Below are 115,343 nucleotides of genomic sequence, written 5' to 3' on the forward strand. Positions count from 1 at the left end.
TAGATCAAATCTAGGCAGTTCGTTTACCCTGGTCAGTTTCATCCGGCGAAGGTGGGTCACTTTACCCGGCTTATCCACCATAAAGCCAATGTAATGCGAGATTACATAAATACGGTAAAAGAGCAAGCCTTAAAAAAGGGCAACCTAAACGATAAATTAAATGAATGGATTAATTGGGCCAACAAAAAAGCTGATTGGATAGATCCATTAACAGATATCGATGAAGACGAATTATTAGGCATTTTTGATGAAAAATATTTGAACGAAGAAAAAACAAAACATTCTTGGTGGCATTAATTACCATAATCATATTTAATCTATTCGGTTTTGATTAACATTGATTGTATTTGCTTTATAATCCACAAAATAAATCCTTGTAAAATGCTGTAAAAGGATAAAAAAGAAGCAAAAATGCAGCACGAATGCAGCACGCTAGATAGAATGTGGTTTTCAGATTAAAGTATAAATAATTGAAAATCAATTGTATAAAACCAAAAAAGCCCCGAAAAATCGGAGCTTTTTGCGGTCTGGACGGGACTCGAACCCGCGACCCCCTGCGTGACAGGCAGGTATTCTAACCAACTGAACTACCAGACCAATGATTTTATCTTTAGGGACTCTGACAACAGCCAGATTCAAATCTTGTTCATTTGCTTTTTTAAAGCGAGTGCAAATATACATTGCCAATTCCGATTCGGCAAAACATTTTTTTAAAAATATGATCAAGCAAATTTTTGTCGCTCGATCATGAAGGAATTCAACACCTTTGAGAAGTTGGACCGGATATCAACATCCACATATTTGATTTGGTACTGCGCACACCGAAGCTTGAGGTCCTCTTGGTATTGGGTCACTTTTTCCGAATAGGCCTTTTTTATGGAATCTGCATACAGGTCGATGTGAGCCCCGGTCTCCACATCCACAAAACGTTTGGGTGTGTTTCCAAACTCAAAATCGATTTCATGGGTATAGTCCAGCAGGTGAAATAGCACCACGGAGTGCTTGTTGTATTTTAAATGGCGAAGGGCCTCAAAGAGCTTGGCTTCTTCAGTCTCTGTCTGGAACATGTCCGAAAAAAGAAAGATCAGGCTCCTGCGATGCATCTTTTCCGCAATTTGATGGAGAAAGGTATATGTCCTTGTGTTTTTTGTCCCTTCAGGCGTAGCGACCTCGTTCAACTTGGAATAGAGCATTTGGAAGTGCCTCTCGCTGCTTTTCTCCGGGGCGTGGAAGTCATACGTGTCCGAATAGATGCTCAGGCCAACAGCGTCCCGCTGCTTCTTCAATAGCTCCATAAGGGCGGCAATGGCCAGTACGCCGAAGCCAATCTTGTTGAGATTGTCCAGCGAAAGGTTTTTCACTTCAGGGTAGTACATCGAGGACGAATTGTCCAAGATCATATGGCATCTCAGATTGGTCTCGTCCTCATACCGTTTGGTGTAGAGGCGGTCCGTTTTGGCGAACAGTTTCCAGTCGATGTGTTTGGTACTCTCCCCAGGGTTGTAGATCTTATGTTCGGCGAATTCGGCCGAAAACCCATGGAAGGGACTCTTGTGGATACCGCTGATGAAACCCTCCACGATCTGGTGGGCCAAAAGCTCCAGATTTTGGAAAAGTTGTGCTTTGTGAAGTTCCGATCTGATATCCATACGTGTTGGAAATATAAAACAAAAAAGGCTTGGCATTTGCCAAACCTTTTTTAAAATCGACGTTCAATACCTATTTATAGGGCCGCATCAATGGCCTCGGTATATACTTTTTTGGGAGATACCCCTACTTGACGATTGACCACCTCACCGTTTTTGAAGACCAAAACAGTAGGGATGTTGCGCACACCATATTTGGCAGCGAACTGCTGGTTGGCGTCAACGTCCACTTTACCTACCACAGCTTTGCCGTCGTATTCTTGGCTCACTTCTTCAATGATCGGGCCGACCATTCTACAAGGTCCGCACCAAGCTGCCCAAAAATCAACGAGGACAGGTTTGTCGCTTTTCAAAACTACTTCGTCAAAAGTCGCATCTGTTATTTCTAGTGCCATCTTATTTGTTTTATCGTTATGCAAAGTTAGTCAATTATTGTCCATCTAACTTACGCCCAAGGCATTCGTTTTGATTATCGCGCCATTGGCAATAGTTATGGGGCTAATTCAACTTGTAATGGATTTCATGTGCCTCCAGTTCGGAAAGCAGTTCACTGTTGATCTTTACCTTTTGTTTTCGGCTTGATAGTTTGAGTTTGATCTCGTCCTTCATCTCATAGATCTCAAAACTGAGTGGGTGTTCTCCTTTGTGTAGTCGTAAGGTGTCCTTCAAGGTCTGGATGCGGTTTTCCTGAAGACGGTCCAGGTCCAGTTTGATGGTGAGCTTCTTGGCATAGGCATCCATCACGTCCTGGAGCTGTTTGAAATCATTGAACTGCAATCGGGGCTCCCCCTTTTTGCCCGTGTCCCGGTTCACCCAGCCTTCGCGTACAAATGCCTTGACATAGACAAAGGAATTGATCATGAAAAAATGGCGGAACTTGAGGTATTCTTCCCCAAATATGCGGAACTCGTGCGAATCCGTATAATCTTCCAAGGTGAAAAGGGCCCAACCTTTACCGTTCTTTGAGACCCTGTGCTGCACATCGGTGATGACCCCGGCAACGGACAGCTCCCGGTTCACATACTCTTCCAGATTTTGGAAAGCAGAAACACTGGTGTTGCAGAACGCGGTGATCTCTTTTTTGAAATCATCCAAAGGATGCCCGGAGATATAGATGCCCACAACTTCTTTTTCCCGTCTCAATTTTTCCATGGTGCCCCAATCCTCGCAGGGGGGGACAATGGGTTCCGGTATCTGGACCTCACTGGCATCGCCGAAGAGGCTCACCTGTGAAGAGTTTTGATTCTCTTGGAATTTCGCGCCATACTTCACGGCCTTTTCCAAAAAGGTGATGCCATCACCATCATGATGGAAATACTGGGCCCTGTGCGTGTTGGCGAACGAATCGAAACCCCCGGCAAGGGCCAGGTTCTCGAAAGCTTTTTTGTTGGCGGCCCTGAGATCCACGCGTTTGGCAAGGTCAAAAACAGATTTGTACGGACCATCCTTTTTTCGGTTTTCCACAATGGTCTCCACGGCGGAGCGACCCACTCCTTTGATGGCACCCATCCCAAAACGGACCGCATTGTCCTTGTTCACGGCAAACTTATAGTAGGATTCGTTCACGTCCGGCCCCAAAACTTCCAAGCCCATGCGCTTACATTCCTCCATAAAGAAGGTCACCTGTTTGATATCGTTCATGTTGTTGGACAGCACCGCCGCCATGTATTCAGCAGGGTAGTGGGCCTTCAAATAGGCCGTTTGGTAAGCGATATAGGCGTAGCAAGTGGAGTGGCTCTTGTTGAAGGCATAGGAGGCAAAGGCTTCCCAGTCCTTCCAGATTTTTTCAAGGACATCCCTTGGATGACCATTTTTTTCCCCACCGTCCAAGAACTGCGGTTTCAATTTTTGGAGCAGGGCGAATATCTTTTTACCCATCGCCTTTCGCAAAACGTCGGCATCACCTTTGGAGAAACCGGCCAATTTTTGGGAAAGCAACATCACCTGCTCCTGATAGACCGTGATCCCGTAGGTTTCCTTCAGGTATTCCTCCATATCGGGGAGGTCATAGGTAATTTCCTCATCCCCGTGTTTTCGGGCAATGAAACTGGGGATATATTCCATGGGCCCAGGTCGGTACAGGGCGTTCATGGCGATAAGGTCATCAAAAACCGTGGGTTTCAGGTTTTTCATGTGCTTTTGCATCCCGGGCGATTCGTATTGGAATATCCCTACCGTATCCCCCCTTTGGAAAAGTTCGTAGGTCTTTTCATCATCCAACGGAAAATCATCGGGCACCAGTTCTATTCCTGTACGGGCCTTCACAATCTTTACCGTATCCTTAATGAGGGTCAATGTCTTTAGTCCCAAGAAATCCATTTTCAACAGACCGGCACTTTCCACTACGGAGTTGTCGAACTGGGTCACATAGAGGTCGGAATCCTTGGCGGTGGAAACGGGCACAAAGTTGGTGATGTCGTCTGGGGTGATGATGACCCCGCAGGCATGGATACCTGTATTTCGAAGCGATCCCTCCAGTACCCTTGCCATGTTCACCGTTTGGCCCTCCAGGTCGTCTCCTTCGGAAATGTTCAGCAGTTCGTTGACCTTGTCCAGTTCGTCCGACCGGAATTTTTTCTTTAGTTCCGCTTCATCCACTCCAAAGATCTTGTTCAACTTGGACATATTGGGAATCAGCTTCGCAATACGGTCTGCATCGCCCAGAGGCAGGTCCAGTACCCTTGCGGTGTCCCTAATGGAGGATTTGGCGGCCATGGTTCCGTAGGTGATGATCTGTGCCACCTGGTTGGCCCCATATTTGTTGATCACATATTCCATGACCCTGCCGCGGCCCTCATCATCAAAATCAATATCGATATCGGGCATGGACACCCTGTCCGGGTTCAGGAAACGCTCAAAAAGAAGGTCGTACTTGAGGGGGTCGATGTTGGTGATGCCCAAACAATAGGCGACCACAGATCCTGCGGCAGATCCCCGCCCCGGACCTACGGACACATCCATGTTCCGGGCTTCGCGGATAAAATCTTCCACGATCAAAAAATAACCCGGATATCCGGAGTTTTTGATGGTCTCCAACTCAAAATCGATACGCTCGCTGATTTCCGGAGTGATTTCCTTGTACCGTTTTTCCGCTCCTTTATAGGTGATGTGCCTCAAATAGGCATTTTCCCCACGTTTGCCCCCGTCTTCGTCATCTTCCTTTACCTTGAACTCCTCGGGAATGCCAAATTTGGGCAGCAGGATGTCACTGGCCAGATCGTAGGGTTCCACTTTGTCAATGATCTCATGGATGTTCAAAATGGCCTCGGGAATATCCTTGAAGAGTTCCTTCATTTCATCCGAGGACTTGAAGTAGTATTCCTGATTGGGAAGGCCATAACGGTACCCACGCCCTCTTCCAATGGGAGTGGAGCGTTTTTCGCCATCCTTCACACACAGGAGAATGTCATGGGCCTCGGCGTCTTCCTTGGCGCAATAATAGGTGTTGTTGGTGGCCACCAATTTGATGTTGTGGTCCTTGGCCATTTGCATCAACACTTGGTTCACGCGGTCCTCGTCTTCCTGTCCGTGGCGCATGATCTCTATGTACAAATCGTCCCCGAAGAGGTCTTTCCACCACAAAAGGGCTTCTTCAGCCTGTTTTTCGCCCACGTTCAGGATTTTGTGGGGGACTTCCCCGTAGAGGTTTCCGGTGAGTGCAATGACATCCTCTTTGTATTGCTCCACAATCTTTCTGTCTATCCGCGGGACGTAATAGAAACCATTGGTGTAAGCTATGGAGGACATTTTGGCCAGATTGTGGTAGCCTTTCTTGTTCTTGGCCAGCAGCACGATCTGATAACCGTAGTCCTTTACATTTTTATTGGTGTGGTCCTCGCAGACATAGAATTCACAACCGACGATGGGGGTGATTTCTTTTTCGGTGGGTTGCTCGCCCTTTCCCTGGAGTTCCTTGTTCTTTTCCTTGACACTTTTGTTGTGCGCCATGATCTCTTTCACAAAGTGAAAGGCACCCATCATATTGGCGTGGTCGGTCAGGGCAACGGCGGGCATGCCGTTCTGTGCCGTGGCCTTTACCAGGTCCTTGATGTCGATAGTGGACTGGAGCACGGAAAATTGGGAATGGTTGTGCAGGTGGGCAAAGGGGGCATCTTCCAGGGTCTCAATGTTTTCCTGGATTTCTTCTTCGGAAATTTCACCGGTATCCTTGGCCCAAAGTGCATCAGCAATTTTTTTGGAGGCAGCCTTTAGGTTGATGTGCTTGAGCCCGATGAGTTGTATTTCCTGGGGATTGGCCTCGGAAAAGCGTTCGAAATAATCGGGCTGCACGTCCAGTTCCTCAGCAGTGAAATGCTTCTTTCGCACCAGTTCCAAAAAGCATCGCGTAGTTGCTTCCACATCCGCGGTGGCATTGTGCGCCTCGGCAAAGGGTTCACCGAACAGGAACTCATGGAGCTCGGTCAAGGTGGGCAGCTTGAACTTGCCCCCCCGTCCCCCGGGAATCTTACAAAGTTCTGCAGTGTATTCGGTACAGGTATCCAATACAGGGAGCTGGGTCAAAGGACTCTCGACACCCCCTCGATGGAACTCGCACCCCATGACATTGATGTCGAACCCCACATTTTGGCCCACCACAAACTTGGTCCGCTCCAGAGCTTTGTTGAACGCTTGCAACACTTCATGGAAAGGGGTTCCTTTTTCTTCCGCCAAGGCAGTGGAAATACCGTGGATCTGTTCCGATTCGTAAGGGATGTTGAACCCTTCGGGTTTGACCAAGAAGTCTTGGTGCTCCACCAATCTACCCATTTCATCATGCAATTGCCACGCAATCTGCACGCACCTTGGCCAATTGTCGGTGTCGGTGATGGGGGCGTCCCAACGTTTGGGCAATCCAGTGGTCTCCGTATCAAAGATCAGGTACATAAGCTATGGTTCTCGGTGAAAAAAAGCAATGGATAAAAATACGGAAGAAGACGGTTTTGGGAAAATGGAGTTTTCATGATTTATCAACCAAAAAAAAGCCGGGGTTTCCCGACTTTTCCTGATTTATAAAGGAACTTCTTGCTTATGACACGGCAGCCTCAAATATATCGGCTGTATCCAAGGTCTCCCTGATGGCATTTCGATGGCGCATCAATAGGCCCTCTGTGGATGGGGGCAGGACAAACTCCTTATCCTGCAAGATGTCATTATAGGTGGCGATGGCTTCTTTTTCACCACGATGCACCTCTTTCAATATGGCCTCTTCGGTATTGGAGGCAATCAATGATCTAAAGTCGATCCAAGAGCGGTGCAGGGTTGCCTTTCCACTTCCCCCTTTATCGGGAGCTTGGCCAAATGAGCGTATCTCGGATTTTAATTCATGTCCAAAATTGTGCCGTTGCTGGGCCCTATCCAGGAAAAATTCCTCAAGTGTTTTGTTATCTACCTTTTCGGCGACTTGTTTAAACCCTTTTTCTGCATCATAGGTTCTTTCCAAAAGTTCATTCAACTTGTTCGACATTTCTACGGTGTACTTCATGATTTCATTTTTTTAGGTTCTGACTGTCGACTTTCGACAACTTCTATATATATAATGTAAGGGATGTCAGCCCCTTTCCAAAATTTCCACCATGGTTTAAGATGGGTTTAACGGGATGTGGACCAATTGTTAAGCCATTTAACTTTTTTTGTTTTATCGCTGTGCTATAAACAAATAAGTGTATATTTGCACCCGCTTATACGAAAAGCGATTATTGAAAGAATTAATAACAAGGGTCGGGCACCCTACAAATTAATGTGATATGCCAGTTAGAATCAGACTTCAGAGACACGGTAAAAAAGGTAAACCATTTTATTGGGTGGTTGCCGCAGATTCCAGATCAAAAAGAGACGGTAAATTTTTGGAAAAATTGGGCATCTACAACCCCAATACCAATCCTGCTACCATCGATTTGGATGTGGACAGCTCAGTTAAATGGTTGCAGAACGGTGCGCAGCCTACCGATACTGCCAGGGCCATCCTATCTTACAAAGGAGTATTGTTGAAACACCACTTGTTGGGCGGTGTGCGCAAAGGTGCACTTACCGAGGAGCAAGTAGAGGAAAAATTCAACGCTTGGTTGGAAGAAAAGGAAAAAGGAATCCAGGCCAAAAAAGAGGGGTTGAGCAAAGCTGATGCTGAAGCGAAGGCCAAAGCATTGGAAGCCGAGAAGGAAGCCAATGAAAAAAGGATCGCTGCCGCTGCACCTGCCGAGGAAGTAGTGGAAGAAGTTGCCGAGGAAACAGCGGAAGTTGCTGCAGAAGAAGCTCCAGTTGAGGAAACTGCCGAAGCTCCTGCTGCTGAGGAAGCTGCCAAAGAAGAAGAATAAGACTCGGGAACGATGCGCAAGGAAGATTGCTTCTACCTGGGCAAAGTCGTTTCAAAATATAGTTTCAAAGGGGAGGTATTGGTCAAACTCGATACCGATGAACCGGAGATATACGAAAATATGGAATCAGTATTTGTTTCATTGGGAAACAATCTGGTTCCATTTTTTATTGACCGTTGCCGCCTCCACAAATCAAATCTGCTCCGTATCGATTTTGAAGAAGTAAAGGATGAGCCAACGGCGGACAAACTGATAGGTACGGAACTCTATTTGCCATTGACCTTGCTGCCACCACTTTCGGGCAACAAGTTTTACTTCCATGAGGTCATAGGGTTCACGATGATGGATGGCGTCCATGGGGATATCGGCATCATTAAGGCCATCAACGACAGTGCCTCGCAAGACCTTTTTGAGGTGGACAAAAACGGGAAGGAACTTTTGATCCCTGTCAGTGATGAGATCATCACCAAGGTGGATCGGAAAACCAGGACCATCCATGTGAATACCCCCGAAGGTTTGGTGGAACTGTATTTGGGTTAATGCTGTTTTCAGGTTAAAAGAAAAGCCCGAACAACTGATGTCCGGACTTTCCTCGGTTATGAAAAAGAAAAGTTTACTTTTTCCACTTGCCACCGCCTAGATAAAAACCAAGCGAGATGCCCAAGTAAGAGTTTTTTACCTCTGCACCTTCTCCTAAATCAGATTTTCCAATAAGATTGTAGGAAGCAGCCAATCTGAATTTGCCGGCTTCAAAACCAGCTCTCACAAGACCGCCAAATTTGCCATCCAATTCTACTTCATCGGACTCAAAACCTTCAACGTCAAAACCAATATTGGCCAATGAACTGTAGCCTACACCTGCACCCAAAAATGGAGCAAAGGATGAGCTGCCGGAGTTGAAATAGTAATCAAAAGTGCCAGCATAAGACATACTCGCAGCCAAGCTTGCCTCTAGCGAAACACCATCAGAACTGACATTCTTGGCCATGGCAGCAGACTCAAAGCGGATACCCACGTTCATGTTGTCGGCAATGTTGTACTTGGGTTCAATCGCAAATAGAACACCGCCACCACCACTGGGCATAGTGTATCCGAGATCAAACCCAACACGGAATTTGTTCTGTTCTTGAGCTTGGGATACTTGAACCACAGCTAGCAAAAGTAGGAATGCAAAAAAGGTTTTCTTCATAATCATAAAGTTTAGATAATTTGGTAATGATTTATTTGGGGATGCCCCCTGATTAATAGTCCGGCAAGAAACTATATTCATTCGACCTAATTTGTCCTGAATTGATGGATGCCCTGTTTTACTTAACGAATGCCCTGTTTGAATGGACGGATGTAATTTTTGTACAGACATTTTTATGTATAGATATAATATCTTTGAACCTATGGGACCATTTAAATTCAAAGAATTTACCGTCCACCAAGATCAATGCGCCATGAAAGTGGGAACCGATGGGGTGCTGTTGGGAGCATGGGCCTCTTTGGACCATCGACCTGAAACCATCTTGGATATTGGAGCAGGGACTGGAGTCATCGCTCTCCAATTGGCACAGCGATCAACCGCGGAAACCATTGATGCCATTGAGTTGGATGAAAACGCCTATGAACAATGTGTAGCCAATTTTGAGGGCTCGCCTTGGGCAGACCGACTGTTCTGTTATCATGCAGGTTTTGATGAGTTTGTGGAGGAAATTGAGGACCAATACGATCTAATCGTTTCCAATCCACCCTTTTATGCCGAAGAAATGGCAAGTGGAGATACATCACGCGATCAGGCAAGGCAGAGTAGTTCCCTTCCGTTTGATGAACTGTTGAAAGGTGTTTCGGGACTGTTGTCCGAAGGAGGCCTATTTTCCGTTGTCACACCTTACAAAGAAGAGCAGAGGTTTGTGGCACTGGCGGCAACGTCGGGTTTGTACCCAAAACGTATAACTCGGGTGAAGGGAAATCCCAATGTGGACTACAAAAGGAGTTTGATGGAATTTGGATTTTCCAAAAGCGATATCGAGGAAAGTGAATTGACCATAGAAAGGGGACGCCATGAATACACCGAGGAATATATCAGATTGACCGAAGCATTTTATCTGAAAATGTAACAATATCCAAACGTAATGTTATATTTGGTTAAAATTATAGCGCATGAAGCCCGACTTATTTGAAGCCCCCGATTATTACAATTTGGATGACCTGTTTTCCGAAGAACACAAACTGGTCCGTGATGCGGCCCGGCAATGGGTAAAGCGGGACATATCTCCCATCATCGAGGAATTTGCCCAAAAAGCGGAATTCCCCAAGCAGATTATTGGGGGATTGGCCGAAATCGGGGCCTTTGGACCCTATATTCCAGAACAATACGGAGGTGCCGGATTGGATCAGATCAGTTACGGTCTCATCATGCAAGAAATTGAACGAGGCGACAGTGGGGTTCGCTCCACGGCATCGGTTCAGTCCTCGTTGGTCATGTATCCCATTTATGCCTATGGCTCCGAGGAGCAAAGACAAAAATATTTGCCCAAATTGGCTTCTGGGAAATGGATGGGCTGTTTCGGGTTGACCGAACCCAATCACGGTTCCAATCCTGGCGGCATGGAAACCAAGTTCAAGGATATGGGCGATCATTACCTGTTGAACGGGGCCAAACTCTGGATTTCCAACTCACCTTTTGCCGACGTTGCGGTAGTCTGGGCCAAGAATGAGGAAGGTAGGATCCACGGATTGATCGTGGAACGTGGCATGGAAGGTTTTTCCACTCCGGAAACCCACAACAAATGGTCGCTACGCGCCTCCGCCACAGGGGAATTGATATTCGACAACGTAAAAGTGCCCAAAGAAAACCTTTTACCTGGGAAATCTGGACTCGGCGCCCCACTCGGCTGTCTCGATTCCGCTCGATACGGTATTGCCTGGGGAGCCATCGGGGCCGCTATGGACTGCTATGACACTGCATTGCGCTATGCCAAGGAACGCATCCAGTTTGGAAAACCCATTGCAGCGTTTCAACTTCAGCAGAAAAAATTGGCCGAAATGATCACGGAAATCACAAAAGCACAATTGTTGGCGTTTCGTTTGGGGCAATTAAAAATTGAAGGTAAGGCTACAACGGCCCAAATTTCCATGGCGAAGCGGAACAATGTGGAAATGGCCATCAAAATAGCCCGGGAGGCCCGACAAATGTTGGGCGGTATGGGCATCACCGGGGAATACAGCATCATGCGCCACATGATGAACCTCGAAAGTGTGATCACTTATGAAGGTACCCACGACATCCATTTGTTGATCACAGGAGCTGATATTACGGGCATTCCTGCTTTCAAATAGTTTTTTCAACTGTCACTTTAATGGATTTACTGATGGGAGTGTTGCTCTTGTCCGCAAAATGGTTGTAAGGAACCAATAGGTTCGTTTCTGGGAAATAGGCCGCCATGTTCCCTTTGGGAATATCATAAGGAATAACCAAAAATTGTTCGGCGGTGCGTTGGATGCCATCATACAGGCTATGCAGGTTCACCACATCCAGTTTTTGCAATTTCCGTTTGTACATATCCTCTTGGTTCATAAAAACGACCCGTCGTTCGTTATGGACACCTCGATAGCGATCGTTCAATCCATAAATAGTGGTGTTGAATTGATCGTGTGATCGAATCGTCATCAGTAGTAGCTCATCTTTTTTAAGCTGATGGTCTGGCAAGGTGTTGAAGGAGAGCTGGGCCTTTCCGTTGGGCAACATCCGGAAATCGCGTTCCCTCACATTATTGGGAAGGTAATACCCAAAACCTTTGGAACGCTCACTGGTATTGTCAAATCCTTTCACCACTTTGTCGATATAACTTCGGATGAGGTTGTAATCCTGACCCATGGCAAACCAATCCACGGAATGGTTGCCCCGAAAATAGGTGTGGGCCAACAGGGCAATGATTTCCGGTTCACTCTTGATGTGTTCCGAAGCAGGTTTCAACAATCCCTTGCTTTGGCGCACCTTGCCCGTGCTGCTTTCCATGGTCAAAAATTGAAGGGAACCGTCCTTTTCGTCTTTTTCGGAACGACCGAAAGTGGGCAAAAGCAATGCTGTTTTGCCAGTGACCAAATGGCTGCGGTTCAGTTTGGTGCTGATCTGCACGGTCAAGCTACAATTTTGAAGTGCTTTGGCAGTGTATTGGGTGTCCGAGGCAGCCATCAAAAAATTGCCTCCCAAACAAACAAAGACCTTCGCCTTGTTTTCATGCATCGCCTCTATGGCTTTTACGGTATCGTATCCCGGTTCGGTTGGTGGTTCAAATTGGAGGTGTTCCCGTATTTTCTCGTTCAAGGCTTTGTTCACAAAATGCATGATGCCGACGGAACGATCTCCCTGCACATTGCTATGCCCGCGCACAGGACAAGTACCGGCAAATGGTTTTCCAATGGCACCTTTTAACAACAGAATGTTCACGTATTCCTGAATGCACTGGACCGCATTTTTGTGTTGGGTGAGCCCCATCGCCCAACAAACAATGATTTTCGAATTTTCCGCCAACAATTGCACCACATGGTCAATTTTTCGCATGGAGACCCCAGTTCTGCGCTGCAAGGTCTCAATGTCGTATCGGGCCAGATCTTTTAAAAGCTCATCATATCCATCCACATGGTCCACGATGAATTCATGGTCCAGGACGTTCGAATTTTTGGCATCCAAAGCGACCAATTTTTTTAGGATCAGTTTGGCCAAGGCAATGTCTTCATTGATCTTAACGGGCAAATGGATGTCGGCCATGGCCTGCCCACTGCCCAGCATATCTGTTATGTTCTGCGGATTTTTAAAATGTACCAAACCTGTTTCGGCCAATGGATTGATACTGATAATTTTCCCTCCGTTACGCTTGCATTTTTCAAGAGCCGATAACATTCTGGGATGGTTGGTACCCGGATTTTGCCCCACCACCAAAATCACTTCCGCGCCGTAAAGGTCATCCAAGGTCACGGAGCCTTTGCCGATGCCCAAGGTTTCGGAAAGGGCCACCCCGGACGATTCATGGCACATATTGGAGCAATCGGGCATGTTGTTGGTGCCAAACGCCCGTGCGAACATCCCATACAGAAAGGCTGCCTCGTTGCTGGATCTTCCGGAAGTATAAAAAATGGCCTCGTTGGGATCGCTGAGTTGGTGCAGTTCGTCGGAAATTAGTTCAAAAGCCTCTTGCCACGCGATGGGTTCGTAATGAACACTGTCCGGTTTCAGTACCAAAGGTTCCACGACCCGTCCCAATTTGTTCAGTTCGTAATCACTGAGTTTGGATAGCTCCTCCACGGAATGTTGGGCAAAGAAATCCGCTCCGATATGGTCCTTGGTGGCCTCATCGGCCAAGGCCTTGGCCCCGTTTTCACAGTATTCGGCAATTTTGGAGGGATGTTCCGGCACTGGCCAGGCGCAGCTCGGACAACGAAACCCGTCCTCTTGGTTCATTTCGAGCAAGGCCTTCATGGATTTGGCAATGCCCATCTCCTTAAAGCTATGCCGAAGCGCCTCTTTTACCCCCAAAAGGCCAGCAGCGGTGTGCATGGGTTCCTTTAAGTGAATTCCAGTGAATTTGAGGTCCCCGGTGAGTGAAATATTCCGTGCTGTATCTCTTTTCATAATGGGCCAATGGTGTAATTTTGGTTCCATTGGAATGGAATTGAATTACGTTGAGTCTTATTTGTTACGTTGGATTTCCTATGTAATTTAGGAAAAATCAAGTACTTTGGAGCATGTTTGCCTTGGTGGATTGCAATAACTTCTATGCTTCGTGTGAGCGGGCCTTTCAGCCCCAGCTCAACAATGTTCCTGTGGCCATTTTGTCCAATAACGATGGTTGTTTCATCTCGCGTAGCGATGAAGCAAAAGCACTTGGATTGCCCATGGCCGCCCCCGAATTCAAGTATAGGCAATTTTGCAAGGAGAAGGGAATCAAGGTCTTTTCCTCCAACTATCCCCTCTATGGCGATATGAGTACCCGGGTGATGAACATTTTGGGCGCCTTCACGCCTGATTTAGAGGTGTACAGTGTAGATGAGGCCTTTTTAAAGTTTGATGGCTTCGAGCATTACGATTTTGAGGCTTACGGCAGGGAAATCCAACGGACCGTTCAAAAGTGTACCGGCATTCCCATCAGCATAGGGATAGCGCCCACAAAGGCCTTGGCCAAGGTGGCCAATAAGATTGCCAAAAAATTGAAGTCAAGGACAGGGGGCGTGTATGTGATACAGTCCGAGGAAAGGCGCATAAAGGCACTGAAATGGACCAAAATTGAGAGTGTTTGGGGCATTGGGCATGGAAACCTGAAACGGGTTCAGACCCAGAATGTAAAAACGGCCTATGATTTTACCCAATTGTCGGATGAATGGGTGCGGAAGCAAATGGCAGTCATTGGGCTACGGTTGAAAAAAGACCTGCAGGGCATCCCCACATTGGATTTGGATGACGATACGCGTGATAAAAAGGCCATAGCCACCACAAGAAGCTTTGAAAGCACCTATTCCGATATCGAGAACATCAAAGAACGCATCTCCACCTTTGCCAGCAGTTGTGCCGAAAAATTGCGAGGTCAGGGCAGCAGTTGCAATCATATTGTGGTTTTTTTGCGAAGCGACAGACACAAAAAGGATGAGCCGCAGGATAGGGGCAGCCTCATCGTTACCTTACCTTACGCCACGGATTCCAGCCTTACCATAAGCAACTATGCTGTCAAGGCGGCCATTGCACTTTTCAAGCCAGGGATCAAATACAAAAAAGCGGGGGTGATTGTGTCGGGGTTGGTGCCCACCAACGCAAGACAATTGGATTTGTTTCTGTCCGAAAACCCCAAACATCAAAAGCTCATGCAAGTGATGGATGGCATCAATGACAAGTATGGCGGCCATAAGATGAAGATTGCCAATCAGGATCTGGAAAGGACCTGGAAGATGCGACAAGAACATCTTTCCCCAAGATATACCACAAACATCAATGAAATCATTACGGTGAAATGACCTCTAAAAAGCCGATGCATACCGAACCGCTCACTTTCTTTTCTCCAGATGAAGAAAAGAAAAAGGGTGTCCCTATGTCCAACAATACCGTTTCCGCGGGATTTCCGTCCCCGGCGGATGATTTTAAGGAAAAACGGATCAGTCTTGACCGAACGTTGATCAAGAACAAAGAGGCCACCTTCTATGCAAGGGTAAGTGGAAAATCGATGATAGGGGCCGGGCTGGATGATGGAGATCTCTTGGTCATAGACCGTAGCTTGGAGGCGGAACACGGTAAAATAGCGGTCTGTTTTTTGGACGGGGAATTCACGGTGAAACGACTGCACATGGAAAAAAACACCATCACATTGATGCCAGAAAATGAGAACTACAAACCCATCAAAGTATCCAAGGACAGCGATCTGTTGATTTGGGGGGTGGTCACGTATGTCATTAAGGCATTATGACCATTGGATTTTGAAGGCTTTTTATGTCAAAACCGTCAATTCGAGTGAAATTCCAGGGGAATTTTGCCTGCCTGCGGTAGGCAGGTATCGAGAAATCGAAGATTCAGCCTGCGCTAATCGGTTTTGGGTTTGGAACGCTGGTTCTCGATACAATTTTTCTTCCGAAAAACCACTCGAACTGACAAGTTTCAGTCAAAATGTATAACAGGTTAATATCATGATGAATAGTTTTCTGAAGTCAAAGGCTCGACCTGACAATAAACAGCAAATTTAAAAGGCGTGATTTTAAAAAGGAGTTTTAGAAACATATAAATCCAAAACCTTTGTTATCTTTGCAACGTTGTGTTGGATTCCAGTCGCGATGATTGGAATCAGGTTGAAGCATCAAACCGATGCTCGCCAATGAAAGGCTTTCCTTTTGGAAGGCTTTTTTTGTTTGCGAAACCCAATCTTGAACTTAATTCAAAATTGTTGGTTGAACAAATTCTGCTGCAGCGCGGAATCTTTTCCAAATGGATTGTGAAAGTTATCAGGGTGAGCTGTCATCCTGAGCGCAGTCGAAGGAGCGGTTGAGAGGCGACATATGTAGATTAATGGGAATTAGTGCCATTCCTGCCTGCCGCAGGCGGGCGTGTCAAACCTGTATGTCATGAATGTTCACCGTGTAGATTCTTCGCTGCGCTCAGAATGACAAAGAGATTTCTCAATCGTCGCTGCGTTCCTCATTTCGAAATGACAAACTACTCTTTTTATTGTTTTGTACTGAAATTATAGATTTCCTTATTGTCATTTCGAACCGAATACCGATAATTATCGGGAGAGTGTGAGAAATCCCAGAATGACGATTCAAGGTAATATCAACTCCCCGAAACGGCATGCGCCACATGGTGTACCAAAGAAGCGGCCAGCTTAGCCGTTTGCCCATCAATGTCATATTTGGGGTTCATCTCGGCGATATCCAGACTGATCAGTTTTCCCGAAGCAATAATGGTCTTCAGGCATTCCAAAACAATGTGTGGGGTAAAACCCATGGGCGAGGCAGCGCTCACCCCAGGCGCAAAGGCCGATGAAAATCCATCCAAATCGATGGTGACGTACACCTGGTCCACATTTTTGGTAAAGGCATTGATGAAGGTAGTGATCTCTTGCAAAAAGGTAGGCTGAAACGTTTCGCACATCACATAAATAACGTTGAGGTCCTTCGCCGTTTCAAAAAGATGGCGGTCGTTGGCATCTTTTCGGATGCCCAGACAGAGGTAATTGAAATCGATGCCTTCTTTCTGGCAATCTTGGACAATCTGATAAAATGGGGTGCCCGAATTGGCCTGTTCCGTATTTTTCCGAAGGTCGAAATGCGCGTCAAAATTAATGATGCCGATGGTCTGGCCTTCTTTTTTTGCATCCAGATAGGTTTTGATGCCACGGTAATGTCCATAGGCCATGTCGTGTCCGCCACCCAGTAGAATGGGGAATTGTTTTCTCTCCAACAGCGTGGCCACGGCGTCGGCAAGTTGGTTTTGGGCAGACTCCATATCGCCCTCGACACAAACAATGGATCCCGCATCGTGCAACAGCACATTGCTCCCCAAATGGTTGGGCATCTTTCCAAAACTACTTTTGATGGCATCCGGACCATCCACGGCCCCGACCCGACCTTGATTGCGGCCTACACCTTCATCACAGGCATAGCCCAATAGGGTGATGGATTTTTTTTGGGCTTCGGGAATTTCGGTCAAGGGGGTGCAATGCACTTTTTCGTGGAGGTACAGCCATTTGTTGGAAATACGTCCGGTCCAGAGATTCGATTTGGGGGGCTCGTAGTGTTTCATTGTTTTAAAAAAGGTCGTCCAGTATATTTGGGTCCACTAGACTTGGTAAAGTTACCCTTAAATTTGGAGTACGGTCCATTTCTCGTTGAATGGCAAACAAGGCTTCTTTGTTGCGGGCCCAACTTCTTCGGGAAATGCCATTGTTCACATCGTAGAACAACATCTTTTTCAATCGGTCGGACGCTTCTTTGGAACCATCAAGTACCAAACCAAACCCTCCATTGATGACTTCACCCCAACCTACGCCGCCGCCATTGTGGATGGATACCCAGGTGGCTCCCCTAAAACTGTCGCCGATCACATTATGGATGGCCATGTCCGCCGTGAACTTGCTGCCGTCATAAATATTGCTGGTCTCCCTAAAGGGAGAATCGGTTCCGCTTACATCGTGGTGGTCCCGACCCAAAACCACGGGAGCACTGATCTCGCCCTTGGCAATGGCCGTATTGAAGGCATCGGCGATCTTGCTTCGTCCCTCGGCATCGGCATAAAGGATACGGGCCTGTGAACCCACTACCAATTTGTTCTGTTCCGCTTCGGATATCCATTTGATGTTGTCCTGCATCTGTTGTTGGATTTCCTCCGGGGCCTCAGCCATGATTTCTTTCATAATCTCCAACGCAATGGCATCGGTCTTTTGAAGATCCTTTGGGTCGCCAGAAGTGCATACCCATCGGAAAGGTCCAAAACCATAATCAAAACACATGGGCCCCAAAATATCCTGCACATAGGACGGGTATCTAAAATCGATGTTGTTCTCGGCCATCACATCGCCACCGGCACGGGAAACTTCCAACAAAAAGGCATTCCCGTAATCAAAAAAGTAGGTGCCTTTAGCGGTGTGTTTGTTGATGGCATTGATCTGTCTGCGGAGGGATTCCTGTACTTTTTTCTTAAACGCTTCGGGATTTTCGACCATCAAGACATTCGCTTCGTCAAACGAAAGCCCAACTGGATAATACCCTCCGGCCCAAGGATTGTGCAAGGAAGTCTGATCGGAACCCAGGTGCACAAAAATGCCCTCTTCATAAAAATGTTCCCAAACATCCACCACATTTCCAATGTAAGCCAATGATACGGTCTCTTGGTTGACAATGGCCTCTTTTACACGGACCATCAATAATTGAAGGTCCACCAAAAGTTCATCCACCCAACCTTGTTCATGTCGTTTTTTGGCCGCTTCGGGATTCACTTCGGCACAAACGGTAATACAGCCAGCAATGTTTCCCGCTTTGGGTTGCGCCCCGCTCATGCCACCCAATCCAGCGGTCAGGAACACTTTCCCCTTTGGGGAATCGTTCTTGCCCAATACTTTTCGGAAGGCGTTCATCACGGTAATGGCTGTTCCGTGTACAATACCTTGTGGACCGATGTACATGTAGGAACCAGCGGTCATTTGTCCGTATTGCGTAACGCCCAAAGCGTTGAATTTTTCCCAGTCGTCTGGTTTGGAGTAGTTGGGAATCATCATGCCGTTGGTGACCACCACCCTTGGGGCTTCTTTGGATGATGGGAACAGTCCCATCGGATGCCCGGAATACATGTGAAGAGTTTGCTCCTCCGTCATGGTCGCCAAATATTTCATGGTCAACAGGTACTGCGCCCAATTCTGAAAAACGGCCCCGTTGCCTCCATACGTGATGAGTTCCTCGGGATGTTGAGCCACGGCTGGGTCCAGATTGTTCTGGATCATGAGCATGATGGCCGCCGCCTGATGGGTTTTGGCAGGATATTCCGAAATAGGCCGGGCATACATTTTATATTCCGGTTTAAAGCGATGCATGTAGATCCTACCATACATTTTTAGCTCATCGGCGAATTCATGGGCGAGTTCCGCATGCCATGCTTTTGGAAAATAACGCAACGCGTTTTGCACGGCCAGTTTCTTCTCTTCTTTGGAGAGGATGTCTTTTCGTTTGGGTGCAGAGTTCCCGTTTTTGGGATATGGCTTTTTTGAGGGAAGCTGTTCTGGGATCCCCTGTAATATTTGTCGCTGAAATTCAGTCATGATCAATCGTTTTGATGGATGGGTTCTCCTTTTTTCCAAACTTCACTGGGTTTCATTTGCCCTTGATAATAGGTAATATCTTGGTAATTATCCGTTGGGAAAACGACGAAATCGGCCCAAGTCCCGGTCTCCAGTTTCCCCCTATCTGCCAAACGTAATGCTGCTGCGGACCTAAACGTGATGCCTGACAATACTTCAGTGTTGGACAGTTTTTCGAACGTGCCCAAAATGCTGGCCTGGGTCAATAGGTCGCCCATGGGAGCAGAACCCGGATTATGATCGCTGGCGATGGACAATGCCCCACCGGCATCCAAAATCCGTCGGGCCGGGGTGTAGGCACAACCCAAACCAAGCGAAGCACCGGGCAATGTCGTGGCGATGGTTTCGCTTTTTGCCAAAAGCTGTATTTCCTTTTCGGTGCTGGCTTCCAAATGGTCGGCGCTCACGGCTCCAAATTCTACCGCAACCTCGCTTCCACCCGTAGTGAATTGGTCGGCATGCACGGTAATGTCAAATCCCATGACCTTCGCTTTTTGGAAATAAGGTTTGATCTCTTCAGGGGAAAAGGCACTTTCCTCCACAAAGGCATCAATGCGATGGGCCAGATTTTCGGCTTTCAGGATGGGAAAAAGGGTCGTACTTATTTCTTCGAGATATTCGGTCTGATGGTTCCAGTCCTTGGGTTTCATGTGGGCTGCCAAGCAAGTCGGAACCAATGTGGCCGCTACCTTTTCATTGGCCTGTTTGATGGCACGAAGCATTTTCAGCTCTTCATCCACAGAAAGACCGTACCCACTTTTCACCTCTAGGGTGGTAATGCCGTTCCTAAGGTGTGTTTTACTTCTGGAAACGATTCCAGCAACCAATTCCTCTTGGGTGGCTTTTCGGGTCTGGGTCACCGTGTCCCAAATGCCACCGCCGGCCTTGGCAATTTCCAAATAGGACTTTCCGGCATTTCTGAACGCATAATCCCGAGCGCGATTTCCTGCAAAGCAGATATGGGTGTGGGAGTCCACAAATCCTGGCAGGCATACATTTTTACCTTCAATGTGATGGATATCGACTTCGTTTGATTTCAAGTCATTAAAAATGCCGATGGCCACAATTTTTCCTTCGGAAACCACAATGCCCCCGTTTTCAATGATGGGCAATTGATCGTCCTTCAAAGCTCCTTTCAAGGGCAAACCTGTCATGGGCAATAATTGTGAAAAGGGTCCGATTAAAAGTGGTTTCATATTAGTAAGTTTCAAATTCATCAAGATGTGGTGCATCCCACTTCAGTTGTTTTTCATCCATCACACGGTCCACCAAATCAATGATCTCGTGGTTTTGGATGATGTCGATTCCTTTCTCAATATCATCCGCAAATACCCTGTCGTGCTCGGCAAATGCGACTTTAGTTCTTAGAAAAGTATGGATTTCGTCCAGCACGATTCCCGATTTTAAAGGTTTTCGGTACTCGAACGCTTGGGCAGCCGTCAACAGTTCAATGGCCAATATTTTCTCCACATTTTCAATGATCTGTAATGCTTTTCGTCCACTGATGGAACCCATGCTCACATGGTCCTCTTGCCCCAAGGATGTGGGGATGCTATCCGCACTGGCAGGGAAACAAAGGCTTTTGTTCTCACTGGCCAAGGCAGCCGTAGTGTATTGAAGGATCATATAACCGGAATTGATCCCGGTGTCCTTCATCAATAATTTGGGAACTCCTGGACTATTGCCTTCCAACGCTAGGTAAATGCGACGGTCTGAAATATTTCCGATTTCCGATGCGGCCAAAGCGGCATAATCCAAAGCCATGGCCAAAGGCTGACCGTGAAAATTTCCTCCGCTGATGGTGAGTTCATCATCGATAATGACTGGGTTGTCGGTTACGGAATTCAATTCGATTTCCAACAATTCCTTTAGATGCAACCATGTATTTCGTGATGCTCCGTGCACCTGTGGAATGCAACGAAGGGAGTAGGGGTCTTGTACCCGTTCGCAATCGATGTGATCCTCCAAGATTTCAGAACCTTGCAACAAGGTGCGGATTCTGCCCGCCACATGTTGGTTGCCCTTAAAAGGGCGGAGCAGGTGCAATTCCTCATGAAAGGGTTTCAAAGATCCTTGTAGTCCCTCGATCATCATGGTCCCGATGATATCCGCATGTTTTAGGCAATGCTGTAGTTTATGGAGCACTAGCACCCCATGGGCGGCAATGAATTGTGTGCCGTTGATCAAGGCCAGTCCTTCTTTGGGTCCCAATTCCAATGGTTGTAATCCGGTTTTTTGGAAAAGTTCCTGGGTAGTGATGGTCTTTCCTTGGTATTCCACTTTGCCCAATCCAATCAATGGAAGGAACAAATGTGATAATGGCGCCAAATCGCCCGAAGCGCCTACAGAACCTTGACTTGGAACGATTGGAATCGCATCATGTTCCAAATGCCAAAGCATCCGTTGCAAAGTAGTTTCTGCAATGCCCGAAAAGCCTTTGGCCAAAGCATGGATCTTTAGGATCAGCATGATCTTGGCCAACGGGTTGGCAATGGGTGTACCCACACCAACACTATGACTCTGCAGTATATTGGATTGAAGGATTTTGGTGTCTTCCTTCGAGATTTTGGTGTTGCACAAGGGACCAAATCCCGTATTGATGCCGTACACAATGTGGCCTTTTTCCACAATGCGTTGCACCCTTTGGTGACTGGCATTGACTTTTGCGAGGCAGCTGTCGGATAAAATTCCTTTCACGGTACCCTCGGCCAGACCAAGGGTCAAACCTGCGGTCAAGTGGTCTTCACCATATTGAAATGTCTTGATTTGCGACATGGGATATCTTTTGATATAAAATTAGCGCTTGCACATGATAATTACCAATACTTATTTTTGTATTATTTAATAAGTATGAATTATCAAATAGAGCTCCGACATTTCATCTACTTTTTGGCCGTGGCCGAAGAATTGCACTATCGGAAAGCGGCTGAAAAGCTATTTATTTCGCAGCCGGGACTGAGTACCCAAATAAAGCAGATGGAGGAAATCTTGGAAACCCAACTTTTTGTGAGGGATAAAAAGAAGGTGCGATTGACCCCGGCTGGAGAGTTTCTGAAAAAGGAAGTTGAATTCATCCTGAACCATCTGGATCAGACCAAAAAACAATTGAAACTGATCGGACATGGCCATATGGGGGAAGTGCGGATTGGATTTTTGGGATCGGCCATGCAAAATGTGGTCCCTGAACTTTTGGTAGGATTGAAGGAAAAATACCCCTTGATACACACCACTTTGGAAGAATTGTCCAATCGTGCACAGATCAATGCCATTCTTTCCGATCGGTTGGATCTTGGTTTTGTGCGGATGTCGAGAGTGCCCAAAGGTTTGGAAGTAAAACCTGTTTTTGAAGATACGTTTTCATTGGTATTGCCCAAGGACCATCCCATCAATGAGAACAATTTTGATAGTATTGATCAATTGGTCCATGAGGATTTTATCCTTTTCTCCCAAGATTATAGCCCTGAGTACTACGATACGGTGTTGAGTATTTGTGAGGACAGCGGTTTTGTACCGAAAGTGTCGCACAAATCGGTTCATGCGCAGACCATTTTTAAGTTGGTGGAGAACAAGTTGGGGATTGCCATTGTCCCCACCACATTACAATATGGTTTTCAGATGGAGGTAAAGTTCATCGAGATGAAACAAATCAAGCAAAGGGCGGTATTGTCCATGGTATGGAAAGCCGACAACCGCAATCCGGCTTTAAAAAAGTGTATGGATTTGCTCTTGAAATTATGACGACATCTTTTTGGAGACTACCTTTGAATTTGTCAATTCGATTGATTTTTAAGCGAAGCGAAGAAAATAGTATCGAGAATTACAGACAAATTCGGTTCTCGATACTTTTCCTAAAGGAAAAACTCGAACCGACGTATTATTTACTATCTAATTTTATGAGTATGATTTTTGATCTTATAGCGAAAAGAAGGAGCATTTTTCCTGTTCAATACAACGATAAACCCATTGCCAAGGAAGATTTGGAAAAAATTTTGGAAGCGGCCAATTGGGCCCCGACCCACAAGAAGACTGAGCCTTGGCGTTTTAAGGTGCTGACAGGCCAAAAAAAGGATGAAATGGGTGTGTTCCTTTCCGAAAAATATCAGGAAGTGGACCCCAAGCCAAAACAGGTCACCATCAATAAATTACAGGAGAACCCTGCGCGTTCCGCAGCGGTGATCGCTATCTGCATGCAGCGGGATCCCAAAGAAAGTCTGCCCGAATGGGAAGAAATTGCCGCAACGGCCATGGCGGTGCAAAATATGTGGCTGTGCTGCACGGAATTGGGCATTGGCAGTTATTGGTCTTCGCCCGGACTCATCAAGTTTATGGGAGAATTCTTCGACCTGAACGAAGGTGAAAAATGTTTGGGCTTTTTCTATATGGGCTATTTTGATGGTGAGGTGATTCCATCCGAAAGAACACCCATCGCTGAAAAAGTGGAGTGGCTCCACTAAGAAAAGGAGAATAGGTCACCAGCGTATTTCACGGCAATGTACACGTAGAAAATAGCATAGACGATGGTCAGCATCAATTTCATAAAGGTGCCTGTCAAAAAACCCAAAAAAGAACCAAAAGCCGCCTTCAGGGCGGTTTTTTGTTTGGCCTTGTTCAGCAATTCACCTACCAAAGCCCCGATAAAGGGCCAAATGATGATTCCGAATGGACCAAAAATCGGAACAAAAATGGCGACGAGCAAGCCTACAACGGTACCCCACATACCTGCTTTGCTGCCCCCGAAGCGTTTGGTGCCCATGGCCGGGATCACATAGTCCAAAACGGTGATGGTCAGGGCGATCACCAGGGTGATGCCAAGTACCCACCAGTTGTCGGGCACGGCTTTCGTCAAATAGAGCAACAGCAATCCGACCCAACTCAAGGGAGGACCGGGCAACACGGGCAAAAAACTGCCCAAGATGCCTATCAGCATCAGCACAAACCCCAAAATCAACAAGACGATGTCCATGGTTTTCTTTTCCTGTTAGACAAATGTAGCCGAGAAATGTTACAAACAAATGAAATATAGCCCGTCACTTTAAAATTTCGTGAGTAGATTTGGACCCAATAGTCAATAGCTTTTGAAAGTGGCCCAAACATATCGGACATCAAGGTTTGCCCAAATGGCATGTGCCCTGCTCTGTGCCTTTTATGTCTTCGGGATTTTCAACAGCCTCTTGTTGGAAGGAATGCACGAGGTATCGCACTTCTGGGGCCCCAAAACGCATCAACATAGCTTTTTTGCCGACCACGAAGCGGTGGACTACTCATCCTTGGAAGCCATGGCCGGGCATTCCCACGAAGCCCTTGAAGCGTTGAAAGCGTTGTTGGAGGGCAATCAGCCGGATGACCAACAATCCTCGGATGAAGTCCAACTTAAATTGGACAAACACTTCGTTGATGAAACTGGGATGGTATTTGAAATCATTCCAACACCAATTGCAAATGACCATTGGGTGCGCCCAAATAATTTCTTTTCGTGGTTCCAAGGCGTGACCACGCCCCCTCCCCAATGTAGCTGAATCAATCTTAGCGGATTTACCGGATGAGTTCTGAAATCGTCACCCTGAACTTGTTTCAGGGTCACATTATGTATGCTGAAACTAGTTTGGCATGACATTCAGGTGGGCTTATCTGATGTGCCTAACAGAGGCTTTTCTTTTACAAATCAAATTTAAATACAACGACATGAAATATTTTATGACGGCATTGTGCATGCTGTTCATGGGCATTGCTGCCGCACAAAACATCAAGGGAAAACTGGTTGACGAAGCAGGTTCCCCACTGGAAGACGCCGGGATTTTCAACAAGACCAGTGGCCAACACAGCCACACCGACGGGACAGGACATTTTGTGCTGGACAGGACCTCGGTGAGCGATACTTTGTATTTTTCACGATTGGGATATGCCACGGTGACCCGAGTGGTGAGTGCTTCCGACCTTGAGAATCCATTGACGATTGTGCTCCAAGAAAGTTCCATTTCCTTGGACCAAGTGGTTTTGGTGTCCGAAGTGGATGCCCTGAGCAGAGTAGTGGATGTGGATGTGAAAACCAACCCAGTGAAATCTTCCCAGGAGATCTTGAGAAAAGTGCCAGGTCTGATCATTGGACAACATGCTGGAGGAGGAAAGGCCGAGCAGATTTTTTTGCGGGGCTTTGATGTGGATCATGGGACCGACGTGGCCATCAGTGTGGACGGAATGCCGGTGAACATGGTTTCGCATGCCCACGGGCAGGGCTATGCCGACCTTCACTTTGTGATTCCGGAGACCATCGAGAATGTCAACTTTGGAAAAGGACCTTATTATGCGGAACAGGGCAATTTCAATACGGCCGGTTATGTTGACCTAAAGCTGAGAAAAAGCTTGGACAAGAGCATGCTGTCCACCGAAGTGGGCCAATTTGGCACCAGAAGGTTTATGGGCATGCTCAATGTGATGGACAGCGAGAACAGCAATGCGTATCTGGCCTCCGAGCTGTATTTGACGGATGGTCCGTTCGAGTCACCGCAAAACTTCAATCGCATCAACATTTTGGGAAGATACCGATATGCCCTGCCCGGCGATCAGGAGTTCTTGTTGACCGCTTCGCATTTTTCCAGCAAATGGGATGCATCCGGCCAAATACCCCAACGTGCCGTGGACCAAGGACTGATCGGTCGCTTTGGCGCGATTGACGATACTGAGGGTGGCCAAACCAGCAGGACCAATTTCGTCCTGAACCACAATAAGAACTTGGGTACGGGCAAATCGCTCAATACCATGGCCTTTGTATCACATTACGATTTTGAGCTCTATTCCAATTTTACCTTTTTCTTGGAAGACCCGGTGAATGGAGATCAGATCAAACAGTTTGAAGACCGATTGATGGCCGGCGGAAGAACCGTTTTTCAAGACAATGCGGCCCGTCTCGGCGGGTTGGACTTCAAATACAATGCGGGGATGGGTTTCCGGTACGATAATGTGGACGACAACCAATTGTCCCACACCTTGAATCGGCAGGAGCTTCTGGAGCGCATGGCCTATGGCGATGTGGACGAGGTGAACGGCTATGCGTTTGCCGGAGCGGCCTTCAAATCAGGAAAATTTACCTTTGAACCTGCTGTTCGTCTGGACTATTTCCGGTTCGATTACATCAACAAGATGAGCGAGCTGTACGATAGCAGCAGCGAGGAAAAGGTAGCCTTCAGTCCCAAGTTCAACACCATTTACAGCCCCACGGAAAAGACACAATTCTTCTTGAAAGCGGGTATCGGGTTTCACTCCAATGACACTCGGGTCGTGGTTGCCAACAATGGGGAGGATATCCTGCCCGCTGCCTATGGCGTGGATTTGGGGACCATCATCAAACCTGTGGACAAATTGGTGTTGAATGCCACTTTGTGGACCTTGTTCTTGGATCAGGAGTTTGTGTATGTGGGTGATGCGGCCATTGTGGAGCCCAGCGGGAAGACCCGCAGAATGGGTCTTGAAGTTGGGGCGAGGTACCAACCTTTGGATTGGCTTTACCTCTATACCGATGCCAATTATACCCATGCCCGGAGCACTGAGGAGGCCGATGGGGAAGATTATATTCCCTTGGCCCCCGATTTTACCATGGTAGGCGGAATAACGCTGGGCAATGGCAATCAAGGCTTTTCCGGTGGTATCAATTATCGGTATATTGATGATAGACCGGCCAATGAGGACAACTCCATCGTGGCCGAAGGCTATTTGGTCACCGATGCCACCCTCAACTACAGTCTGAAGAATTGGACGTTTGGGCTGATTGTGGAAAACCTGTTCGATACGGAATGGAACGAGACCCAGTTTGCTACTGAAAGCCGTTTGTTCAATGAGCCCACTTCTTTTGAGGAAATCCATTTTACATCGGGAACCCCATTCTATTTAAGAGGAAAGGTTACGGTTACTTTTTAACTAATGTCAGTTCGAGTGATTTTTCTTTGGAAAAATCGTATCGAGAATCAGAATTTCAAGGCCAAAACGGATTAGCTACGCTGAATCTTCGAATTCTCGATACAAAATTCCTACGGAATTTCACTCGAATTGACAGTTTTGGCAATTGTCACATTGAGCGCAGTCGAGATGCTTTGGTGATTTGTTTCTGAATGAGGTCTCGCATCTCGACCTGGTATCTAGGGTTCAACATTCTGATTTTTAGTGAAAAGTAGAATTGAAGTCAAACAATTATCCGCCAGAAAACCACACTGGCGGATTTTTTTATCCATTTTTTCAACTAAAAAATTAGTTTAAACTAAATATTTAGTTATATTTGTTTTGTGTTGAACTAAAAAGTTAGTTGAAAATGAAACAGCTCACCAAAGCAGAAGAAGAGGTAATGCAATTGCTCTGGGAATTGAAAAAGGCCAATGTGGCCGCAATTCTGGAGGAATTGTCCGAACCCAAACCAGCCTATAATACGGTTTCCACCATTGTCAGGATATTGGAAGACAAAGGTTTTGTGTCCCACGAGAAGGTAGGGAAGGGCCATGTGTACTTTCCTTTGATGAAAAGGGAAGAGTACAGCAACCAACGTTTGAACACTTTGGTCGATGGGTATTTCCAAGGTTCCTTTACCAGCATGGTGTCCTTTTTTATGAAGAAGAACGACATCAGCCTGAAAGAATTGGAAGAGATCATGAAGAACATCAAAAACGAGGAAAAATGATAGTCTATATCTTGGAAACACTCGTCTTTCAGTTGGTCTTTTTGTTGACCTACGACCTCTTTCTAAAGAAAGAAACCTTTTTCCAATGGAACAGGTGCTACCTCTTGGCCACTTTTTTGCTGTCGTTGGTGTTGCCCTGGGTCAAGTTGGAAATGCTACGGACCAGCATGCCACAGGAGTTGGGAGGTGTCACCGTCTTTTTGACGCAATTGGATGGGGTGGTCTTGACCCCACAGGGACCTGAATCGAATTTCTGGAACACATGGCCATGGTATTATTGGGTATTGGGTGTGGGAAGCATCGTGTCCGCCCTTTGGTTTGGGTATAAACTGTTGCAGATCTTAAAATTGAAGCGCCAGGGGATGGTGGTCAGGTACCCCGATTTTGTAAAGGTCACCGTACAAAGAAGCAGTTTGGCCTTTTCCTTCTTCCGGAACATTTTTATGGGGGCCGAGATCCAAAAGGAAAAAGAGGCCAAGATCATTGCCCACGAACTGGTGCATGTAAAACAGAAACACACCTTGGACCTGCTCTTTTTTGAGTTGGCCCGGATTGTGTTCTGGTTCAATCCCTTGGTCTATGTGTATCAGGCCCGTGTGGCCGAACTGCACGAGTTCATTGCCGATGCGCATGCGGTGAAGGACAACAAAAGGGAGCATTTTGAAATGTTGTTGTCCGAAGCGTTCAAGACGCAGCACATCAGTTTTGTGAACCAATTTTTCAATAAATCATTAATCAAAAAACGAATAGTCATGTTACAAAAAAAGAGATCAAAAGCCATTTGGCAGTTGAAGTATGGATTGTTGCTGCCCTTGGTTTTGGGGATGTTGGTTTATACTTCGTGCGAAGTAAATAAGGATCATAACATGACAGAAATGGGCGAAGGAGTATCATTACAGTCCGAAAATGAAATTCCATTTGGTGTTGTGGACGAAGTCCCCATTTTTCCAGGCTGCGAAGATGCTGTGGATAGAAAAGCCTGTTTTCAAGAAAAGATGCAGGAACACATCCGTAAGAATTTCCGTTATCCCCCAGAGGCCCAAGAAATGGGTGTCCAAGGGAGGGTGAGTGCTATCTTCACCATTGATGCAGATGGGGCAATTACTGATATTGGAATGAGGGGTCCTCATGAACTTTTGGAAAAAGAAACAGAAAGGATCATTTCTAGATTGCCTCAAATGGAGCCAGGAAAGCATGAGGGAAGAAATGTGAAAGTTCCCTTTTCTATCCCTATCACCTTCCGACTTCAAGGGAATGTGGAAAATGTGACCACTCCGCAAAAGGGAGGAATAGGAGTGCCTTTTGCAGTTGTGGAAGAAGTGCCCGTTTTTCCAGGCTGTGAGGATGCCGCGGACAAAAAAGCATGTTTTAGAGAAAAAGTTCAGGACCACATTCGCAAACATTTCAGGTATCCCCAAGTGGCCCAAGAGCAGGGCATCCAAGGCCGGGTAAGTGTGATTTTCACTATCGGGGAGGATGGGACCATTGCGGACATTCGCAAACGGGGACCACATGAATTGTTGGAGAATGAAGCAGTTCGCATCATAGAACGTTTGCCCCAAATGCAACCTGGAAAACAAAAAGGCAGGGTGGTCGAAGTTCCTTTTGCCATACCCATTACCTTTAAATTGGCTGGAAAAACGAGTGGAACATCGGATGCAACGCGCCAAGCCAAAGATTATATACAAGTGGCCGGAGGATTGCATCAGGGCAATGGCTCCAGTTATTATAAAGGCAAGGTCACGGACAGCGAATCATTCAATCTTCCCGGGGTGAACATATCCGTCCAAGGCACTGAAAAAGGCGTTGTCACAGATTTTGATGGCAATTTTGCCATTGCGGTCGAAGAAGGTCAAGTTTTGAGTTTTCAATACAAGGGACTGCCAACAAAAACAATCGAAGTAACCCTATAGCAATGTCATTGGAAATAGAGTAGATGATGGGAATAAAATCCATTTGGTATAGCTGTTTGATTTTGTTTTCATTCCAAGCCGGTGCACAGTCATCGGCTTTGCCCGTTGCCGACAGTCTGTATGCCTTGGGGAACTATACTGCGGCCATCAATGCCTATGCGAAGCAGAACAACACGGCATCGTCCCTCCAGATAGCCCGGGCCTACAACGCCATTGGGAATTACGATAAGGCCATTGTCCAGTACCAGGAAACGCTGGGCATGGACCCCAACTTGGACATTGCCCGTTTCGAATTGGGCAAATTGCTCCTCAAGACCAAAAAATACGACTTGGCGCTGGCCAATGTCGATGTGTTGGTCTCCAAAGAACAGGAAAATCCTGAATACTACTATTACTTGGGCAGGGTATGGGAATCCTTGAACAACCAAAAAAAGGCAGATGAGGCCTTTAGAAATGCCGTTCAACAAGATAGTACCCATTTGCGGAGCCTCTATTCGTTGGCCAGATCTTTTGCATCGAAAAAAGAAAAAGATTCCGTGCTCAAATATGTGGATATGGGCCTTCGGTTTTATGAAGACGATGTTTCCATGATCAATTTGAAAGCACTGGCCTTTTTCAACAACGGACAGTTTGGGATGGCCATTCCCCATTTTGAAAGATTGTTGGAACTTGGAGAGGAGGAGCCTTTTGTTTATAATAAGCTGGCCCATTCTTATTTGCGGGACTTGGAGTTGGAAAAGGCCCAAAAAACCTATCATGAACTCAAGAAATTTCCAGAGTATTTGGCGTATGCCTACTCTGGCCTTGGGGAGGTGTTCCTAAAGGAACAACAATTGGATAGTGCCCAATACTATATCCAAAAATCCATAGAGGAGCGCACCGTGTCCTTTGACAAGGAATATGCCGACCTTGGCCGCATTGCGCGCATACAAGGAAAGACCAAAACAGCACTGGACCTCTACACCAAGGCCTGGGAAGAGAACAAGGACAATCCATACAATTATTACCAAGTCTGTATCTTGGCGGACGAGTACTACAAAGACACCAAAACAAAGTTGGGATATTATGAAAGGTTATTGGGCATGTACCCCGATTTGGTCCCTTTCATAGCCGAGCGTGTGCAAAAGCGCATATCGGAGATCAAGGAGGAAATACACTACGCGGGCAACTGATTTCTTCAAAATATTGTAATTTCAGCCAAATTATAGGGGCTGCCATGCAAAAGTATGTTTTGTGGATCATTTTTATGGGATTGTTCGTTTCCTGCGAGCTGTTCGAGTCCAAGGAGGACAAGACCCAAAAACTGGTCAATGAGGAACTTATGGCCATTGATTGGAACGATGTGGACCAATACCCCCTTTTTGATAGCTGTGACGAAACGGCGACCAAGGAAGCGCAACGGGAATGCTTCCAGAACGTGATGGCCGACTATTTTTCCGAAGCCTTGGCAGGGCTCCAGTTCCAAGTGGACAGCGACCTGAACGACACTGTGTACATCGATTTCATGATAGACGAACATGGTTTCATATCCGTAATCAACGTGGAGGAAAAAACAGCTGTGCTCAATGAGATCTCAGATTTCAACACCAAGATATCCGAGCGGTTGAACGACCTGACCACCGTGGCGCCCGCCCTGAAAAGAGGGAATCCGGTGGGCCTTCGGTTCAGGCTGCCATTGGTACTAAACACCCATTAGAATTTGGCTACAGAAAAGATCATATTGGGAATAGACCCCGGAACGACCGTTATGGGTTTTGGCATCATCAAAGTGGTGAACAAGCAGATGCACTTTGTGCAGATGAACGAGCTGATGCTGAAAAAGTATGACGATCCCTATATCAAGCTCAAACTCATTTTTGAGCGGACCTTGGAACTTATCGATACCTACCACCCCGATGAGATTGCCATAGAGGCGCCATTTTATGGGAAAAACGTACAATCCATGCTGAAACTGGGCCGTGCGCAGGGCGTGGCCATGGCGGCCGGGCTCTCCAGACAGGTGCCCATTACCGAGTACATGCCGAAGAAAATCAAGATGTCCATCACCGGCAATGGTAATGCCAGCAAGGAGCAAGTGGCCAAAATGCTACAAAGTGTACTGAAACTGAAAACTTTGCCCAAAAACTTGGACAGCACCGATGGACTGGCCGCAGCCGTTTGTCATTTTTACAACGAGGGGAAGGTGGAACTCGGCAAAAGCTATACAGGTTGGGAGGCGTTCATCAAACAGAATCCGGACAAACTTCGTTAAAATATGGCTGGCGTTTACATTCACGTGCCCTTTTGCAAACAAGCTTGCCATTACTGCGATTTTCATTTTTCCACCCAAATGAAGAAGAAGGATGCGATGGTGGATGCCTTGGTGAGGGAAATGGAACTGCGTAAAAGTGAGTTGGGCGATGAGGTTGTCGAGACCATTTATTTTGGTGGGGGCACCCCTTCGGTTTTGGATTTGAAGGAATTGGAACGCTTGATCCAAGCCGTGTATGACCATTACAAAGTAATGGACCATCCAGAAATCACCTTGGAAGCCAATCCGGATGACTTGTCCAGTGATCGAATCATCCAACTATCCAAAAGTCCAATCAACCGTCTCAGCATCGGCATCCAATCTTTTTTTGAGGAAGATCTGAGGTTGATGAACCGTGCCCACAATGCCCAAGAGGCCGAACATTGTATTGAGGAAGCCGTGAAGCATTTTGATAACATCACCATCGACCTGATCTATGGCATTCCGGGGATGGGCCATGACCGTTGGAAGGCGAACATCCAAAAAGCCTTGGATTTCGGATTGCCCCATATTTCCAGCTACGCCTTAACGGTGGAACCCAAAACCGCACTGGAAAAATTGATACAAAAAGGAACAGTGCCCCAAGTGGATGACGGTCAAGCGCAGGAGCAGTTCCATATGTTGGTGGACTTGTTGGAAGAACAGGGTTTTGTGAACTATGAAATCTCCAACTTTGGGAAACCGGGCTATTTTTCCCAAAACAATACCGCCTATTGGCAGGGCAAGAAATATTTGGGCATTGGTCCGTCCGCCCATTCCTACGATGGACATTCCCGCACGTGGAACATCCGCAACAACTCCATCTACATCAAACAGATACAACAAGGGGTCTTGCCCAGTGAAAGGGAAACCTTGACCATGACCGACCATTACAACGAATATGTGATGACGGGCCTCCGAACCATTTGGGGCGTTTCCAAGGAGAAGATTGCCAAGGAATTTGGACGGGACTACGCGAACTATTTGGAGCACCAATCGGAAAAATTCATCAATCAGCAATTGCTTTTTTGGGAAGATGGTATTTTACGCACCACCAAGCAAGGCAAGTTTTTGGCGGATGGGATTGCGGCAGATTTGTTTTTGTTGGAATAGTATTAGGTAGTCCCATCTTTAAGCAGTAATGAGGGAAACACCGGTGTTAGCTTTTGTTTTTTATATAAGCTCCAAATATATACCCATTAGTATAAGATAGAAGATAAGAAACATTCTTAAAATACTCAATAATATCATTTTTATTAAGATTTATATTTTGGTGTTTCTTACCATGCAATTTGATTATTCGCTTATATAATTTTTCTAGATTTTCTCTTTCTAAAACCAATTTATGAGCATAGTCGTTTCTGATTTTATTTAATTCTTTTAAGATTTCAATAATTTCAGTTGGTAAATCTCCGAATTCTTCAGCGAGAAAAATCTTCTTCGAATATGTCATGTTCTGGTTGAACATATTTAAATTACCAGATTTAGATATTGATTCAATGTAACAGTTTAATGTAAACTCACTGATGACATGAGCTTTTAGAATAATATTCTCTTCAATATTCTGTTCCAAACCTATATTTTTAGCCATGAAATCAGCTGAAAAGGTTGTGAATTGTTCAATTGAATAGTCTCGAATTTTTTTCATAATAAAAGTTAACGTTAAAAGATATGATTCGTCATATCGACCACAAGTCCTGCACAATAAGTGAAGTTACAGGATTTTATTCAAAAGTTCTGGCTGGCATATATTGCATTTCTCAACGGAAATGAGTTTATTACTGCAACAAGTCCAATTACATGATTGCAACCCTAAAACATAATTCCAGAAACTATACCATAGACCTGTCCAAACCCCTTGACATTTCCATTGCCCTGCACGGTGGCGACAAAAATGTGAACGCTTGGTACTTGGGGCCACCCAAAATGGAACCCCATACCGAAGATGGATTTGTGGGCAAGGTCACGGAAGGGGCCTCCACCAATTTCAACGATGTATGGTTCAATCCGCATTCGCATGTGACCCACACGGAATGTTTGGGCCACATCACCGAAGGGTTCCATTCCATCAACCAAAAACTAAAAAAGTTCTTCTTTTTGGCCGAAGTGATCACCGTGGCCCCCGAACTTGAGGGCGATGACTTTGTCATTTCCGAAAAACAATTGAAATACGCCTTGGGCAACAAAAAAAGGGAGGCGGTGGTCATCCGTACCCTGCCCAACACCAAGGGGAAACGTTCCCGAAATTATTCCGATACCAATCCGCCCTATCTGCTGGAAGAGGCTGTGAACTTTTTGGTGAAAAAAGGGGTGGACCACTTGCTGATCGACCTGCCTTCGGTGGACAAGGAACGGGATGGCGGCGCACTTTTGTGCCATAATGCCTTTTGGAACATGAAAGGAAAACCTCGGGAAAAGGCCACCATCACGGAACTGATCTATGTGCCGAACAAAGTGAAGGACGGCACCTATTTTTTAAACCTTCAGGTGGCCCCTTTTGAAAACGATGCCAGCCCCAGTCGCCCCGTACTCTATAAAATTGAGGAAAAATGAAGACCGTTCTAAAATTGGAGGAAATCCTCATGTTCGTGTTGGGCATTTATCTGTTCAACCAATTGGACTATGCGTGGTGGTGGTTTTTGGTCCTGATCTTGGCGCCGGACATAGGCATGTTGGGCTATCTTTTGGGCAATAGGGCAGGGGCCTTTACCTACAATTTGTTCCACCACAAAGGAATGGCGATCATCATATACCTCTTGGGGAGCTACTTTTCAATACCTTTATGCCAGTTGGTCGGCGTGATCCTGTTCTCGCACTCCGCATTGGACAGGGCCATGGGCTATGGATTAAAATATGACAAAGGATTTAAGTTTACCCACTTGGGGGAAATAGGCAAAGACAATGGGTGAAGTATTCGATACCGTTCTGGGACTGATCTTGGGGGCCATATTGATGTATTGGTTCTTTTCCCTTTTTCGTAAAAAAAGGAGGAAGGAAATTACCGAGCACCAGTCCACCGTACTGCTGGACAAGATCAGGAGTGTGTGCAAGCTGGTCTCCGTGGAAGGCGATTTTGCCGAGATCTACCACTACGAGAACACCAAGGGCAGCTTTATGAGCCTGTTCAAAAGCAAAAAGAAGGCACTGATCGTGATCAAGGCCAAGGCGCATATTGGGTATGACCTGAGCAAGTTGGACCTAAAGGCGGACACCGAGACCAAACGGATCATCCTAAACCATTTTCCGCAGCCCGAAGTCTTGTCCATTGAGCCCGACCTCCAATTTTACGATATCAAGAACGGGATTTTCAACAGTTTTTCGCCCACGGACCTGACCCAACTCAACCAAGAGGCCAAGCTCCATATCAAAGAAAAAATACCTGAGAGCGGATTGATGGAAACAGCTAGGAAAGAAGCGCTCCAAGCCGTACTTTTGGTGGAAAAGATCGTGGAGACCATCGGGTGGAAGTTGGATTATTCCGCCTTGGAGATTTCAAATAGGGAAAAACAATTTATAGAACAGTAAAAAATGAAAACCAAAATTTTGACCCTGCTCTTGGTAGGGATGATATCAGTTATGAGCAACGCACAGGAATCCGACAAAGCAACTTTTGACCACACCTTTGCCCATGTGGTCTATTTCTGGTTCAAGAACCCCGACAGCCAGGCCGACAGGGCCACTTTTGAGGCTTCGTTGAAGAAGTTTTTGGACAATTCCCAGTACGCCAAGACCAATTTTATCGGCAAACCGCCCAAAGCGATCCGTGATGTGGTGGACGATTCGTTTACGTACTCTTTAATCTTAAGCTTTGAGTCTGCGGAAGACCAAGCGGCCTATCAAACGGAGCCTCCCCATTTGGTCTTTATTGAGGAATGTAAGGATTTGTGGGAGAAGGTCATCGTGTACGATTCCGAAGGCATCTGACCATGGACATTGAAGCGTTCCGTGAACTTTGCTTGGCCAAAAAAGGGGTGACCGAGGAACTTCCCTTTGGTCCGGACACCTTGGTGTTCAAGGTCATGGGGAAAATGTTTGCGCTGATGTCGCTGGATCGCCTTCCGCCACAGTGCAACTTGAAGTGCGACCCGATAAGGGCCGAAGAGTTACGGGAAACCTACGATGGGGACATCGTCCCGGGTTACCACATGAGCAAAACGCACTGGAACACCCTGTTCTTGGAACAATTACCGCCCCAATTGATAGTGGAGTTGACCAACCATTCCTATGATTTGGTGGTATCCGGATTGACCAAAAAGCTCCAACAAGAGCTTCAAAACCTAGGCTGATATCAATGCAGGATTTAAAGGAATTTTACCTCTCTGAAAGGGAAAAACATCAGCAGGCACTTCAAAAGACAAAAAAGCGATTGTCGCTTTTGGCTACACTGCGCCTTTCCGTTTTTGTGGCCTTGGCACTTGCGGGATATTTCCTTTGGGACACCAAAATCGTATTTGTGGCGTTGCCATTGGGGATAGTGCTGTTTCTGTATCTGGTGACAAGTTTCAGTGACGTAAAGCGTCACAAAGCCTACCTGCAAAGACTCATCGACATCAATACGAACGAATTGGAGATCCTGGCCCGGCGGTACCATCATTTGCCGGATGGCAGGGAGTTTTCACGACCGGATCACCCTTATGCACAGGATCTGGATCTTTTCGGAAGAGGCTCTTTTTATCAATACGCAAACCGGACCACCTTGCCGCAAGGACGGGAAGTTTTTTCGGGCCTTTTGCTGGACGGATATCCAAAGGATATTGCCAAAAAACAGGAAGCCATTCAAGAATTGGCAAAGCTACCGGAATGGCGCCAACATTTCTCTTCCTTGGCGGGAGAGACAAAACCCAAAATAGCCCCTAACCTGGTGGCGAACTGGATGAAAAACCACCAACCGTTCACCCCAAAATGGGTTGGGATGGTGACGCCCCTTTTTGCACTGGGTTCCATTCTGTGGATCGTTCTGGCCATTTTGGGCGTGGTGCCCGAAATTTTGGTTTTGGTGTGGTACTTTTTGGGGGTTGGGATCGTAGGGCGACATTCAAAGAAAATCATCAAGTTTGCGACCCATGTGTCCCAGGCCCAGGAAACCATCCAGCAACACCAGCGACTCATCTCGGAACTGGAGGGGCAGACTTTCACTTCGGAGCTTTTGCAAAATCTTCAGAAAAAATTGGAGGTGAAAGGGGAGAAGACCTCCAAAGTATTGAAAAGCTTTGGTCAGCGGATGGATGTTTTTGAACAGCAGAACAACCTTTTGGTGTTGATGTTTGGACAGGGGTTGTTGCTCTGGAGCTTATATTTTGCCCATCGTTTGGAAATTTGGATAGCCAAATATGGGAATGACGTGGAAGAGTGGTTTTCTGCCATGGCCCAGTTCGATGCCTACAACAGTCTGGGTACTTATGCCTTTAACCATCCGGACCATGCCTATCCAGAAATAACCGACGGTCCCATGACCTTGCAAGCCAAAGCGGTGGGCCATCCCTTGGTGGACCCTGAAAAGAACGTGTTGAACGATTTTACCATAGGTAAGGGCCGATTCAGTATCGTGACCGGAGCTAATATGGCTGGGAAAAGTACCTTTCTTCGCGCCGTTTCCCTTCAAATCGTGATGGCCAACATGGGACTGCCCGTTAAGGGGAAAGAGGTAAAATACAGACCTGTTCGACTGTTGACCAGTATGCGTTCCTCGGATTCCCTCACGGATGAAACCTCGTATTTCTATGCCGAGTTGAAACGGTTGAAATACATTGTGGACGAACTGGAAAAAGGGGAATGCTTTGTGGTTCTGGATGAGATCCTCAAAGGCACCAACAGCGTGGACAAGGCCGAGGGTTCCAAAAAATTCGTGGAAAAATTGGTGCGCTCGGGAGCCACTGGTTTGGTTGCCACCCACGATTTGAGCCTATGCACCTTGGCTAATGAACTTTCCCAAGTGGAAAACCATTATTTTGATGCCCAGATCGCAAACGGGGAGCTCTATTTTGACTACCGTTTCAAGGAAGGCATCTGCCAGAACATGAATGCCTCTTTCCTCCTAAAAAAAATGGGAATTGTGGATTAGTACCCCAAATGATTCTTTTTGATTTTCTGCTACAGGGGATGTACGGATGATGTACATGAAGCCAAAAAAAAAGATTATACTTATCGGTTCGTGTATGATTAGTGGCGGGCTTTTCCAACGAAAAATGTCCGACTGGCCTTAAAGATAATTGATTGCAGGAATTTCCAGCTGGAAATTCCGACCGCAATAAGCTATACACAATTTTGTGGCTAGTGTTTATCTTCTTTCATAAAAATAAATCCACTCATTGTCCTGATTTTCTTCTATTAGTCTGTTCCCTTCCAAACGGATTATGCTCACAATAATGGTTCCCGTACCAACTTCCCATCTATTATTCCCAACATTCTCCCACATCAAAGTAGATAAATTCAAATCAGCACATTCTGTTGGCGCATCTCCAGTAGTCCACTTGGCAATCCTTATTCCCTCAGAAGTATATTCATTGAAAATTCGTTCCTCACAGAACGATAATTCCCCTGCTATTCCGGATTTGGTCTCGCGTCCCACAGTCAACCATTCACCAACAATGGCGTCCGGTGAAACTCCTCCGTCATCGCTGCACGCGGTTAACATGATTAGGGGAATTATAAACAGTAAAGTTTTAATATTTGGTTTTGAAAATTTCATTTTTCTCTGATTTTTAATAAGCGAAATCGTATATAGCAATATATCCTTTTGTGTTATGGCGTTAACATTAGTCACAACGTTAAAGATATGATTCGTTTCAATACTTCGGCTGCGCTCAGTACAAAGTGAATGATATCGACCGATACCTGCCTGTCGGCAGACAGGAGTGAAGTTAGGGTTTTTCCGGTTAAAATTTCATCACCAATGGATGAACATCCTTTTTAAATTGATAACGTAGTAAGATAATTGGACTCAAATTTGGCTATAAGCCCTTTACCTGCACATTGTGAAAGGAATCGGCCTGCAAGCGTAGCAGCTCCTCGGCCTTCTTCTTTTTGTATTGGTACAGTTCCTCCTCGTTCTTGATGTCGGCATAGATTTGCTGATTGATTTCCCCATCGGTGGCCAACAGCAGTTTGCGCTGTTCCACTTTTTGGGTCACCCAAGTGGCCACCACACTTTCCTGCTCTTCAAACTTGAAGTCGTATTCCCCTTTGGGAGCCAACAGTTTGGCAATGATGGGGGCCGTTTCGATGGCCAAGAACAACAAAAAGATAAAAAACGAAGGGAACCAGGGCAATTTACCCAAGGCATTGATGCGTGCCATAAGTCCATCAAAACCATCAATAATGGGCTGGGAGTTGGTCACCGCCGAGTTATAATCCGTTTCCAAGGCCGCAATTTGGGCTTCGATGCCCTCTATTTTGTCTGCGTTGGTTTCTTTCAAGGTGTTGAGTTCCGCCAATGCGGCATCGTGTTTGTCGCGTTTTTCCTTATAGACGGGTCCTTTACCCAAAAGTCCGGTTCCGGCAGTACCTTCGGCCTCGGAAATATAGGTGTCGTACAGTGCGTTGGTTTCCGCTTCCTTGGAAGCAATTTCCCCTTTCAGGTTGGCAATGTCCTGGTTGAGGCTTTCAATTTTTGGGGTGTATTGCAGGGCCAACTGCTCCTTGTTGCTCAAGGTCATGCTATTTTTTTCTTCCAGAAGTACTTGATTGATTTCCTTCTCAAAGATTTTCATTTCCAACGGTTTGGAGATGACTACCGCAATGATGATCGCCAAAATGATCCTCGGTGCGGCCTGTAGCAGTTCACTTTTAAAATTGTCCCTCTTTTTGATGGTGGAAACGATGTATCGGTCCAGATTGAAGATCAAAAGTCCCCAGATCAGCCCAAAAAAGATAGAGGTGTAGATATTGTCAAAAACGTTGTAAAGGGCATAACCACTGGCAATGAAGGCCATAACGGCGGTGAAGAATACCGTGGCGCCAATCCCGGCATATTTGTTCTGCTCGCCATTGGAGCAGGTTTTTAGGATTTCAGTATCGGCTCCGGAGCAAAAAATAAAAAAACGTTGTAGCATGTTCGTGTTCTCTTTGATTGATAGGGTATTAGAACGTGATTTTGGAACTATTGTTACATCAAAAGCCCCAATTAAGGGGCTTTTAACATTATTTGGGTTATTTGGATGTCTAGTTTTCTATCTCGATGGGCTCTGTGGAGAGTTTCACGACAGGTTTGCCGCTATCCGTTCCTCTGGTATCGATGTTGATTTTTTTGTTGTTTTCCAAAACCTTGATCGCTTCCTTGGCCGAAATTTCCTTGCCATTATGCATGAAGGTGGCTCCCTTGGCAGCCATTTCCTTGATGTGCTCCAAAGGGGATTTGGGCTCTGGTGGTGGTGGGGGAGCAGGTAGTGCGGAAGTCGGTTCCTGAGTTGGGGCAGCAGTTGTAATAGGTGAAGGCGCCGTAGGCTCTATCGCTGGAACATTTTTAGGAGGTTCTGGGGCATCTGGAGCTGGTGGCGGTGGTGGAAAATTGGGGAAGGGTTCCGCATCTTCCTGTTGTTTTTTGGACATTTTGCCATAGATTTCCTTTAACCGATTCACTTCCTGTTTTTTGATGACCATATGGTTACGGTCCATGGCATTGTACTTTTTGGCCAAGGCGTTGTATTCCTTCATTTCTTCACGGGTGGCGCTGGATTGCATGGAAGTTTCTGGACCTACAATGTTGATGGTGGCGGAGCCATATTCGGTGAGGATTTTATCCACCTGTTGAATCACATTTTTTGGAGTTTGGGCTTCTACTTGTATGACCGAACGGACCACTTTTTTGCGTTGATCAAAGGAAAGATGTTCGTTGACTTTGGAAAGCATTTCTTTTAGATCCTCCAAAGGAACGATGTTGCTTTGAAATAATAACTTACCATTATTATTGATAAAGATTTCAATGAATTCGACCGTTTTTTGGCCTTCTTCTTTTGGAGAACATTCAGGGAAAGGTAGTGCGTTCTCCTTTTGGGTTTCGTCCATTTTCCGATAGATGCGCTCCAATTCCTTCAAATCTTCCAAAGGAATGGTCCTTTGTTCAATGGGGATGGCGTTGTATTTTTTAGCCAATTCATGGTAGGTCTTAAGATCGGATGGTGAGGCTTTTTCATCCAAAGTCAGAACTTTCTCTGTAGGATCCCATTTTTCAATTTGTCGTTTTTCACTAAACCCAAATAACAAAAGGGCCGTAAGCGGAAGCACGAGCAGGCTCCTCAATACAAATGATTTTCTTGATGTGTTTGTTTTCATGACTGTAAACCGTTTTTTGATTGATGAATAATTAATGGCATTGGCAATGCCGGTCGACTGATGCTGTTCAGAACTACCGTGTGATAAGTACGATAGGATGGTATTTTGATAGTGTGAATGGTCATGGTTCCCGTTGATTACCGCCCGGTCCGCCAAAAATTCGTGGTTCAGCTTAATGGACGATTTAAACAAGTAGATAATAGGGTTGAACCATAAAATGACTTGGGCCAATTCAATAAAGAGAATATCCAGACTATGCCGTTGCTTGGCATGGGTTTCTTCATGCAGGAGTACTTCCTGCGGAATGTGTTTTTCCTCAAATTGCCTTTGGTTCAAAAAGATATAATTAAAGAAGGTGTGGGGTGGAAGGGATTGTCTCAACAGCACCCTAGTGATAAAATTTTCCTTAAACTTAGGATTCTTGCGGATGCGTAATGCGATCTGGGTCAGGTTTCTTACAAATCGAAATCCAAATCCGATAACACCCAAAACATAAACTGCCCATAATCCAATTTCCCAATCAAAATAGGACTCTTCTGCAACTACTTGTTCAGTTGTGGTGCTCGGTATCTCCCCAGCAATAGGGGATGCTGAAAGAACTATTTGCTCTGGCACGTCCACATATTCGATAAAGACCACGGCCGGAATCAAAAAGGAAGTAATCAATGCACCCAACAGAAAGAATCGCTTGAATTGGTGTATGCTTTCCTTTTCCAAAATCAGTTTATAAAAGGTTAGGAAAATGGCTAGGCATGCGGTGGATTTTAGAAGGAAAATCAACATGTTTATTTCTTTTTGATTTCGTTGTCTATCAATTTTCTCAATTCTTCCAATTCGGCTTTGCTCAGGTTCGTTTCTTTGGCAAAGAAGGAGGCAAATTGGCTGGCGCTGTCGTTAAAAAAGTTTTTGATGAGTCCGTTCACGTGTTTGGAAAAGTAATCCTGCTTTTTCACCAAAGGATAGTATTCCCTGCTTCTTCCAATGGTGTTGTAGGCCACAAAGCCTTTGTCCGCCATTCGTTTTAAAAGGGTCGCCACGGTGGTGGTGGCTGGTTTGGGTTCGGGATAAGCATCCAACAGGTCTTTCATGTAGGCCTTCTTCAACATCCAAACTATGTTCATCAATTCTTCTTCTGCTTTTGACAATTGCATCGGTATTCTTTTTTACTATTGCTCTACAAACATAGAACAAATATTTTAATTCTACAAATGTAGAGATTGTTAAAATGAAGAATGGGATGTTTTACTTTCCAAAAATGTTAAGTTTGCCGACAAATAAAACAATATGGGATTATTGGAAGATCTACAGAACAGGAGTGGTAACCAATGTGAGCTTTGTGGCGCCACGGAAGATCTGAAGGTGTATGAAGTGCCACCAGTGTCCACAGGCGGATTGGACGGCAGCTTGTTGGCCTGTTCCACCTGTTTGGGTCAGATAGAAAATCCTGATACCGTGGACTCCAACCATTGGCGCTGTTTGAACGATAGCATGTGGAGCGAGCACGATGCCGTAAAGGTGGTGGCTTGGCGTATGTTGAATCGTCTAAAATCCGAAGGATGGCCCCAAGATCTGTTGGATATGATGTACTTGGATGATGAGATTTTGGCCTGGGCCAAGGCTACCGGCGAAGGTCAGGACGCTGCGGATATGGTGGTGCACCGGGATTCCAATGGGGCTGTATTGGAAAATGGTGACAACGTGGTGCTCATCAAGGACCTGAAGGTGAAGGGATCTAGCATGGTCGCAAAACAGGGAACCGCCGTGCGACGGATTTCCCTGGATCGCGAAAATGCCGAATATATTGAAGGTAAGGTGGACGGTCAACAGATTGTCATCCTTACCAAATACGTGAAGAAGCTCTAGGCTTTCATCTCCGCATAATATTTATAGAAATAGGGGATGGTCTCAATCCCTTTCAAGAAATTGAAGATTCCAAAATGCTCGTTGGGCGAGTGGATGGCATCACTGTCCAGGCCAAATCCCAACAGAATGGTCTTGCTGTCAAAAACCTCCTCAAAAAGGGCCACAATGGGAATACTTCCACCCGTGCGTTGCGGGACAGGTTTTTTTCCAAAGGTCTTCTCGATTGCCTTGGCGGCAGCTTGATAGCCAATACCATCGATAGGGGTCACATAGGCCTGCCCACCATGATGGGGCTTCACTTTCACCTTGACGCTTTTGGGAGCCAATGAGGTAAAATGTTTGGTGAACAGATCGGTGATCTCGTGCCAATCCTGATCAGGGACCAATCGCATGGAAATTTTGGCATAGGCTTTACTGGCAATGACTGTTTTGGCACCTTCTCCGGTATAACCGCCCCAAATACCGTTTACATCCAACGTGGGCCTGATCCCAAAGCGTTCCGTGGTCGTGTACCCTTTTTCGCCATGGACATCGCCAATATCCAAAGCTTCTTTATATTTCTCTAGGTCAAAGGGTGCCTTGGCCATTTCAGCTCGCTCGGCATCGGAGATGGTCTGCACCTTGTCATAAAACCCGGGAATGGTAATATGGTTGTTCTCATCATGCAGGGCCGCGATCATTTTGGCCAATACGTTGATGGGATTGGGAGCTGCCCCACCGTAAATTCCGGAATGCAGGTCGCGGTTGGCCCCGGTGACTTCCACTTCCACATAGCTCAGCCCGCGCAGGCCAGTGGTTATGGATGGGGTATCGTTGGAAATCATCCCGGTATCCGAAATCAAAATGATGTCGTTCTTGAATTTTTCGCTGTTTTCCCTAAGGAAATCGGGAAGGCTGTCGCTACCGACCTCTTCTTCACCTTCTATCATGAACTTCACATTGCAGGGCAGGGTATTGTTCTTGATCATGAACTCCACCGCTTTCACGTGCATGAAAAACTGCCCTTTATCATCACAGGCACCGCGGGCAAAAATGGCCCCGTCGGGGTGCAATTTTGTTTTTTTGATCACGGGCTCAAAGGGTGGGGAGTCCCAAAGGTTCATCGGGTCCGGGGGTTGCACATCGTAATGGCCATAGACCAGGACCGTGGGCAATTTGGGGTCGATGATCTTTTCGCCATATACCACGGGATATCCTTTGGTCTCGCAAATTTCAGTGTTCTCGCAGCCTGCATCGATGAGTGATTTTTGGACCACCTTTGCCGTTTCCAGCACGTCTTGGGAATAGGCAGTGTCCGCACTGATGGAGGGGATTTTGAGCAGTTCGATGAGTTCGTTGATAAATCTGTCCTTGTGGGTGTTGATGTAGTCGTTGATTTCTTCCATATAGATTTTAAAAAGGACACTAAAAGTACAAAAAACAAGTTTTTCAGGGTATCGGATTTGCAAATCGGAAAATTGAATTATATTTGCACTCCTTTCCGCGGATGTGGTGGAACTGGTAGACACGCTAGACTTAGGATTTAACCAAATAAAAAGTGTTAATTTGCACTTTATGCGGGTGTGGTGGAATTGGTAGACACGTCAGACTTAGGATCTGATGCCGCAAGGTGTGGGGGTTCGAGTCCCTTCACCCGCACTTAAAGCCGAAGAGAAATCTTCGGCTTTTTTATTTTAAAATATGACCGAAAAAAGGCACGGGTACAACATAGGTACAACATTTGGTCTATTTTCAAGATAAACTTAGGTTTGATATTATATACTTTCATTTGATATTAAACACTATTTAGTATCAAAGAAAATTCATAAAATTTAGGTTTTCTTAACCCTTCCTTCTTCGATTAGGAGTTTATTATCATACAATATTCCCGAAAGTTAAACTCGTAAAATACTTCCATCAAAAGACTACGGCATAAAGCCATCGCTTCCGCCCCTACTCATTTATTCCGTTTCCTTTTGAGCTGTGATTTTAGCTTCCGTTTGTTCGATGCTCAAATATTGTTTAACTAAAATTTCAACATTATGACAACAAAAGCGAAGATTTCGGTCAAAGATGCCGAGGCACACTATCAATCCAGTAAGGAAAACTACACCATTGAAGGTGCAGAAAGCCATCTCGCCTATTACCGAGAAAAGCATCCAGAGTATTATGCTCTATTATCACAAAATGTTTAACCAAAAATCCAAAAGCTATGTATTTACAAAATTTGCAACAAGATGAGATTTTCGTTTCCAATGAGATGAAATCCTTAAAAAGTCTGACTCAGATGGAATCCCGAAGAGGGCTTGAAAATGCTATTATATCGAATGGCAAGATTGTCAACGTGGTATCAAACAGCTACGGTCATATCCCGAACCAATTGTTCTTCAAAAGAGCCGAAGAAATGCTAATTGATGCCGGTCTTAATTATCATAAACGTACAATCAACAAAAACGATAGGTCGTTCATTACCGATTTTATCATCGATGACAAAAGCCAGTTTACGGTTAAAAATGATAAAGACTTGATACTACCAATGCTTCGTTTTAAGAACTCGTATGATGGTAGTGAAAAGACCTCTGGCCACTTCGGTTTTTATAGAAAGGTTTGTTCCAATGGCCTTCACGTCTCACAGGCTGAAATCGAGTTTTCGATAAAGCACAGCAGAAACAATACAGACCTTATAATGCCGAGATTGAACAATCTTTTCGATAAGTTTCTGGACAATGAGTTCTACACCATCACCAAGAAATTCGACAAGATGAAGGAATTTAAAATCATCGATACCAAAGAATTTGTGAAGGCAATATTGGATAGAACTAAACTGTTCCGCTATGAATGTAGTGACAAGAATAGCGACCCATCCAAGAAGTCTCGTGAGGTTTTAGAAATCCTCAATTATGAAGCCTTGTTACTCGATGAGAAACCGAATCTTTGGTTAGGTTATAATGCCTTCAATTCGGTATTGCACAATGTCCTTAAAAAGAGTTTCGGACAACAGGAAAGGTTGGACAAGAAATTGTTCGACGAAGTTTATGCCCTCGCATAAATCAAAAGGTTTATCCAGTGCCTTAAACTGGATTTTTTAATGAAACTCTGACATTTGATTTAGAAAAGACTGAAGCTAAAAATTTAACATTTTCAGAATATTTGTATATTTGCTCTCAATGCAAAAAGCAAATAAAATAGCGGCATTTTTCTTCTTGGGCCTGTTTGCCCTTATGGTGCTGCATCAGGCTTTTCCGCATCTGCATCATCAGCACCAGGATTCGCATTCCCATTCGGATGTTGCCCATACTGGCGAACACCACCATCACGATAATGGTTCGCACGAAGACGAAGAATCACCATATGGCTTTTTCGGGTTCTTTATGGATATGCACGTCCATTCCACGGTTTCAACCGATATTATTGTCGAAAGACAAATCGTTGAACACCGTACCGATACGAATGAGAATGTTGTAAAAACCTATTCTGGTTTTCAAGAACTATATTTTATTGATAAGAGGCGAAACAACGACCCGCCGCTTTATCATCCGCCCAATCACTATTTTAATCCTTTCCTTTCATCCCTCGATTTACGGGGGCCACCATCTTTAGGTTAATCGTTTGGGATTATCTATCTATTAGGTAGAAATCCTATTGAATTTCAGGCCTGTTTCTTATCAGGCAAGATTAAACCTAAATTTTCAAACAATGAATACATACATCGTGTCCGCGATATGCGGATGCCTGTTCTTTGTTACTGGTTTCTCTCAAGATAGAAATATAGGGGAGCTACTTAACGAAATAGAACAGAACAATACAGAGCTGAAGGCCTATCAATCGTTTATAGATGGCCAAAAGCTTCAAAACAAGAGTGGCAACAATCTGCCCGACCCACGGCTTTCAGGATACTATCTGCCTTTTGGTGACCATCAAACCGATGACTACACCGAGTTTGAAATCTCACAATCCTTTGAATTTCCTTCGGTATATGCAGCCCGTAACAAGTGGAACAACCTAAAAGCAGAACAGTTGCAGGCAGCCTTTGGCGAAAAACGCCAAGAAATACTGCTTAAGGCAAAAAAAGGGCTTATAGAACTCTTTATACTTCAAAAGCGAAAAACCATTGAAGATGAAAGAAAGAAACAAAGCCAAGAGGTGTATGAACAAATGCAAGAACTTTTCAGCAGAGAGCAAGTCGGCATTTTGGACCTCAACAAAGCTAAAGTATCTTGGATTCAGGAGCAATTTGTGGTGGATCAACTGGAAGCGGAAATCCAAAATCAAAGAACAGCTTTGCAGGCTTTGAATGGCAATCAACCGCTTGGGTTGGATAATCTGCAATTAAATATTCCATTTCAGATACAAACTGTAGCCGATTTATGGAATGAGAAATTGGCCAAAGACCCCAAGCTTTTGGAGCTCAAAGCTTATGAAGCCGCGGCACAACAAAACGTGCAGGTGGAAAAAACCAAAATACTGCCCGACCTTGCATTGGGTTACAATTACCAAGGGGTCAACGGCAACAATTATTCGGGTGTTTATGGAGGACTGACCATTCCCTTATGGAACAGTAAAAACAAAGTAAAAGCGGCAGAAGCCAATTACGAATACCAGCAGTCCAACACACAAGTTGTACAACAAATGCTGTATGCCAAATTACAACAAGAGTACAATCAATACCAATTGTTGCTCAACAAGTACACCGAATATCAGGACACCATAGAAACCCTAAATAGTGAGGATTTGCTCTTTAAAGCCTACAGTTTGGGAGAATACTCGTTTTTGGAATACTATATGGAAGTGCAATTCTATCGGGACGCCACCGATAGAATGTTGCAAATGGAAAAACAGCTACAGCTTTTACAAGCACAATTATTAATACATCAGTTATAACAATTTTAAAAATCAGGACAATGAAATCAAAGATTCACGAACACTTTAAGACAAATAAACTCAACGTGAGTAAAACAGTATCAAGAATTTTAATGGCACTAATGGTAATGGCAGCAATCAGCCTTACAGGATGCCGGGAAACAAAAAAGGAAGAAGCCCAAGATGACCACGGTCACGAGCATAACCCGGACGGCTCTCATATGGAACAGGAAGATTTGAAGCAGGAGGAATTTACAGTAGATCAGGACACCCTTCAAAAGGAAGAACACGGCCATAGTCACGATGACGACCACGGACATTCCCACGATGATGACGGACACCAACATTAATAAAAGAGAAAGATGAAAAAGTATTTAATAATTGTGCTTGCCTTTATGGCAGTAGCTTGTAAACAGAATCACGAAGATGAACACGCCCACAATGCTGACGGGAGCCACGTAGGCGAGGAGACCCCAAGATTGGATTATACATTGTGGACAGACAATACCGAACTCTTTGTTGAGTTCCCGGCATTGATTGTCGGGCAACCCGGAAGGTTTGCCGCACACTTTACAGTTTTGGACAAACACCAGCCCGTACGCGAGGGCTCGGTAACGGTCAGCTTGATAAAAGGAGACAAAGGTTTGCGTACCACAGCAGATGCCCCTTCTTCCCCAGGAATTTTTTCACCTACCATTCAGCCGAAGGAAGCGGGTGTACACCAATTGGTTTTCGACCTTTCCACACCGGCATACAGCGACAACATTGTGATTAAAGACGTGATGGTCTATCCCAATTTGGAGGAAGCCCAAAAAGCGATAGGTAATGCTGGTGAAGAGGCACCCATTTCCTTTTTAAAGGAACAGGCCTGGAAAATAGACTTTCAAACGGCGCAGGTCACAAAAGGGGAGATTTACGATGTCATCACTTCATCGGGTGTTTGGCAACCGGCGCAGGGTTCGGTAAAAACGCTGGTGGCCACTGCCAACGGGACGGTCAACTTTACCACGACCAACCTTACCGAAGGTATGGAAGTGAAACAAGGACAATTGATGTTGAACGTAAGCAGTCAGGGATTGGCAAACAATAACTTGAGTGCGGATGTCGCTTCCGCGAAAGCAAAATTTGACCAGGCCCAATCAGAGTACAACCGTAAAAAGGAACTTTACGATAGCAAAATCATCCCAAAATCCGAGTTTGAAAAGGTGGAGAGCAACTACACCATCGCCCGGTCGCAGTACCAGTCTATCGCTTCGGGCGTTTCGGGCGGTAGCAAGCAAATCCGTGCACCCTTTAATGGTTTTATCAGAACCGTAAATGTATCCAATGGTGACTATGTGGACCAAGGCGCTGTCTTGATAAGTGTAGCTACTGATGAGTCCAAAGTGTTGAAATCACAGGTGGCACCCACCTATGGCCTGACGATGCAAAATATCAAAGGAATGTGGTACCAGACCGAAACAGGTGATTGGAAAAACATTTCAGATTCCGAAGGCGAGATATTATCGATTTCAAAAGATGTAGAAAGGGAAAGTCCGTTGATATCCGTGTTTGCCAAGGTCAACGATGTTATCAATGTTCCTGATGGGAGCTTGACCCAGGTTCAGATTGCAATGGGCGATGGAGAGCAAACCACGCTGGTACCCGAGTCGGCACTTTTAGAAGATTATGGGAATTACTCGGTAGTTCTGCAACTCGGTGGCGAAAGTTTTGAAAGACGACCCATAACCATCGGGAAGCGCAACGGTAAAAACGTGGAAGTCTTAAAAGGCTTGAAAGTTGGCGATGTGGTAGTCACTACAGGAGCCTATCAGGTAAAAATGGCATCAATGTCCGGTACCACACCGGCACACGGACACGACCACTAAAAAGGAGAATTATGTTAACAAAAATATTAAAATTTTCCCTACATAATCGTTTGATGATTTTGTTGGGAGCAGTGGTACTGAGCGTATTGGGAATTTACTACGCCAAAACAATGAACGTAGATGTGTTCCCAGACTTGACAGCACCAACCGTAACCATTTTGACCGAAGCCCACGGGATGGAATCGGAAGAAGTGGAAAAATTGGTCACCTACCAATTGGAAACCGCTATGAACGGTTCGCCCAATGTGAGGCGTATCCGTTCGTCATCGGCAGCGGGAATTTCCATTGTCTGGGTTGAATTTGAATGGGGAACGGACATCTACAGAGCTCGCCAGATTGTGAGTGAGCGCATCCCAATGGTACGTGAAAACCTGCCCGAAGGTATTGGTGCGCCCACAATGGCACCTATTTCATCCATTATGGGAGAGATTATGCTATTGGGCGTAACGTCCGATAGTCTGTCGCCTATGGAACTGCGAACACTGTCCGATTGGATTATCCGCCCTCGCATCAAAGCCATTGGTGGCATTGCCAACGTGGTGGTCATAGGTGGCGACTACAAACAGTATCAGGTATTTGCCAATCCTGAAAAATTGAAGCACTACAACGTGAGCTTGCAAGAATTGGTAGAGCGCGTAAAGGAAGCCAATGTAAACGCACCAGGTGGTATTGTGAACCAATACGGAAATCAATACATCATTAAAGGAAGCGGTAGGGCCTACGTTTTGGAAGATTTACAGGAAGCCGTGGTAAAACAAATCAATGGGCAGACCATCAAAGTCAAGGATGTGGCGACGGTTCAAATCGGTGCGTCCGATAAAATCGGCGATGGTTCTCTAAACGGCAATAAATCAGTTATCCTTACAATTTCCAAACAGCCCGATGTCAACACCCTCAAATTGACCGAAGATTTGGACATCGCCATTGCCGATTTAGAAAAGACCTTACCGGAAACTGTAGAAATCAAAAGTCAAATCTTCAGGTCGTCGGATTTCATCAATGCGTCCATCAGCAACTTGAATTGGACACTAATGGAAGGGGCATTCTTTGTCGTAATAGTCTTGTTTATCTTTTTGATGAACTGGCGCACCACGGTCATTTCGTTATTGGCCATTCCCATATCCCTGTTGGTCTCTATAATTATCTTACAATGGCTGGGCTATACCATCAACACGATGAGCTTAGGCGGGATGGCGATTGCCATAGGTGCTTTGGTGGACGATGCCATTATCGATGTAGAAAATGTCTATAAACGCTTGCGCGAAAACAGCCGACTGCCAAAAGCAGAGCGCAAATCGATGATTACGGTCGTGCGCGATGCTTCGGTGGAAATCCGGAGTTCCATCATTATTGCGACATTAATCATCATTGTGTCTTTTGTTCCTTTGTTCTTTTTAAGCGGAATGGAAGGTCGATTGTTGCAACCTCTCGGGATTGCCTTTGTAACCTCTGTATTGACCTCATTGGTCGTGGCCGTGACGGTAACACCCGTATTGTGCTCGTATTTATTGAACAAGGAAAAACTGCTCAAAAAACAAGCCGAAGGCACCAAAGTAGAACAATGGTTGCAAAAACACTATGCTTCCACTTTGGATAGGGTTATTAAAATACCAAAAACAGTGATTGCGGTAACGGTCGTTGCATTCCTGTTAAGTTTGGTCGTGGCAACCCAATTGGGACGAAGTTTTTTACCCGAATTCAATGAAGGTTCGCTGGTGATAGCCGTGGTTGGACCACCAGGAATGTCGTTGGAAGAGAGCAATAAGGCAGGCAAGCAAATAGAAAATCTACTGCTGGAGATGCCTGAAGTCAATGTGGTAACCCGAAGAACGGGACGAGCCGAATTGGACGAACACGCCCAAGGCGTAAACGCAGCCGAAATCGATGTACCGTTTACTTTGGAAGACAAATCAAAAGAAGAATTTTTTGAGGAAGTCCGAACCAAGTTGAGCGTCGTTCCTGGCGTAAATATCACGCTTGGCCAACCCATCGCGCACCGCATTGACCATATGTTATCCGGAACACGAGCCAATATCGCCATCAAGATTTTTGGTTCGGATTTACAACGATTGTTCGAGTTGGGGAAACAGGTAGAACAGAACATCAAATCCATCGATGGATTGGCAGATGTGGCAGTTGACCAACAAATTGAAGTCCCACAAATCCGCATCAAACCCAAGCGTCCCATTTTGTCAGCGTATGGTATGACTGTTGGCGACTTAATGGAACAGGTAGATATTGCGTTTGCAGGTGAAGAAGCAGGCGAAATTTATGAAGGACAGCGCTATTTTGATTTGGTGGTACGCTACGAAAAACCCTTTCGTGACAACGTGGAAAACTTTAAAAACGCCTTGATTAGCCTGCCAAATGGTGGGCAGACCGTTTTGGGCGAACTTGCGATGATTCAATCGGTGAGTAGTCCAAATACCATAAGCCGTGAAGATGTACAACGAAAGATTGTGGTGGCGGCAAATGTTCAGGGTAGGGATTTACGTAGTGCCGTCAACGAAATTGAGGAAGTGGTAAATTCCACCATCGATTTTCCCGAGGGTTACCGTGTGCAATACGGTGGACAGTTTGAAAGTGAGTCCAAAGCCTCACAACTGTTGTTGATTACCGCTATTTTGGCAATCGGTGTCATATTCTTGCTATTGTACTATGAATTCAAAAATGTAAAACTGGCCTTTGTCGTGCTCATTAATCTACCCTTGGCATTGATTGGTGGTATTCTCATTGTGTATTTCACATCAGGAATCGTAAGCATTGCGGCAACCATAGGATTTATCAGTCTCTTTGGTATCGCCACCAGAAATGGTATCCTTTTGGTTTCTCGTTACGAAGATTTACGAGAGGAAGGTAAGACAGGCATCGAACTGATTAAAGCTGGTGCCTTGGATAGATTGAATCCAATTCTGATGACCGCCTTTACCACAGGATTGGCATTGATTCCGCTTGCGCTAAAAGGCGGGCAGCCGGGAAGTGAAATTCAAAGCCCGATGGCGGTGGTCATTTTGGGTGGGTTGCTTTCTGCAACCATTTTGAATTTGATTGTTATTCCGTGCGTGTATCAATTGGTAGTTCGCAAAACGGATGCTACCGGCAGAATTTAATTTATTATTGAAATGAACTTGACAAATCTGATAGAACCCTTCCAGGCACTTCGCAATAAAGTTTTTACAAAACTATATGTGGCGCAGACCATCAGTTTATTGGGTGATGCTATTACTTGGGTGGGCTTAGCATTATTGGCATATCAGTTTGGAGAGGAAAGGGCTGCGGCTATATTGGCCACGGCCCTTACTTTACGTGTAACAGCATTTATAATTTTTTCACCTTTTGCTGGCGTATTGGCAGACAGGATAGCTCGAAAGAAAATATTGTATGTAACCCATTTTATAAGGATGGCGCTTGTTGGTGTGTTACCCTTCATAAACGCCGAATGGCAAATTTATGTGCTGGTGTTCCTGATGAATGTTTTTAATGCCTTTTTCAGTCCTACATACCGTTCCGTAATTCCACAAGTGGTGGATAAAAAATTGTACCGGCAAGCCATCGGCTTATCGGCTGCCACGTATCAGGTATTGGGTGTTTTGGGGCCAGGTTTGGCAGGGATTTTAGCGGTATGGTTTGGAGCCCGTGAAATATTCTTTGTCGATGCGGTTACATTTATCATCGCTGGTATTATGCTCGTGACCTTACCAAAGAGCTTTTCAAGGCGTAATCAAACCGATGTACGGAAAAAGCACCCTTTTAAATGGCAGGACGTTACTAAGGGCATAAAACTTTTGTTTCAAAACAAATATGTACGTTTCGCTCTTTTTATAGAACTCGTATCGGCGATGGCAGGAGCTTTCATTTTAGTGAACACCATTGTTCTCATTAAGAGCGGTTTGAACCTGACCGATAAGGAATATGGCTGGGTTATGGCGGCGTTTGGTGTAGGTGCCGCCATTGCGGCATTCGTATCCGGAGCTTTGGATAAGACCAAATCCAGGCAAGTATCCTTAATGTTAGGCGCTTTAGTACTTGGGCTTGCGATAAGTGCTGCCAATTATCTGTCTTTTCCGTTGCTATTGATGTTTTGGGTATTTGCAGGTTTAGGACAAAGTCTGGCAGAAATACCCTCAGAAACACTCATAGGTGAGAACATTCCCGATGAGGAACAGGGAAAGGTGTACGGGTCTCATTTTGCATTTTCACATTTATGGTGGGCGTTTGCTTACCCGGTGGCAGGTTATTTGGGAACCGCTTTTCCAAACAAATACTTCCTCTATGGGGGAATCCTAACCCTGTTATTGTTAGCGGTTGTCTTTTTGTTCTTGAGACCGAAAAAAAGAAATGGAATAGTGTAAACGTGGTGGGCATAATATTCAATTTTTACGTGCCGTGAATAGCAGAGCCGATAAAAAAATTAAAAGCCCAATGACCGTTGTGATTCTGTGTGGTTTACTTTAGGCAACCATTCTGAATTTGATTGTGATTCCTTGTGTGTAGCAATTGTTAATACAAAAACGAGAGTAATCCTTTAATGGTTCTGACGTATAAAGCCTTCTTATTTTTAGGAAGGCTTTTTTTATTAGACCACTCAGCCCATTCCCCTACATTCCACGGTTTCCTGCTGAAAAAGCAAGAAACCACTACATTCCGGGAAAAGCGCTTCACTACAAATATCTTGGACACAATCCCCAATTTCAGCTTTCCATTCCGTTAACCCTTCCCGCTTCTCTGGGAAGGAACACTTCATTCCCGAGCCAAAATTGTGAATTAAGTCCGCTTCCACAACGGAAAGCCATCGCTTCGGTTTTCTTAACGGAATTTTCGGCAAGAACTTCTTGAGCCCTCACTCGAAAATGCCTAAAAACCCAACCGTTGTCTTACACATTTTAAGGGGTTTATAATGGATACAGCCTCTATTGTTTTTCGGGTCGTCGAAAAACAGGCACGGCAAAACCAATTCTAATGTAAACCCAGCCACTCATTTCGCTTAACTGTCGGTACGCTCAAATCGCAACTGGCTTTAAAAGAATTGCTAACGCCCTTATGGAACTTGTCAAGACTGTACAAAGTTTTAGTGAAAAATAAGGTTTCTACATCCTTGAAAATCCAAGGATGTTTCTACGTCGCAAACACACCTGATTTTACCCTAAAAGTCTTGACAAAACCCACTCTATCCATTGTGCGGTGCACGAAAGAAAAGAACAAACACCCCTTAAAATTTAATCACAGTTGAATTGAAAAGGGAAATATTAATCAAGCCTATAAAGGGCATTTAAAACCATTTAGTTATGAGTACTATTAGAAATCACGTACAATTGATTGGAAACGTTGGTCAAGAGCCAACCATTACGAACCTTGAAAGCGGAAAGAAAGTAGCCCGCTTCTCACTCGCCACAAACGAGTATTACAAAGACAGCAAAGGCGAAAAGCAAACGGACACCAACTGGCATACCGTTGTGGCTTGGGGCAAGACCGCTGAAATCGTTGAGAAATATGTTGAAAAAGGCAAAGAAGTAGGAATTACGGGAAAACTAAAGACCCGAACCTACACCACGGACGACGGAAACCAACGCTATGTTACCGAAGTGGTAGCGGATGAAATCCTATTACTTGGAAGCAAAAATGACAAGTAGAACTTAAAATTAAAGAGGGCGTTCCTCTCGAAAGATGCGCCCTCTTTTCATTATTCAAATCTTAAAAATTTTAAACAATGAAAGCACAAGTTAACGATATTAAGGAGCGGTTGCAATATTTTTCTGGAACAGAAATGTTCTATTCCCTACCTCTAATTAAAACCAGATTTACCGACGGATTGAAATATCTATCGGAAGTAGCAGAATGTTTTTGGCTCATTACGGATGCTTCGGTAATCGCTAAGAGTCTGATTAACCGAAGTGAATTTATTACGATTGACTTCAAAAGAATGTCAGAAGAAAAACAGGATTATACAGGGTATGAAGCTGAAATTATTTACAGCGATGGTAACGACAATATATTAGAAACACATCGTTACAATGCTACCGATTTCCCACTGGATGAATTGCGGTTATTCTTTGTGAACGATACGCTGATGTTACCAAGCGAATACTAAAATCGGGAAGCTATGATTTATCTAAATTTTACCGATTTAAGCGAGGAAGCCCAAGAGCGATTGCTTACCAATTCTAAGGAAGATATCAAGAAAAAATATGGCAAGGATTTGATGGACTATGCCACCAAGCATCACACCAATTTGGACAAAATGCTTGACGAGGAAGCGTTACGGAATTTATATTCCTATACCTATGTATTTAATATCTGAATGATGTTTTTTGAAAGAAATGCACCTCTGAAATTTCAGGGGTGTTTTCATTTTTAGTGCATTCATAATCACGAAAAAATCGTATCTTTATTTTGCTGAAATACAGCACACAATTTAATGTAGGGTTATCCACTTTTTTGACTTTCGCCGATACCCTTACACATCGAAAAACAACATATCGGAAATTTTATTTCCTCGAAAATGGCAATCAGCTTTTGAGCTAGATTGTATGGATTTTTGTCCCGCGAGCGGGACGAAAAGGAATAGCAAGAGGGTAACACGCTGCGCGATGTTACGGATTCCTTTTCGTTTTCAAATCATTGATAGTCAAGTGTTTAAAATTTTTTTAATCTTTTGATTTTCAGCAATTTGCGACAAATGCCCTCAAAACGCTCATTTTTCGGGAAAGATTTGCGACAAATCGGCGAAATATGGACACATTTATTGGCATCAGGTTCAAGAAGGAAACTGCAAAGCGTTTTCAACAGTTTTCCAGAACCCATTTCAAAACGCATACCGAGGCAATGAAAGCCATCCTCGATTTTTTCTTCTACAACGAGATTTCACCCAAGGAAAATTTAGGGCCGACTGGACGCACCATTGAAGCTAAATTATTGAAACGCATTAATGCTGTCATAGCTATTATGCGTGATGTAGAAAAGACCCAGACCAAACCTACCGTCGCAATGTTGCAATCCCTTTTTGAAATGGATGAACCCAAAAAGAAACCCTTGATTTTGGAAAAGAAATATACAGAAGAAAAGAAGGAAGTCAAGTTTCAAGAAAAGCGAAATAACCAGAATCAACTTTAAAATTCTAACCTATGTATATCAACATTACAGCACAAAAATTAGGAACGAATTACTCGCAGAGTTCAGCCGATTTTGTGGACTATTTGGAAAAAGAAAATGAGGGTTTAATGAAGGAAGATATGGAACACTTTTTCAATCAATATGGTGATGAGATTTCTGCTAAAGAAGTGGTAAAAGAAATTGACGGAAACACCGCAAAGCTGAAAAAGAAAGAACCTAAATTCTATTCCATAATGGTCAGTCCATCAAAATACGAACTGCGAAAACTCGAAAACAGCAGTGCTGATTTAAAACGATACACTCGCGAGCTGATGAAAGATTATGCCGCCAGTTTCAAAGGGCGTGAAATTGATGGTCGACCTATTTCTGTAGATGACATTAAATACTTCGCCAAAATCGAGCATCAGAGAACGTTTAAAGGAACAGACAAACAGGTAAAAGAAAACCAGCCTTTTGCCACCAAGATTCTTGAACTGAAAAATGAGATACCTAAAATTGAACATGGTAATGCGACCGGAAATATAGAACGACTAAAACTGAAGATAGGAAAACTGGAACGGGATGCCCCACACCAACAGAATGGTATTCGGATTGTACAGGGTATGCCCAAGGAAGGTAATCAAAGCCACATCCATATCATAATCAGCAGGAAAGACGCGTCCAACAGGTTCAGCCTTTCCCCTGGCAGCAAGTATAAAGCATCTGAAGTTGAGATGCACGGCAAAAAGGTAAAACGTGGTTTTGATAGGGATGCTTTTTTCGCTAAAGCAGAAATAACCTTTGATAAAACATTCGGCTACAATCGTAATTATGCAGAGACTTATAAAGCTAAAAAGGATTTCATCAAAAGCCCCAAACTCTACTTTACCGCTTTGATGAAGCTACCTGCAAATGAAAAAGCAATAGCCTTTAAAATTATGGGTAAGTCGGGCATTCCATTAATCCCAAATATTCCGACCAGCAAAGCACAATTGGCACTTCGGGTTTTTAAACGGTTACGAAAAGGTGCTGAAATTGCTGTTAAATCAAGTTCTATTGGGATATGAATTGGTCATTGGTAGAAATAATGATTTATGTCGTTGTGCCTGTTCTTTTGGTGGCCATATTTCTCTATGCTTTTTACGATAGTGAACCAACGGAAAAAATAGATAAACGGTATCAAGTAAAATTCTTAACCAAATCGGGAACATTTAAAATCGACAATGTAAAACGCGGCGCATCCGTCATCGGATCCGCAGGAAGCGGGAAAACCGAAAGTGTGGTCTATGGATTCCTAAAGCACTTTCGTGATAACGGTTTTTGTGGTGTCATACACGACTACAAGGATTTTGAACTGACGGAAATGGCCTATCCGCTTTTTGCTAATAGTGAAATTCCTATGAAGGTTATCTCATTTGACAGGATTATCCATCGGGTGAATCCCATTGCACCGCGGTATTTAGAGAATGAAGAAAGTGTGAATGAAGTTTCGCGGGTATTGATTGAAAACCTTTTGGAACAACGTGAATCAGGAACCACCGGAACGACTAAATTCTTTAACGATGCTGCTGAAGGTCTGATTGGTGGATTGATTTGGAAGCTGAAAACAGACTACCCTCAATTCTGTACTTTGCCCCATTTGATTGCCATTTATCAAATGCTCGATACCGATAGCCTGGTCCAATTTCTTGAAACTAACACCACATCGAGGGCAATGGCAGATGCTTTCATAAGTGGAAAAAATTCTGACAGGCAAACAGCTGGTGTAAAAAGTACATTGGCCAATGCGTTAAAACGTATCAGTACGCAACGGATTTTTATGGCATTATCCGCAGATGAAGTGGCGTTGAATATCAATAGCACAGAAAATCCAGCGGTCATTTCGGTAGTGAACAATCCCAAATTTGAGACTTCTTATTCGCCAGTCATCGCAACCATAATTCACACCATTACCAAACAGATGAGTGTGCGCAATTCCAAGCCTTCATTTCTGCTGATGGAAGAAGCACCAACCATTCGTTTACTCAATATGCACCGCATTCCAGCCACGCTACGAAGCTATGATATCGCCACCATTTATGTGATGCAGGATAAGATTCAAAATGATATGATGTATGGGAATAAGGCCAGTAAAGCGATACTCAGCAATTTATCCTACCAGTTCTTTGGCAAGGTCAATGACCCGGACACCGCCAAGTACTATGAACGCTTTTTTGAAATCATAAAGAATCCAACTAAAAGTGTGAGTAAGGCCGCCAATATTTTTAAAACCGATACCCGAATCACTAAAGGCGAAAGAGAGGTTTCCAAAAGAAGAGCTGATATTTTCTTTAGACTTAAGCAAGGCGAGTTTGTGACTTTTGCCGATGGGAAGGATAAGAAAGTCCGGTTCAGGTTACCCAAGATTCAGAGGCAGCTTCCGCAGGAAACAAAGCGATATTCCGATGCGGATTTAAAAGCAAATTTTGAGAGGATTTATGATGAGGTGAGGTCGATATTCAAGTAGTATCTCTAAATGTTAAAAATAAATTAAAAATCTCTTGTCCAAAATTTAAAATAATTGCATCATTATAGTCCCATCAAAATCAGGCTTTAATATGACCAAAGGTGCAAAATTTTTCAGGGCAGATTTACATATACACTCGTATGGTGAGTTTGGTTCTTATGACGTAAAAGATTCGACAATGACACCAGAAGCCATTGTCGATACAGCTATAGATAAGGGAATAAAAATTATTAGTATTACTGACCACAACGAGATATTTAACTCAAATACGGCGATTCAGTATGCAGCTGATAAGGATATATTGGTTATTCCAGGAATTGAAGTAACCACTACACAAGGACATTTACTGCTGTATTTCGACACCTTCCAAAATTTAAGGTCATTCGCGGGTAAATTAACGATTAGTGACGACAAGAAAACGACATCACAAGGCATTGTAGAGTGCTTAGACTTTGCCAATCAGTTAAGCGGTATAGGCGTCCTTGCACACATAGAACTTGATTCTGGATTTGAAAGGACAATTGGGCGTTTTGGTCCACCAATAGAAGAAGTTTTTTGCCACCATAACTTATTAGGGCTTGAAATATCGAAGAAAGAGAATTTCCAACTTTATACCGATTCCGATGATGATGCAAACAGAAAAAGACTTCTGGGGTTAAGACGTACAGACCTGCTATTGGAAGATGATGAAATACTGCCAAAACTGATGGGGTCTGACTCGCATACTCTAAACAAATTAGGTACAAATGCTGAAGGAAAAGATAAGTTGACCAGAATTAAAATGGATGAACTTAATTTTCACGCATTTAAAGTTGCGTTGATGAGCCACGAATCAAGAATTCGGTTAGAGGATTTAATTCCTGAACAAAGACCAGTATTTAACAGTGTAATTTTAGAAGGTGGCTTACTGGATAAAATGAAGATTGACTTAAACCCTAATTTGACCTGTATAATCGGTAGTAGAGGTGCGGGTAAATCCACTCTTTTAGAGACTATTCGTGAAACTTCTGGTAACAACTCAACTTCAAAAGTTGTGGATTCCGAAGTATGGCCTCAAAAAATTACTCTTCGATATACCGATGAAGCTGGACAGGTCATTGAATTTGCAAGAGAAAAAAACAATGGCACACAAAACCTTACAGACCCTATCAATGGTATTTCAAAGGTAGAAATCGAAAGTTACGGACAAGGTGAAACTGCCGATACAATCCAGCACAGTGATGAGAACCCAACGGTGCTAATAGATTTTCTCGACGGATTTTTAGACCTAAATACACTAATAATAGAAGACAAAGAGCTTATTGCTGAGTTGTTGAGCAATCAAAGTGAATCAAGAAAACTAAGGCTGGAACTGCTCAGTCTCGACGAAACAAAAAAGGCGCTAAAAAATGAACAGAAAAAGTTAGAAAATCTAAAAAAGCAAAAAGCGGGGGAACTGGTCAAGTATCAAAATGCACTTATTAAGGAGAGACAAATTCGGAAAGATTTGATAGCAGATTTAAGACAGCTCATTCAAACCTATAGAGATATACTTAATGACGAAGAAACATTTGACAATTTTGAAAAGTTGACAGATGAAGAAATTGTAGTGGGCAAGGATTATTTTCAAAAAGTAAAGGACATAGTCGGGGATTTTTCGGCTATTGTTAAAGCCAAAGCGGGCGAACTTAATGAAGCACTTGGAACAAAGGTTGAAGAACTTAGAACAGAGCTTAAAAATTGGGCATCTAAAGAAAAAGCAATTCAAGCTAAAATGGATGTCAAAAAACAAGAACTGGAAGCTCAAGGAATTCCTTTTGATTTGGGCAAAATCAACCAAATTTCTAAGGATATTCTTGATTTAGGCAACCGGGTTAAAAAACTTGAAAACAGTAAGAAATTATTGGACGAGCTTCAGAAAGAACGTAAAGAAATTTTAACTAAGAGAAAGGATAACAAACAAAGGGTGTACTTTCTTAGAAATGCTTTTGCACAGACTATCAATGAAAACCTAAAGAATACCCTCGATGGTTTATTCATCAACGTTAAATACGACCAAGGCAATTATTCGGATGAATTTGAACAGCTTTTAAAGGCAACTATGGATTGGCGCACGTCTCAGGTTCCAAGAGCACTCCTAATTTCCAAACAGCTATCGCCATTTGAGTTTGTTGAAATATGCAACCGAAAAGATACCGATGCTTTGCAAGATTTGAAGGATGCAGAAGGAAAGAGATTTATAGGAAGCTATGAGGCGCAGACCATTGTAGAAAAACTTTTGAAAGACCACACGTTTGAGGATTTTGAAGCTCTACCTTTTGAGGATAGACCTTCTATTTCTGTAACGAGATTGTACAAAGATGAACAAACAGGAAAAACCTTAAGAAACACTAAGTCCATATCTCAACTGTCATTAGGTCAACAGCAATCAGTTTTGCTTGGAATTTTAATGCTTTCGAAAAGTACTACACCGCTAATAATTGACCAGCCAGAAGATAACTTAGATAGCGAGTTTATCTTTAAAACAATTGTCAAAAATTTAAGGAAAATCAAAGAATCAAGACAAGTAATTATTGTTACTCACAACCCTAATATAGCTGTGCTTGGGGATGCTGAATTGATAATTCCTTTAAAGAGTACAAGCGTTAAGTCTCACGTTTTAGAAGCAGGTTCAATTGACCGTGAAGGAACAAGAGAGATAAGTTGTGAAATCCTTGAAGGTGGGAAATCTGCTTTTAAACAGCGACAGTTAATATATGGGATAAAATAGATGATATACTATGGTAATCAGTTCTGAGAGTTCCATTGCGCCGAAGTAAATCTGCAATTTAATATCACTATCTTTATCCTCTAATTTACCTTAATGAATGCCAGAAACCAACCGTATAGAATACAAACGAGAACTGACCGATGGGCTTGAAAAAGAAGTCATTGCTTTTTTGAACTATCGCGAGGGTGGCATTCTCTATATCGGTATTGACAAAAATGAAAATGTTTATGGTCTGGCAGATCCGGATGGCGACCAGTTAAAGATTAAGGACAGGCTTAAAAACAACATCCGACCTTCCGCATTGGGGCTGTTTGACATTGTGAGTGAGGAACGGGATAGCAAGGACATCCTTAAAATTATTGTGGCAAGTGGTCCTGAAAAACCCTATCATCTCAAAAAGTATGGGATGAGCGAAAAGGGATGTTTTATACGTATTGGTTCTTCTGCAGAGCCGATGCCACAGAAAGTGATAGATGAGCTCTTTGCAAAACGTACCCGAAATTCCATCAGTAAGATTAAAGCTGGTCGGCAAGATCTAAGCTTTGGCCAGTTGAAAATCTACTACGAAGAAGCTGGCTATAATCTGGGCAAAGCCTTTGCAAAGAATCTGGAACTGCTTACCGAAGACGGCGCATTCAATTACGCGGGCTATCTTTTGGCCGATAAGAACAATACCTCTATTAAAGTGGCCAAGTATTCAGGCAAGACCCGAACAGACCTTATTGAAAGCAACGAATATGGTCACGAAAGTTTGGTAAAAGCGACCAAGCAGGTTATCGATAAGATTGCGGTCGAAAATAGAACCAACACAAAAATAACTGCCAAAGAACGGCAACAGACCAATCTTTGGAATCCCATCGCCTTACGGGAAGCCATCATCAACGCCTTTGTGCATAACGATTATACCAACGAAATAACACCTAAGTTTGAAATATTTGCCGACAGGATTGAAATTACATCAGCTGGTGGACTTCCAGAAGGTTTGAGCAAGCAAGAGTTTTTTGAGGGCTTCTCTGTACCGCGCAATAAAGAATTGATGCGAATTTTCAAGGACTTAGAACTGGTAGAGCAATTGGGTTCGGGCATTCCTCGTATTTTGGAACACTATGGCAAAGAGAGCTTTAGCTTTTCGGACAACTTTCTTAGAATGACATTTATGGCCAAAGAAACTACTATTGAAGATGGTGGTGCAAAAGGTGGTCAAATAGGTGGTGTAACAGGTGGTGTAAGAGGTGGTGTAACAGATGCTGCAATTGATGCCGCAACTACACTTACCAAAAGACAAAAAGAAGTAGTTAAACTTATAGCTGCAAATTCTTCTATAACTTACAATGAAATAGCAGACGTTTTAGGTATCAATGAATCTGCTGTTGGGAAACATATAACAGCTATCAAGAACAAAGGTGTTTTGGTACGTCAAGGTGGCACACAGGGCTATTGGGAAATCAATCTCGATAAAAATAAATAAATACGCTTTTCAAAAAGGCGATTTATCTTTTGAACCTCTAACATCTGCCAACCATTTGCCATCCTGTTTGACCAGATTAAAAATACCAGGTGTTTTATCGTAAGCTGTGGTATATTTTACCCAAGCCACGTCGCCCATAATGGTGTCCTGCAAAACAGTAAAATTGGAATCATCTTTTGGTGTAGCGTTGAACATATTTATGGTATTCATATAGTTTGAATAGGCCTGTGGTGTTGAGTTAGCTTTTAAGGTTTCTTCATCCTTTTCATAAAAGCTTTCGATAACAACTTGGGCTGTAGCACTTGGTCCCGAAACTTTAGTTGTGGAATCAGCACACGAAAGGAACAGCAGTACGAGTAATAAAACAACAATATTTTTCATAATGACTTTAATTTGGGTTATTGATATATCTGTGTGATAGTTTCATTTCAATATTTCGTTCGCCATCCTTTTCATTCAATTCCAAAATTGCCCTACGGTCATCCGATAGTGAAAATTTGGGCAACACATAAACAAATCGAGCCATTTCATTTTTCTTAATCTTAGACGGCAAATTATGTTTATAAATCGGTTCTTGATACAGACGTTGTAACGATTTTCTTTTTCCTTTTTGTCGCGTTTCAATCGAAAGGTTCAAGAAATTCAAATCGTAATCCAATGTGGAATTATTCTCAATCTGGATGACGAAGTACAGTTCTTCTTTATCGAAAACAATATTCTCAACACTTAAAACAATGCCTTCATTTCGCTTTTTGATTCGTCCAATGCGCTGTTTCCTATTGAGAAGGTATGCGCAGAATTTTTGGTAATGGTATGTTCTGTTATCTACACGCTCTTCAGAAGATTCAGCAAGAATTGAATCGGTAAGAATCGGTTTTTCATTCCCGATACTACTCGATATCGGAATAAAATAATTGAGCTTAGAAAGCTGTTTTTTATATCTTACAATATACGAAAAAATCGAGCCATTTCGGTTGACTACCAGCAAATTACTTTCCTTTCCAGGCTTGGCTTGCAACAGGCCGAAATACTGTTCTTTCTCACGATTGTAGGTAAAGACAAAATTATCTGAACCGGTTATGCCCTGCCGAATAGGTTCTGGGAAGAATAGTGCCACATTTTTAGTGTCGTTCGCATAAATGGTATCAAGTAAGTGAGTGGTTTGTGCGTTCGCTTTCGCGAAAGCGGAACCAATAATGAATGCTGTTAAAATGATATGTTTTTTCATAAGAATATGTTTTAAAATGCCCATTATGGGCTTTATAGCTTTGGTTTTAGGATTAATCTGTAATTGTTCAGGACGGTTACTTTTACCCTTCGATTTGAACGCCTGAATACCTGTGTAAGTCCGCCTACTTGTGGTACGCTGGGAATATTTATATCACTAATGACATCGTCAAGCACCTCTCTTGTAGCTTCTTCCCTAAAGTTGTTCTCGACATAGATGCCCTCGCTGCCGTCTTGCAAATCGAAGGCTTTTAGCTTGGTGGGATGGTGTTTGATATTCTCAATTTCAATTAATGCACGATTAGGCTGAAAACTGATAAAGCCGAAAACCGGTGTGTTCTTCGGCATCAGTTTACCATTGATAGTAGCGGATTTCGTCAGGCGCATCCGTAACCGTGTATTTGCTTGAACAATTTGGTCACCATCCACGACTACGTAAATCGTTTCGTCTGTATTGCCGATGATTGAAAGCTCATTGGGTTTTGGCGAAGCGGCAAAGAACAGTTGATGTTCCAGCCCCAATTCCTTGGCTTCAATTTTTTGTTCTCTTTTAACTTCAGCAGAATCCACCTTTGGTGCTGTTTGTTGTACAACTCGCTTTTGTCCTAAATTTTGATACCGCTTTTGGGAATACTTAATCTTGCCAGCATCATAGATACTGTCAACAATGCGTTCTTTTTCACGTTCCGGCAAATCCGGGTCGTAAAAACCCAAGGAATCAATCAGCTTTTCATCATAGATGCTGGGCGCGTTGGTTTCACGCACTTCCTTTAGGTCATTGATGGCATCGAGCTTGGACTCATATTCTTTCTGGTTTTCTTCCAAATCAGGAACCAAGGTCTGTTGTAGGCTTTCGTTCTCGCTATCGTCATCACCCATTACCATTACGGAATAGGAAATAAGGAATAGGAAAATCACGGCCAATACCGCTGCGAATACTATTTTGTTCTTTTCTACTTTCATAATCGTGGTTTTTAAATGCCGATTATTGGCTCAACTTTCATCGTTTAATTTTTTAAGGGTATTCTCGAAATAATTGGTAATCAGCAAGCCGTGCGGATTGTTGGGAAAGTTTCTGTCCACCGTAATAAGATTCCCGGTGGAAACCAGTTCGTAAGTGTCGATGATAGAACCTCTATTGATTTCAAAAATAGTCGTCGTTGTAAAATTGTAAGTGCCATCACTTTCTGAAATTTTTGTATCGATACTCAATACTTTTTGTACCAATGAATACTGTAACAATCTGTTATAAACACCATCAGCCTTTTTCTGACGGTAGAGATTATCCACTGAGCTATTAGCTAACCAAAGCGCTTTTTCCAGATTGCGTTCATAATTACTTGCATCGATATTGTAGAAATAGGTGTGGAACAGTTCTAAATGCGCCAAGGCTTCCACTCTAAAATTCTCTTTTTGGGTAACCAGCTTCAGCGGAATAATGCTACCGTCTGTATTGATGGCAAAAGCGCTGTTCAGCGCATCTTTTTTTGTTTTGAACGCCATCCAAATGGAAAAGCTACTGGACAGCATCGAGCATACCACCACGGCCATCACGATAAAGCGGTTCAACATTAGGACTTTGTAAATATTCTTGTACGGTGTTTTCATAATCAGTTGGTAAATAATCTTAGGGTGAAAGAGGTAGCACGTCTGTACAATTTGAATTTCAGGAACACGATAAACCCTACTGAGCCTAACTGGACCACAGGTGCAAAGAAGCCCTGGCCTGTATCGGTTCCAAACAGGTTTACCCAGAAATTGGTGTTGATTTCGGTATAAATGGCATTGACAAATACATTGACCAGAAAAAATGCTGGCACGAGCATATAAACGGCAGCGTACAATTTAAAGAAGGTATATGCGAGCGAGCGAAACTTTTCAAATACGGCAAGGCTAATGACCAAAGGAAAAAAGGCTTGCATTATTCCCAATAGGAAAAAACGCTCTGCTAAGAATAGCGGATAGATAAACAAATCCAATATCCAGAGTATGGTACTTAATATAAAGGCCAAAATTTTGAATCCAAACAATGGCGTCACCAACGCCTCGTACAAAAGTGTCATTGCCGAACTTGCCGCATCAAAAAGACTTACATCTTCCTCTAATGGTATATCCTGCATCTGTAACGGTAGTAATGCAGGTGCGGTTCCTCGATACTGTCCTTCGATGGCCACTAAAATCCCATCAAAAAACCCTAATACCTGCGTTGAGAATATGACCAAAAGCACAATGGCAAAATTCTTGGACAATTCGCCCGGACTCAAACCCCAAGTATAGCCGTCTTTATCAGCAACGCCTTCGTTGTATTTTTTAAGAATATTGATCAAGAAAAATAGGACAGCGAGCGTTTTCATTCCGGCAATGGTATATTGCGAAAAGTCGCTGGCCTGTATGGTCTGGAACACCGTATCGATGTATTCCAACCCAATCCCTAAAATGATGGTCGCGGTCATTTTTAATATCCTGTTTCTCGATTATTGACTTTATCCTGCATTTTTCTGAAAGAAATAATGTCTCGATAGCGTTTCGTTTTTGTAGTGATGTTTGCAACCATTTGCTTTGATTCCAGTTCTTTTGCTTTCAGTATTTCTGCACGTTCGGCATCGCTCATTTTTAGATAATCACTTGATAGGACTTCGTCTATAAAATCCACCGTGTCCAATGAATTTTGTACAATGGTTTCGAAAGAGCCCATAACCCTGTCAATTTCCTCGGGTTTGATATAGGGCGAATTGAGAATATCCTGAAGGTCATTCTGCATTACATTGATGAGGCGTTGATTATTCTCTGCGATTTCCTCAACTGCTCTTAACTGTTGGACAACGCTCGATACTTTCTCAATAGCTTCTTTGGCATCCTTCAAGAACTTTACGGATTTAATCATTTCTGCCGTCTGTTTACCCGATTCCAAGAGCTGTTTTACCAAGCTAATGAAGTTGGTGTTGTCATATACAGGCATTCCCTGGCACGCAGCGCGTGCAGGCAGTAAAAAGATGAATGCCGTTGCTATAATTAAAAGTTTTGTCTTCATAACATTATGTTTTAGATGTGAATTGAATGATTGCTTTTTCCATATCCTGATGCTCGTCGTAGAGCTTCATTATTTTCTCGTTTTCCAATCCATCGGTCAGATAAGCCGCATAGACTTCTTTTGGAACTTCCAAGCGGAAGATGTTACTTTCCTTCCCGATTTTGATAAACATTTCGGTGTACTTCCGTGGTCCAGAAAGATTGTTCTTGATGGATTTTAGTTGGTTTAGGTCGTGGCTCGAAAGGTTGAGCCTTTTGACCAGTTCATCGTAACCTTTTTCATTGTTCAGGCTGTAGATGACCTGCGTGTTCTCAAGAATACTTGCCGATGTGGAATTGTTGGGTAGTTGATTGATGGATTGTAGAATAATACCAATCGCACCATTTTGTTTACGAATGGCTTGATAGTAGAATTCCACACTTTCCAATACATTATCAAACTTCAATTGTTTGGCAAACTCATCAAACAGGATTATTCCTTTTTCGGCTCGATTTCGCCAAATGGTCCTTTGGATAGCGGTCTTGATGAGCTTGAGCATTACGGACAAAATTTCCTTGTTGTCCTTTACTTCATCGAGTTCAAAGACAATCAAACGCTTGTCTTCGATTTTATAGGTCTGGTCTTCGCTCACTTCAAAAAGGAAGCTGTATAGACCATCGCCGACATACTCTGACATTACGTGCAAAAAGCTCGTAACATTGAAGTAGTCGGGATGGATTTTTAGGGTATTCAAAAGGTCTTTTTGATGCCCTTCTATAAAGTTGTAGAAACCATCCAAAGAATGGTTTTCAGTTGTGCTATCGTAGTAATGGCGCAATATTTTTTTCACCGATACCGATTGTGCCTTGGTCACTTTTAAATCCGAAGCGAACAGTTCGAACAAGAACACCGATAGGTCTTCCAATCGTTCGGGCGTAAGGTCATTGGTATCGCTGATATAAAATGGATTGATACCGAGGTTCTTTCCACTCTCATAGCGAAGCACGGTGTATTTTTCGGGATAGAGCTTGGCAAATTTTGTGTAGGATCCACCGAGGTCGATAATGACCAGACGAACACCACTTTCAAAATACTGACGAAGAATATTATTAGCCAGAAAAGACTTGCCTTCCCCGGTCGGGGCGAAAATGGCAAAGTTCCTTGCCTTGATGCGTTTCTTGCGTTCATCCCATACATCTTTCAATACGGGAACGTTGTGTTCCCTATCATTAAAGATGATTCCGGTAGCGTCAGATTTGTAATTTGTATTGTTGATGAGCAGGCATAGCGCGTGCTTCAAATCGGTAACGTATAAATCGTTGTTTGAAAAATTAGAGGAAAAACAACAGTAACTATTCAGTATGTAATTCTTTCGTTCTTCACCTCTGGGATAGTAAGGGATGATGTCCAGTTCCTTAAACTCGGTCTTTATTTTAGAACCTATTCGGCTCAGGTTTTCCGGGTTCTTGTCCCAATACACGATGTTTAAATGGCCACGGATAATGCGCGCATTGTCGTCTGCATTGATTTGGTCAAGAATGTGCTGAATTTTTCCAAGTACGACTTTGTTTTGTGAACCGAAGTTTGAACTCTTATTGAGTTCTTCGATTTTCTTATCGAGTAGTTTTCGCCATTTCTGTTTGTCATCTAAATACAAGATTTGATTGACGATATGATTCTCGTTAAGCGTCAGCCCAAGGCCATCAATAAACCCTTGATGAAATACAAAATCGTCAGAAGTGAATTTCTCATTGGTCTTGCTCGTCTGTACACTTTCGCCAAAGCACAGCTCGCTGTTGACGGCCAGGGCATCAAAATGGTTTTCGCCAATGTTGACGCTTTTTTTATCTAATATGATATCCGTATCAAACCCTTCGTTGTAGCCATTGAAATAGCCATTGGTCAACCGTTCTATCCCTTTCGCTTTAAGCGAAACAAAATGCATCTTACGGCTGTTATTGATAAATGAAATGGAATCACCTACCGAGCCGATAAAACGCTGCACATTGTCATCCAACTGCTGGACAATTCCTTTAGAAACCTTACGGAAGGGATTTACATATTTTGAGTTATTCAGGGCTTTGTTCTTGGTAAGCGTAAAGAACAAAAAGCAACGATGTTCCATATACTGGCGCCCCTTGAAATGCTCGTGCGTTGCTTTCTCTAAAAATGTAGTATTCGGAAGTTGTTCAGATGAATACGTTTTCTTTAGGTAAATGTCCTGTTTGTGAACTACGGTGCCAACGGGTAATGATTTTAATGCCTGGAACCAAGCACCGTGGATATCTTCAAAATCCTTTTGGGATAGCGAATAAATTTCTGGCAGATTACCTTGATAGCACAACACCACGTTACCGTTATTGGCAAATATGATATTGTCTTGAATATCTGTGATAGGTCGGTATGCTGAAAGGTTAATCTTGTTCATAGTCGAAGCCAGAGTTTCTTTTATTGCTAATCATACGCGGGAAGACTTTCGCCATTTGAAAAATTTGCGGGTTATGAGTCAGTCTTATCAATGCCACGTACAGAGTAGCGTTGAATGCAAGTATTCCTATAATTATCCCGAAGCTGAAAGAGAAAATTATGATGAGTAAGGATGCAAGAATGGACACCATCATCAATGCAAACAGGGAAATGGGCAGACCAAAAATGACCGCCCGTTTCCTAATGTTTTTGTAGACCTCGTAGCGTTTCATTTATACTACGATTCCGATTAGGTAAGTGAAGATGCCGACCACTGCGCCAGCAATCAATACAAAGACAAGCACTCTGGTGATCCCTTTCTTAAGGTCTGCGTTCTCACCAAAAAAGTGACCCGCGTTGAACAGGAAACCAATAAGGAAGATGACACCTAAAATGATGGGGAATATGGTACGGATTGTATCGGAAACATCGTTTACCGAATCTTCAATACCACCAATTTGTGCAAAAAGCGATGTGGATAAGAGCGAAAGAAAGCCCGCCAAATAATATGTTTTTTTCATAACGAATGGGTTTAAAATTTTGGTTCATTTTCCGTTGTTTGAAATTTACATATATTTAAACATAAATAATTGAAAATCAAATATTTGTGAATAAAATATTATTTGATATGGTTTGGTTTTCGTTGTTATTATTTAGCATCAAATTTTATGGAATTTTGAAACCCAACTGTTGAAAACCCAAAAATTGAAAATAAAAAAGTGGCTCAAAAACGTCAGTTTTTTGATTTTGCTTCTAAAAACGTGCTTCATTTTTGGACAAGAAACGAGTGCTCAAAAACGAATAATTATTGATGTTGGACACGGTGGAAAAGATGCTGGTGCAATTGGTATAAATGGCATCCAAGAAAAGGATGTTGTTTTGGATATTGCAAACGAGATTTTAAGGTTAAATAACGACTTAGAAAAGCCACTCGATATATATTTAACGAGGTATAGTGATACGCTCATTTCACTTTCAGATAGAACCAAGCTGGCTAAAGTATTAAAGGCGGATTTATTTATGTCCTTGCATTGCAATAATTCTGATAATCTGGATGCGAGAGGGATAGAGGTTTATGCTTCAAGAAAACAAAAGGAATTCTCAAAAGCATCGGTTTTTATAGGCTATCAAATTGAACGAGCCCTTTGTGAAGCCATTGGTTATGAAAGTCGAGGTATAAAGTTTGCCAATTTTAAGGTGCTTCGGGAAACGATTGGGTTTATGCCTTCGGTACTTTTGGAATTGGGCTTTTTGTCCAATCAGGATGAAGGCAGCTACATTTCGGATAAGAATAATATTGAACGCATTGCACTATCAATATTATTATCCATTCAAAAATCAATAGAATTATGAAAGATATATTTTTAGAGTTAACAAAGAGTTTGAAGGACATTGTACTTCAATTTGTTTCAGAAGTCATATTATTATACAAATCCTTTAGAAGTTGATTATTTACGCTTATCCCCAGCCTTCGTATCAAAAGCAATCAAATTAAAAAGTTCTCGCATCCGACTACGGACGCGGTTGCCGTAGCGCTCTTCGAGTTCTTCGGCATTAAGGTTGGTGGTGGCGTGGGTCTTTATTTTTCTTTTGGTGCTTAAATAGAGTTCGTATCGTGAGAGCAGTACTTCGCCCATTACATTCAAATCCTTACCATAAAAACGACCAGCAGGTTCAACGCCTAAATCGTCAAAGCAATAGAACTTAGTGTTGCCGTATTCCTCAACCGTTTTAAACCCCAAATGGTTGAAACTAAAAGTAACATTTCGGCAGGGAATCATTTCATAAGGGCGTTGCAAAGGCACGATATGGCGCAACAGCTTCATCAAGCTGGTTTTGCCACAGCCAACAGGCCCGGAAAGCAGGATACCTTTGTCGATATCAATTTCATATTTTTCGCAGTTTTCTTTGTCGCGGATAAAATATGAACAGAGCTTTAGCAGAATACCTTTGTCTTCATCATAAATCCTGAATCTTTTGCCAAATAACAGCTTGCCCTTTGCATTCAGGTAAATCAGGATTTTAGGGAAATCGTACAGTACGCTTTTACCGTCAAATTTGCCGAGCGAATATTCCACGCCACCTTCGATGATTTTAGAGGGGTTGTCCATAGTCTTTCGATTTAGTGGTTCGTAGGTTGTCCTTGATTTGGGACGGTTGTTTTTTCTTTGGCTTATTTTCTGACTCAAATAACTCGGTTCTGTCCATCCAGTTTATGGCTACCGAACGCCAATCGCGAATCGGTTCACCATCGCCTGTTTGCCAATCTCGGTCAGCGTAGTGCTGGTAGAACTTTTCAGCTTCAGCTTTATCAAAATTCTTTTCTTCAAAAAAATCAACGACAGCCAGACAGTCCTTTGGCTGTTTTATATAGTTTTCTTGTTTGATATTGTTTGTATTAGATACCAATGCTTGTCCATTGGTGGGACGGTGTTTGTACACCACCTGTCCATTTTTGGGATGGTGGTGTCCCTCAAGCGGTACACCTCTGGGATAGTACTGTTCCTCAAGCTGTTCCAATATGGGATGGTACTGTCCCGAAACTGGTTCATCACTTGTGCCTAAAATGGACATCTTGATTTTACTGCCCTTATACGGATTGTTGGACGGGAAATAGGATAGGTATTCCCAAGTGTGAAGCTCGGTTATGCATCTATGGTAGGTAGATTTTGAACCAATCTTTGCCACACGCATCAATTCCCTGCGGTTTACGTAGAACTCATCCATAAAACGGCAACTGTTCCATTCTTGGAACAGGGCCATATACAGACTGATATGGGTAGGATTTAGGCGGTCATCAAAATAGAACGTTTCAAAAGCCGCGTTGAGTAGCTTTATGTAGTTCATAGCATCAGGAATTTAACCCGTGGTGCACACGGTTGGCATCCATTACCTTTTGAATTTCCTCGGCATCATAATAGATGATTCCGCCTACCTTAGTGTATGGCAAGGTGCCATTGATGCGAAGGTTCTGAAGCGTTCCCGGACTCACTTGAAGCAAATCCATTACTTCGGAAGATTTAAGGTATTTCTTGATTTTTCCAGATGCTTGTCTGGCCAAAAGACTTTTGATGTCATCGAGCAATTCCATCTTGAATTCCCGAAGGTCGTCTGTGGTGATGATACTTGTCGGCATAATAGAACGGTTTAAAAGAAAGGGACTATCGCATTGCTTTCAACTAATTTGATAGCCCCTGACCTGATTTGACTTTCGTTCTACAAATTTGATATGGATTATCGGATTTTCTTCCCCAGTACGACCGTACTAAGGTGAAAATTTAACATCTTGAAATTTGGGGTGTTTTGACGGTATTTGAGAGTGCGACTGCGAAATTCTATCTATAAAATGATTCATATTATATGAGCAATAGGCTGAAAACCAAAACACCGTAGGTCAACCGTACTACGGTGTTTTTTTAACATTTTGATTTGACGGATAAACGGCTGCTATAGGCGATTATTTCTCACTTTTATCCATTTCAGAAAGAAGGGAAGTGGACAGCTCATCGAGGAAAAGCGTTCGGCTTTTTTTCCTGTATTTGATGTCTTGATAGGTTTTGTAGATGTCTTTCGGCTCAACATCGAATATCTGGCTCAAATAATCTGAAATTTTAACAATGCTAAGATTGTTTTTAGCACCGAGACCCTTCGAGTGAAGCGCATAGATGAGTTCCACAAAATCCGTATTGCTGAAGGGCCAATGCAATCGTTTAATGGGATGCCTTTTCCCATTTAGTGATTTCTTTAGTTGAAAACGTCTTTCATCTAAATATTTCAACAGTTTTTGATAAGCTTTATACTTACCTAAAAGCATATCCCGGGGAGTGCAAAATTCAGGGTCTTGGAAGTAGAATTTTGAAGTGGTGATATGATAACTATCCAGGTAGTCCCGTGTAAAATATTCCTTATCAAAATGAGTGTGGCCTGCATCAATATAACGTCCGAAATCAAGGTTATACAGAAAAAACCGATTGATTTTGTTGACTTTCTTTCTGATGGTTTTCAGCTGGCTATGTTTGTCAGCTTTGGGAAATTGGAGTTCAAAAGAATGAATCTCAGAAAAATGAATAAGTTCAATAAGCGGTACCTGTTTCGTATGTTTGAAAAATCTTATTTCTTTTGCCATCGTATCAAAGCCCTCTCTAAGAACCTGTTTTTTGAGTTTGCTTAAAAGGTTACGGCACACCTCGATGGAACGATATGCCCTCTCCAATCTTGAGTTATTTTCAAAGGCTATTTCATTCAGTTGTGTTGTTAAGCTTTCCGATAGTATTTCGAGTTTCATCAGCAACCGCCTTGGAGTGAGACAACATAATTCGAGATTCTAGTGGGTTGGTAATTGTTGTTGAAGTCCCTTAACAATCAGTTGCGTGATGCTTAAAAGACTTGAACGAATACCAAAAGCATTCAAAATCCAGTAAAATTAACGAAAAGGGGTAGCTTTCTAAGCTTTAAAAGCCGTATTTCATTACGGATTAATCCATATTTTAATACGGATATTACTTTATCTTAGAATGTCATAGTAAAGAGCATTATTTCCTCTTCCCTTTGAAGCGTCGTACAAATTCGCGTCTGTTTTGTACCTCCGCTTTTTTGAAGATGTTTGAAGCGTGTTTAGAAACTGTACCTTCAGCAATAAACAGATAGCTTCCTATATGCTTGTACGATTTGCCATCGAGTATGAGGTTGGCTACCTCAATTTCTCTTTTAGATAAATCGAGGTTAGAAAAATATTTTAAGATAACAATATTTTTTGCTTCTCTAGCATCATCGGTATATCCTAACCTGTGTAAGAATTGTTCTATTTTTAAATCTTGATATATGTTAATACGGATGAGTGCCACGGCAAGAACAAAGTAGCCAGCATTTACAATCAATTGTTCCACTACCTGAAAATCCCCGAGCGCAACTATAATAGGCATAAGCACTATAGATAATAAAGTAAGATAACCAGTGGCAATCCTATCTCTATAAAACCTATTTGTAGCACCCCCTTTTTCCTTATAAAGCTCAATTAACGGTGCGCTAATTTTAACGAGAAATGCAATTGCGACTGCAACAGGAATAAAAATAAATGAATATTTAGCGATACCAATATCTTGCCAGATGATTAGCGGAAGGACAAAAAAGAAAATAAATGCGGAAATGAGAATTATCATTAAATGGCGTAGGGTAAAGAATTTTAAATGACCAATGTCAAATTCAGAATACACATAATATACATAGTACAAGGCGGTGTAGATACCTACGCCGTAAGCCACGATATATTGAATGGTTAGCGGTATAGGAATATTTGTATCTGGGAAAATTCCCGAAAAAAAATTATACGCTATCAACGAGATTGTGAACCATATGAAGCGGTTGGTCGACTTACTGTCTCGTTTCTTTAATGAAATAATAACAAAATTCGTAAGCAGTATTAATTGAACCGCTATGATAAAGAAAGTGACGATATGCATTTCAGAGCCAAATACCGTCATCAGATTGTGGGTTTAGCCCTTCTTCTGAAAAGCATCAGTCGATAGGGTAAACCGGTATCAATATTAGCAAAGTTTTCGAAGCCATGATTTTCGTAAAAGTCTATATTCCTTTTGGTCGAAGTTTCCAGATGGATATCCTGCCCTTTCTTATCGGCAAATTCAATTATTTCTTCAAGGAGCTTACCCCCATAACCTTTTCCGGAGTCAACAGGATTTACTCCGATATACCATAAGTGGATAAATGGATCATTTGGATGATGCTTTTTAATTAAGGATTCTCGTTTAAGAATAGTCGGCACCCTTCTTAGACCAACAACATTTATGGCCAACTTTAAGTCTTTATAAAAGGACTTGAAACTGAATTTTTTCTTTCGTGGAAAAAGTATTAGCCCAACAGCCTTTCTATTTTCAGAAATAAAAATTTTACCAGTAAGTTCGGCCATTTCGTAGCTGTAGCTCATTAGTGCGGGGATTTTTTCATTATCACCCCCAACTACCAGGTTCACGGATTTGTTCTCTTTGAAGGAACTGGAAAGTATATCAATGACTAAATCCTTATCGTTAAAAATTTCTGTTCTTGGCATTATATTTTTGGCACTTTAAGATTACCCTGGCTTTTTATGTAATTGACACTTTATCCTTAGAAAAAGCTTTTTCAATGATTTAATGAGAGGAAACATTAGCGGATTCGATAAATTTTATAATCCACTTTTTTGAATCAATTTTTGGGTTTTCATAATTCAAGCCTTCAGAGGTATCTTCGCTTACAAGAATATGATTCGTTATGTTAAGTTCAATATTTTTTTAGATTTTTCATTAAATCAAACGTTTGTGTATAACCCCTTTCAGAACAAAAAAGTATAATAGAAGAATGGTAATAACCAGAAGAATAGATAAAAAATCAACTTCTCTTTGCCGCTACGTGTTATTTGAATCCCTGCTGGTTTTTGATCTTTTCTTTATCGGGTTCTTCTTGCACTCGCTTGATGCTGCTAGTTTTCAGAGGCTATAATCTTTCCTTGTTTGTCGAAGTAGATTTCCAGGTGTTTATCGTCCGGGCTCTCCAGTTCTAATTCATATAAAGTTCCCTTGTCGGTTTCAACTTTTTCTACTTCTTCTATTTCCCAGTCCTTGTATTCTGAGCTCTCAAAGGCGGTCTGTACAGACGCCGGTAAGTCAGCATATTCAATTTCCTCTTCGCTGATTTCTTTAAAATTGTGGTTCTTGTTTTCACAGCATACTGTTACAGCCACGAATAACAAACAAGCTATTACAAAGCATACATTTTTAAATCGCATAATAATCTTTTTTTATTTCTTACTAAAACCCAATTCAATGATACAAACAGATTCTGTAGAAATTCGGGATTACAAGGAGAAGATTTATTGTCTCATCTGTGTTGCAAACTTACTTGAATTAACTATTTCAAATAAAATCAATTACCTACATTGTATCACATTAAACAGGTATCTGGTAGTTTTCTTTTTAAATCACAAATCTCCATATCAGTTTGCCCAAAATAGTTGTTCTTTCAAGTGTCCAGCTATTTCCCGAAGTGTCGTAAGCTTGGTTGACGATGAAAAAGAAATCAGCTCCGATAATTGGGATCCATTGCAAACGGAAATTCAGTAGTACTTCTTCATCTTCACTGTTCCACTGGGAAAACAGGGAGCCGAATAGATTCGGGTTTACGGCATACTCTATACGGTTACCGATCAGGTCTGTATCAAAGCTTCCTTCCGGCAAGTCAATCCAGTTTTTTTCGTAGTTAGCACTGATTCTTAAATACCGACTCGCTCTCCATGAGAGCGCAAAAGTAGTTTCGGTACTCTTTCCTGTAAAAAAATTCCCCCAGTTAAAATACGTATCTAGCGCAAGGTTACGACCGCTGAAAGTAGCGGCTTGTATTTCCAAACGATTGTACCAATACTCTCCTTCAGGAATGACAATTCCTTCCCTTATCTCAAATGGTTCACGCAGCCCTTCGGCTCTCCTTTGAATGTTAAACTCAAAAAATTCCCCGCTGCGTGTTTCAAAGCCTAATGGCCTGATTTCGTAGAAAAATGATTGCAAATCACCTGTATCGTCAAAAATGAAGTAATTCATATCCAGTCCTTTAAAACTGAACTGTCGTATCCATTTCATATGGTTTGTAGGTCGGGGCTTCCATTCAAGCTCCGCATAAAACTCCTGGAAATTTTCCCTGCGCAGAAAACCCACTTCCGGATTGAAGGGGGCAGCACTTCTTTGCCAAGCCATATCAAACTCAACTTTATCGTTGGGATAGCTCAGGTAAATACGGTGAGCATTGGCCCTTGCATCAAAATCATCAGAGTTAATGTTTTGTGTGAATGATGCACCAATATTCAGGTTTTTGCCACCAAATAATTCAGACGTACTGTAAAGCCCATATCCTCCGGTTGTGCTATGCCATCGTCCATTTTCGTATTTATTGGCAGATATAATACCTATGGAAGATTGTTTCAAAACATCCTGCCTCCAGCTTACAACTGTATAATTGGTAGAGGGTATGCTGTCCCTACTGGCTGTCTGCATGGACAAAGCACCCAACGTAGTATTTCCCATTTTACCCAAAATCCTGGCCCCTGCGATTATTGGAACCGTAGAACGATCTTCGGCTAATCCGATCCGCCTGCTATAAAAAGGGATTATGCGGTTTCCCATACCCATATCAAAATAGTCTTGTCCTTCAAGGAAAAATTCCCGCTGTTCGGGGAAGAACAAAGGAAATCGAGTAAGATTGATCTGCTGCCTATCAGCTTCTACCTGAGCAAAATCTGTATTAATGGTCAGATTCATACGTAGGGTAGGTGTGATAAGGTAATTGATATCGCCACCAGCGTTAAGCTGTCCCTCAGACTTTTCTGGTGTTAATTCCGCACCCCCGATTGAATAAGGCTTGATTTCAATAAAAGTTTTACTTTTGATATTGTCGAGATCGGTCAAAGTACCAGCCCTGTTCAGCAGCTCTAGTTCGGAATCACGAGACCAGCCCTGCCATAGTAATTGTTCCCTTTTTCTGCGAATATTGCGCTCAAAATTGATACCCCAGACCTGCTGATCTAAATTCGTTTTAAACTTCAGGGTAGAAAAAGGAATGGCTATTTCCGCGAACCAACCTTCGTTCGTTATCGCTGTTCTGGTATCCCATACACCATTCCAAAATTTGTTAAAAGACCTACCGTTGTTTAAAATCTGCGCATCGGCACGGGCACCATTGGGATTGATCACAAATAGAAATCCGTTTCTGTCGTCATCGTAAGTGTCTATGATGACCTCAAAGTTGTCTTCTACACCCCAGTTGAAATCCCGTTTCATTTCGCGGGCTACAAGATTATCCGGCTCCCTATCGAAACCCCAAAATCCGATGTATAGGGTATTGGCCGTATAGACAATGGCCACTTCCGTTTTTTCTGTTGCCGGCTCCCCAACATTCAGTTCGCGTTGGGTAAAATTGCTTATGCGAACGGCATTTTCCCAAACAGGTTCATCTAATCTTCCATCAAGCTGAATTGCATCATCTGTATACTTTGCATAAATCGTGTTTGGTAAACTTACCTGGGCCATGCTACATTCTACAATCATCAGTAAACCTATGACAAAGAATAGTCCTTTCATATTTTCCTAAAATAGAAACCGATTCTGTAGAAATGCGGGAAAAGAAATACAACCCTGCACTAAAAAACGAAATAATAGACAATACCGCACAAAACGCTGATAAGTATGGTCTTTAGCATATCCCATTTTAGGATGAAGTAGACAAATGCTGCAATAAGTCCGATTATCAATGAAGGAATGTTAATCGTTTCCCATTCCGGAATTAACCATCTTAACCCAAATGAACGGCTTTCATGCACCTTCCCAAAAAGTGTATAAATGGAAAACCAGACGCCAAGGTTTAGTACGACTCCCACCACGGCCGCGGTAATTCCCGACAAGGCAGTTGTCAGGTTTTTATTCCCTCGGAGATACTCAATGTATGGCGCTCCCGTAAATATGAACAGAAAGCAAGGGACAAAAGTGGTCCAGGTTACCAGCAGGGATGCAAAAATCCCGGCCAGAAGTGGATCCATTGTCCCCGCAAAGCGGTAGGCTCCCATAAATCCCACGAATTGTACAACCTGTATGAGCGGCCCAGGGGTGGTTTCCGCCATACCCAAACCATCAAGCATTTCCCCGCTTCTCAACCAACCATAGTCTTCCACGGCCTTTTGGGCTATATAGGCAAGAACGGAGTAGGCCCCTCCAAAAGTTACCACTGCCGTTTTGCTAAAAAATACGCCTTCTGCAAAAAAGATGGAATCAACTCCCATCCATAAGGCGACCATTACCAATGGCAACGCCCAAAAAGAAAGATACAACAGAACCGTCTTAAGGGTATTTTTGAATGATGGTTTGACCTGCTGGATATGGCTGTCAACCAAATACTCTTTTTCCTTTGCTGAGCCATCCCCATGTCCCTTTATAACGTGAAATTTCTCCTCCCAAAACTTGCCTCCAATGAATCCCGTTAGGCCAGCGGCAAGAACAATGTATGGAAAGTCTACTTCAAAAAAGAAGATGGCAACAAATGCCAATGCAGCCATTAAAACCATTACTTCATTCTTAAGTGCTCTCTTGCCGATTTTTATAACCGCACCGATAACAATGGCCAGCACTGCTGGCTTGATTCCAAAAAATATGGCGTCCACAATACCCACATCCCGATAGGCGGCATAAAGAATACTCAGGACCAGTATGGATATAAATCCTGGCAGTATAAACAGTAATCCGGCGACCAATCCACCTTTTGTCTTGTGCAGGAGCCAACCAATATATGTGGCCAGTTGCTGAGCTTCAGGGCCTGGTAATAGCATGCAATAATTCAGCGCATGCAAAAAACGGTTTTCACTGATCCATTTCTTTTCCTCAACCAGAATTTTGTGCATAACAGCGATTTGTCCTGCCGGACCGCCAAAACTATGAATGGCCACTTTTACCCAAACTTTCAGAGCCTCTCTGAAGGGTAACTCTCTTTTTTTATTTGGATTGAATTCACCTGGCATTATGGTCGGATAATATTATTACCTCAATTAATTTTTTTTGCATTTGCAAAACGTTGTGCTACGTTATCCCAGTTTATGATTTCCATTATAGTATCAACAAAATCTCCTCTCTTGTTTTTATGCTTTAAATAATAGGCATGTTCCCATACATCAATGACCAAAATTGGTATGACCCCCCATTGCGTAAGCTTTTGATGATTTTCACATTGCAATAATGTAAGAGATTGTGAAAACGGTTGGTACCCAAGAATTCCCCAACCACTGCCTTCAACGCTTTTTGAAACTTTAGCTATGTAGGACTTCAGTTTATCGAATGAACCGAAATCCTTTTCTATCTGCCTCAAAAGTTCTGCTTTAGGCTCATTTTTCTTGTTCGTGAGGTTTGTCCAGAAAATCGTATGCAGAACATGGCTTGAAAAATGATAGGACAATTTCCTGGTCCACAAATCGACACTATCCATTTCACCGGAGTCGAGATTTTTCTTGATATTTCCCAAATCCTTATTGGCACCTTTGACTGCACCACCGTGGTGAAATTCATAATGTAAGTGCAAGGTCTCTTCGTCCATATAAGGCTCTAAAAAGGTCTTGCTATATGGTAATGGCTTTTGGATAAAGTTTCCGTTGCTGTCTACCAGTTTGTCAATACTAGCTTCATTAACGCTTTGGGAAAAAACATTGTTGATAGGAAGAATGGTTGCTCCTCCGAGAATTGCTGAATTTTTTATAAATTCTTTTCTGTCCATTTTTCTGATTTTTATTATTATAACTCGTTACTTTCAATTGTAAGATGCCGAATAAGAAAGGCAAATGAAACCGATGCCGGTGTAAATTTATTCCGCATTATTTACTCCCGTTTTGTCCAAAGCCTCTCTTAATCCTATTGCCAAGTTTTCAGCGGGTCCGATTCCCCAATAATGAAGAAAGAAAATTCTTGGATCCTCGTGCACCATGTGATTGTGTACCGCTACCACTTCAATGTCATTCTCAATAAGTGCTTTGATAACCGGAGCTACTTCATCTGCCAGCATAGTAAAATCACCGGCCACTGCTGCTTTTTCAGGGGTGCCTTGCCAGCTCGCCCAGGTGTTGAAGCCCATGAATGTACTTACAGGTGCTCTGTGTTCCGTCAACTTCACATCGGGTCGGCCGATGGTGATTTTATACACCCCATTGGTCATAGTCCCGCGATGCCCTAAGATGCTGTCAATCCTTTTGGTGTCCAGCGTGTTCTCCACCGACGGCATTTCTACGGCAGACGGGTCTGCTCCCCTAACTTCTGTTACTTTATCAAAAATGGCTTTTACACTTTTTGCCAATTTTTCTTCACTGCCCATACCACCGATATGCATGTACATCACATCAGGCTCATTCCTTACAAAATGGTTGTGGATTGCCGTAACCTTCAATCCCTGTTGGATTATTTCCTGTTGTACCGGTTTCAGGTCTTTTTCCGTAACCACTATATCGCCCATTACCATAGGTTGTGCCGAGGTCGGTGCAAAAGCAGCCCAACTGCCCAATCCCATCGGTGGAATAATTCTAAAACCATCGACCATTACGTTTAGGTCGTTTTGCGGAACGGTAACCTTGAATTGCCCATCTTCTTCCTTCCCTTCCATCCCAAGTTCGGATTTTAAGGTTCCAATATCCATCGCCTTTAATTCCTTATTATCATTCAAGGGTTTTTCGGCCGGTTCTTTTGAATCATCTTTCTTGGTGGATTGCTCGCAACTCAAGGAAATCAGTGAAAACATTACTGCATAAATCCATACTTTCTTCATAATTCATTTTTTGTTAATTGTGTATTCGGTTATACTTAATTCTATAGTTTCAAAATAAAATGCCAAATTGAAATGCAAATGTTACCGATGTAGGCAATTCGTTACCAAAACGGATAGGTATAGGCGTGGCCAGAAAATAGTTCACTTTATCCCTTTTGACTATCGGCCTGTTGATAACGGCTGTTATACCGTATCTCCCATTCGTATTATAGGCGAGTCTCGTCAAGAAATTAAACCCGGCAATATTTCGGTAGATTACCCCGGGATGAAAAAGCAAACCACTTACCTTGGATGTGCCGTCCTCGGCACTAATAAAAGGAACGAACTCAAGGCTAAAGGCCACTTTTTCACTTTGCAAAAAATTGATGCCCGTTGGGAATCCAACTGTATAACCGCTATCGAAATTGAAGTTCCGACCGCTGTCGGAAAACGTGACAATGGGGTGAACTATACTGAAATACGTTTTGGTTATAGGAAAACCATTTTCTGATACGGTCTGTGGAGTTTTCGGGTTTTCTGTAGCCAGTTTGGATTGCGCATTGCAATCCACATTGCAATAGCATATCGCGAGAATGCCGATTAGAACGTTCAGTTTACAAATATTCTTCGTTATGTCTTTGATCATACGCTAGTTAGGCCCCGTATTAAAGCTTGGGGTAATTAAAAGCTGGGAAATGTAAAAGCCATCAATCACTCTTTCCAACATTTCCCAGCTTATATCAATTATTAAAATAATTAGACTTTCATCATCGCAATATTATCGATGATCGTCATCGCCTTCCGAGTGGCTTTCCTCCCTTTTGAGCACCAGTTCTCCTTTGGGGCTAAAATAGAGTTCAAAATAGGACTCATCCTCGTTCTCGACCTCAAGTTCGTACATGGTACCCTTATCGGTCTCGACCTTTTCCACCTCCTCGATTTCCCAATCGGCGTATTCCGAATTCCCAAAGGCATCCTGTACGGCCTGTGGCAGATCGGAGAACTCAATGGCCTCCTCACTTAGCTCCTTGATATCGGATTGCGCCATCAAAGTAAACATGCCCCCTCCCAGAAATAGCAGGGATAGTAGAGCGATACGAAAAAACTTCTTACCAGTGTTCATAGTTTTAAAATTTAAGGATTAACATTCAACTTTCATCAAATGTAAACATGGATTCTGTAGAAATTTAGGATGGTCAGAAATGAACGGTGAAAGTGTGTTGGGCATTTTTGTGACTGTATGTCAGCTCCCAATTGCCCTTATCGGCAATTTTATATGCAATAGCCAAGCCCAGACCCCACGAATCGGGATTGTTCGACGATTTATAGAACCGTTGGAACAATTTTTCCTTGTCTATCCCCTTTTCACTCCCGGTATTGGTAACCTCCAATCGTTTCCCGTCCAGTTTTATGCTCACTTTTCCATCCTTCACGTTGTGCAAAAAGGCGTTTTTGAGCAAGTTCTGGATGAGAATCTCTATAAGCAAACTGTTTCCCCGGACAGTTGCCCCATTCCTGATATCGATCTCGGTCCTAATGTTCAAGGTCTCTTTCTGCTCCTCATAAAATTCCAGCGACCTGCCGATTATCCCGTCAAGATTTACCTCTTCCGTTGTCAGGTACTGGTCATTGTCTATTTTGGCCAGCAACAACAGGGTTTTGTTCAGTTTTTTGAGCCTTTGTGTGGAACCGATGATACCTTCTAGGATGTCAGACTGCTTTTCGGAAAGTTGTGTTTGGCCTATAAGTGCTTCCAGTTTTGACTGGATTATGGACAAGGGAGTCTGCATTTCGTGGGAAGCATCCCCGATAAACTGTTTTTGGTTATCGAAGACCTCCTTGTTTTTTAAGGTCAACTCGGTCAGGGCAACATTGAGCAATTGAAATTCCTTGATCTTGGAATTGGGAAATTTGGGCAACCTTTCTTTGTCAACGCGATAATCTTCAAGTTTATCCAGCATTTCATGGAAAGGGAGCCATATTCTTTTTGAAAGCATTTTGTTTGAAAGGTAGACACAGATCGCGAGACCAAAAAACAACCCGCTCAACGTAACGGCAATCGTATTGATGACTTCGTTCGCCTCAAGATGGGGCTTTACCACCTCCAGCTCGTAGTAACCACCATTTAAAGCTACATAGGAGGTCAGTTTTCGATACTCGTCCAGTTCGGCATCCGTCGGTTCATAGATAAGTGTGTCGGTATATAGTTCCAGGTTTTGCGCATTTTTTTCATACAAAGCTTTGCTCACGGGATGTAGGATAAAATCATCAAGAGGGTTATCCTGTTCTATAATCGTTTCAGGGTGTTCCCCAAGATATGCCAACAAGTTCATCTTGCGGTTATATAGAACTTCATCCACGTTTTGCCTTATGTTCCATCTAAGCACCAAGTAAAACAGTCCCGAAAAAACCCCGAACAGCAGCAGGAAAATCAATAACTGGGTACGAGAGGTGTAGGAAAGGAGTTTCATATGGATTTAATTTGATAACCTACCCCATAAATATTCTTGATTTCCACCTGGGCACCGGCATCCCTTAATTTGCGTTTCAGGTTTCTTATTTGAGAGAATAAAAAATCAAAACTTTGGGCCTCATCCACGTAATCGCCCCAGATGTATTCCGCCAACGCAACTTTGGTAAGTACCCGCTTGTGGTTGTTGATCAAATGGGTGAGGATGGCATACTCTTTTTTGGTCAGCGAAAGCGTATTTCCGCGTTCATTGACCCCGATGGCGTACTGATCTGGTTCTATTACCAGGTTCGAGTAATGGAAAATTTTATTTGTTTTGAATTGCTTCCTCCGGATAATCGCCTTTATACGGGCATTCAACTCGGAGAAGTAAAATGGCTTGGCCAGGTAGTCATCCGCCCCCAACCCCAGTCCCTTTAATTTATCCTCAAGGGAATTGCGCGCGGAAAGGACGATTACCCCATCGGACTTATCATCCTTATGGAGAGTTTCGAGCAAATCGAACCCACTGCCATCAGGAAGGTTAATGTCCAAAATTATACAGTCATAATCATAAAGACCGATGCGCTCCAGACCTTCCGAGAGATTACAGGCCACATCACAAATATACCCCTCTTCCGCGGCGAATTCTTCGAGGCTTTGTAGCATTTCAGGTTCGTCTTCCAAAATGAGCAGTTTCATGTTTTCAAAATACGGAATTAAATCTGTAGAAATTTTGTATTATGTTTTAACTGACAACTACGATAAATAGTAAAATTATTAAATCTGTTTTTTGCTTTTTACCAGTACATTTTTCGAATTGATTGGGAAAACCTTAAAAAATTTGTGATTAATATTAACCCTAAAATAATTTTTAATAATTAGATTCAACTCGAAGATTTTTAAGGGTCAATCAATTTATTTTAAAAATTCACTACACTTTCAAGAGCGTCATCAGCATCTTTATGAATGAAATTAGCTTGATAGTTGATGGTGGTCTTTAAATCCGTATGACGATATAATTTTTGAAGCATTAGTGGATGAATGTTGTCGCCTGCAATATTGCCAAAAGAATGTCGAGCAATGTGCATCGTAACTTTTTTCTGGATGCCTGCTCTTTTTGCAATTTTTTTAAGGTGGTCATTGAATTTTTTGTTTGCTACTTTTTTCTTTCGATATATGTCTTTCGCATCAGATAAGTTGGCTTTTTTCATTTCGGGGAAAACAAAGTCATCATCATTTACTCTGTCCTCGATGTACTGTAGCAGGATTTTTTCAACCTTAGCTGGAATTTTAAGGGACAGTAACTTTGAGTTTTTGCCCATCCTGTAATGCAATCGACCATCATAAATTTGAGACCACCTTATGAATAAGACGTCTGAAACACGCATTCCCGCAAAATAGAAACTGAACAACCAAACGTTCAATGAGTGTCTTTCCATATCAGTTAGTTCAGTAACACTTTCCAGGGCTTTTATTTCTTTACCTGAAAGTCCTGTTTTTGTGGTTTCGGGAAATTTGATTTTAAACTTACCTTTGCCAAAGGGGTATATTTCCTTGCTAACAACCTTATCCCGAACGGCTCTATTGAACAGTAACCTTATCAAGACCATTACATTCATTGCAGTAGTTTCAGTTAATGAACAAAAACCTTTTAAATGAATCTTGAATTTTTTGAGAAAGCGTTCATCAATTTCTTGAAAAGTCAGATGTCGGCCAAAGCAATATTTTTCTATATAACTCACCCAAGCTGAATCTGTAGAATGGCGATTGATTTTCTTTTCAGCCTCTAAGGCTTCAAGATGCTCGTCAGCAAAATCAAAAAATGTTAAGCTCAAAGTTGGCTTATATATTTCTTTTTTGATTTGTCGAGCAGTAGCGGCTTTATTATCCGTCTGTAGTGCAATAAGCCCTTTTCTGGCTTCGGATAGTTTGGAAGCTATCAAATTGTTCAGGCTTTCAGCTTCAGAATGCGATTTTTTTACCTTTAGGTTTTTAGAGTCCCAATCCTCTAATTCAATATAATGACCTATATGTTTGTAAGTTGAACGACGGTCTTTGGTTATCCTAATTGCAAGCGGATAGAGCCCTTTTGAATTAGGCTTTTTGCGAAGTATTATTTTTGCACTTGTTGACATTTTGAACCTGTTTTGAGTACGAAAGTCAAATCAGGTACAACATTTTGTCAAAAATTCACTCTAAAGATACGTCTTTATTAGGAATTTTGGGTACAACATAGGTACAACAAATGTTGAAATCAACTGATATTAATTGACTCTAAATAAAATGAATAAAAACATAAGTCATTGAAAACGAGTGATTTTATGTTTTATTGGTGCAATATATACCAGACTTAGGATCTAGTGCCGCAAGGTGTGCAGGTTCGATTCCTGTCATCCGCACTTCGAAAGAACAAAGAGCTTTCCGCAATGGAAAGCTCTTTTGTTTTTTGCACAAGCAAGCGATGGTATCTGCAATTATTTTTGTAAGAAAAAGATGTTTAATGCAAAATATTGTTTAATTTTTATCGATCTTGTGTAAAACAAACCAAAATCAACTAACTTAATTATTGCGAAACTATGTACAAGGAAATTTATTTGGTCGATGATGAAGACCTGGTGAACACAGTGAACACCATACACTTCAGGAGAATGGGGATGGAGGATCGGGTAAAGACGTTCACCAATCCCGAATTGGCCCTTGACGATCTCAGATATAGGGATAACCCCAACGTGAAAACATTGATTCTCTTGGACATCAACATGCCGGAGATGAGCGGTTTTGAGTTCTTGGAATTTATGACACTTGAAAATTTTCCTGAGACCAACGAAGTCTTACTTGTAACTTCCTCGGAATCTGATGAGGATAGGCAAGAAGCCAAAAAATTTAAGAAATATGTAAAGGAATTCATTACAAAACCTTTGCGTATAGAGCATTTGGAAGACTATCTTCAAAGTTCATATAAGTAAAAATACTTTGTAAATAGTTCGTTCTGGAGCATATTTTTTCATCTTGGCAGCCCACCCCAACTCGCCATAACAAGATTACTTGTTCAATATTGTAGCGGTGAAGCAGAAACAGATTCTTATACACAACAAGGTCGAGAATGTCGAAGATGGGGGTGATGTCGTTTGGGCAATGGACCAGGATTACAAACTAACGGCCTTCAACAAATCTTTTGGGGAAAAGCTCAAGAAAGAGCAATTGGGTAAACCGACAAAGGGAATGGACCTTAGGCCCATATACCAAAAAAGTATCTTTTTCAGCCCGTGTAGCAAAGGCTGTGAAAAGGCCTTGAACCGTTATGCCACCACGTCCAAGCACACTTTTGAGGAGGGAGGTGATACGTACGTGCATGAATTCTCCTTCCAGCCATTCATGGACGTGTCGGGTGAAGTTGCCGGATGTTGCATATGGCAAAAGGATATTACGGATGAGGTAGGCAATATCCATAAGTTGTGGGACAGCGAACGGAAATATAGGGAAGCACAGCGAATCGCAAATGTGGGGCACTGGGAATGGGACATGATCAAGGACGAAATTATTTGGTCCAACCAACTGTACCACATTTTTCATCAGAACCCGAAGGAATTCAAGGCTAGCTTTGCCTCGCTGATGGAAATTATCCATCCAGAGGATAGGGAGGCTTTTCAAAAAGATGTGGATACGAGCATACAGAAAAACGCCATACACGATATCGTGCATAGGGTCATTGTTGGTGATGGGGAAATAAGATATGTACACCAAAAAGGGCGAACATTTTATGATGAGCTTGGCAATCCCGTGCGAATGGCAGGCACCACCCAAGATGTGACCTTGGAAGTAATGACCAAGCAACAGGTAGTGCAACAAAACAATGAGCTCCAAAACTTTGTAAGGATCATATCGCACAATTTGCGGGGACCCATATCCAATCTGTTGATGTTGTCCAAAATATACGATTGGGGCAAGGACCCAATGAACGATGACATTGTAAGAAAGATAGAAAATACCACTGAGGCATTGGACCAGACCATAAAGGACCTCAATCTTTCCCTATCCCTTAAAAATGCCGACAGGGAACAGTTCAGGGAGATTAAATTGACCGATGTGATGAAAGATGTGGATGGTCTGCTCTCCGAGGAGATCATTCGTGCCAAGGCAACCGTCAATACCGATTTTTCCCAAGCAGAAACCATATTCGGCCTGAAGAGTTATATGGTGAACATTTTCTATAACCTGATCCTGAACGCCATCCACTATGCCAAGGAAGGCGTGCCGCCCATCATCCAATTGGTCACGGAGGAGAACAGTGGTTACATTGTCCTAAGGGTGTCGGACAACGGGATCGGTATGGAGCTCACCCCAGAACGGGAACGCAAGATCTTCAACATGTATGGCAGGCTCAGCGGAGCTACCGAAGGAAAGGGCCTGGGACTTTATCTGGTAAAGACCCAAGTAGAGGCCATGAACGGAAAAATTGGAGTGTTGAGCGAGAAGGAGGTCGGTACCACTTTTATTGTTCACTTCGAGAAGCAGCACTAAAAATTCTTTTGAAAGGGCAAATGGTCCAGATCCACATTTCCGCCGGAAATGATCACCCCGATTTTTTGGTTCTTAAATGCTTCTTTTTCCCTGAGAATGGCAGCGAGGGCGACCGCACTTGATGGTTCGCAGATGATTTTCAACCGTCCCCAGATCAATCGCATGGCCGAGACGATTTCTTCTTCCGTGACCCGGATGATTCGCTCCACATGCTTCTGGATGATGGGAAAATTTCGGTCCCCCAATTGGGTCTTAAGGCCATCGGCAGCGGTGTTGATGGTCGTGTTCCCTTCAATGGTCCCACTCAGGAGCGACCTGTAGGCGTCATCCACTTCAAAAGGTTCCCCACCGATCGTTTTGCAATCGTTCCCAAAATAGGCAACAGCAAGTGCGGTACCCGCTATCAGTCCGCCACCACCAACAGGGGTGATCACATGATCGAGGTCTGGATGCAGTTCCAATAACTCCTTGCCTGAGGTCCCTTGTCCCAAAATGACCGCATCGTCATTGGAAGGGTGGATGAAGGTTGCTCCGTATTCTTCTTCAATTTGTTTGGATTCTTTTTCTCTCGCCGCCAAGGTGGGTTCACATTCCACCACAAGTCCACCGTAGCCCCGAACGGCATCTTTTTTCACCTGTGGCGCATTTCTGGGCATTACGATGTGGGCCTTTACCCCTAGACTTTGCGCTGCCAGGGAAAGGGCTTGTGCAAAGTTCCCAGAGGAATGGGTGACCACCCCGTTCCGTTTTTGTTCTTCCGTCAATTGCATGATGGCATTCGCCGCACCCCGCATTTTAAAGGCGCCCATCTTTTGGAAATTCTCACATTTGAAGAACAATTGGGCCCCGGCCATTTCATCGATCAAACGGGAAGTTAGCACGGGTGTATTGTGGATAAAGGGCTTTATCCGCTCGTGGCAGTCAATTAGTTGTTGTTTGTCCATAGATCACCGGCCTGGTAAACTTCAGGTCCGGGCATAAAGATAGGGACAAGACATTAATTATGGGACGATACATTTTGCTCTTCCTCCTCTTCCTCTTTCTTGGCGGAAATTCCTTCCATGCCCAGTTCCGGGATGACCAATAATGGGATTTGGGTATGAAAAGCGGTTCTTTTGATGATGGGCTCACGGGTCATTTTTTCCATATAGCTGTGCTGATAGTTCAGCATGGCCAACAAATGGATGTCCAGTTCTTGGGAGAACATTTCCAACGTCTGTGAGACCGAGTTGAGTTCGGAGACCGTGTGCACATAATGTTCCACATCGCCCAAATATCTCCGTAGCATGTTCAGGTTGAATTGTTGAAGTTCCGTGAGGGCCTTGATCCCATACTGCACATGCACGATCCGGATGGTGGCATGGAACATTTTTGAAATTTCCAAGAGAGGGGACAGCTCCGATGTGGTATAGAATCGGGTAAAATCAGTGGCAAAGGCAACCTCGGTCGGGGTGATGAACTCAAAATGATGGGGAATGGCCAGAATGGGACATTTTTTGGAACTCTTGATGATCCGGACGGTGTTGCTGCCCATGAAAACCTCATCCACACCGGAAGCACCCTTGGTGCCCGTGACCACTAAATGAATGCCCAAAGTGTCCACAATGTCTTTCACTTCTTCGACCAAAAGGTTGAACGAAGAGATGGTCTCAAAGCTGTGGTTGTCGTTCCTATACTTGCTTTTTATCCGTGCGACGGTCTTTTGCAAACCTCTTTCAGAGGCATCCCTAACGGCATCGACTATACGGACACCGTCCACCATTTTGGCCATGAAACGGCTGCTCGGGATCACTGGCGTATAGGTGTTCAGCAGATAAAAAGTACAACGCTTGTTGCGGAAAAGCTGCATCGCATAATCAATGGCGTTCCAAGCATTTTCCGAAAAATCCGTGGGTATGAGAATCCTTTGCATCTGACGAAATTTTTAGATGCGATAAAATTACCCTTGTGGTGATGGGGATACTATGACAATTATCAGGTTTTGGAGAAGACCTCAAAAGCCTGCCACCATTTCAGTGAGTCTGCGCTCATCCTTGATGCCTATTTTTTTGCCGGAGGTGCGGATAAGCCCTTTTTTCTTGAACTCGGAAATGATCCTTATGGCAGATTCCGTTGCGGTGCCCACAACATTGGAGATGTCCTCCCTGGAAAGGGTAAGGGCCAAAAAGCCGTCCTTGTCCTCCCCAAAATTGTTCCTGAGGTACAAAAAGGCCTCGGCCACACGTTGTTTCACGGTTTTTTGGGAGATGTTCACGATCACATCGTCCGCTTCCTTCAAGTCGTGTGCCATGTGCCTCAACACCTCCAAGGTAAAGTTGGGGTTCCGTTGAAGGGTATGGGTAATGCTTTCCTTTGGAATAAAGCAGACTTCCATATCACTTACGGCAATCGCGGAAAGGTTGGTGCTTTCCTCGGCAATCACCGAACGCTGGCCAAGGACCTCGCCCTTGGTGGCCAATTTCACGATCTGGTCCTTGCCGTTTGCGCTCAGCTTGGAAAGTTTGGAGACCCCGCTGCGCACACAAAAGACCCCGTTGAGCTTTTCGCCCTCTTCAAAAAGGGATTGTCCTTTTTTGATGGTCTTTGTGGTCTTGGAGTCGGATACTGTCTTCAATTCTTCCTTGCTCATGGCCCGAAGGGAATTGAACTGCCTTACAATGCAATTTTCACATCTGCTTTCCATAGTGGAATTGTTTACCTGAGAGGACAAATTTAAAGGTTGGCCGTTGGGTATAAACTGATAAATATCATATTTTTATGCAGAATCGTATTACAACTTTGTGCCCAGGTATAAAGCAAATGTTCAATGATGGCAAACACAACCTGTTACCATTGTGGGGATGAGTGCGGAAATGGCGCGGTGTATTTTGATGATAAGGAGTTTTGTTGCAATGGCTGCAAGACCGTGTATGAGATTTTCACCTCCAACGGCCTCTCCGCCTATTACGAGATAGAGGCCAAGGCCGGGACCACGCCCAATGAGATCACCAAGAAATATGATTTTCTGGACAATCAGGAAATCGTGGGACAATTGGTGGAGTTCAACGAAGAAGGCGTGCAGGTGGTGAACCTGAGCATTCCCACCATTCACTGTAGCTCTTGCATCTGGGTACTGGAAAACCTGAACCGTTTGCACAAGTCCATCACGGCATCCCAAGTGGATTTTCCCAAAAAGACCATCCGTGTCACCTACAGGACAGCCGATTTTTCCCTGAAGACCTTGGTGCTCTTGTTGGGGAGCATAGGGTACGAGCCCTATATCTCTCTGGAAGAATACAACAAGAAAAGCCATAGGGTGGACCGCTCGCTCATCTACAAGTTGGGGGTCGCAGGTTTTGCCTTTGGCAATGTGATGCTGCTTTCCTTTCCGGAATATTTTGAGGTGGAGGAATTCTGGCTGGACCAATACAAACCGGTCTTCCGCTGGTTGATGTTCGCCTTTTCCCTGCCTGTGGTCTTCTATGCAGGGCAGGATTATTTTACGGCCGCTTATAAAGGACTGCGGACCAAACTGCTCAATATCGATGTGCCCATTGCCCTGGGTATTCTCGCACTTTTTATCCGGAGTACCGTCGATATCATCTTCGATTTGGGTTCTGGGTTTTTCGATAGCCTCACTGGTTTGGTGTTCTTTCTGCTGTTGGGGAAATTCTTTCAGCAGAAAACCTATGCCTACCTCTCTTTTGAGCGGGACTACAAATCCTATTTCCCCATGGCGGTGACCCGTTTGAAACAGGACGGCGAAGAAGAGAACGTACAGGTCTATAAAGTGGATGTGGGGGATCGGATCCTGATCCGGAGCCACGAGATCATTCCCGTGGATTGTGTGCTGATCAAGGGAACGGCCCAGATAGATTACAGTTTTGTGACCGGGGAATCCGATGCGGTCCACAAGCAATCTGGCGACAAGCTGTTCGCCGGGGGAAGGCAGATGGCCGGAATTTTGGAAGTAGAGGTGCTGAAATCCGTTTCGCAGAGCTACCTGACCCAATTGTGGGGCAACTCCGTTTTTTCCAAGGACAGGGCAAGCCAGTTCCAAACCTTGACGGACAGCATCGGGAAGCGTTTCACTGCCGCCGTTCTCACCATAGCCATCTTGGCCACTGTTTTTTGGCTGGTCTACAGGCCCGGTATGGCCCTTAATGTGTTCACGTCCGTTTTGATCATTGCCTGCCCCTGTGCCATTGCGTTGGCGGCACCTTTCACCTTGGGCAATATGCTCCGCATCTTTGGGAAGCACAAGTTCTACCTGAAAAATGCAAGTGTCATAGAACGCTTGGCCAAAATCGATATGGCCATTTTTGATAAAACAGGTACGTTGACCACCAATAAAAAGGATACCATTCTCTATGAAGGGGTGGAATTGACCCAAGAAGAGACCGCCTTATTGAAAACCACGCTCAGGGCATCCAACCATCCCTTGAGCCGGTCGCTGTACGATATCCTCAAGTCGAATGCCATCATGACCTTGGATGAATTCCAGGAACATACGGGCAAGGGTCTTGAGGGGAGGGTCAAGGAACATTCCATTAAAGTGGGTTCTGCCACCTATGTTGGGAAAGAACCGTCCACCCATGTGGCCGACACCTCGGTCTATGTGAGTGCGGACGAGGACATCAAAGGACGTTTTGTGTTCAAGAACACCTACAGGGATGGAATCGACCAAGTCTTTGAAACGCTTGGGCAGCATTTGGAACTGGGCATCCTTTCCGGTGACAATGATGGTGAACGACACCAACTGCAAAAACTGCTCCCGCAAAAGACCCAAATGTTGTTCAACCAAAAGCCCGAGGATAAACTGGAATACATCAAAGGATTGCAGGAGGGGCACAATGTGCTTATGGTGGGCGATGGGCTGAACGATGCCGGGGCCTTGGCGCAGAGCAATGTGGGCATTGCCATATCGGAGAACATCAATGTGTTCTCCCCGGCCTGCGATGGCATATTGGATGCTTCGCGGATGTCCCTGTTGCCCAAGTTCATCCACCTCTCACAAAAATCCATCCGGGTCATCAAAATGAGCTTTTTGCTCTCTCTGTGCTACAATGTGGTTGGGGTGTACTTTGCCGTAACGGGCCAGTTACAACCCGTCATTGCGGCTATTTTGATGCCCTTGAGCTCCATCAGTATTGTGGTCTTTACCACCTTGATGACCAATTTTTTGGGCAACGGATTAAAAAATCCTGAAAGCTGATATATGTCATTTTTTTCAACATACCATCACAGTAGTTTTACCCTCAAATTAAGGCAGGTATGAGTGTTATTTATGTGTTGTTGGCCATCAGTATCTCAGTGGCAGTGGTCTTTTTTGCAGCATTTGTCCTATCGGTCAGAAAAGGACAATATGATGACACCTATACCCCTTCGGTACGCATGCTCTTTGAGGATGAGGTAGTGGGGGAGGCCAACGGACCCGATCAGATCAAACGGAAAAATCAAACAGAAAATAGTACAAACCAATAAATATGGAAATACAACAGTTCCGCTACGATAACAAAATCGTGCAAAAGTTCTTGTACGCCACCATGCTCTGGGGCGTGGTAGGTATGGCCGTGGGGCTTTTACTGGCCTTCATGTTCTTGTTCCCGAATGTCACGGAGGGCATCCCGTGGTTGAGTTTTGGGCGTTTGCGCCCCCTGCACACCAATGCGGTGATCTTTGCATTCGTGGGCAACGCCATCTTCGCCGGGGTCTATTACTCCACCCAACGCCTGCTCAAGGCCCGGATGTTCAGTGATTTTCTGAGCAATTTCAATTTCTGGGGCTGGCAGTTGATCATTGTGGCCGCGGCCATTACGTTGCCCTTGGGGTACACCACTTCCAAGGAGTATGCCGAGCTGGAGTGGCCCATAGATTTGGCCATCGCCGTGGTCTGGGTCGTTTTTGGATGGAACCTTATCGGCACCATCCTCAAAAGAAGGCAAAGGCACCTTTATGTGGCCATTTGGTTCTATCTGGCCACCTTTGTTACCGTTGCGGTACTCCATATTTTCAACAGCCTGGAGCTTCCCGTAACGGCCCTAAAAAGCTATTCGGTCTATGCCGGGGTACAGGATGCACTGGTACAATGGTGGTACGGACACAATGCGGTTGCCTTTTTCTTGACCACACCTTTCTTGGGGTTGATGTACTACTTCGTGCCCAAAGCGGCGAACAGGCCCATTTACTCCTATAGATTGTCCATCGTCCACTTTTGGTCCTTGATATTCATTTATATCTGGGCGGGACCACACCACCTTCTCTATTCTTCCCTGCCCGATTGGGCACAGAACTTGGGGGTTGTGTTCTCCGTAATGTTGATCGCTCCTTCATGGGGTGGTATGATCAATGGATTGTTGACCCTTCGCGGGGTATGGGACAAGGTACGTACCGATGCCACCTTAAAATTCATGGTGGTCGCCATCACAGGATATGGTATGGCCACTTTTGAAGGGCCTATGCTCTCTTTGAAAAACGTGAATGCCATTGCCCACTTCAGTGACTGGATCATCGCGCACGTACACGTAGGCGCCTTGGCCTGGAACGGCTTCCTCACCTTTGGTATGATCTATTGGTTGGTGCCCAGAATGTTCAAGACCAATTTGCACTCCAAAGGGCTGGCCAATTTCCATTTCTGGATAGGTACCTTGGGTATCGTGCTCTATGCACTGCCCATGTATGTGGCCGGGTTTACCCAAGCCTTGATGTGGGAAGACTTCAATCCGGATGGAACCTTGGTATATGGTAACTTTTTGGAAACCGTATCCCAGATCATCCCGATGTACTGGATGAGGGCCATTGGGGGCAGTCTCTATATTGTTGGGGTGTTTGTGATGCTCTACAATGTGGTCAGGACCATCAAATCCGGCAGCAAAGTGGAAGACGAATTGGTGGAGGCGGCAGCATTGGCCCGCGTTTCCAAAAGAAGGGTGGCCGGGGAAACTTTCCACAACTGGTTGGAAAGAAAACCGGTGCAGTTGACCATTTTGGCCACTATTGCCATCTTGATAGGGGGAATCGTGCAGATTGTTCCCACCATATTGGTAAAGTCCAATATTCCCACCATCTCCAGTGTGAAACCCTATACCCCGCTGGAATTGGAAGGGCGGGATCTCTATATCCGAGAGGGCTGTGTGGGATGCCACTCCCAAATGATCAGACCTTTTAGGGGTGAAGTGGAACGCTACGGGGAATATGCCAAAGCAGGTGAGTTTGTCTATGACCACCCCTTCCTTTGGGGAAGTAAGCGTACAGGTCCAGATTTGCTCAGGGTGGGCGGTAAGTACTCCGATAACTGGCACCTGAACCATATGTACGATCCGCAGAGTACATCCGCAGGCTCCATCATGCCTTCCTACGAATGGCTGGTGAGAGACGAACACGACAGGACCAATGTGCAGGCCAAGATGGAAGCCATGGTGAAACTGGGTGTTCCCTATACCGAAGAGGATATTGCCAATGCACCCCAGACCATGGCGGAGCAAGCGGAACAAATAGAGAAAAACCTATATGCGGATCCAGAGTTTGTCAAGACCTATGAAGCGGACAAAAAATATGCCGAGGAAAACGGGTTGGACTTTGTGCAGATGCGCGACCGTGAGATTGTTGCCCTTATTGCCTACCTACAACGGTTGGGCACGGACATCAAGATAAAGGAGACAGGGGAACTGTTATCAGAAAATAAAGATTAAAAAGAACCATGAACCAAGATATAAGAACCGGGACGCACAAAAGGCATTTCAAGTATTATGTCTTGATTCTTGTTTCCAAAATACAATAAAGCCATGTTGAAATTTGTAAAGAACCATATGGAGACCATCGACGGGGTAGCAAATTACCCCATGATCTCCCTGCTGATATTCTTTGTTTTCTTCGTTCTGCTGTTCTGGTGGGTCTTCACCGCAACAAAGGAGCACATAAGGGAAATGGAAGAATTGCCATTGGATAACAACGACCAACAACATAAACCATAATATTATGAGCACAAGAACACCTTGGTGGATACGCATACCCGTACTCTTCTTTTTGATCTTCGGATTGATGGAATACTTTATCGACTCCGGCGACCAACCGGCCATCATTGCATACCCGATCACACAGCTGTTCATGCTGTTGATTTTGATGATACTCATTGCCATAGAGCTTATTTTGAGTTCCATTGAAAACGTCATGTTCCAAACACTCACCGAAGAGGGCAAGCAGCGCTATTTGGCCAAGAAGAGCAAAAAAGTGGAGTGGACATGGGCAAAGAACCTCATGAAGAACCTTACCAAGAGTAGGTCTGTGGATCGTGAGGAAGAGATCATTCTGGACCACAACTACGATGGCATCCGAGAGCTGGACAATGTATTGCCGCCATGGTGGGTGTACCTTTTTTATGGGACCATCATTTTTAGTGTCATCTATCTGGTGAGGTTCCATATCATAGGCGACTATACCCAAAAGGAGGAATTTGAGCAGGAAATGGCAGAAGCAAAGATTGCCGTGGAAGAATACAAGAAAACAGCGAAGGACTTGGTGGATGCCAGTACAGTGGAGTTTTTGTCCGAAGCTTCCGACCTGAGTGCAGGTGAAAAGATATTTACCTCAAATTGTGTGGCCTGTCACATGGCCGATGGTGGAGGGGGGATAGGTCCCAACCTGACCGACCAATATTGGATTTTGGGAGGGGGCATCAAGAACGTGTTCAACACCATTTCCGAAGGTGGCCGCGATGGTAAGGGTATGATCGCCTGGAAACAGAACCTGAAACCTGCGGAAATAGCCCAGGTGGCCAGTTATGTGCTCACATTGGGCGGCACAACTCCGGCAAATCCTAAGGCACCCGAAGGTGATATTTGGGTAGATCCCGATGCGCCACAATCCTCCGAACCCTCGCCTGGACAGCAAGTGTCGGACTCTACGGAAGTTGCCGTGGAGTAATCCTTGAAGAAGGAAAACAGTCCGGAAATCTATAGAAAAATGCAATGGAAGAGAATTTTAGGGATTCCATAGGAACCATCACAAAAGAAGGCAAAAGGGCTTGGATATTCCCCAAAAAACCCAGCGGTAGGTTTTATGACTATCGAAAGTATGTCAGTTACACCCTGCTCATCTTTTTGGTGGTGGCTCCCTTCGTGAAGATCAATGGACACCAATTTCTGATGTTCAATGTGCTGGAACGCCGTTTCAACATATTCGGACTTCCGTTTTGGCCCCAGGATTTTCACTTGGTGGTCGTGTCCATGATCATTGGGGTCGTTTTCATTGCATTGTTCACTGTGGCCTACGGACGTATTTTCTGCGGCTGGATGTGCCCCCAGACCATCTTTTTGGAAATGGTCTTCCGCCGTATCGAATATTGGATCGATGGGGACCGGGGTGCCCAAATGCGATTGGCCAAAGCCCCTTGGAATAGGGAAAAGATCATGAAAAGGGCACTGAAATGGACCGTGTTTTTCATCATTTCCTTTGTGATTGCCAATATTTTTCTGGCCTACTTGATAGGTAGTGACAAACTGATCCGGTACATTACCGATGGTCCCATGGCCCATATGGGCACCATGGTTCCCTTATTGATCTTTACCGGGGTATTCTACTTCATCTTTGCATGGTTCCGGGAGCAGGTCTGTATCATAGCCTGTCCCTACGGAAGACTTCAAGGCGTGCTGCTGGACAACAAATCCATTGTCGTGGCCTATGACCACAAGAGAGGTGAGGCCGAAAACGGTCGCAAGAAGTTCAGAAAGAACGAGGACCGAGAGGCCCTTGGTTTTGGGGATTGCATCGATTGCTTCCAATGCGTCAACGTTTGTCCCACAGGAATAGACATCCGCAATGGAACACAGTTGGAGTGCGTGAACTGTACCGCCTGTATCGACGAATGCGACCATATCATGGACAGCATCGATAAACCTAGGGGGCTGATCCGCTATGCGAGTGAGGACGAGATTACCAAAAAGGCTAAATTTAAGTTCACGCCCCGCATGAAGGGATATACAGCAGTCCTTACGATCTTGATCGGTATTTTGATCGGGATGCTGTTTTTGAGGAATGAATTGGAGGCCAATGTATTGCGGTTGCCCGGACAGCTCTATGAACGAAAGGAGAACAATATCATCAGCAATGTATATACCTATAAATTGATGAACAAGACCACCAAGGATATCGAGGAGGTATCCTTTAAGTTGATGTCGCACAAAGGCGAGATCAAAATGGTGTCCCAGGACCGGTTCACCGTTCCGGCAGAACAGCTCATCGGAGGAACCCTTTTCATAGAGATCAACAGCTCGGCACTGACCGGCGACAAGGATAAATTGAAGATAGGGATATACAGTGGGGACGAGCTCATCGAAACCACGGTGACCCAGTTTTTGGCACCACGGAGTTACAACTAAAAAATTATTGAAATGAAAATAAATTGGGGAACAGGAATCGTATTGGCATTTATTGGCTTCATTGCCTTCATACTCTATTTTGTGTTCAGGATGACCTTGGAGGACAGGGCCAACCATGACTTGGTCACCGAGGAATACTATAAAAAGGAGTTGACCTACCAACAGGACATGGATGCTTCGAGGGCGGCCGCCGAAATGGATGCCCATCTCAAAGTGGTGAAGACCGATGAGGGCCTGATGGTCTATTTCCCCGAACGTTTTGATCCCAAGGAAATTACGGGCACAGTGTCCCTGTACAGACCGTCCAACAAGCATTTGGATACAGACTTTCCCATAAGTTTGACCAAAACACATTTGCTCATACCTGACAATCGTTTGGTGGGCGGTCGTTGGGACATTACCGTCAAGTGGCAGTACGGTGGACAAGACTTTTTCCATAAACAGAAACTGACCTACTGACCATGTTGACATCGGCCTTGGTTCTGGGAATTTTGGGAAGCGTGCACTGCTTGGGCATGTGCGGCCCCATTGCTTTTATGCTGCCCTTGGACCAGACGAACAACATCAAAAAAACAGTACAACTTTCCATATACCATACCGGAAGGTTGCTGGCCTACGGGACCATAGGGCTGATTTTCGGATTTTTGGGAAAAGGACTTTCCCTGTTCGGCATACAGCAAAAACTGTCCATAGGAATAGGGGTTCTTATGATCATATTGGTTTTGGTGCCGGGCAACTTTTTGAACGGACATCGGATTTTCCGTCCTATCTATTCCCTTTTGGGAAAAGTCAAGTCCAAACTCGGGGCAGAGCTCAAGAAAAAGACCCCGGATGCCTTTCTGACCATCGGGTTTCTGAATGGCTTTCTACCTTGTGGATTGGTCTATATGGCCCTTTTGGGAGCGACGGCCTTGGCCACCCCGCTGCAAGGAGGGCTCTATATGGTGCTCTTCGGGCTGGGAACCGTTCCCTTGATGTCCGCAGTGGTCTATTCCAAGGGACTGTTCCGAAATTCGATACGGGCAAAAATGCAAAAATTGGTCCCTGTATTTGTGGTGATCATCGGTGTTTTGTTTATTGTACGTGGATTGGGACTGGGGATTCCCTATGTGTCCCCCAAACCGGCACCGGCCCATTCGGTGACAGCAGGCATCGAATGCCATCAACCTTAAAAATCATCAAAAGTGAAAATAACAACAGCTGAAGAAGCGGTACGCATTGTAAAATCTGGGGATAGGGTGTTTTTCCAAGGAGCGGCCATGACCCCGAACATCATCATTGATGCCCTTTGCGATAGGCACCAAGAGCTCGAGAATGTAGAGATCGTGTCCATACACACCGAAGGAGAGGCCAGATATGCCAACGCTCCGTGCAATACCAGTTTTAAATTGAACAGTTTGTTCGTGGGTGGCAATGTCCGCAAGTTCGTGAATGAGTTCAGGGGCGATTATGTGCCCATTTTTTTGAGTGAGATCCATTTGCTCTTCCGCAGGAAGATCCTTCCCTTGGATGTTGCATTCATTCAGGTTTCGCCGCCCGATAAGCATGGATTTTGCTCTTTGGGGGTGTCGGTGGATGTGACCCTGCCCGCCATTGAAATGGCAAAGACCGTTGTGGCGCAGATCAATCCACAGGTGCCGAGGAGCCATGGAGATGGAATTATCCACATCGACAGGATACATTTTGCCGTTGAGGTGGACCAGCCCATCCATGAGCACGAACCCACAGAAATTTCTGAAGTGGAACAACAGATCGGGGGCCATGTGGCCTCTTTGATCGAAGATGGGGCCACCCTCCAAATGGGTATCGGCAACATTCCCAATGCCGTATTGTCCAATCTGGGCAACCATAAAAGGTTGGGCATACACACCGAAATGTTCTCCGATGGGGTATTGCCGCTCATCCAGCAGGGAGTCATCACCGGAGAGGAGAAAAGGGTGAAACAGGGCAAGGTGGTGAGCTGCTTCGCTGTGGGCTCCCGGGCACTTTATGATTTTATCGACGACAATCCCCTTTGTGACTTTAAAGAAGCGGCCTACACGAACGATACGGCGGTAATCCGGAAAAATCCGAAGGTAACGGCCATCAATAGTGCCATTGAGATAGACATTACCGGACAGGTCTGTGCCGATACCATTGGGAGCCGACAATTTTCGGGTGTTGGCGGACAAATGGACTTTATCAGGGGAGCTTCCCTTTCCGAAGGGGGCAAACCCATATTCGCCATGCCCTCGGTGACCAATAAGGGCATTTCAAAAATTGTTCCCTACCTGAAGCAAGGGGCGGGCGTTACCACCACCAGGGCCCACGTGCACTATGTGGCCACGGAATATGGTGTGGTTGACCTTTATGGAAAAAACCTCCAGCAACGGGCCAATGCCCTGATTTCCATTGCGCATCCAGATCATAGGGAAGCTCTACAAAAAATGGCCTATGAAAGGTTCAATGGATAGGGCAAGAAAAGCAAAAATGAAAAAGGGGCAACTTTAGTTGCCCCTTTTTTGTCCGCTTGCGTGGTACCAATCAATCGTGGAACCTTCAAATCTTAAAGGTTATCACTGGGGTTTTGGAATGATTGGCAATGTCTTCGCCTATGCTTCCCATGAAAAAATGGGAGAGCCCCCTTCTACCATGGGTCGGAATGCCGATAAGGTCGGCAGGTATTTTTTCGCTATAGTTGAGCACTCCTTTTTCCACGGTATAGTCGTTGTGGATATCGACCCCAAGTCCCAATTTCGCATCGTTCAGGAACTTGGAAATCTTGGCATAGGCGTCATCAGTGCTCAAAAATTCATCCCCAGGGGTATTGATGTACACCAAATGGAACTCTGAATTGAGAAGATCTGCCATTTCTTTGGCTTTTTTAAGGGTAGGAATGCTCTCTTCCTCGAAATCGCAGGCAAAAACGAAGTTTTTGGTCTTGAAATTCTCCACATCCCCTTTGATGACCAGTACGGGCACATCCGAAGTGCGGACCACACGCTCCGTGTTGGAGCCGATAAAGATCTCTTGTAGTCCATCGGCACCGTGCGACCCCATTACGATAAGGTCTGCTCCATGCTTTTGGGCCACTTCGTTCACTTCGCTGAATACTTTGTAGTGCTTGATCACAGGTGTGATCTTCAGGTTCTTCAAGTAAGGTTTCTCCAAGAATTCGGCAAACCTTTTTTCGCCGATCTTGATGAGGTGCACCACCTGTTCTTGGGAAATATATCCCGATTCAGCCATAATTGCAGGGGAAAGTTCCAACATGTGGAGCACCAATAGTTCGGCATTATGCTCTTTGGCCAGGGAAGCGGCCACCTTGAGGGCCTTTTCGGATTGGTCCGAAAAATCGACGGGTACGATTATACTTTTCATTTTTTTGCTTTTTTAGGTTAAACGGTCATGGAAAATATCCGGGTATCTGGTTGTTTTCGTTGTAATTTCAAGTCGAATGCCATGCTGATGTTCCTGATAAAGGGTTTCCCCTTTTCGGTTACTTTGATGTGGTCCTGCCCCAGTTCCACTAAACCATCAGCCTTTAGTTCCGACAGGTTGTTGAGGATGGCATCAAAATCGACTGTTTCCTCTTCTTCGGTATTCCATTGGGTATTGAACTGGCACATGATGTTCAAAATGTGCTGCCTCAAGATTTGGTCTTCAGGGTTCAGGATATGTCCTTTAAAGATAGGGATAACCCCGTGCGAAACCAAATCGGCATATTCTTCAACACTTTTTACATTTTGGGCAAAACCATACCAACTGTCACTGATACTGGAAACCCCCAGACCGATCATCAGTTTGGTCTTGGAAGGGGTGTATCCCATGAAGTTTCTGTGCAGGGTGCCGTTTATATACGCCTTGTACAGATCATCGGTGGGGAGGGCGAAGTGGTCCATCCCTACATCCTTGTACTCAAATTGGGACAACATTCTCTTGCCCATTTCATATTGCGCCCTTTTTTCCACGGAGGAGGGCAGGTCGGATTCCTGATAGCCCCGCTGTCCATTTCCCTTGATCCAAGGAACATGGGCATAACTGTAGTAGGCGATCCTATCGGGCTTGAGGGCATTGGTCTTCATGATGGTTTCCTCCACATTGGCACAATCTTGAAAGGGGAGTCCATAAATGATATCGTGCCCTACCGAGGTATAACCGATCTGTCTGGCCCATTCGGTCACATTTTTTACATTTTCAAAAGGCTGTATCCGGTTTATGGCCCGTTGCACGGTCAGGTTGTAGTCCTGCACACCGAAGCAGACCCTTCTGAACCCTACATCATAAAGGGCCTGTAGGTGCGCTTTGGTCGTATTGTTGGGATGCCCCTCAAAACTGAACTCGATATCCTCGGCTTTCTTGCCCACTCTTAGGATGCCCTCCACCAATATCTTCAAATGCCCTGGGGAGAAAAACGTTGGGGTGCCACCTCCCAAATGCAATTCTTTTATCATGGGTCTGGTGCCCAAGATGTTGCAGTACAGTTCCCATTCCTTCAATACATTTTGGATGTAGGGAAGTTCCAGCTCGTGCCTTTTGGTGATGCGCTTGTGGCAACCACAGAAGGTGCAAAGGCTCTCACAAAAAGGAAGGTGTATGTAAATGCTGATCCCTTCATCGGAACTTTCTTGGAAAGCCCTAAGGATACTGGACCTCCATTGTTTTTCCGAAAAGCTGTCCAAGTCCCAGTAAGGTACTGTGGGGTAACTGGTGTACCTGGGGCCGGGAACATTGTATTTTTGAACTAGATGGCACATAGCTGCATTGCATTAGGTTGAGGGGTCAAAAGTAGTTTTGGGGAACAGCATAAAATATGATAATTGTCATGAACCGCCCCGAGCCTTTCCTTGAAGTGGGTTCCCAACTTGTCCAAATTACCCATTTCATCATTCCTGCATGATAAAATTGATAGGGATGCTATACCTTACACTGACGGACCTGCCGCGCTGTTGCCCTGGTTTCACTTGGGGCAAAAGGGACATAATGCGAACAGCCTCTTTTTCCAATAACCTGTCGGGTCCCCTTTTCTCAATGTTGCTGATCCTTCCTTGGGAATCGATGACAAATTGTACATAGACCCTTCCGGTGATATGCATTTCGAGGGCATCGGGAGGGTATTGGAAATTGTCCCTGATGTGTTCCTGCACTTTTTGGTTGAAACAATTCTTCCGATCTGCTTGGGTTTCATAGATTTCACAGCCAGGGAACACAGGCACATTTTCAATGATGGCAAAGGGAACCACGACTTCCTCCTCCACTTCTTCCACTTCCACATCCTCTATCTTGACCATGGCATCCTCAATATAGGTGTCCTGGCTACTTTCTGTACTCTCGATGATGGTCTCTTCCACATCTTCCACATCTTCCACGATCTCGATCACGTCAGGTGCGGCCGGTGGAGGAGGGGGAGGTGTAGTGCGGATGGCCTCCGTCATGGGGACATCTTCCTTGAGTTCGTCCACCAATTGGACCACCTCAATGGCTTTGGACTCTTGTTCGTAGAATTTTACTTCAAGGGATTGCCACGTCACAAACAATACCGAAGTAAGGCCTATCATAAAATAAAGACTGCTGTTGCGTCCTATTTCGGCACTTGGGTTCTTTTTTGGTTTCATGACTTTTGCGATTTGACTATGTTAAAGATAGCCTCGTCACAAACCAAAAAGTATGATAAATATCAGGTTTACAATCGGTTGTTCCAGGTTATTGGCCTAGGTCGCTCCTGTGGTTTTCCCAGATCAACGCTGCGGCCCCGCAAATGGCGGCCGTTTTGTCCTCCATGCTGGAAAGGAGCAGTTTCACCTTGCCCTTGTACACATCCAACAAAAATCCATTGAAATATTTCTCCAAGGGCGTCATGATCCATTTGCCGCTATTGGTGAGTCCGCCCATCAGGATAAACGCTTCGGGTTGCGTAAAGGCGGTAAAATTGGCCAGTGCCTGGGCCATGATCCGTGCAGTATAGTCAAAGGATTTTAGGGCGATTTCGTCGCCCTCCTCGGCAGCCCTGGTAATGTCCTCCCCATGCAGGTCGTTGTAGGCCACATCCCTGAATCGGCTGTCCACCATGTACTTGCTCTGCATAAAGGTAACGGTACGCTTCAGTCCGGTGGCGGAGACATAGGCTTCCAATCCACCCCTGACGCCGAGGCCTGTCAGCCGGCCATCGCCCATGGTCATGTCCACGTGCCCCAACTCGCCCGCAAAACCGTCATAACCGTCGATGAGGCGACCGTTGGCCACAATGCCTGCACCAAAACCGGTGCCCAGCGTGATGACAATGAAGTCGGTCATGTTCTTGGCACCGCCAAAGAGCATCTCCCCCAATGCCGCCGCACTGGCATCGTTCATGATGCGGATGGGCATGTCCATCCGTTGTTTCAATTTTTCCACCAAGGGCACACTGCCCTTCCAGATGAGGTTGCTGGCATTCTCAATGGTGCCGTTCTTGCTCGATGCATTTGGGGCCCCGATACCACACCCGAGGACATTGACGGGCTTTCCAAAATTGCTGATGATCTCCTCCGAAGTGGTCTTTATCTTGTTGAGGTATTCTTCCAGATTGGGAAAATCCTGGGTCCTGAAAAAGGTTTTTTCGTGGCATACGCCGTTTTCGTCCACCAGTCCGATCTTTGTCTTGGTCCCGCCTATGTCCACTCCGATCACTATGTCCATGATGTATTGGTCTTGTTGTTTTATAAGGGTCTTAAATATAAACATTATGGAACCAAAAAATGGCTTTCCAGATTTTTAAAAGGGGAGAATTTTTACTAATATCACAGAAAGATTGGAAACCTGACCGCTGTCATGTTTTAGGTCATGGTGGGAATCTACTTTTGAAAAGAATCTTTCAAATACATTAAATATATCAGCTATGGGCGGTTTAGATAAAATATTGGTCCCTTTTGATTTTTCAGAAGCATCATTGAATGCCTTGGAGTATGTGGCCAACTTTGTGGGAACGGAGCGTTCGGTGGAAATTTTGGCGCTCTATGTGAGCACCATGCAAATTGAAGAGGTCGATGAACGGAAACTGGAAAAGGATTTTGAAAAGGTGCTGGAATCCCTGAGTGTCAGGCTGAAGAAGGTCCCAAAATTCAAGACGCTGACAGGTAATGTCACCGGTACCATTCTGTCCACACAACAAAACAGCGGTGCGGATCTGATTATGATGGGGACCATGGGCGATAAGGTGACGGATGAAGCCATCACCAACACCTCCAAATTGGTCCTGGACGCCAATTGTCCCGTAATCTCCATTCCCTACGGATGTCCCATCAAGGAACCCAAGAACATTGCCCTGGTCATGGGTGGGGAGATCATCGAGGACAAGGAAGTCTTGAACACACTCTTAGAAATTGCAAGGACCTTCGATTCCAAAGTCCATGTGCTCACCATATATAAGGAATCCGTGTACGAAGAAGAAGTGGTCGGGGACAGCACGGACAACCTCTTGGAATACTATTTGGAGCATTTCTATGCGGAGCACAACTTTAGCAAGAACCAAGATGTGGAAGAAGGTATTTTGGAGTACATACAGGAGAAAGACATAGATATGCTGACCATTTTGCCCAGGAACCATGCGGAGCGAAGCACCGCATCCGAGGGACGGTTGACAAAACTCCTGACCCTGCATTCCGAAATTCCGGTATTGGCCTTGGATTGATGACACGGACGGAACATTTGTAATCGACAACCATTGTGAACGATAAGGAAAAGTTCAAAATAGAAAACCTCGGCGAACCGAGGTTCAAATCCCCATTGCAACTTAGCACGGTGAAGGGTGACCGTATTTTCAATTTCATCGGGGAATCGGAAAGACTGGTTTTTGACCCTTCCCTGGAACACTACAGCCATTGCCTCACCACTGGGGACAGTCCCCTTTGCATGGAAAAGGCGGGGCCAAGGCAGGATATTTTTTTCGACCCAAAAAAAGTCACCGCGGCCATCGTGACCTGTGGGGGTCTCTGCCCGGGCATCAACAATGTGATCAGGGGCCTGGTCATGGCGCTCCATTATTTCTATGGGGTGAAAAAAATCATCGGCATACCCTATGGGTATGAAGGACTCAATCCCGATGCAGGGCATGGATTTATGGAACTTACCCCCGATAAGGTGAAGGACATCCATCAGTTTGGGGGAACGTTTCTCGGCTCCTCGCGAGGTGCCCAAGAAGTATCGTTGATGGTGGACACTTTGGAGGAAAACCATGTTGACATGCTCTTTGCCATAGGAGGTGATGGAACACTCAAGGGCGTGAATGCCATTGGCGGGGAAATTGCCAAGAGAAATGCCAAGATCAGTGTGGTGGGCATTCCCAAGACCATCGATAACGATATTGATGTGATTGATGAATCATTCGGTTATGGGACCGCGTTTGATGTGGCCAGCTCCATTTTGAAGGATGCACACAACGAGGCCACTGGGGCCTACAACGGGATTTCCATAATAAAGTTGATGGGCCGCGACAGTGGTTTCATAGCGGCTTCCGCAACCTTGGCCATGCCCGTGGTGAACTTTGTGCTGGTGCCCGAAATGGATTTTGAACTGGAAGGGGAAAATGGTTTCCTCGCAGCACTGGAACAACGCCTCCAACAGAAAAAACATGCCGTGATCGTTGTGGCCGAAGGGGCAGGACAGCATTTGTTCGAGAACAAGAAAGGCATCAAGGATGCTTCGGGCAATGTGAAGCATGAGGATATCGGGGTTTTCCTAAAGGAAAGAATCGCGGCGCATTTCAAGAATGCCCCGATTTCCATAAAGTATATCGACCCCAGCTATATTATTCGGTGTGCACCTGCCAATTCCAGCGACAGTGTCTATTGCAGTAGGCTGGCCTATCATGCGGTACATGCCGCCATGGCCGGAAAGACCAGATTGGTGTCTTGTAAGGTGAACAACACCTATGTCTATATCCCTATATCGGAAGTGACCAAACAAAGAAAGAAAATAGATCTGGAAGGGGAATTTTGGTTCTCTGTCCTGCAAAGCACGGGCCAGCCTTTTTTCATGTGACAAGTAAACAATCAAGAACTGATGGTTGTCATATGATGTTGCCCTTTTAGGCCATAGTTTTGAAACAAATCAAATACAATTACCATGGAAATACATGTTCAATATCAGAAAATGAAGACCAGTGAATCGTTGACAGAACTGTTGAACAAAAAACTGGAAGGACTGGGGAAAAAATACAGTTGGTTGATCAAGGCCAATGTGCTCTTCAAAATAGAGAATGATAAGGCCGGGGAAGGAAAGGTATGCGAAATTGAACTCAGTGCCCCAGGCCCCAGGATATTTGCCAAGTCCAGCACGGACGATTTTGAAAAATCCATGGCCGAGACCGTGGAAGAACTCCGAAGGCAACTTGAAAAAAGACAGGCTACCTTTGCTTCCCATTAAGGGAGAATAAGATTTTTACTGCGCACGACCATTAAACCTATACCAATGAAACCAAAATTTCTGGCCTTAAGTCTATTGTTGCTCACCGGGTGTTCCACCACAAAACTGGTAGGGACATGGAAAAACCCCGACATCGTTCTTTTCGACGCCAGTCAAGTGCTTGTGGTGGGGATGGCCCAAGACAACAACGTACGGATGGAATTTGAGACCCGTTTCGTGGAAGAATTGAAAAAACAGGGCGTGGATGGCGTGCGCAGCATCGATGTTTTTGATGTGGAATTCACATCTTCGGAAAGATCGGAGGAGGAACTGGCCAAAGTGGAAGAGCAATTGCTGGACAAGGATTTTGATGCCATTTTGTTCACCAAGGTAGTGGGTACGGAGAACAGAAAGACCTTGAAGGACCGGATGAACAATATCGACAAGATGTTCGTTCGTTTCAGCAACGACTATTTGGAGCACCAAGAAATCTATTATGATGCTTCATACTATGACAGTTTCAACATATACCATCTGGAAACCTCACTGTATTGCATCTGTATCGGCAAGGAAAGGGAACTCATTTGGAGGGGGAATGTGGATGTCACTGAGCCTGTCAACATCGAAAAGACCATGGACACTTACATCAAATTGATCACCAAGGCCATGGGCGAGCAAGAGGTGATTTTCTAGGAAAGACCAATGGCGTCCATCACCCCAAGGAAGTCCAGTAGGATACAAACGGGGATTGCGATCAGGATAACGATCAATATAAAAACCATGATCCGAAGGAAACCGACCATGAGCCTATTTCCAAAAGAGATATCTTCAGCCATAATAGTGTAATTTCATTCAATATACGGAATTATCCGTTCGGTGGCCATAACATCCTGTCCCATATTCGATTAACGGATGGTTTCAGGCTATATCGTGCAGAAGTGCTATTTTTTTGACTTTTTGCCGCTCAACAATTTACCCAGTTCTTCCAAGCTGATTCCTTTGGTCTCCGGCATCATGAAGGCGACCCAGAGCAGTTGCAGTACCATCATGAAGGCAAAAAAGATGAAAATGGGCCATGGGTTGTCCTTGAAAATCCCGATTTCCGCATCCAAAAAGGTAGGGGTGAGCAGGGTGATCAGCGCAGCGAACACCCAGTGGGTGCCCGTCCCCCACGATTGTCCGTAGGAGCGCACCTTGTTGGGAAAAATCTCTGAAATGAACACCCAGATGACCGCTCCCTGCCCAATGGCGTGGGAAGCGATGAAAACCAGGATGAAGATCAAGAGCAGCAGGGAACTTGCATTGGAATAGAAGCACCAGCCCACCATGGCCAAACTCAAAATGTAGCCGATGGAACCAATGTACATCAATTGCTTTCGGCCCAATTTGTCAATAAGCGCAATGCCCACAAAGGTGAAGATCAAGTTGATCACCCCAATGGAAATGGAACTGAAAAGGGATTCGCCCGAGGCCAGTCCGGCCCGTTCCAAGATCTCAGGAGCGTAGTAGAGCACAAAATTGATCCCGGAAAGCTGGTTGAAAAAAGCAATCAGAAAGGCAAGGGCCAAGGGTTTGTTGTATTTGCCCGAGAACAGGTTTTCCTTGTGTTTTTCGGCGGTTTCGTAAAGTGAGACTTTGATTTCCGAAAGGTGCAGTGAGGCTTTTTCCTTTTCGATGCCGAGAAGCGTTATGGATTGGATCACCACGGCATCGTCCCGATCTTTCAAAAGCAGCCATCGAGGGCTGTTCGGTATTTTAAGGACCATAAAGGTATAGATCAAAGCGGGAAGGCCCTCAATGCCCAGCATCCATCGCCATGCCACCCCTTCCTCAAAAAACATCCCGATGAGGTAGTTGGAAATGAAGGCGACCAGAATCCCAAAAACAATGTTGAACTGGTACATGGCCGTCAACCGGCCCCGGGTATTGGCAGTCGATATTTCGGAAATATAGACCGGTGCTGCCACAGAGGATGCCCCTACACCGATTCCTCCAATGAACCTGAAAAAGGAAAAACTATAGGCTTCAGGGGCGAGCGCGGAACCCAATGCCGAGATAAAATACAGCACCCCGATCCAAAACAAGGTCTTTTTGCGCCCCAATCGGTCGGTAGGGATACCCCCAAAAAGGGATCCCAACACAGTGCCCCAAAGGGCCATGGACATGATGAAGATGCCGTGGAAGGTGAAAATGGAATCGCCCAAGAACCAATTGGTGCCCCACAGTTCCTTGATGGGTTGGTTGGCCCCTGAAATGACCACCGTATCAAACCCGAACAAAAAGCCCGCGAGGGCCGCTGTCAATGAAATCCTGAAAATACGTTTGTCCATGTATGTGAATTTGGTTAAAGCTAACCAAATTTCACCAATGATAGGTGATTCAAGATCAAATCGGTGGCCCCGACATTGGCATTGATGTATTCAGAATTGATCCTGCCCGTTTTTTCCAAGGAGGTGGGGTCGGTCAAAAAAGTGTCCATCAAAGTGTCAAAACCTATTTGGTCCGAAATGGGGAGCACCCCGCCTTTCTCCACAAGGTCCTTAGCTTCCTTGAACTTCTTATAGTCAGGTCCGATGATGACGGGAATACCATAGACCGCAGGTTCCAATGTATTGTGCAGTCCCGTGGCAAAACCACCGCCCACATAAGCCACGTCGGCATAGCTATAGACCTTGGTCAAAAGACCGATGGTGTCCACAATGAGTACATTGTAATCTGAAAGATTTTTTCCCTCCATTTGGCTGAACCGCACCGTTTTTCTGTGCAACCCCTCCTCGATTTTCTGGACATGGGCAGGTTTGATCTCATGCGGGGCAAAAACAAACTTTGTTTCCCCATCGGCAGAACGGTTGATATACGGTATCAAAATTTCCTCGTCCTCGGGCCAGGTACTGCCCGCTACGAGACAAAATCGACCATCTTTGAAGCGCTCCATGAAATTCAATTGGTTGTCCTGCGTCAGAATTTTGGAAACCCTATCAAAACGGGTGTCGCCGCTGATGGTCACATTGGAAAAACCGATGGATTCCAACAATTCCTTCGAATTTCTGTCCTGGACAAAAAAGTGGGCAAACGTTTTTAGGCTTTTCCGCATAAACCCACCAAAAGATTTGAAATAGACCTGTCTTTTTGAGAATAGGGCCGATACCAAGAAGGTAGGGACGTTTCGTTTTTTCAGCTCCGAAAGAAAGTTGGGCCAGATTTCATATTTCACGAAAATGGCAAGTTCAGGTTTGGCCTTTTCCAGAAAACGCTTGGCATTGGACAGGGTGTCCATGGGCAGATAGACCACCACATCGGCTGCCGTCGTGTTCTTTTTCACCTCATATCCCGAAGGGGAAAAGAAGGTGAGCAAAATCTGGTGCTCGGGATAGTTCTGCCTCAATCCCTCCAAAATGGGGAGCCCCTGTTCATATTCCCCCAATGAGGCCACGTGCATCCAGATGGTTTTTTTGCTCCGTGAAAGCTTTTCTTCAAGCAGGGGGAAAGTATTTTTTCTTCCAGAGACAAATAAATCGATCTTGGGCCGGAACAGAGCGATCACTTTTAGGGCAAACCAGACCAAGGATATCAGAATGTTATAGAAAAAACGCAAGGGCATCATTTTTTGCTAAAATACATTCTTTCGGGAAGAGGGCATTATGGCATCTTAATTTCTTAATTTTGGGACATAATCTATTTGGATGAAAAAGATACAGATGGTTGACCTCAAAGGTCAATATGAGGACATCAAAAAGGAAGTGAATGATTCCATCGCCGAAATCTTGGATTCTTCGGCTTTCATCAACGGACCTCAGGTGCATGCCTTCCAGAAGGAACTGGAAGCATATCTCGGCGTAAAGCATGTGATTCCCTGTGCCAATGGGACCGATGCCCTTCAAATTTGCATGATGGGTCTGGGCTTGCAGCCCGGCGATGAGGTGATCACTGCGGATTTTACCTTCGCGGCCACCGTGGAAGTGATCGCACTCCTGAACTTGGTGCCTGTTCTGGTGGATGTGGAACCGGATACCTTCAACATAGACATTAAGGCCATTGAAAAAGCGATAACGCCTAAGACGAAGGCCATTGTACCCGTGCACCTGTTCGGGCAGTGCGCCAATATGGATGTGATCATGGAGTTGGCGGAAAAGCATAATTTATACGTTATCGAGGACAATGCGCAGGCCATTGGGGCCACCTATTCGTCCAAGAACGGTAAAAAACAACAGGCGGGGACCATGGGGCATGTGGCATCCACATCCTTCTTCCCTTCCAAAAACTTGGGATGCTACGGGGATGGCGGAGCCATTTTCACCAACGATGATGATTTGGCGCATATCATTCGCGGGATGGTCAACCATGGTATGTACAAAAGATACTATCACGATGTGGTCGGGGTAAATTCCCGTTTGGACTCCATTCAGGCTGCGGTACTCCGTGCGAAACTTCCCCACTTGGATACCTATAACCAGAAACGTGCCGAATCGGCGGCCAAATACTCCAAGGCCTTAGAAGGGCAGGAGCATATCGTCGTCCCGAAAATTGCCGGGGACAGCCATGTGTTCCATCAATATACCTTGAAAATAACAAATGGCAAGAGGGATGCGTTGGTGCAGCACTTGAACGATAACGGTGTGCCCTGTGGAGTGTATTATCCAGTGCCGTTGCACAGACAAAAGGCCTATCTGGACAGTAGGTACAATGAGGCCGATTTCCCGGTCACCAATCAATTGGTGGAAGAAGTGATCTCGTTGCCCATGCATACCGAACTCGACGATGAACAGATCCAGTTCATCACAAAATTGGTCATTGATTTCGTAAACAAATAAATATGAAAATATTGGTAACAGGGGGACTGGGCTACATTGGTTCCCATACGGTGGTGGAATTGCAAAATGAGGGTTTTGAGGTTGTCATCATCGATAACCTGTCCAATTCCTCCATTGCTGTTTTGGATGGGATTGTGGGAATAACCGGAAAGCGTCCCATTTTTGAGGAATTCGACCTTAGGGACAAGACCAAGGTCCAAGATTTCTTTGCCAGACATTCGGATGTTGGTGGCGTTATCCACTTTGCGGCTTCAAAAGCCGTAGGGGAGAGCGTGGAAAAACCGTTGCTGTATTACGAGAACAATTTGGGAGTGTTGGTCTATCTCCTTCAGGAATTGGAGAAAAAGAAAGGAGCCAGCTTCATATTCAGTTCATCCTGCACGGTGTATGGTCAGGCCGATGAGTTGCCCATTACCGAGGATGCCCCTGTGAAACCGGCAGAATCGCCTTATGGAAATACCAAACAAGTGGGCGAAGAGATCATTCGGGATACCTGTAAAGTGACACCAGACCTGAAGGCCATAGCCCTGAGATACTTTAACCCGATTGGGGCCCATCCATCGGTCAAAATAGGGGAACTGCCGCTTGGTGTGCCACAAAACTTGGTGCCTTTCATCACCCAAACAGGCATTGGAAAAAGGGAACAGTTATCGGTGTTCGGGGACGATTACCCTACCGAGGACGGCACCTGCATCAGGGACTACATCCATGTGGTGGACCTGGCAAAGGCACACGTAAAGGCATTGCAGCGTCTCCTCCAAAATGAGAACAGCAATAATTATGAAGTGTTCAATCTGGGTACGGGCAAAGGAAGTTCCGTTCTGGAGGTGATACACAGCTTTGAAAGGGTTTCAGGGAAAAAGCTCAACTATAAAATAGTCGATAGAAGGGAGGGCGATGTAATACAGGCCTATGCGGACACCAAAAAAGCCAACGAGATACTTGGCTGGAAGTCCAAATCCACCTTGGATGAATCCTTGAAATCAGCTTGGGACTGGGAACAAAAGGTAGAAAGTTCCCAAACGGCCAAGTCCTAAAATGATGTTTGGACGTACATAAGATATGCTGTC

At 44.3% G+C, this 115,343-nt stretch carries 110 protein-coding genes and 2 tRNA genes (1 of these 112 running past the window's edge); 60 read left to right on the top strand and 52 right to left on the bottom strand.

Translation table 11 applies throughout. The features are described from left to right. Positions 1 to 93 precede the first annotated feature (93 nt). Positions 94 to 297: a hypothetical protein gene (locus SD450_RS06705; protein WP_318343862.1), complete on the top strand. Its 204-nt coding sequence runs from the start codon at positions 94 to 96 to the stop codon at positions 295 to 297. 226 nt (positions 298 to 523) lie between these two features. On the opposite strand, the gene SD450_RS06710 is transcribed toward SD450_RS06705, so the two are convergent. The 5 genes from SD450_RS06710 to SD450_RS06730 form a co-directional block, all read right to left on the bottom strand. Further along, a tRNA-Asp gene (locus SD450_RS06710) sits at positions 524 to 597 on the bottom strand. 125 nt (positions 598 to 722) lie between these two features. Then, positions 723 to 1,649: a DUF58 domain-containing protein gene (locus SD450_RS06715; protein WP_318343863.1), complete on the bottom strand. Its 927-nt coding sequence runs from the start codon at positions 1,647 to 1,649 to the stop codon at positions 723 to 725. Positions 1,650 to 1,723: 74 nt separating this feature from the next. Next, the gene (trxA, locus tag SD450_RS06720) at positions 1,724 to 2,041 is read right to left on the bottom strand and encodes a thioredoxin (protein WP_072877983.1); all 318 of its coding nucleotides are present in this window, start codon (positions 2,039 to 2,041) and stop codon (positions 1,724 to 1,726) included. 103 nt (positions 2,042 to 2,144) lie between these two features. Next, entirely contained in the window at positions 2,145 to 6,530 is a 4,386-nt protein-coding gene (gene dnaE, locus SD450_RS06725) for a DNA polymerase III subunit alpha (protein ID WP_318343864.1), read from the bottom strand. 142 nt (positions 6,531 to 6,672) lie between these two features. After that, entirely contained in the window at positions 6,673 to 7,128 is a 456-nt protein-coding gene (locus tag SD450_RS06730; RefSeq protein WP_318343865.1) for a ferritin-like domain-containing protein, read from the bottom strand. Between the two features lie 262 nt (positions 7,129 to 7,390). On the opposite strand from SD450_RS06730, the gene SD450_RS06735 reads away from it, so the two are divergent. Then, positions 7,391 to 7,957: a 30S ribosomal protein S16 gene (locus tag SD450_RS06735; protein ID WP_318343866.1), complete on the top strand. Its 567-nt coding sequence runs from the start codon at positions 7,391 to 7,393 to the stop codon at positions 7,955 to 7,957. A 12-nt stretch (positions 7,958 to 7,969) separates the two neighbouring features. After that, positions 7,970 to 8,497 (top strand): ribosome maturation factor RimM, encoded by a 528-nt coding sequence (gene rimM / locus SD450_RS06740; RefSeq protein ID WP_318343867.1) that lies wholly within the window; start codon positions 7,970 to 7,972, stop codon positions 8,495 to 8,497. Between the two features lie 73 nt (positions 8,498 to 8,570). On the opposite strand, the gene SD450_RS06745 is transcribed toward rimM, so the two are convergent. Then, positions 8,571 to 9,317 carry an outer membrane beta-barrel protein gene (locus SD450_RS06745; RefSeq protein WP_318343868.1) on the bottom strand — a complete coding sequence of 249 codons (747 nt, stop codon included), beginning with the start codon at positions 9,315 to 9,317 and terminating at the stop codon, positions 8,571 to 8,573. 31 nt (positions 9,318 to 9,348) lie between these two features. Here SD450_RS06745 and SD450_RS06750 point away from each other — a divergent pair, with 31 nt between their 5' ends. Next, the gene (locus tag SD450_RS06750) at positions 9,349 to 10,059 is read left to right on the top strand and encodes a tRNA1(Val) (adenine(37)-N6)-methyltransferase (RefSeq protein WP_318343869.1); all 711 of its coding nucleotides are present in this window, start codon (positions 9,349 to 9,351) and stop codon (positions 10,057 to 10,059) included. A 43-nt stretch (positions 10,060 to 10,102) separates the two neighbouring features. Next, on the top strand, positions 10,103 to 11,281 hold the full coding sequence (locus SD450_RS06755) for an acyl-CoA dehydrogenase family protein (RefSeq protein WP_318343870.1): 1,179 nt from the start codon (positions 10,103 to 10,105) through the stop codon (positions 11,279 to 11,281). Here SD450_RS06755 and SD450_RS06760 read toward each other — a convergent pair. Then, a complete protein-coding gene (locus tag SD450_RS06760; RefSeq protein ID WP_318343871.1) occupies positions 11,274 to 13,574 on the bottom strand; it encodes an FdhF/YdeP family oxidoreductase in 2,301 nt (766 codons plus the stop codon). The two genes, SD450_RS06755 and SD450_RS06760, sit on opposite strands and share 8 nt — an antisense overlap. A gap of 113 nt (positions 13,575 to 13,687) precedes the next feature. Between SD450_RS06760 and SD450_RS06765 the strand changes: the two genes are divergently transcribed. Together SD450_RS06765 and SD450_RS06770 are read left to right on the top strand one after the other, a co-directional pair. After that, entirely contained in the window at positions 13,688 to 14,947 is a 1,260-nt protein-coding gene (locus tag SD450_RS06765; RefSeq protein WP_318343872.1) for a Y-family DNA polymerase, read from the top strand. Beyond that, positions 14,944 to 15,393 carry a LexA family protein gene (locus SD450_RS06770; RefSeq protein WP_318343873.1) on the top strand — a complete coding sequence of 150 codons (450 nt, stop codon included), beginning with the start codon at positions 14,944 to 14,946 and terminating at the stop codon, positions 15,391 to 15,393. Before SD450_RS06765 ends, SD450_RS06770 begins: the two co-directional genes overlap by 4 nt. 857 nt (positions 15,394 to 16,250) lie before the next feature. On the opposite strand, the gene hutG is transcribed toward SD450_RS06770, so the two are convergent. Genes hutG through hutH form a run of 4 tightly spaced genes read right to left on the bottom strand, consistent with a single transcriptional unit; the run spans position 16,251 to position 22,044 of the window. Further along, positions 16,251 to 17,222 carry a formimidoylglutamase gene (hutG, locus tag SD450_RS06775; protein ID WP_318343874.1) on the bottom strand — a complete coding sequence of 324 codons (972 nt, stop codon included), beginning with the start codon at positions 17,220 to 17,222 and terminating at the stop codon, positions 16,251 to 16,253. Positions 17,223 to 17,226: 4 nt separating this feature from the next. Further along, positions 17,227 to 19,230 (bottom strand): urocanate hydratase, encoded by a 2,004-nt coding sequence (locus tag SD450_RS06780; RefSeq protein WP_318343875.1) that lies wholly within the window; start codon positions 19,228 to 19,230, stop codon positions 17,227 to 17,229. 2 nt (positions 19,231 to 19,232) lie between these two features. Continuing rightward, positions 19,233 to 20,465, bottom strand: a complete 1,233-nt coding sequence (gene hutI / locus SD450_RS06785) for an imidazolonepropionase (protein WP_318343876.1) — start codon at positions 20,463 to 20,465, stop codon at positions 19,233 to 19,235. 1 nt (position 20,466) lies between these two features. Continuing rightward, positions 20,467 to 22,044, bottom strand: a complete 1,578-nt coding sequence (hutH, locus tag SD450_RS06790; RefSeq protein ID WP_318343877.1) for a histidine ammonia-lyase — start codon at positions 22,042 to 22,044, stop codon at positions 20,467 to 20,469. Between the two features lie 75 nt (positions 22,045 to 22,119). Here hutH and SD450_RS06795 point away from each other — a divergent pair, with 75 nt between their 5' ends. Together SD450_RS06795 and SD450_RS06800 are read left to right on the top strand one after the other, a co-directional pair. After that, positions 22,120 to 23,007, top strand: a complete 888-nt coding sequence (locus SD450_RS06795; protein ID WP_318343878.1) for a LysR family transcriptional regulator — start codon at positions 22,120 to 22,122, stop codon at positions 23,005 to 23,007. A gap of 161 nt (positions 23,008 to 23,168) precedes the next feature. Next, positions 23,169 to 23,723 carry a nitroreductase family protein gene (locus SD450_RS06800; protein WP_318343879.1) on the top strand — a complete coding sequence of 185 codons (555 nt, stop codon included), beginning with the start codon at positions 23,169 to 23,171 and terminating at the stop codon, positions 23,721 to 23,723. Here the strand turns inward: SD450_RS06800 and SD450_RS06805 are convergent. Further along, positions 23,720 to 24,232, bottom strand: a complete 513-nt coding sequence (locus SD450_RS06805) for a DUF456 domain-containing protein (RefSeq protein ID WP_318343880.1) — start codon at positions 24,230 to 24,232, stop codon at positions 23,720 to 23,722. The two genes, SD450_RS06800 and SD450_RS06805, sit on opposite strands and share 4 nt — an antisense overlap. 118 nt (positions 24,233 to 24,350) lie before the next feature. On the opposite strand from SD450_RS06805, the gene SD450_RS06810 reads away from it, so the two are divergent. The 8 genes from SD450_RS06810 (at position 24,351) to hemW (ending at position 33,226) form a co-directional block, all read left to right on the top strand. Beyond that, complete coding sequence (locus SD450_RS06810; protein ID WP_318343881.1) at positions 24,351 to 24,785, top strand: hypothetical protein; 435 nt, start codon at positions 24,351 to 24,353, stop codon at positions 24,783 to 24,785. A 166-nt stretch (positions 24,786 to 24,951) separates the two neighbouring features. Continuing rightward, positions 24,952 to 27,180, top strand: coding sequence for a TonB-dependent receptor (locus SD450_RS06815; RefSeq protein WP_318343882.1), 2,229 nt, complete (start codon positions 24,952 to 24,954; stop codon positions 27,178 to 27,180). 388 nt (positions 27,181 to 27,568) lie between these two features. Beyond that, complete coding sequence (locus tag SD450_RS06820) at positions 27,569 to 27,931, top strand: BlaI/MecI/CopY family transcriptional regulator (protein ID WP_318343883.1); 363 nt, start codon at positions 27,569 to 27,571, stop codon at positions 27,929 to 27,931. Further along, positions 27,928 to 29,844, top strand: coding sequence for a TonB family protein (locus tag SD450_RS06825; RefSeq protein WP_318343884.1), 1,917 nt, complete (start codon positions 27,928 to 27,930; stop codon positions 29,842 to 29,844). Before SD450_RS06820 ends, SD450_RS06825 begins: the two co-directional genes overlap by 4 nt. Before the next feature lie 23 nt (positions 29,845 to 29,867). Beyond that, the gene (locus SD450_RS06830; RefSeq protein ID WP_318343885.1) at positions 29,868 to 31,016 is read left to right on the top strand and encodes a tetratricopeptide repeat protein; all 1,149 of its coding nucleotides are present in this window, start codon (positions 29,868 to 29,870) and stop codon (positions 31,014 to 31,016) included. A gap of 44 nt (positions 31,017 to 31,060) precedes the next feature. Next, positions 31,061 to 31,540 carry a hypothetical protein gene (locus tag SD450_RS06835; RefSeq protein WP_108425009.1) on the top strand — a complete coding sequence of 160 codons (480 nt, stop codon included), beginning with the start codon at positions 31,061 to 31,063 and terminating at the stop codon, positions 31,538 to 31,540. A gap of 3 nt (positions 31,541 to 31,543) precedes the next feature. Further along, positions 31,544 to 32,095, top strand: a complete 552-nt coding sequence (gene ruvC, locus SD450_RS06840; RefSeq protein ID WP_318343886.1) for a crossover junction endodeoxyribonuclease RuvC — start codon at positions 31,544 to 31,546, stop codon at positions 32,093 to 32,095. A gap of 3 nt (positions 32,096 to 32,098) precedes the next feature. Then, the gene (gene hemW / locus SD450_RS06845; protein ID WP_318343887.1) at positions 32,099 to 33,226 is read left to right on the top strand and encodes a radical SAM family heme chaperone HemW; all 1,128 of its coding nucleotides are present in this window, start codon (positions 32,099 to 32,101) and stop codon (positions 33,224 to 33,226) included. Between the two features lie 46 nt (positions 33,227 to 33,272). Here hemW and SD450_RS06850 read toward each other — a convergent pair whose 3' ends face one another. Beyond that, positions 33,273 to 33,761 (bottom strand): hypothetical protein, encoded by a 489-nt coding sequence (locus SD450_RS06850; RefSeq protein WP_318343888.1) that lies wholly within the window; start codon positions 33,759 to 33,761, stop codon positions 33,273 to 33,275. A gap of 152 nt (positions 33,762 to 33,913) precedes the next feature. Between SD450_RS06850 and SD450_RS06855 the strand changes: the two genes are divergently transcribed. The 6 genes from SD450_RS06855 to SD450_RS06880 are packed head-to-tail and all read left to right on the top strand — an operon-like array spanning position 33,914 to position 38,174. After that, a complete protein-coding gene (locus tag SD450_RS06855) occupies positions 33,914 to 34,666 on the top strand; it encodes a cyclase family protein (RefSeq protein ID WP_318343889.1) in 753 nt (250 codons plus the stop codon). Beyond that, positions 34,663 to 35,022 (top strand): DUF4260 domain-containing protein, encoded by a 360-nt coding sequence (locus SD450_RS06860; RefSeq protein WP_318343890.1) that lies wholly within the window; start codon positions 34,663 to 34,665, stop codon positions 35,020 to 35,022. Before SD450_RS06855 ends, SD450_RS06860 begins: the two co-directional genes overlap by 4 nt. Beyond that, the gene (locus SD450_RS06865; protein WP_318343891.1) at positions 35,015 to 35,638 is read left to right on the top strand and encodes a DUF4230 domain-containing protein; all 624 of its coding nucleotides are present in this window, start codon (positions 35,015 to 35,017) and stop codon (positions 35,636 to 35,638) included. The genes SD450_RS06860 and SD450_RS06865 overlap by 8 nt, the downstream gene beginning before the upstream one ends. 3 nt (positions 35,639 to 35,641) lie before the next feature. Continuing rightward, positions 35,642 to 36,037 carry a Dabb family protein gene (locus tag SD450_RS06870; RefSeq protein ID WP_318343892.1) on the top strand — a complete coding sequence of 132 codons (396 nt, stop codon included), beginning with the start codon at positions 35,642 to 35,644 and terminating at the stop codon, positions 36,035 to 36,037. 2 nt (positions 36,038 to 36,039) lie between these two features. Next, entirely contained in the window at positions 36,040 to 36,399 is a 360-nt protein-coding gene (locus tag SD450_RS06875; protein WP_318343893.1) for an MmcQ/YjbR family DNA-binding protein, read from the top strand. Positions 36,400 to 36,404: 5 nt separating this feature from the next. Beyond that, entirely contained in the window at positions 36,405 to 38,174 is a 1,770-nt protein-coding gene (locus SD450_RS06880) for a MutS-related protein (RefSeq protein WP_318343894.1), read from the top strand. 216 nt (positions 38,175 to 38,390) lie between these two features. On the opposite strand, the gene SD450_RS06885 is transcribed toward SD450_RS06880, so the two are convergent. The 4 genes from SD450_RS06885 to SD450_RS06900 all read right to left on the bottom strand — a co-directional run bounded on the left by SD450_RS06885 (position 38,391) and on the right by SD450_RS06900 (position 42,534). Further along, a complete protein-coding gene (locus SD450_RS06885; protein ID WP_318343895.1) occupies positions 38,391 to 38,801 on the bottom strand; it encodes a hypothetical protein in 411 nt (136 codons plus the stop codon). A 262-nt stretch (positions 38,802 to 39,063) separates the two neighbouring features. Beyond that, a complete protein-coding gene (locus SD450_RS06890) occupies positions 39,064 to 40,164 on the bottom strand; it encodes a DUF4407 domain-containing protein (protein WP_318343896.1) in 1,101 nt (366 codons plus the stop codon). Positions 40,165 to 40,273: 109 nt separating this feature from the next. Continuing rightward, on the bottom strand, positions 40,274 to 42,166 hold the full coding sequence (locus SD450_RS06895; protein ID WP_318343897.1) for a M56 family metallopeptidase: 1,893 nt from the start codon (positions 42,164 to 42,166) through the stop codon (positions 40,274 to 40,276). Between the two features lie 2 nt (positions 42,167 to 42,168). Beyond that, entirely contained in the window at positions 42,169 to 42,534 is a 366-nt protein-coding gene (locus SD450_RS06900; protein WP_119638483.1) for a BlaI/MecI/CopY family transcriptional regulator, read from the bottom strand. Positions 42,535 to 42,667: 133 nt separating this feature from the next. On the opposite strand from SD450_RS06900, the gene SD450_RS06905 reads away from it, so the two are divergent. Further along, entirely contained in the window at positions 42,668 to 43,246 is a 579-nt protein-coding gene (locus tag SD450_RS06905) for a PhnA domain-containing protein (protein WP_318343898.1), read from the top strand. Here SD450_RS06905 and SD450_RS06910 read toward each other — a convergent pair. Beyond that, positions 43,243 to 44,631, bottom strand: a complete 1,389-nt coding sequence (locus SD450_RS06910; protein WP_318343899.1) for a dipeptidase — start codon at positions 44,629 to 44,631, stop codon at positions 43,243 to 43,245. The two genes, SD450_RS06905 and SD450_RS06910, sit on opposite strands and share 4 nt — an antisense overlap. A gap of 171 nt (positions 44,632 to 44,802) precedes the next feature. Here SD450_RS06910 and SD450_RS06915 point away from each other — a divergent pair. The 17 genes from SD450_RS06915 (at position 44,803) to SD450_RS06995 (ending at position 63,765) form a co-directional block, all read left to right on the top strand. Then, a tRNA-Leu gene (locus tag SD450_RS06915) sits at positions 44,803 to 44,884 on the top strand. Positions 44,885 to 45,267: 383 nt separating this feature from the next. After that, positions 45,268 to 45,420 (top strand): hypothetical protein, encoded by a 153-nt coding sequence (locus tag SD450_RS06920; protein ID WP_207034500.1) that lies wholly within the window; start codon positions 45,268 to 45,270, stop codon positions 45,418 to 45,420. Positions 45,421 to 45,437: 17 nt separating this feature from the next. After that, complete coding sequence (locus SD450_RS06925) at positions 45,438 to 46,274, top strand: DUF932 domain-containing protein (RefSeq protein ID WP_207034502.1); 837 nt, start codon at positions 45,438 to 45,440, stop codon at positions 46,272 to 46,274. 118 nt (positions 46,275 to 46,392) lie between these two features. Next, complete coding sequence (locus SD450_RS06930) at positions 46,393 to 46,830, top strand: hypothetical protein (protein WP_207034504.1); 438 nt, start codon at positions 46,393 to 46,395, stop codon at positions 46,828 to 46,830. Positions 46,831 to 46,921: 91 nt separating this feature from the next. Beyond that, positions 46,922 to 48,106, top strand: a complete 1,185-nt coding sequence (locus SD450_RS06935) for a TolC family protein (protein WP_207034506.1) — start codon at positions 46,922 to 46,924, stop codon at positions 48,104 to 48,106. A gap of 107 nt (positions 48,107 to 48,213) precedes the next feature. Beyond that, on the top strand, positions 48,214 to 48,435 hold the full coding sequence (locus tag SD450_RS06940) for a hypothetical protein (RefSeq protein ID WP_318343900.1): 222 nt from the start codon (positions 48,214 to 48,216) through the stop codon (positions 48,433 to 48,435). A 12-nt stretch (positions 48,436 to 48,447) separates the two neighbouring features. Then, on the top strand, positions 48,448 to 49,953 hold the full coding sequence (locus SD450_RS06945; protein ID WP_207034510.1) for an efflux RND transporter periplasmic adaptor subunit: 1,506 nt from the start codon (positions 48,448 to 48,450) through the stop codon (positions 49,951 to 49,953). An 11-nt stretch (positions 49,954 to 49,964) separates the two neighbouring features. Further along, positions 49,965 to 53,063 carry an efflux RND transporter permease subunit gene (locus tag SD450_RS06950; RefSeq protein ID WP_207034512.1) on the top strand — a complete coding sequence of 1,033 codons (3,099 nt, stop codon included), beginning with the start codon at positions 49,965 to 49,967 and terminating at the stop codon, positions 53,061 to 53,063. A 12-nt stretch (positions 53,064 to 53,075) separates the two neighbouring features. Further along, positions 53,076 to 54,305 carry an MFS transporter gene (locus SD450_RS06955; RefSeq protein WP_207034514.1) on the top strand — a complete coding sequence of 410 codons (1,230 nt, stop codon included), beginning with the start codon at positions 53,076 to 53,078 and terminating at the stop codon, positions 54,303 to 54,305. Between the two features lie 933 nt (positions 54,306 to 55,238). Next, the gene (locus tag SD450_RS06960) at positions 55,239 to 55,583 is read left to right on the top strand and encodes a single-stranded DNA-binding protein (protein WP_041495866.1); all 345 of its coding nucleotides are present in this window, start codon (positions 55,239 to 55,241) and stop codon (positions 55,581 to 55,583) included. Between the two features lie 77 nt (positions 55,584 to 55,660). Then, positions 55,661 to 56,041 carry a DUF6876 family protein gene (locus SD450_RS06965; RefSeq protein WP_207034518.1) on the top strand — a complete coding sequence of 127 codons (381 nt, stop codon included), beginning with the start codon at positions 55,661 to 55,663 and terminating at the stop codon, positions 56,039 to 56,041. 12 nt (positions 56,042 to 56,053) lie between these two features. Next, positions 56,054 to 56,251, top strand: coding sequence for a hypothetical protein (locus tag SD450_RS06970; RefSeq protein WP_207034519.1), 198 nt, complete (start codon positions 56,054 to 56,056; stop codon positions 56,249 to 56,251). A 431-nt stretch (positions 56,252 to 56,682) separates the two neighbouring features. Further along, complete coding sequence (locus tag SD450_RS06975; RefSeq protein WP_207034521.1) at positions 56,683 to 57,063, top strand: BfmA/BtgA family mobilization protein; 381 nt, start codon at positions 56,683 to 56,685, stop codon at positions 57,061 to 57,063. 11 nt (positions 57,064 to 57,074) lie between these two features. Beyond that, positions 57,075 to 58,109: a MobB family relaxase gene (mobB, locus tag SD450_RS06980; RefSeq protein WP_207034523.1), complete on the top strand. Its 1,035-nt coding sequence runs from the start codon at positions 57,075 to 57,077 to the stop codon at positions 58,107 to 58,109. Further along, the gene (locus SD450_RS06985; RefSeq protein WP_207034525.1) at positions 58,106 to 59,548 is read left to right on the top strand and encodes a type IV secretory system conjugative DNA transfer family protein; all 1,443 of its coding nucleotides are present in this window, start codon (positions 58,106 to 58,108) and stop codon (positions 59,546 to 59,548) included. The genes mobB and SD450_RS06985 overlap by 4 nt, the downstream gene beginning before the upstream one ends. 91 nt (positions 59,549 to 59,639) lie before the next feature. Then, a complete protein-coding gene (locus SD450_RS06990; protein ID WP_207034527.1) occupies positions 59,640 to 62,297 on the top strand; it encodes a TrlF family AAA-like ATPase in 2,658 nt (885 codons plus the stop codon). A gap of 97 nt (positions 62,298 to 62,394) precedes the next feature. Further along, a complete protein-coding gene (locus SD450_RS06995; protein ID WP_207034529.1) occupies positions 62,395 to 63,765 on the top strand; it encodes an RNA-binding domain-containing protein in 1,371 nt (456 codons plus the stop codon). Between the two features lie 9 nt (positions 63,766 to 63,774). On the opposite strand, the gene SD450_RS07000 is transcribed toward SD450_RS06995, so the two are convergent. The 8 genes from SD450_RS07000 to SD450_RS07040 form a co-directional block, all read right to left on the bottom strand. After that, a complete protein-coding gene (locus tag SD450_RS07000; RefSeq protein ID WP_318343901.1) occupies positions 63,775 to 64,146 on the bottom strand; it encodes a hypothetical protein in 372 nt (123 codons plus the stop codon). A 7-nt stretch (positions 64,147 to 64,153) separates the two neighbouring features. Further along, on the bottom strand, positions 64,154 to 64,993 hold the full coding sequence (locus SD450_RS07005; protein ID WP_207034533.1) for a DUF4138 domain-containing protein: 840 nt from the start codon (positions 64,991 to 64,993) through the stop codon (positions 64,154 to 64,156). 32 nt (positions 64,994 to 65,025) lie between these two features. Next, on the bottom strand, positions 65,026 to 65,955 hold the full coding sequence (gene traM, locus SD450_RS07010; RefSeq protein WP_207034535.1) for a conjugative transposon protein TraM: 930 nt from the start codon (positions 65,953 to 65,955) through the stop codon (positions 65,026 to 65,028). Positions 65,956 to 65,985: 30 nt separating this feature from the next. Then, positions 65,986 to 66,600 (bottom strand): conjugal transfer protein TraK, encoded by a 615-nt coding sequence (locus SD450_RS07015; protein ID WP_207034537.1) that lies wholly within the window; start codon positions 66,598 to 66,600, stop codon positions 65,986 to 65,988. A 2-nt stretch (positions 66,601 to 66,602) separates the two neighbouring features. Further along, a complete protein-coding gene (locus tag SD450_RS07020) occupies positions 66,603 to 67,445 on the bottom strand; it encodes a hypothetical protein (RefSeq protein WP_207034539.1) in 843 nt (280 codons plus the stop codon). A 2-nt stretch (positions 67,446 to 67,447) separates the two neighbouring features. Next, entirely contained in the window at positions 67,448 to 68,023 is a 576-nt protein-coding gene (locus tag SD450_RS07025; protein WP_207034541.1) for a conjugal transfer protein, read from the bottom strand. A gap of 4 nt (positions 68,024 to 68,027) precedes the next feature. Continuing rightward, positions 68,028 to 70,430: a TraG family conjugative transposon ATPase gene (locus tag SD450_RS07030; protein WP_207034543.1), complete on the bottom strand. Its 2,403-nt coding sequence runs from the start codon at positions 70,428 to 70,430 to the stop codon at positions 68,028 to 68,030. Positions 70,431 to 70,701: 271 nt separating this feature from the next. Beyond that, complete coding sequence (locus SD450_RS07040; RefSeq protein ID WP_207034545.1) at positions 70,702 to 70,989, bottom strand: hypothetical protein; 288 nt, start codon at positions 70,987 to 70,989, stop codon at positions 70,702 to 70,704. A gap of 190 nt (positions 70,990 to 71,179) precedes the next feature. On the opposite strand from SD450_RS07040, the gene SD450_RS07045 reads away from it, so the two are divergent. Next, positions 71,180 to 71,821, top strand: coding sequence for an N-acetylmuramoyl-L-alanine amidase family protein (locus SD450_RS07045; protein ID WP_207034837.1), 642 nt, complete (start codon positions 71,180 to 71,182; stop codon positions 71,819 to 71,821). Between the two features lie 95 nt (positions 71,822 to 71,916). On the opposite strand, the gene SD450_RS07050 is transcribed toward SD450_RS07045, so the two are convergent. The 16 genes from SD450_RS07050 to SD450_RS07125 all read right to left on the bottom strand — a co-directional run bounded on the left by SD450_RS07050 (position 71,917) and on the right by SD450_RS07125 (position 87,364). Then, positions 71,917 to 72,579: an ATPase gene (locus SD450_RS07050; protein ID WP_207034547.1), complete on the bottom strand. Its 663-nt coding sequence runs from the start codon at positions 72,577 to 72,579 to the stop codon at positions 71,917 to 71,919. Further along, complete coding sequence (locus SD450_RS07055; RefSeq protein ID WP_207034549.1) at positions 72,563 to 73,315, bottom strand: hypothetical protein; 753 nt, start codon at positions 73,313 to 73,315, stop codon at positions 72,563 to 72,565. Before SD450_RS07055 ends, SD450_RS07050 begins: the two co-directional genes overlap by 17 nt. A gap of 4 nt (positions 73,316 to 73,319) precedes the next feature. Further along, positions 73,320 to 73,604 (bottom strand): helix-turn-helix domain-containing protein, encoded by a 285-nt coding sequence (locus SD450_RS07060; RefSeq protein ID WP_207034551.1) that lies wholly within the window; start codon positions 73,602 to 73,604, stop codon positions 73,320 to 73,322. A 321-nt stretch (positions 73,605 to 73,925) separates the two neighbouring features. Beyond that, positions 73,926 to 74,753, bottom strand: coding sequence for an RteC domain-containing protein (locus tag SD450_RS07065; protein ID WP_207034553.1), 828 nt, complete (start codon positions 74,751 to 74,753; stop codon positions 73,926 to 73,928). Positions 74,754 to 75,000: 247 nt separating this feature from the next. Beyond that, positions 75,001 to 75,948, bottom strand: coding sequence for a helix-turn-helix transcriptional regulator (locus SD450_RS07070; protein ID WP_207034555.1), 948 nt, complete (start codon positions 75,946 to 75,948; stop codon positions 75,001 to 75,003). After that, positions 75,948 to 76,532 carry a GNAT family N-acetyltransferase gene (locus SD450_RS07075; RefSeq protein ID WP_318343903.1) on the bottom strand — a complete coding sequence of 195 codons (585 nt, stop codon included), beginning with the start codon at positions 76,530 to 76,532 and terminating at the stop codon, positions 75,948 to 75,950. The genes SD450_RS07070 and SD450_RS07075 overlap by 1 nt, the downstream gene beginning before the upstream one ends. A 408-nt stretch (positions 76,533 to 76,940) precedes the next feature. Next, positions 76,941 to 77,246, bottom strand: a complete 306-nt coding sequence (locus SD450_RS07080; RefSeq protein ID WP_237688943.1) for a PepSY-like domain-containing protein — start codon at positions 77,244 to 77,246, stop codon at positions 76,941 to 76,943. A 187-nt stretch (positions 77,247 to 77,433) separates the two neighbouring features. Continuing rightward, positions 77,434 to 79,587, bottom strand: coding sequence for a DUF5916 domain-containing protein (locus SD450_RS07085; protein ID WP_207034560.1), 2,154 nt, complete (start codon positions 79,585 to 79,587; stop codon positions 77,434 to 77,436). A 59-nt stretch (positions 79,588 to 79,646) separates the two neighbouring features. Further along, a complete protein-coding gene (chrA, locus tag SD450_RS07090) occupies positions 79,647 to 81,014 on the bottom strand; it encodes a chromate efflux transporter (RefSeq protein ID WP_207034562.1) in 1,368 nt (455 codons plus the stop codon). 23 nt (positions 81,015 to 81,037) lie between these two features. After that, positions 81,038 to 81,760, bottom strand: coding sequence for a superoxide dismutase (locus SD450_RS07095; protein WP_207034564.1), 723 nt, complete (start codon positions 81,758 to 81,760; stop codon positions 81,038 to 81,040). An 87-nt stretch (positions 81,761 to 81,847) separates the two neighbouring features. After that, entirely contained in the window at positions 81,848 to 82,798 is a 951-nt protein-coding gene (locus SD450_RS07100; protein ID WP_207034566.1) for a DUF1259 domain-containing protein, read from the bottom strand. 49 nt (positions 82,799 to 82,847) lie between these two features. Beyond that, on the bottom strand, positions 82,848 to 83,423 hold the full coding sequence (locus SD450_RS07105; protein WP_207034568.1) for a hypothetical protein: 576 nt from the start codon (positions 83,421 to 83,423) through the stop codon (positions 82,848 to 82,850). Positions 83,424 to 83,555: 132 nt separating this feature from the next. Next, a complete protein-coding gene (locus SD450_RS07110; protein ID WP_207034571.1) occupies positions 83,556 to 83,900 on the bottom strand; it encodes a PepSY-like domain-containing protein in 345 nt (114 codons plus the stop codon). A 73-nt stretch (positions 83,901 to 83,973) separates the two neighbouring features. Further along, positions 83,974 to 85,248, bottom strand: a complete 1,275-nt coding sequence (locus SD450_RS07115) for a sensor histidine kinase (RefSeq protein WP_207034573.1) — start codon at positions 85,246 to 85,248, stop codon at positions 83,974 to 83,976. After that, entirely contained in the window at positions 85,245 to 85,928 is a 684-nt protein-coding gene (locus SD450_RS07120) for a response regulator transcription factor (RefSeq protein ID WP_207034575.1), read from the bottom strand. Before SD450_RS07120 ends, SD450_RS07115 begins: the two co-directional genes overlap by 4 nt. Positions 85,929 to 86,149: 221 nt before the next feature. After that, on the bottom strand, positions 86,150 to 87,364 hold the full coding sequence (locus tag SD450_RS07125) for a site-specific integrase (RefSeq protein ID WP_207034577.1): 1,215 nt from the start codon (positions 87,362 to 87,364) through the stop codon (positions 86,150 to 86,152). Positions 87,365 to 87,805: 441 nt separating this feature from the next. Between SD450_RS07125 and SD450_RS07130 the strand changes: the two genes are divergently transcribed. Both SD450_RS07130 and SD450_RS07135 read left to right on the top strand, forming a co-directional pair. Next, entirely contained in the window at positions 87,806 to 88,195 is a 390-nt protein-coding gene (locus SD450_RS07130; protein ID WP_318343904.1) for a response regulator, read from the top strand. Between the two features lie 97 nt (positions 88,196 to 88,292). Beyond that, positions 88,293 to 89,750: a PAS domain-containing sensor histidine kinase gene (locus tag SD450_RS07135; RefSeq protein ID WP_318343905.1), complete on the top strand. Its 1,458-nt coding sequence runs from the start codon at positions 88,293 to 88,295 to the stop codon at positions 89,748 to 89,750. Here the strand turns inward: SD450_RS07135 and SD450_RS07140 are convergent. The 3 genes from SD450_RS07140 to SD450_RS07150 form a co-directional block, all read right to left on the bottom strand. After that, positions 89,747 to 90,694 (bottom strand): threonine ammonia-lyase, encoded by a 948-nt coding sequence (locus tag SD450_RS07140; RefSeq protein WP_318343906.1) that lies wholly within the window; start codon positions 90,692 to 90,694, stop codon positions 89,747 to 89,749. The two genes, SD450_RS07135 and SD450_RS07140, sit on opposite strands and share 4 nt — an antisense overlap. A gap of 53 nt (positions 90,695 to 90,747) precedes the next feature. Continuing rightward, entirely contained in the window at positions 90,748 to 91,662 is a 915-nt protein-coding gene (locus SD450_RS07145; protein WP_318343907.1) for a universal stress protein, read from the bottom strand. A gap of 81 nt (positions 91,663 to 91,743) precedes the next feature. After that, complete coding sequence (locus SD450_RS07150; RefSeq protein WP_318343908.1) at positions 91,744 to 92,433, bottom strand: Crp/Fnr family transcriptional regulator; 690 nt, start codon at positions 92,431 to 92,433, stop codon at positions 91,744 to 91,746. Positions 92,434 to 92,559: 126 nt separating this feature from the next. On the opposite strand from SD450_RS07150, the gene SD450_RS07155 reads away from it, so the two are divergent. From SD450_RS07155 to SD450_RS07195, 9 genes are all read left to right on the top strand, one after another. After that, the gene (locus SD450_RS07155; protein WP_318344158.1) at positions 92,560 to 94,944 is read left to right on the top strand and encodes a heavy metal translocating P-type ATPase; all 2,385 of its coding nucleotides are present in this window, start codon (positions 92,560 to 92,562) and stop codon (positions 94,942 to 94,944) included. Positions 94,945 to 95,003: 59 nt separating this feature from the next. Beyond that, a complete protein-coding gene (ccoS, locus tag SD450_RS07160) occupies positions 95,004 to 95,213 on the top strand; it encodes a cbb3-type cytochrome oxidase assembly protein CcoS (RefSeq protein ID WP_318343909.1) in 210 nt (69 codons plus the stop codon). Between the two features lie 2 nt (positions 95,214 to 95,215). Beyond that, a complete protein-coding gene (gene ccoN / locus SD450_RS07165; RefSeq protein WP_318343910.1) occupies positions 95,216 to 97,420 on the top strand; it encodes a cytochrome-c oxidase, cbb3-type subunit I in 2,205 nt (734 codons plus the stop codon). A gap of 93 nt (positions 97,421 to 97,513) precedes the next feature. Further along, positions 97,514 to 97,702 (top strand): cytochrome C oxidase subunit IV, encoded by a 189-nt coding sequence (locus SD450_RS07170; RefSeq protein ID WP_072878058.1) that lies wholly within the window; start codon positions 97,514 to 97,516, stop codon positions 97,700 to 97,702. A gap of 4 nt (positions 97,703 to 97,706) precedes the next feature. Continuing rightward, positions 97,707 to 98,651 (top strand): cbb3-type cytochrome c oxidase N-terminal domain-containing protein, encoded by a 945-nt coding sequence (locus SD450_RS07175; RefSeq protein WP_318343911.1) that lies wholly within the window; start codon positions 97,707 to 97,709, stop codon positions 98,649 to 98,651. Between the two features lie 44 nt (positions 98,652 to 98,695). Continuing rightward, positions 98,696 to 100,105 carry a cytochrome c oxidase accessory protein CcoG gene (ccoG, locus tag SD450_RS07180; RefSeq protein ID WP_318343912.1) on the top strand — a complete coding sequence of 470 codons (1,410 nt, stop codon included), beginning with the start codon at positions 98,696 to 98,698 and terminating at the stop codon, positions 100,103 to 100,105. A 12-nt stretch (positions 100,106 to 100,117) separates the two neighbouring features. Then, positions 100,118 to 100,564, top strand: a complete 447-nt coding sequence (locus SD450_RS07185; RefSeq protein WP_318343913.1) for a FixH family protein — start codon at positions 100,118 to 100,120, stop codon at positions 100,562 to 100,564. A 2-nt stretch (positions 100,565 to 100,566) separates the two neighbouring features. Continuing rightward, positions 100,567 to 101,277, top strand: coding sequence for a sulfite exporter TauE/SafE family protein (locus SD450_RS07190; RefSeq protein ID WP_318343914.1), 711 nt, complete (start codon positions 100,567 to 100,569; stop codon positions 101,275 to 101,277). 12 nt (positions 101,278 to 101,289) lie between these two features. Continuing rightward, a complete protein-coding gene (locus tag SD450_RS07195) occupies positions 101,290 to 102,558 on the top strand; it encodes an acetyl-CoA hydrolase/transferase family protein (RefSeq protein WP_318343915.1) in 1,269 nt (422 codons plus the stop codon). A gap of 85 nt (positions 102,559 to 102,643) precedes the next feature. On the opposite strand, the gene SD450_RS07200 is transcribed toward SD450_RS07195, so the two are convergent. The 4 genes from SD450_RS07200 to SD450_RS07215 all read right to left on the bottom strand — a co-directional run bounded on the left by SD450_RS07200 (position 102,644) and on the right by SD450_RS07215 (position 106,759). After that, positions 102,644 to 103,465, bottom strand: a complete 822-nt coding sequence (locus tag SD450_RS07200; protein WP_318343916.1) for a universal stress protein — start codon at positions 103,463 to 103,465, stop codon at positions 102,644 to 102,646. Between the two features lie 17 nt (positions 103,466 to 103,482). Beyond that, positions 103,483 to 104,841, bottom strand: a complete 1,359-nt coding sequence (hemN, locus tag SD450_RS07205) for an oxygen-independent coproporphyrinogen III oxidase (RefSeq protein ID WP_318343917.1) — start codon at positions 104,839 to 104,841, stop codon at positions 103,483 to 103,485. A gap of 129 nt (positions 104,842 to 104,970) precedes the next feature. After that, a complete protein-coding gene (locus tag SD450_RS07210) occupies positions 104,971 to 105,699 on the bottom strand; it encodes an energy transducer TonB (RefSeq protein ID WP_318343918.1) in 729 nt (242 codons plus the stop codon). An 88-nt stretch (positions 105,700 to 105,787) separates the two neighbouring features. Further along, the gene (locus SD450_RS07215; RefSeq protein WP_318343919.1) at positions 105,788 to 106,759 is read right to left on the bottom strand and encodes an ROK family protein; all 972 of its coding nucleotides are present in this window, start codon (positions 106,757 to 106,759) and stop codon (positions 105,788 to 105,790) included. Between the two features lie 199 nt (positions 106,760 to 106,958). Here SD450_RS07215 and SD450_RS07220 point away from each other — a divergent pair, with 199 nt between their 5' ends. The 4 genes from SD450_RS07220 (at position 106,959) to SD450_RS07235 (ending at position 110,155) form a co-directional block, all read left to right on the top strand. Next, positions 106,959 to 107,750, top strand: a complete 792-nt coding sequence (locus SD450_RS07220) for a universal stress protein (RefSeq protein WP_318343920.1) — start codon at positions 106,959 to 106,961, stop codon at positions 107,748 to 107,750. A 35-nt stretch (positions 107,751 to 107,785) separates the two neighbouring features. After that, the gene (locus SD450_RS07225) at positions 107,786 to 109,099 is read left to right on the top strand and encodes an ATP-dependent 6-phosphofructokinase (protein ID WP_318343921.1); all 1,314 of its coding nucleotides are present in this window, start codon (positions 107,786 to 107,788) and stop codon (positions 109,097 to 109,099) included. An 84-nt stretch (positions 109,100 to 109,183) separates the two neighbouring features. Continuing rightward, the gene (locus tag SD450_RS07230) at positions 109,184 to 109,483 is read left to right on the top strand and encodes an HPF/RaiA family ribosome-associated protein (protein ID WP_318343922.1); all 300 of its coding nucleotides are present in this window, start codon (positions 109,184 to 109,186) and stop codon (positions 109,481 to 109,483) included. 45 nt (positions 109,484 to 109,528) lie between these two features. Beyond that, positions 109,529 to 110,155, top strand: a complete 627-nt coding sequence (locus tag SD450_RS07235; RefSeq protein ID WP_318343923.1) for a hypothetical protein — start codon at positions 109,529 to 109,531, stop codon at positions 110,153 to 110,155. Here SD450_RS07235 and SD450_RS07240 read toward each other — a convergent pair. The 3 genes from SD450_RS07240 to SD450_RS07250 all read right to left on the bottom strand — a co-directional run bounded on the left by SD450_RS07240 (position 110,152) and on the right by SD450_RS07250 (position 113,063). Continuing rightward, positions 110,152 to 110,298, bottom strand: coding sequence for a hypothetical protein (locus tag SD450_RS07240; protein WP_318343924.1), 147 nt, complete (start codon positions 110,296 to 110,298; stop codon positions 110,152 to 110,154). The genes SD450_RS07235 and SD450_RS07240 overlap by 4 nt on opposite strands. Positions 110,299 to 110,403: 105 nt before the next feature. After that, positions 110,404 to 111,792, bottom strand: a complete 1,389-nt coding sequence (locus SD450_RS07245) for a sugar porter family MFS transporter (RefSeq protein ID WP_318343925.1) — start codon at positions 111,790 to 111,792, stop codon at positions 110,404 to 110,406. Between the two features lie 20 nt (positions 111,793 to 111,812). Further along, entirely contained in the window at positions 111,813 to 113,063 is a 1,251-nt protein-coding gene (locus SD450_RS07250; RefSeq protein ID WP_318344159.1) for a 3-deoxy-D-manno-octulosonic acid transferase, read from the bottom strand. Between the two features lie 82 nt (positions 113,064 to 113,145). On the opposite strand from SD450_RS07250, the gene SD450_RS07255 reads away from it, so the two are divergent. The 3 genes in view from SD450_RS07255 to SD450_RS07265 are tightly spaced (at most 25 nt apart) and all read left to right on the top strand, a layout consistent with a single transcriptional unit that may run on beyond the window. After that, positions 113,146 to 114,273, top strand: a complete 1,128-nt coding sequence (locus SD450_RS07255) for a DegT/DnrJ/EryC1/StrS family aminotransferase (protein WP_318343926.1) — start codon at positions 113,146 to 113,148, stop codon at positions 114,271 to 114,273. Positions 114,274 to 114,275: 2 nt separating this feature from the next. Continuing rightward, positions 114,276 to 115,310, top strand: coding sequence for a UDP-glucose 4-epimerase GalE (gene galE, locus SD450_RS07260; protein ID WP_318343927.1), 1,035 nt, complete (start codon positions 114,276 to 114,278; stop codon positions 115,308 to 115,310). A gap of 25 nt (positions 115,311 to 115,335) precedes the next feature. Next, on the top strand, positions 115,336 to 115,343 hold the beginning of the coding sequence (locus tag SD450_RS07265; protein WP_318343928.1) for a hypothetical protein. The gene runs 349 nt beyond the window's last position; 8 of the gene's 357 nt are visible here — the first part of the coding sequence; the start codon lies at positions 115,336 to 115,338; its stop codon lies beyond the right edge, outside the window.

It is taken from the genome of Flagellimonas baculiformis, from assembly GCF_033441575.1.
GTDB lineage: Bacteria > Bacteroidota > Bacteroidia > Flavobacteriales > Flavobacteriaceae > Flagellimonas > Flagellimonas baculiformis.

Bases quoted from the DNA above. Each gene is read 5' to 3' on its own strand.
- SD450_RS06705 (WP_318343862.1), top strand. From the start codon at position 94: ATGCGAGATTACATAAATACGGTAAAAGAGCAAGCCTTAAAAAAGGGC.
- SD450_RS06715 (WP_318343863.1), bottom strand. From the start codon at position 1,649: ATGGATATCAGATCGGAACTTCACAAAGCACAACTTTTCCAAAATCTG.
- trxA (WP_072877983.1), bottom strand. From the start codon at position 2,041: ATGGCACTAGAAATAACAGATGCGACTTTTGACGAAGTAGTTTTGAAA.
- dnaE (WP_318343864.1), bottom strand. From the start codon at position 6,530: ATGTACCTGATCTTTGATACGGAGACCACTGGATTGCCCAAACGTTGG.
- SD450_RS06730 (WP_318343865.1), bottom strand. From the start codon at position 7,128: ATGAAGTACACCGTAGAAATGTCGAACAAGTTGAATGAACTTTTGGAA.
- SD450_RS06735 (WP_318343866.1), top strand. From the start codon at position 7,391: ATGCCAGTTAGAATCAGACTTCAGAGACACGGTAAAAAAGGTAAACCA.
- rimM (WP_318343867.1), top strand. From the start codon at position 7,970: ATGCGCAAGGAAGATTGCTTCTACCTGGGCAAAGTCGTTTCAAAATAT.
- SD450_RS06745 (WP_318343868.1), bottom strand. From the start codon at position 9,317: ATGTCTGTACAAAAATTACATCCGTCCATTCAAACAGGGCATTCGTTA.
- SD450_RS06750 (WP_318343869.1), top strand. From the start codon at position 9,349: ATGGGACCATTTAAATTCAAAGAATTTACCGTCCACCAAGATCAATGC.
- SD450_RS06755 (WP_318343870.1), top strand. From the start codon at position 10,103: ATGAAGCCCGACTTATTTGAAGCCCCCGATTATTACAATTTGGATGAC.
- SD450_RS06760 (WP_318343871.1), bottom strand. From the start codon at position 13,574: ATGAAAAGAGATACAGCACGGAATATTTCACTCACCGGGGACCTCAAA.
- SD450_RS06765 (WP_318343872.1), top strand. From the start codon at position 13,688: ATGTTTGCCTTGGTGGATTGCAATAACTTCTATGCTTCGTGTGAGCGG.
- SD450_RS06770 (WP_318343873.1), top strand. From the start codon at position 14,944: ATGACCTCTAAAAAGCCGATGCATACCGAACCGCTCACTTTCTTTTCT.
- hutG (WP_318343874.1), bottom strand. From the start codon at position 17,222: ATGAAACACTACGAGCCCCCCAAATCGAATCTCTGGACCGGACGTATT.
- SD450_RS06780 (WP_318343875.1), bottom strand. From the start codon at position 19,230: ATGACTGAATTTCAGCGACAAATATTACAGGGGATCCCAGAACAGCTT.
- hutI (WP_318343876.1), bottom strand. From the start codon at position 20,465: ATGAAACCACTTTTAATCGGACCCTTTTCACAATTATTGCCCATGACA.
- hutH (WP_318343877.1), bottom strand. From the start codon at position 22,044: ATGTCGCAAATCAAGACATTTCAATATGGTGAAGACCACTTGACCGCA.
- SD450_RS06795 (WP_318343878.1), top strand. From the start codon at position 22,120: ATGAATTATCAAATAGAGCTCCGACATTTCATCTACTTTTTGGCCGTG.
- SD450_RS06800 (WP_318343879.1), top strand. From the start codon at position 23,169: ATGATTTTTGATCTTATAGCGAAAAGAAGGAGCATTTTTCCTGTTCAA.
- SD450_RS06805 (WP_318343880.1), bottom strand. From the start codon at position 24,232: ATGGACATCGTCTTGTTGATTTTGGGGTTTGTGCTGATGCTGATAGGC.
- SD450_RS06815 (WP_318343882.1), top strand. From the start codon at position 24,952: ATGAAATATTTTATGACGGCATTGTGCATGCTGTTCATGGGCATTGCT.
- SD450_RS06820 (WP_318343883.1), top strand. From the start codon at position 27,569: ATGAAACAGCTCACCAAAGCAGAAGAAGAGGTAATGCAATTGCTCTGG.
- SD450_RS06825 (WP_318343884.1), top strand. From the start codon at position 27,928: ATGATAGTCTATATCTTGGAAACACTCGTCTTTCAGTTGGTCTTTTTG.
- SD450_RS06830 (WP_318343885.1), top strand. From the start codon at position 29,868: ATGATGGGAATAAAATCCATTTGGTATAGCTGTTTGATTTTGTTTTCA.
- SD450_RS06835 (WP_108425009.1), top strand. From the start codon at position 31,061: ATGCAAAAGTATGTTTTGTGGATCATTTTTATGGGATTGTTCGTTTCC.
- hemW (WP_318343887.1), top strand. From the start codon at position 32,099: ATGGCTGGCGTTTACATTCACGTGCCCTTTTGCAAACAAGCTTGCCAT.
- SD450_RS06850 (WP_318343888.1), bottom strand. From the start codon at position 33,761: ATGAAAAAAATTCGAGACTATTCAATTGAACAATTCACAACCTTTTCA.
- SD450_RS06855 (WP_318343889.1), top strand. From the start codon at position 33,914: ATGATTGCAACCCTAAAACATAATTCCAGAAACTATACCATAGACCTG.
- SD450_RS06860 (WP_318343890.1), top strand. From the start codon at position 34,663: ATGAAGACCGTTCTAAAATTGGAGGAAATCCTCATGTTCGTGTTGGGC.
- SD450_RS06865 (WP_318343891.1), top strand. From the start codon at position 35,015: ATGGGTGAAGTATTCGATACCGTTCTGGGACTGATCTTGGGGGCCATA.
- SD450_RS06870 (WP_318343892.1), top strand. From the start codon at position 35,642: ATGAAAACCAAAATTTTGACCCTGCTCTTGGTAGGGATGATATCAGTT.
- SD450_RS06875 (WP_318343893.1), top strand. From the start codon at position 36,040: ATGGACATTGAAGCGTTCCGTGAACTTTGCTTGGCCAAAAAAGGGGTG.
- SD450_RS06880 (WP_318343894.1), top strand. From the start codon at position 36,405: ATGCAGGATTTAAAGGAATTTTACCTCTCTGAAAGGGAAAAACATCAG.
- SD450_RS06885 (WP_318343895.1), bottom strand. From the start codon at position 38,801: ATGAAATTTTCAAAACCAAATATTAAAACTTTACTGTTTATAATTCCC.
- SD450_RS06890 (WP_318343896.1), bottom strand. From the start codon at position 40,164: ATGCTACAACGTTTTTTTATTTTTTGCTCCGGAGCCGATACTGAAATC.
- SD450_RS06895 (WP_318343897.1), bottom strand. From the start codon at position 42,166: ATGTTGATTTTCCTTCTAAAATCCACCGCATGCCTAGCCATTTTCCTA.
- SD450_RS06900 (WP_119638483.1), bottom strand. From the start codon at position 42,534: ATGCAATTGTCAAAAGCAGAAGAAGAATTGATGAACATAGTTTGGATG.
- SD450_RS06905 (WP_318343898.1), top strand. From the start codon at position 42,668: ATGGGATTATTGGAAGATCTACAGAACAGGAGTGGTAACCAATGTGAG.
- SD450_RS06910 (WP_318343899.1), bottom strand. From the start codon at position 44,631: ATGGAAGAAATCAACGACTACATCAACACCCACAAGGACAGATTTATC.
- SD450_RS06920 (WP_207034500.1), top strand. From the start codon at position 45,268: ATGACAACAAAAGCGAAGATTTCGGTCAAAGATGCCGAGGCACACTAT.
- SD450_RS06925 (WP_207034502.1), top strand. From the start codon at position 45,438: ATGTATTTACAAAATTTGCAACAAGATGAGATTTTCGTTTCCAATGAG.
- SD450_RS06930 (WP_207034504.1), top strand. From the start codon at position 46,393: ATGCAAAAAGCAAATAAAATAGCGGCATTTTTCTTCTTGGGCCTGTTT.
- SD450_RS06935 (WP_207034506.1), top strand. From the start codon at position 46,922: ATGAATACATACATCGTGTCCGCGATATGCGGATGCCTGTTCTTTGTT.
- SD450_RS06940 (WP_318343900.1), top strand. From the start codon at position 48,214: ATGGCAGCAATCAGCCTTACAGGATGCCGGGAAACAAAAAAGGAAGAA.
- SD450_RS06945 (WP_207034510.1), top strand. From the start codon at position 48,448: ATGAAAAAGTATTTAATAATTGTGCTTGCCTTTATGGCAGTAGCTTGT.
- SD450_RS06950 (WP_207034512.1), top strand. From the start codon at position 49,965: ATGTTAACAAAAATATTAAAATTTTCCCTACATAATCGTTTGATGATT.
- SD450_RS06955 (WP_207034514.1), top strand. From the start codon at position 53,076: ATGAACTTGACAAATCTGATAGAACCCTTCCAGGCACTTCGCAATAAA.
- SD450_RS06960 (WP_041495866.1), top strand. From the start codon at position 55,239: ATGAGTACTATTAGAAATCACGTACAATTGATTGGAAACGTTGGTCAA.
- SD450_RS06965 (WP_207034518.1), top strand. From the start codon at position 55,661: ATGAAAGCACAAGTTAACGATATTAAGGAGCGGTTGCAATATTTTTCT.
- SD450_RS06970 (WP_207034519.1), top strand. From the start codon at position 56,054: ATGATTTATCTAAATTTTACCGATTTAAGCGAGGAAGCCCAAGAGCGA.
- SD450_RS06975 (WP_207034521.1), top strand. From the start codon at position 56,683: ATGGACACATTTATTGGCATCAGGTTCAAGAAGGAAACTGCAAAGCGT.
- mobB (WP_207034523.1), top strand. From the start codon at position 57,075: ATGTATATCAACATTACAGCACAAAAATTAGGAACGAATTACTCGCAG.
- SD450_RS06985 (WP_207034525.1), top strand. From the start codon at position 58,106: ATGAATTGGTCATTGGTAGAAATAATGATTTATGTCGTTGTGCCTGTT.
- SD450_RS06990 (WP_207034527.1), top strand. From the start codon at position 59,640: ATGACCAAAGGTGCAAAATTTTTCAGGGCAGATTTACATATACACTCG.
- SD450_RS06995 (WP_207034529.1), top strand. From the start codon at position 62,395: ATGCCAGAAACCAACCGTATAGAATACAAACGAGAACTGACCGATGGG.
- SD450_RS07000 (WP_318343901.1), bottom strand. From the start codon at position 64,146: ATGAAAAATATTGTTGTTTTATTACTCGTACTGCTGTTCCTTTCGTGT.
- SD450_RS07005 (WP_207034533.1), bottom strand. From the start codon at position 64,993: ATGAAAAAACATATCATTTTAACAGCATTCATTATTGGTTCCGCTTTC.
- traM (WP_207034535.1), bottom strand. From the start codon at position 65,955: ATGAAAGTAGAAAAGAACAAAATAGTATTCGCAGCGGTATTGGCCGTG.
- SD450_RS07015 (WP_207034537.1), bottom strand. From the start codon at position 66,600: ATGAAAACACCGTACAAGAATATTTACAAAGTCCTAATGTTGAACCGC.
- SD450_RS07020 (WP_207034539.1), bottom strand. From the start codon at position 67,445: ATGACCGCGACCATCATTTTAGGGATTGGGTTGGAATACATCGATACG.
- SD450_RS07025 (WP_207034541.1), bottom strand. From the start codon at position 68,023: ATGAAGACAAAACTTTTAATTATAGCAACGGCATTCATCTTTTTACTG.
- SD450_RS07030 (WP_207034543.1), bottom strand. From the start codon at position 70,430: ATGAACAAGATTAACCTTTCAGCATACCGACCTATCACAGATATTCAA.
- SD450_RS07040 (WP_207034545.1), bottom strand. From the start codon at position 70,989: ATGAAAAAAACATATTATTTGGCGGGCTTTCTTTCGCTCTTATCCACA.
- SD450_RS07050 (WP_207034547.1), bottom strand. From the start codon at position 72,579: ATGGACAACCCCTCTAAAATCATCGAAGGTGGCGTGGAATATTCGCTC.
- SD450_RS07055 (WP_207034549.1), bottom strand. From the start codon at position 73,315: ATGAACTACATAAAGCTACTCAACGCGGCTTTTGAAACGTTCTATTTT.
- SD450_RS07060 (WP_207034551.1), bottom strand. From the start codon at position 73,604: ATGCCGACAAGTATCATCACCACAGACGACCTTCGGGAATTCAAGATG.
- SD450_RS07065 (WP_207034553.1), bottom strand. From the start codon at position 74,753: ATGAAACTCGAAATACTATCGGAAAGCTTAACAACACAACTGAATGAA.
- SD450_RS07070 (WP_207034555.1), bottom strand. From the start codon at position 75,948: ATGACGGTATTTGGCTCTGAAATGCATATCGTCACTTTCTTTATCATA.
- SD450_RS07075 (WP_318343903.1), bottom strand. From the start codon at position 76,532: ATGCCAAGAACAGAAATTTTTAACGATAAGGATTTAGTCATTGATATA.
- SD450_RS07080 (WP_237688943.1), bottom strand. From the start codon at position 77,246: ATGCGATTTAAAAATGTATGCTTTGTAATAGCTTGTTTGTTATTCGTG.
- SD450_RS07085 (WP_207034560.1), bottom strand. From the start codon at position 79,587: ATGAAAGGACTATTCTTTGTCATAGGTTTACTGATGATTGTAGAATGT.
- chrA (WP_207034562.1), bottom strand. From the start codon at position 81,014: ATGCCAGGTGAATTCAATCCAAATAAAAAAAGAGAGTTACCCTTCAGA.
- SD450_RS07095 (WP_207034564.1), bottom strand. From the start codon at position 81,760: ATGGACAGAAAAGAATTTATAAAAAATTCAGCAATTCTCGGAGGAGCA.
- SD450_RS07100 (WP_207034566.1), bottom strand. From the start codon at position 82,798: ATGAAGAAAGTATGGATTTATGCAGTAATGTTTTCACTGATTTCCTTG.
- SD450_RS07105 (WP_207034568.1), bottom strand. From the start codon at position 83,423: ATGATCAAAGACATAACGAAGAATATTTGTAAACTGAACGTTCTAATC.
- SD450_RS07110 (WP_207034571.1), bottom strand. From the start codon at position 83,900: ATGAACACTGGTAAGAAGTTTTTTCGTATCGCTCTACTATCCCTGCTA.
- SD450_RS07115 (WP_207034573.1), bottom strand. From the start codon at position 85,248: ATGAAACTCCTTTCCTACACCTCTCGTACCCAGTTATTGATTTTCCTG.
- SD450_RS07120 (WP_207034575.1), bottom strand. From the start codon at position 85,928: ATGAAACTGCTCATTTTGGAAGACGAACCTGAAATGCTACAAAGCCTC.
- SD450_RS07125 (WP_207034577.1), bottom strand. From the start codon at position 87,364: ATGTCAACAAGTGCAAAAATAATACTTCGCAAAAAGCCTAATTCAAAA.
- SD450_RS07130 (WP_318343904.1), top strand. From the start codon at position 87,806: ATGTACAAGGAAATTTATTTGGTCGATGATGAAGACCTGGTGAACACA.
- SD450_RS07140 (WP_318343906.1), bottom strand. From the start codon at position 90,694: ATGGACAAACAACAACTAATTGACTGCCACGAGCGGATAAAGCCCTTT.
- SD450_RS07145 (WP_318343907.1), bottom strand. From the start codon at position 91,662: ATGCAAAGGATTCTCATACCCACGGATTTTTCGGAAAATGCTTGGAAC.
- SD450_RS07150 (WP_318343908.1), bottom strand. From the start codon at position 92,433: ATGGAAAGCAGATGTGAAAATTGCATTGTAAGGCAGTTCAATTCCCTT.
- SD450_RS07155 (WP_318344158.1), top strand. From the start codon at position 92,560: ATGGCAAACACAACCTGTTACCATTGTGGGGATGAGTGCGGAAATGGC.
- ccoS (WP_318343909.1), top strand. From the start codon at position 95,004: ATGAGTGTTATTTATGTGTTGTTGGCCATCAGTATCTCAGTGGCAGTG.
- ccoN (WP_318343910.1), top strand. From the start codon at position 95,216: ATGGAAATACAACAGTTCCGCTACGATAACAAAATCGTGCAAAAGTTC.
- SD450_RS07170 (WP_072878058.1), top strand. From the start codon at position 97,514: ATGTTGAAATTTGTAAAGAACCATATGGAGACCATCGACGGGGTAGCA.
- SD450_RS07175 (WP_318343911.1), top strand. From the start codon at position 97,707: ATGAGCACAAGAACACCTTGGTGGATACGCATACCCGTACTCTTCTTT.
- ccoG (WP_318343912.1), top strand. From the start codon at position 98,696: ATGGAAGAGAATTTTAGGGATTCCATAGGAACCATCACAAAAGAAGGC.
- SD450_RS07185 (WP_318343913.1), top strand. From the start codon at position 100,118: ATGAAAATAAATTGGGGAACAGGAATCGTATTGGCATTTATTGGCTTC.
- SD450_RS07190 (WP_318343914.1), top strand. From the start codon at position 100,567: ATGTTGACATCGGCCTTGGTTCTGGGAATTTTGGGAAGCGTGCACTGC.
- SD450_RS07200 (WP_318343916.1), bottom strand. From the start codon at position 103,465: ATGAAAAGTATAATCGTACCCGTCGATTTTTCGGACCAATCCGAAAAG.
- hemN (WP_318343917.1), bottom strand. From the start codon at position 104,841: ATGTGCCATCTAGTTCAAAAATACAATGTTCCCGGCCCCAGGTACACC.
- SD450_RS07210 (WP_318343918.1), bottom strand. From the start codon at position 105,699: ATGAAACCAAAAAAGAACCCAAGTGCCGAAATAGGACGCAACAGCAGT.
- SD450_RS07215 (WP_318343919.1), bottom strand. From the start codon at position 106,759: ATGGACATAGTGATCGGAGTGGACATAGGCGGGACCAAGACAAAGATC.
- SD450_RS07220 (WP_318343920.1), top strand. From the start codon at position 106,959: ATGGGCGGTTTAGATAAAATATTGGTCCCTTTTGATTTTTCAGAAGCA.
- SD450_RS07230 (WP_318343922.1), top strand. From the start codon at position 109,184: ATGGAAATACATGTTCAATATCAGAAAATGAAGACCAGTGAATCGTTG.
- SD450_RS07235 (WP_318343923.1), top strand. From the start codon at position 109,529: ATGAAACCAAAATTTCTGGCCTTAAGTCTATTGTTGCTCACCGGGTGT.
- SD450_RS07240 (WP_318343924.1), bottom strand. From the start codon at position 110,298: ATGGCTGAAGATATCTCTTTTGGAAATAGGCTCATGGTCGGTTTCCTT.
- SD450_RS07245 (WP_318343925.1), bottom strand. From the start codon at position 111,792: ATGGACAAACGTATTTTCAGGATTTCATTGACAGCGGCCCTCGCGGGC.
- SD450_RS07250 (WP_318344159.1), bottom strand. From the start codon at position 113,063: ATGCCCTTGCGTTTTTTCTATAACATTCTGATATCCTTGGTCTGGTTT.
- SD450_RS07255 (WP_318343926.1), top strand. From the start codon at position 113,146: ATGAAAAAGATACAGATGGTTGACCTCAAAGGTCAATATGAGGACATC.
- galE (WP_318343927.1), top strand. From the start codon at position 114,276: ATGAAAATATTGGTAACAGGGGGACTGGGCTACATTGGTTCCCATACG.